The sequence below is a fragment of the Streptomyces justiciae genome, from assembly GCF_015163075.1.
GTDB classification, from domain to species: Bacteria; Actinomycetota; Actinomycetes; order Streptomycetales; family Streptomycetaceae; genus Streptomyces; species Streptomyces justiciae.
In genome coordinates this window covers 169,743-283,335 of record NZ_JADDXU010000010.1, presented here as the reverse complement: position 1 = coordinate 283,335, position 113,593 = coordinate 169,743, and the positions used below count along the sequence as shown (strand labels likewise).

Here is a 113,593-nt window from a genome sequence, read left to right as displayed (position 1 = left end):
GGATGGCGCTGTAGGCGTCACGGCTGCCCGACGGGGGAGGCGTGGTACCGCTCCCACTGGCCGACAGCACCTGGACGTAGTCCACCGTCATCGGCACACCGGACTGGGTGCCGCTGTCGAGGCCGCCGCCGAACGCGTCGGGGAAGGCGCCGCCCATCGCCACGTTCAGGATGATGAAGAAGCCGTGGTTGGTGGCGTTGGCCCAGGTCGTCGCGTCCATCTGGCCCGCGTTGACCGAGTGGAACTGCGTGCCGTCCACGTAGAAGCGGATCGTCTCGGGGCTCACCGAGCGGTCCCACTCCATGGTGTAGGTGTGGAACGCCGACTGGCAGGTCGAACCCGGACAGGCGACGTTGTTGCCGATGCCCGTCGTCTCGTTGCACGGGCCGCCCGGGTTGGTGCCGCAGTGCATGGTGGCCCACACGCGGTTCATGCCCTGGACGTTCTCCATGATGTCCAGCTCGCCGACGCTCGGCCAGTTCTGGTAGTTGCCGCGGTAGGGCGCGCCCAGCATCCAGAACGCGGGCCAGTAGCCCTCGGCCGCCGTGCCGGTGACGTTCGGCATCTGGATGCGCGCCTCGACGCGCAGCTTGCCGCCGGACGGGGGCTGGAAGTCGGTGCGGTTGGTCTCGATGCGGCCCGACGTCCACCTTCCGGCCGAGTCGCGGATCGGGGTGATGCGCAGATTGCCGTTGCCGTCGAGCGAGACGTTGGAGGTGCTGTTCGTCATCGTCTCGACCTCGCCGGTGCCCCAGTTGGCGGGGCCGCCGGGATACGAAGTCCCGGTCGCGTACTGCCAGTTGGAGGTGTTCACGCCGGTCCCGGCGGAGCCGTTGAAGTCGTCGAGGAACACCTGCGTCCAGCCCGAGGGAGGCGTGGGCGCGGAGGCGTTCGCGGGGAGGGTCGCGGCCGAGGCCGCGGCCGCCGCCAGACCGAGCGTGGCGAGGACGGCGACCAGGGCCCGTCGCCGTCTGGGTATGCCGGAGGTGTCACTCATGGGGGTGCCTCTCGGGTACGGAGATGGGTGCGCGGGTACCTCTTGAGAACCTTTGAGAGCGCTCTCAAAGTGGGCCCAATGTGCTCTCCGACGGGGAGGCCGTCAAGACTTAAAACAAGGAAAGTCCTTTCGCTCCAGGCAAGTTCAGGTCATGAACGGCGCATACGCCCTAAAGCGTGCTGCCCTAAAGCGCGCTGCCCGCCTTCCAGTCCGCCCACGACAGGTTCCAGCCGTTGAGCCCGTTCGCCGGATCGACCGTCTTCTCACCGGAGTTCTTGACGATGACGACATCGCCGAGCATCGAGCTGTCGTAGAACTTGTAGCCCGGCACCGAGCTGTCGTTCGCGCCCTTGGCGTCATGCAGACCGACACACCCGTGGCTGGTGTTCTGGCTGCCGAACACCGAGGTGGACGCCCAGTAGTTGCCGTGGATGAAGGTGCCGGAGGTGGTGAGGCGCTGGGCGTGCGGCACGTCGGAGATGTCGTACTCGTCGCCCAGTCCGACGGTGGAGGACTCCATCCGGGTCTCCTTGAACCGCTCGCTGATCACCATGATCCCGGACCAGGTGGTGTGGTCGGCGTCGCCGCCGGAGACGGGGTAGGTGGCGTACGTCGTCCCGTCCCGCTTCACCACCATCTCCTTCGCGGACAGGTCGACGGTGCTGATCTGCTCGCGCCCGATGTGGAAGGTGACGTCCTTGGACTGGACGCCGTAGACCCCGTCCGTGCCCTCGACGTCCTTCAGCCGCAGCCCGAGCGTGATGGTCGTGCCGGCCGCCCAGTACGTCTCGGGCCGGAAGTCGAGGCGGGTGTCGCTGAACCAGTGGCCGACCACCTCGACGGCCGGTTCCGCGGTCACCGTGATCGCCTTCTCGACGGCGGCCTTGTCGGACACGGCGTGCGTGAAGTTGATCGAGACCGGCATGCCGACGCCGGACGTGGAGCCGGCCTCGGGGGTGAAGTAGCCGACGAAGGTCTCGCCGGGCGACTTGGTGGTGAAGGTGGCGGTCTCCGCGTCGGCGCCCTGTGCCTTCGCCGTCACCGTGTACTTCGTCCCCGAGTACGGGTTCTCGGTCGACGTCCAGGTGGTCTTCGCGTCGTCGAAGGTGCCGTCGAGCGTCGAGCCGTCGTTGCCGCTGACCTCGACGGAGGCGAGGGTGCCGTCGGTCACGGTGACCTCGACGGGGCTGGTGAACGCGGCCTTCTTCGTGCCGTCGGCGGGGCTGACCGTGATGACCGGCTTCTTCGTCGCGGCGGGCTTCACCGACGCCGTCGCCGTGGCCTCCTCCGTGGCGTCGGCCGACCCGCTGCATCCGGTGAGCACAGCGGCGGGGACGACGCCGAGCACGGTGAGCACTCCGCGCCGCGACCACCTCTCCGACGGCTGGTCGGACCGGTTCGATATGTGCGAGACGCCCACGGCAGGCCTTCCTGAGATATCCGCCTTTGCGTGGGCATCCTGCGTCGCGCAGATGTGCTGATCCTTTGAATCCCCGTGCCGCTTCCTGAGATTCCGGTGAGGACCAGCGCGGCGGCGCGGACTACCAGAAGTCCAGGAACTCGAACACGGCCTCCATCACCCGGTTCCTGCGCCGATGCGACTTGCTGCAAAAACCCCGCCGACGCCACCGGCTGCGCGGCTGCTCGACAGGCTTGCCGCACCATTTGCACGGCCGCGTGGGCCGTTCCCCCGTGTCCCCACCCATGAAAAAACTCTAGCCGCCGCACGCGAAAGGGGACCCGGCTCGTCGGCCGGGTCCCCTGTGTATCGGGAGCTCTCAGGCGTTCGTCGGTACCCGTGGTGCGGTCGCCCCCTCCTCCCTCAGGCCGAACCGGTCATGCACTCGCCGCAGCGGCTTCGGTGCCCACCACGCCCGGCGTCCGAGCAGGCCCATCGTCGCCGGGACGAGGAGCATGCGTACGACGGTGGCGTCGATCAGTACCGCGAGGGTGAGTCCGAGTCCGATCTGGAGGATGGGGGAGAAGCCGCCCGTCATGAAGGCGCCGAAGACCACGGCCAGCAGGAGGGCGGCGCAGGTCACCACCCGGCCCGAGCGGCGCAGGCCCGTCACCACGGCCTCCTGGTCGTCCCCGCTGACCCGGCGCGCCTCCCGCATCCGGGCCAGAATGAACAGCTCGTAGTCCATCGCCAGGCCGAAGGCGATCGCGATGATCAGCGGCGGTGCCGTCAGGCTCAGCGACCCGAGGCCCTCGGCGCCCAGCAGCCCGGCCAGGTGTCCGTCCTGGAACACCCACACCACCGCACCCAGCGCGGCACCCAGGCTCAGCAGCGTCGTCGCGATCGTGCGCAGCGGGATCAGCACCGAGCCGGTGAAGGCGAACAGCAGGACGAAGATGCCGGCCAGCACGGTCAGCGCGGCCCAGGGCGCCCGGTCGGCGAGCATGGCCCGGAAGTCGACGAGGCGGGCGGCGGGGCCCGTGACCTCGACGGGCGCGTCCCCCCGCAGGTCGCGTACCTGCTTCACCAGGCCGGTCGCCGCGTCCCCGTCCACGCTGCCGGTCGGCGGCAGCTCCACGACCGTGGTGCCGCCCGGCACGTCCCGGGACTCGGCGCGCGGTGACAGGGCGCGGATGCGGTCGGCGGTGCCCGCGTCGGTGCCGGGCTTGAGGACGACGGTGATCGGGGAGACACCGGTGCCCGGCGGGAAGTGGGCGGCGACGGTGTCGTACAACTGCCGTGCCTCGGTGCTCGACGGCAGTTGCTGGGCGTCGCCGAGGTTGATCCGCATGCCTGTGACAGGGAGAGCGAGCACCAGCAGGGCGGGGACGATCACGGCCAGGACGGCGATCCGGTTGCGTGCGGAGAAGCGGGCCAGGCGGGCGAAGACGCGGCCCTCCTCGCTCTCCGGCCGGTCCTTCGCGGGCGGGATCTTCCGGCCGAAGCGGGTGAGCAGCGCGGGCAGCAGCGTGACCGCGGCGAGCATGTCGACGACGACCACGGCGGCCACCGCGAGGCCCATGCTGCGCAGGAAGACGCTCGGGAAGACCAGCAGCCCGGTGAGGCTGACCGCCACGGTGAGCCCGGAGAACAGCACGGTCCGCCCGGCCGCGGCGACCGTACGGTGCACGGCCTCGACGACGTCCTCCGTCGTCCGGCGTTCCTCGCGGAAGCGGACCAGCATCAACAGGGCGTAGTCCACGGCGAGTCCGAGGCCCAGCATCGTCGTCACCTGGATCGCGTACACGGAGATGTCGGTGACCGAGCTGAACAGGAACAGCGCGAGGAACGCGCCCGCGATGCCGCTCACCGCGATGACGAGGGGCAGCGCGGCCGAGCGCAGCCCGCCGAAGACGACGAGAAGCAGCGCGAGGACCACGGGCAGGGAGATCAACTCCGCGTTCCGGACGTCCTCCTGGGCCTTCTCGCCGATCTGGAGCCCCAGCAACGGACCGCCGCTGACGTGGACTTCGGGCGCGGCGATCTGCTTGATGCGGTCGGCCGCGTCGTTCACGGCCCGTTCCTCGGCGTCGTCGTCGAGCCCGCCCTTGAGCGCGACCGGGACGAGGAGCGCCCGCCCGTCCTCGGCGGTCAGACCGGGCGTCGCGTACGGGTCCGGTACGGCGGCCACCCCGGCGATCTTCCGTACGTCGGCGACGGCTTGCTCGACCTGGGTCCGCAGCGCGGGGTCGGTGACGGCGGTGCCCTCGACGACCGCGGTGATCGAGTCGCCGGACGGGTCGACCCGGTCGAGATACTCCGCGGCCGCCTCCGACTCGGTGCCCGGCACCTCGGGCACGTTGTCCGACAGGCGCCCGAAAACGCCGGTGCCGAGCCCGAAGCCGAGCAGCAGGAAGAGCACCCACAGGGCGATGACGGTGAGCGGACGGCGTGTGGCCGTCCGGGCGAGTGTGGAGAGCACGGTCCCTCCCGGCGAGGCGTCGGTTGATGCCCTCAGACTCGCGGGGGAGGGGGTGGCGCCGGATCGCCGGAGGGAGCGGTTTCCGGGACTCCGTCGTACGGGGGAGGCGACGGGCCATCTCACTCCCGTGGGGGAGGAACCGTGCCTTCGGCGCTACCGCGCGAGCGGGTAGTCGTAGCGCAGGAACCCGTTGAACGCCGCCACCTTGTCGTACAGGGCACGGGCGGTGGTGTTGTGCTCCTGGGTCGTCCAGTACAGCCGGGCGGCGCCCCGCTCACGGGCCACTCCCGCCACGTGCTCGATGAGCGCGCGGGCGACGCCCTGGCCGCGTACCGCCTCGTCGACGAACAGGTCCTGGAGATAGCAGACGTCCGCCGTCCAGCCCGCGACGTGGAAGAGATAGTGGGTGATGCCGACCAGCTTTCCGTCCGCCGTCCAGGCGCCGACCCCGTACACCTCCTCGCCGTCCAGGAGGCGGTGCCACATCTCCTCGTAGCCCTCGTCCGGCACCTCGGTGCGGTAGAACGCCTTGTAGCCGCGCGCGAGTTCTTCCCAGCCGGCCCGGTCCTCGGGGCGCAGCGAACCAATCGTGATCATGGTCCGCCATTGTCGTCGGACGACCCCGGCACCACCAGACCCGTCTCATAGGCGCAGATCACCGCCTGGACGCGGTCCCGCAGCCCCAACTTGCTCAGCACATTGCTGACATGGGTCTTCACGGTGTGCTCGCTGACGAACAGCGTGGTGGCGATCTCCGCGTTGGAGAGCCCCCGCGCCAGCATCCGCAGCGTCTCCACCTCGCGGGCGGTCAGCACCTCCAGGCGGTCCGGGGTGACCTCGGCCGTGGCCTCCTCCCGGCGGCGGCGCACGATGTCCGCGACCAGCCGCCGGGTCACGGCCGGCGCGAGCAGCGAGTCCCCGGCGGCGACGACCCGCACGGCGTGCACCAGGTCGTCCCGGCGCACGTCCTTGAGGAGGAAACCGCTGGCGCCCGCGTACAGGGCCTCGTAGACGTACTCGTCCAGGTCGAACGTGGTCAGCATGACGACCTTGCAGGCGGACTGCCCGCACACCCGGCGGGCCGCCTCCAGGCCGTCCATCACCGGCATACGGATGTCGAGGAGCAGCACGTCCGGCGTGTGCCGCTGCACCGCGGCGACCGCCTCCGCGCCGTCCCCGGCCTCGGCGACGACCTCGATGTCCGCCTGCGCCTCCAGGATCATGCTGAAGCCGCTGCGCACGAGTTCCTGGTCGTCGGCGACGACCACCCGGATGCTCACCCGAGCGCCGCCTGCCGGTCACCGGCCGGGAGGCGTACGACGACCCGGAAGCCGCCGTCCGGGCCGCGCCCGGCGCGAGCCTCGCCGCCGCAGGCGGCCGCCCGCTCCCGGATGCCGATCAGACCGTGCCCGCCGCCCGGCCTCGCGGGTCCGCTTCCCGACCCCGTGGGGCCGCAGCCGTCGTCCGTCACCGTCAGCGTCAACGCCTCCTCCGTCCAATCGAGTTCGACGGTCGCGGAGGAAGCGTACGCGTGCTTGACCGTGTTGGTGAGCGCCTCCTGGACGACCCGGTAGGCGGCGATGTCGGTGTCCGGCGGGAGGGGGAGCGGATCGCCGGTCGTGTTCAACTTGACCCGCAGGCCGGTGGATTCACCCACCTGGCGGACCAGGGCGGGCAGCGCCTTCAGGCCCGGCTGCGGTGAAGTCCCGTTGCGCTGCTCCTCCTTGAGGACGCCGAGGATGCGGCGCAACTGCGCCATCGCGTCCCGGCCCGCCCCCGCGATCGCGTCGAACGCGGCCTCCGCGCGCGCCGGATCACTGCGCACCACCACCGGCCCGGCCTCGGCCTGCACCACCATCAGGCTCACCGCGTGGGCCAGGATGTCGTGCATGTCCCGGGCGATCCGGGCCCGCTCCTGGGCCGTCGCCCGCGCGGTGTCCGCGGCCCGCTCCCGCTCCAACCGCCGTGCCCGGTCCTCCAGTTCGGCGGTGTAGGCACGCTGGACGCGGGCGAGCACACCGAACGCGTAGGCGCAGGCCACGCTCATCAGCTGGAAGGCGTACTCGAAGGGCTCCGGGCTCTCCTTGTGCGTCATGACGAGCGAGACCCCGATCGTCCAGCCCACCAGCATGAAGCGCCGCTGCCACGGCGTGCCCCGGGCGGCCATCGTGTAGAGGACGACCAGACCGGCGTACATCACGTCCGGCGGCGGGGCGTGGTACAGCGCTTGCGCGGGGGTGGCCACCGACACCGCGCAGGCCATCGCGAACGGCGCCCGGTGCCGCCAGACCAGGGGTACGGCGGTGGCCGCGCCGAGCAGCCAGCCCTGCCAGGTCAGCCGGTCGTCTCCCTCGTCGGGGAAGATCCACTGGAGCGAGACGGCGAACAGCACGAGCGCGGCGAGCGCGGTGTCGACGACGTACGGATTCGCGGTACGCACCCGCTTGACCAGCGGTGCGAACCAGGGGTGAGCGGACATCGGCGGCTCCTCGGGGCAGGGGCCGTTCCAGTATCGCGAGCGGCCCGGGGCGCTGCCTCGCCGGTGAGAGGGATATCCGCGCGCTAGTCAGCGGGGCGCAGTCGCGGCCGTTCCGCTTCGTCGTCTTTTAACTATCAGTGCTTACCTACGGTTCCGTAACCTCACGGCTCCCATTCACCGCACAGAAGGGACGCTCTGAGGTGAAGAGGAAACGGAAGCCGTTGTTCCTAGGGGTCGCGGCCGTACTGCTCGGGGGAGCCCTGGCGGTACCCGCGGTCACCGCCGAGGCCGGGACACCGGAGGCCTGCACCGCCGCCGACGCGGACATCTACCGGCCCCCGGACCGGCCGTCCGCCCCCGGCACCGTCATCGCCTGCCGTGCCGTCGACTCGCTGCCGATGGTGGGCAGCGGCACGCCCATGAAGGCGTGGAAGGTGCAGTACGGCTCCACCGACGCGCACGGGAAGCCGATCGCCGTCGCCGGGACCGTCGTCGTGCCGGAGGAGGCGTGGGCCGGGCCCGGCGAACGCCCCCTGGTCTCCTTCGCCCCCGGCACCCTCGGCATCGGCCCGCAGTGCGCCTTCTCCAAGCAGCTCGCCGGTGAGTACGTCGACGCCTACGAGGGCCCGAACCTCGCGGCCCTCCTCAATGCCGGGTACGCGGTCGCCGCGACCGACGGCGTCGGCTACCTCGACGGCCAGGTCCACCCGTACGTCTCCGGCCTCGACGCCGGTCACGCGGTGCTGGACATGGCGCGGGTCGCCGCCAAGGTGCCCGGCAGCGGGGTGAGCCCGACCGCTCAAGTGGGCCTCTGGGGCTACTCGGAGGGTGGCTCCGCCAGCCTCTGGGCGGCCCAACTCGCCGCCTCCTACGCGCCCGAGCTGAAAATGGCGGGCGTGGCCTCGGGCGGGGTTCCCGGCGACCTCAAGCAGGTCGGCGCACAGCTCAACGGCGGTGGATTCGCCGGGTTCCTCGTCGACGCGGTCATCGGCCTGTCGGTCACCCACCCGGAGATGCCCTTCGACGAACTCCTCAACGACCAGGGCCGCAAGGCGATCGCGAAGGCCAAGTCCCTGTGCGCGGTCGGCACGGTGGCCCAGTTCGTCGGCGCCCGCATCGAGAACTACACCACCGACCACCTCTCCCTGGCCGACATCTACGCCCTCCGCGGCCCCGACGGCACCACCTGGGGCGAACTCGTCGACGGCAACAAACTCGGCGTCGGCATCGGCCCGTCCGGCTCCGGGGCGCGCTACGAGATCGGCTTCCCGGTCCTCCAGTACCGCGGCCTCCTCGACGAGGTCATCCCGGCGGAGACCGGTTACGGCACCCGGCGGGCGTACTGCGACGCGGGGGTCGAGACGCGGTGGAAGTCGTACGCGGGTGACCATCTGCTCGGTGATCCGCAGGCGATCAACGACGTGGTGGAGTGGCTGGGGGAGCGGTTCGCGGGGCGGGCGATGACGAGCAACTGCCAGGCGCTGTAGGGCTGTCGGCCTGGAGGCCTGCCGCCCCGGAGGCTCACGGCCCTGTAGGCCCGTAGGCCCCTGTGCCTCACTTCTCCGGCCGCCACCCCAACGCCCGCGATATCCCCCGCGCGGCGACCCGCACCGCCGGCACCAACACCGGTACCTGCGCGTCGACTTGGGGCACCACGATCGACACGGCGGCCACCACCGCCCCGCCGGTCCCGCGCACGGGGGCGGCCACCGACAGCGCGTCGTCGGTGACCTGACGGTCGCTCACCGCCACCCCCGTACGCCGGGTCTCGGCCAGGACCCGGCGCAGTCGTGCCGGGTCCGTGATCGTGTACGGGGTGAAGGAGTCGAGGGGGCCCGCGCAGTACCGCTCCTGGGACTCCGGGGTGTCATGGGCCAGCAGCGCGAGCCCGACGCCGGTGGCGTGCAGCGGCCAGCGGGCGCCGACCCTGATGTGCACGCCGACCGACGAACGCCCCGACAGCCACTCGATGTAGACGACGTCCGTGCCGTCCCGGACCGCCAACTGCACGTTCTCGTGCGTCGCTTCGTACAGGTCCTCCAGATACGGCAGCGCGATCTGCCGCAGCGCGAGCCCGCGCGGGGCGAGGGCGGCGACCTCCCAGAGGCGCAGCCCCACGTGGTAGACGCCGGAGTCGTCCCGCTCCAGGGCGCCCCACTCGGTGAGCGCACCCACGAGCCGGTGTGCGGTGGTCAGGCTCAGCCCCGCCCGGCGGCTGATGTCCGTCAGGCTCAGCGCCGGGTGCCCGTGGTCGAACGCGCCGAGCACGGACAGCAGCCGGTCGGGCGCGGTGGCGGCGCCGCGTGAGCGAACCCTGGGCTGGCCGGTCATGGCTGGTCGGCGATCCTCAGCAGCAGCGCGTGCAGCGCGTCGCGCTCCCCGGCGTCGAGCGGCTCCAGCAGGTCGTTGGTCACCCGCCGCCCCGCCTCGTCGGTGTCGCGCAGGAAGGCGCGGCCCTTCTCGGTGAGGACGACGATCTTGCTGCGGCGGTCGTCGGGGGAGGGCCGGCGCTCGGTGAGGTCCAGCTTCTCCAGGTCGTCGACCAGGCCGACGATCGCGCTCGGGTCGTAACCGAGCCGGGTGCTCAGCTCCCGCTGGAGGGCGCCCTCGGCACCGGCGAGATAGCGCAGCACCGCGTAGTGGCGCAGCCGCAGCCCGGACTCCTGGAGGAACGTGTTGAAGAGCTGACCCGAGCGGAGCCCCAGGCGGTAGAGCAGATAGCCGGTGTCCGCGTGCAGCCCGCGCATCCACGGCTCGTCCGCGTCGATGGGCTTGGGGGTGGCGTGCTGGCGAGTGATGGCGGGCTCCCTGGGTCGCGGTACGGCATGCAGATTCCAGCATGACGCACCCGTCGGTCGCCAACAACTATTGACGTCAACAATTATTGCTCTTAGCTTCGATCTCGAAGTCGCAGTGACGCGTCCCGACGGCGCGTCCTCGCATCCGCTCGTGAAGGGACCTCACCCGTGCCCAGCATCGATCTCTCCGGCAAGGTCGCCGTCGTCACCGGCAGCGGCCGGGGCCTCGGCCTCGCCTATGCGCACGCCCTCGCCGCCCACGGCGCCTCCGTGGTCGTCAACGACGTCGACGAGGCCGTGGCCGAGCAGGCCGTGAAGTCCATCACCGAGGCCGGCGGCACGGCCGTCGCCGAGGTCGTCCCGGTCGGCACCACCGAGGCCGCCGAGCGGCTCGTGAACCGCGCGGTCGAGGAGTTCGGACGGCTCGACATCCTGGTCACCAACGCGGGCATCCTGCGTGACAAGGTGCTGTGGAAGATGTCCGACGACGACTTCGACGCGGTGATCACCACCCACCTCAAGGGCACCTTCACCTGCGCCCGCGCCGCCGCCGTCCGGATGCGCGAGCAGGGCGAGGGCGGCTCGCTGATCCTGGTCGGCTCCCCGGCCGGCCAGCGCGGCAACTTCGGCCAGACCAACTACGCCGCCGCCAAGGCCGGCATCGCCGCCTTCGCCCGCACCTGGTCCATGGAGCTGGGCCGCGCGAACATCACCGTCAACGCGATCGTGCCGGTCGCCGCGACCGCCATGACCGAGACGATCCCCGCCTTCGCCCCGTACATCGAGGCCATGCGGAACGGCGAGCCGCTCCCGGACTTCCTGCGCAAGGGCGAGGGCTTCGGCACCCCCGAGGACTGCGCGGCCCTCGTCCCCTTCCTCGCCTCCGAGGCCGCCCGCGGCATCACGGGCCAGGCCATAGGAATCGGCGGCGACAAGGTGGCACTCTGGTCGCACCCGCAGGAGATCAGGACGGCGTACGCCGACGGCGGCTGGACCCCGGACACCCTGGCCGACGCCTTCCCCACCTCGGTCGGCGCCGAACTCCAGTCGGTCGGCATCCCGGCGCCGAAGCTTCCGGAGGCGTGATGGACATCGACGACCTGGTCGCCATCGACGTACACACCCACGCGGAGGTGTCGTCGAAGGGCCACTCCTCCCTCGACGACGACCTGCACGACGCCTCCTCCGCCTACTTCAAGGTCGAGGGCAAGCGGAAGCCGACGCTGGAGGAGACGGCCGCCTACTACCGCGAGCGGAAGATGGCCGCCGTGATCTTCACGGTCGACGCGGAGTCGGCGACCGGCACCGCGCCGGTCCCGAACGAGGAGGTGGCGGAGGCGGCCGCCGCGAACTCCGACGTCCTGATCCCCTTCGCCTCCATCGACCCCTTCCGCGGCAAGGCGGGCGTGCGGCAGGCCCGCCGCCTGGTCGAGGAGTACGGGGTGAAGGGCTTCAAGTTCCACCCCAGCATCCAGGGCTTCTTCCCCAACGACCGCTCGGTGGCGTACGACCTCTACGAGGTCATCGAGGAGACGGGCACGATCGCCCTCTTCCACACGGGCCAGACGGGCATCGGCGCGGGGGTCCCGGGAGGCGGCGGCATCCGCCTGAAGTACTCCAACCCCCTCCACGTCGACGACGTCGCCGCCGACTTCCCGCACCTGAAGATCATCCTGGCGCACCCGTCCTTCCCCTGGCAGGACGAGGCCCTCGCGGTCGCCACCCACAAGCCGGGCGTCCACATCGACCTGTCCGGCTGGTCCCCGAAGTACTTCCCGCCGCAACTGGTCCAGTACGCGAACACCCTGCTGAAGGACAAGGTCCTCTTCGGCTCCGACTTCCCCGTCCTCACCCCCGACCGCTGGCTCGCCGACTTCGAGAAGCTGTCGATCAAGGACGAGGTGAAGCCGAAGATCCTCAAGGAGAACGCCGCCCGCCTGCTCGGGCTGACGAAGCCGTAAGGGGTCGTAGATGCGCAACGAGGGACTGGGGTCGTGGCCCGCACGCCGGGCCCGCAAGACCCCGCACCGCACCGCACTGGTGCACGGCGACACGACATGGACGTACGCCCAGCTGTACGAGCGCACCACCCGCCTCGCCCACGCCCTGCGCGCCCGGGGCGTCCGGCGCGGCGACCGGATCGCCTACCTCGGCCCCAACCACCCCTCCTACCTGGAGACGTTGTTCGCGGCGGGCACCCTCGGCGCGGTCTTCGTCCCGCTCAACATCCGCCTGGCGGGTCCGGAGATCGCCTACCAGCTCGCCGACTCCGGCACGAAGGCGCTCGTCTACGGCCCCCAGTACGCGGGCCTGGTCGCGGGCCTGCCGGGCGACACGGACGTACGGGCGTACGTGGAGGTGGGCGCCGAGTACGAGGAGGAGCTGGCGAGGTCCTCCAGCGAGCCGATCGACCAACCGGTGGCGCCCGACGACACCTGCATCATCATGTACACCTCGGGCACGACCGGGCGCCCCAAGGGCGCGATGCTCACCCACGGCAACCTCACCTGGAACGCGCTCAACGTCCTCGTCGACACCGACCTGATCGCCGACGAACGCGCCCTGGTCTCGGCCCCGTTGTTCCACACGGCGGGCCTGAACATGCTGACCCTGCCGGTGCTGCTGAAGGGCGGCACCTGCGTCCTGGTGGAGGCCTTCGACCCGTCCGCGTCCTTCGACCTGATCGAACGCCACCGGATCACCTTCATGTTCGGCGTCCCGACGATGTTCGAACAGATCGCCCGCCACCCCCGCTGGCCGGACGCGGACCTCTCCTCCCTCCGCATCCTCACCTGCGGCGGCTCACCCGTCCCCACCTCGATGATCGGCGTCTACCAGGAACGCGGCCTGACCTTCCTCCAGGGCTACGGCATGACGGAAGCGGCCCCCGGCACGCTCTTCCTGGACGCCGAGCACGCGGTGGGCAAGGCCGGTTCGGCGGGCGTACCGCACTTCTTCAGCGACGTACGGGTCGTACGACCGGACATGGCGCCGGTCGACGTCGGCGAGACCGGCGAGGTGGTCATCCGCGGTCCGCACGTCATGCCCGGCTACTGGGGGCTGCCGGAGGAGACGGCCGCGTCCTTCACGGACGGCTGGTTCCGCAGCGGGGACGCCGCCCGGGTCGACGAGGACGGCTATGTCTTCATCGTCGACCGCATCAAGGACATGATCATTTCGGGCGGCGAGAACATCTACCCCGCCGAGATCGAGGACCTGCTCCTCACCCACCCCGACATCGTCGAGTGCGCGGTCATCGGCGTACCGGACGACAAGTGGGGCGAGGTGCCGCGCGCGGTGGTGGTCCCCCGCGAGGGCGCTTCGCTCGACCCGGACGCGGTGCTGGCGTCCCTGGCCGGCCGTCTGGCCAAGTACAAGATCCCCAAGTCGGTGGTCCTCGCGGCCGAGTTGCCGCGCACGGCCTCCGGAAAACTCCTCAAGTCCCGCGTCCGTACCCGCTACGGCAACAGCGAAGGAACCTCATGAGCATCACCGTCAACGGCCTCGACGAACTCAAGAAGCTGGCCGGCAGCGACCTGGGCACCAGCGAGTGGATCGAGGTCACCCAGGACCGCATCAACACCTTCGCCGACGCCACGGGCGACCACCAGTGGATCCACGTCGACCCGGAACGCGCGGCCGAGGGCCCCTTCGGCGCCCCGATCGCCCACGGCTACCTGACCCTCTCCCTGTTCATCCCCCTGTTCACCGAGCTGTTGGACGTCCAGGGCGTCACCACGAAGGTCAACTACGGCCTGAACAAGGTCCGTTTCCCGTCACCGGTGAAGGTCGGCTCCCGCATCCGCCTGGTCGGCAAGCTGACGGATGTCGAGGACGTCGCGGGCGGGGTGCAGATCACGGTCGACGGGGCGATCGAGATCGAGGGCGGCGCGAAGCCGGCGGCGGTGTTGCAGAGTCTGTCGCGGTTCTACGCCTGACCACGCAACACACCGCACCGACAACGGTGGGCGTGACGACAGGGACCCGGACCTGTGGGTCCGGGGCTTCTTCCCGGGCAGCGATGGAGCGCGGCCTGGCCGACTGACGAAGCTTGATCAGCCCTCGTCCTGCGGAGTGTCGCGCACGGGTACCAGGTCCAGCAGCCGCCCCGCGGCCTCCCGCGCCAACGGCGTCAACCGTTCGTGCACCGCCCGGAACGTCTTCTCCGCCTGCTCCGCCGGCCAGTCGTCCGGCAGATGCTTCACCGGCAGGCGGGGATCGCGTCGGATCACCCGCAGCCACTCCGCCTGCAAGAGCAGCCGCTGCGCCAACGCCTCGTCGGCCTGCGGGGCCCGCGTCTCCCACGGCTGCCAGCGGCGTACGAACGCCTCGTAGCGGTCCGCGAGTTCGGACAGTTCCCAGGTTTCCTCGATCATCGCGCCGATGTCCATGCCGGCGTCGGCGTGCGCGCGGAAGACCTTGACGTGGGCGGACAGGCCCAGTTCTCCCACGAGGTCCGCGACGTCGACCTCGCCGGGTGCGATCCACAGGCCGCTGAACAGGGGGCCGAAGCCGGACCAGGTGAGTTTGGAGCGCAGGTCGTGGCGCTGGCGTTGCCAGGACTCGGGGAGGGAGAAGCCGAGGAGGGTCCAGGTGCCGTCCCAGTGGCGGTTCACCGCGCCCGTCTGCCAGATGCGGCGCTCGCCGTCCCGCAGGACCGCAGCCGAGTGGTCGGTGAGGCCGAAGTACATGCGGCGGCCCTCGCGCTGGCGGCGCAGCAGGCCCCGGTTCACCATGCGGGTCAGCGTCGAGCGCGTCGCCTGTTCGCCGACGCCCACGCGGGCGAACACGTCGATCACGCTGCCCGAGTACACGCAGACGTCACGCCCGAGCACCTGGTCGCCCAGGAACGTGAGCATGAGGGACTGGGGCCGCAGCGACTCTTCCGTGGTCACGCGGCCCACGGTACCTCTCCCGAGCGCTCCCGATGCCGCCGGTACCGCGCTCCGATCAGCCTGTGACCTGGGGGTGAGTACCGGCATGGGGAGGACCTGGAGGCTGTGGACGGTACATCAGGCTCCCGCCACGTCGACGAAGATCGGGTTCGAATAGAACCACGTGTCCGCCCACGGGTCACCGTCCCCGGGCGTGTGCGGGATCGGGCCGTTGGGGTCGATGGAGGCGCCGAGGTAGCCCGCGCCATGGCGGTTGCCGTCGCTGCCGCGCAGGCGGACGTAGAAGGACTCGTCCCCGGCGGTCAGCGGGAGGCGCAGGGTGTACGTCCCCTTCCGGCCGCTCACGTCCCTCGTCTGTACGACCTTGGTGTCCGGGGCCCGCCAGGAGTCGCGGTCGGTCACCGGGCCGTGCACCGCACCCCGGATCACGTCCACGTGCGCCAACTCCGGCAGGATTTCCTGGGGGTTGGGGCGGGACGCGGTCGTGACCGTCACGTACAGGCTGATCTTCTCGCCCTTGCGGACGCGCAGCCGGCCGCCGAGCGTGACGCCCCGGCCCGCGTCGCAGTCCCGCTTCAGGCGCACGTCCAGGCCGTCGAGCAGATGACCGTGGTCCAGCCAGACGCGGCCCGCGCGCAGGCCCGCCATCACCGCGCGGTAGCCGTAGCGGGTGACGCCGACGTGGGTGCGGCTGAACTCGCCGGGCCAGAAGTCGCTGCCGGGCTGCGGGGTGTCGGTGTTCACCGGGTCGGGCAGCTTGCCGGTGTTGTCGAAGTTCTGGCCGGCCGGCCAGTCGCCGTTCTTCCAGGTGTCGAAGACCGTGCGGTGGTTGTCGGAGTTGGTGGTGATCGAATACAGGCTGCCTTCGGCCAGCATCGAGTCCCACAGGCCGCCGACGGTCGCCGTCGCCCAGTCGAAGCCGCCGTACGTCACATACGCCTCGGCCGGATAGCCCGCCCAGGACTGCGCCGACGGCTTGTTCTCGTACTCGCCGCGGATCGAGGTCGCCCCACGCCAGCCGGGCAGGGCCGCGCCCTGGGCGCCTGGCGCGCCCTCCATGCCGATCATGATCTCGGGGGCCGCGTCCCGCCAGTTGCGCATCTCGTGCGGGGAGTCGATGCCGAGGCGCAGCGGGTGGTTGGCGATGACGAGGACGTCGTCGACGTATCCCGAACGGCGTTGCTCCGCCAGCCACTTGATGGCCTTGACCGCGTGGGCCTCGTTGCGGGCGGTGTCGGTCGCGCCGGCCGCGCCCTCGGTGTAGCCGAGCAGCTTGCCGTCGTAGGCGAGCTCGAACTGGGTGAGCAGATCGGTCTCGTGCGGGCCGGGCGCGGCGAAGATCGTGCAGTGCTCGGCGGCCGGGATGTACCACTCCAGGCCCTGGAAGATCAGCTGACGCGGGTTCTCCGCACGGGCCTTGACGATCTCGGCGTGCTCCAGCTTGGCGCCGTAGTTGGCGTGTCCGAAGTTGGAGTGCTCGTTGAAGACCATCCAGTCGAGGCCGTACTTGGCGGCGGCCCGCGCCTGCTGGGAGAACGTGTACTTGGCGTCGTGGCTGTACACGGAGTGGACGTGGTGGTCGCCGACCAGGTAGGCGAGGCGCGGGTCGTCGCCGCCGAGGCGCTGTTCGGCGGCCGCGGCGGGCAGGGCGGCCCCGCCGAGGGCGAAGGCGGCGCCGAACAGGCCGGCGCTGCGCAGGAGTCCACGCCGGGACAGGCCCTGCGGGTCGAGCTCGGTGGGGGAGACGGACGGGTCAGCCCAGGAGGGCAGCTGCTGCTCGGTCATGACGGTCCTCGACAGGTCAGTGGTTCATGAAGGAGGTGACGGGCAGCGCCCGTTCGACGATGCGGACGTCGCCGAGGCGGCCGTGCAGGATCTGGTCGATCTTCCCGCCGTACTCGTAGCCGCCAAGGAGCCACGGCAGGCCCACGGAGGTGATGCCGATCGCGGTCGCCTTCGGGTTGCGGACGACCGGGCAGCCCTCGACGTAGAGGGTGGTGTGCCGGCCGTCGTTGACGATCGCGAGATGCCACCAGGTCTCCAGCGGCGTCTCCTGGCCCCAGTTGGTGGCGATGCCCTGCTGGTTCAGCGGGCGCATCGCCCACTGCGGCTCGCGGTCGTTGGAGAGGGACAGCGTGGCCAGCGGCTCGTCGGGGTCGTCGGCGGTCTTGCCGGCGGCGCCGCCGGTGCCGGTACGGCTGACGATGCCGGACCAGGCGTGGTGGTCGGGGTCCCAGTCGGCGGGGAGGCGGTAGAAGGCCTCGATGGTGTAACCGGCCTTGAACGTCGCCGAGTTGAGCGGGGCGCCGTCGACCGTGCGCAGATACGCGCCCTTCAGCGGGGACTTGTAGCCCTGGAACTCCAGGCTGCCGTGGCCGGGTTGGTCGGGATGATGGTCGGCGGACCAGCCGAGCGTGCCGCCACCGACCGTGACGAGGCTCAGGTCGTTGCCGCGCCCGCTCAGGTCACGGACCTTGTCCGTAACCGCGCTGTCGAACCGCCAGTAGGCCACCGTGCCCGGCAGGAGCATCCGCGCCACGGGACGGGCCGGACGAGCGGGCACCGGGGCGAAGCCGGAGAAGCGGTCGGCGAAGTCGATGTCCACCGTGAACCGGTCGGCGTCACCGCTGAGTTCGATCTCCTGCCGCTCCAGCTCGTTGAGCCCCTTCCCGGCCCGGCCCATGATCCACGGCGACACCGTCTCGACGTCGATGACGTTCCGGTCCAGGTCGAAACGGTAGAGCCGGATCATCGCGGCCCCGCCGAAATAGCGGTTCTGGTAGTTCGTCAGATGGAGATGGACGTCATGTCCCGCCGCGTTCTTGCGCGTTGCGCGGGCGGCGGGCCAGTAGTGGCCGTTGAGGGTGAGGAAGATCTGGTCGTGGTCCTCGACCAGCCGGTCCCACAGCTGCTGCCCGTACGTCGACAGGGTGTCGTCCTCGACGACCAGCTCGTGCGTGGTGAGGATGACGGGCGTCTTCGGATGGGCGGCCAGCACGGCCTTCGCCCAGGCGTAACCCTGGTCCGACAGCCGCCAGTCCAGCGCCAGCACCATCCACTCCCGGCCCGCGGCCCGGAAGAGGTGGAAGGTGTTGTAGCCGTCGGCGGAGGCACCGCCGAACGTGGACTTCCCCTTGAACCGGTCGGGGCCGAACGCGTCCAGATAGGGCGTCGCCCCGCGCTGGTCGGTCGTCGACGACTTCACGTCGTGGTTGCCGGCGAGGACGCTGTAGCCGACACCGCGCCGGTCGAGCAGCTTGAACGCCTCGCTGATCGCGGCGACTTCGGCCGTGGCCCCGTTCTGGGTGAGGTCGCCGAGATGGGACAGGAAGACGATGTTCTCGTCCTTCCCGTGCTCCAGCAGATAGCGCAGCGAGGCCTCGACGGGCGCCTTGTCGATGCTCGGCCCGTCGAAGAGGTACTGGGTGTCGGGCATGACGGCGAGCGTGAAGCGCCGGCTGTCGGTGTCCGGCCGCCAGCGCGACTCGGGGACGGCCTCGGCGGCGGTCGGCAGCGCGACCCCGGCCGTGGCGGCCGCGCCCAGCAGGGCTGTCGCCCGCAGGAAACCGCGTCGTCCGGCGCCCGCCTGGGCATGCTCGGACCCGTGTTCGGGCAAAGTGCACACGTGTGCTCCGTAAAAGGGGTGAAAACCAGGGGAGTTCAGAGCGCGCGCAGGGTCCAGCTCCAGCGGTGGACACCCGGTGCGACCAGATAGGACGGGAACGTGTCGGGGCCGCACGACGCCGTGCCGAGCCCCCGGTGGGCCGCGTCGATGTGCACCACGCACCCGGGACGCGGGACCAGCTGGTCGTGATGGGCGACGGACGAGAGGTCTTCGGCCCGGAAACGGGTCACGGACACCTGCCGCGGCTCGTCGAGCGCGACCGCGAGCCCGGTGGCGTCCGGCGCCGACAGCCTGAAGTGCCGTACGCCGTTGCGGCCGCCGCTCTCCTGAGGCCGCAGATAGGGGGTGAACAGCTCGTCCACCGGCACCGAGTGGTGGCCGACGGGCGCGGTACGGCGGTCGGGGTACGACTCCCAGGGCCCGGGCCCGTACCACTCCATCAGGTCGAGCCCAGGCACCGTCTCGAACACCGAACCCACCCGCGCCACATCGGCGAGCGTGTCCGGCAGTTCGGCCGACTCCTCGATCCGCACCCCGCCCTCGACGGGCGTGAACACCTGCACATGCCGTACGACACCGACCTCGGCGGCGTACTCGGCCAGCACGGTGACCTGGTCCCCGTCCCGGCGCATATCGACGACCTTGCGGACGAGGGCGTCCAGCCCCCAGGCCCGCCAGCGCAGCGCCATGCCGCCCAGCTCGTCGTTGTCGGTGGGCGCCCGCCACAGGGAGAGCGCGGGGGCGGCGGTGAGGAGGGGGTGGACGAGCAGACCGTCGTCATCCACCTGGACCGTGCCGGAACCGTTCTCCACAGCGGACACCGTCGCCTCCCGCAACCGCACCTGCGGCAGACACACGAGCGTCCCCGCAGGCGCCCACGCCTCCTCCCGCGCAGTGGTGATCCGCAGCGTCAGCCACGCCTCCCCACCGTCCGCCGGAAGCGCGAACGGCAGCGGTACCGCCGCCGTCTGCCCCGGCCGCAGGTCGGGCAGTTCGGCCGGTGCCGTCAGCACACGGCCGTCCGCCAGGGACAGCTCCCACTCGCCGGACAGCCAGTCCAGGCCCCGGAAGTGCTGGTGGTTGCCGAGCACGATGCCCTCGTGCCGGTAGGCCTCGATCCGTACCGGCGCCGCGATCTCCCGGTGCTCGTACATCACCGGCTTGGGCGTGCGGTCCGGGAACACCACGCCGTCCGCGATGAACGCCCCGTCATGGAGGCGTTCGCCGAAGTCGCCGCCGTACGCCCAGCGGTACCCGGGCGCGGCGACACCGTTGTCATAGAGCCCGGCGCCCCCACGCCCGACCGGTCTTCCGTCGCTCACGCGCTGAAGGATTCCGTGGTCCCAGAACTCCCAGATGAACCCGCCCTGAAGACCCGGGGTGGACTCGATGGCGGCCCAATGGTCGGCCAGCGTGCCGTTGCTGTTGCCCATGGCGTGCGAGTACTCGCACTGGATGAGCGGCTTGGTCTGCTCGCCGGACAGCGCGTGCGCCACGCAGTCCTCCAGCGGCGCGTACATGGGGCAGGCGATGTCGGAGGCGACCCCCGGGTCCGCCCAGCCCTGCTTGGCCGCGCCCTCGTACTGGATCGGCCGCGTCGGGTCGTGCCGGCGGACCCAGCCCGCCGCGGCGTCGTGGTTGGCGCCGTAGTCGGACTCGTTGCCGAGGGACCAGATGATCACCGAGGGGTGGTTCTTGTCGCGCAGCACCATCCGGGAGACGCGGTCCACGAAGGCGTTCAGATAGCGCGGGTCGTCGGCGATCTCGTGGGCGTGGTCGTGGGACTCGATGTCCGCCTCGTCGACGACGTAGAAGCCGAGTTCGTCGGCGAGGTCGTAGAGGCCCGGGTCGTTCGGGTAGTGGGCGGTGCGGATCGCGTTGAAGCCGAAGCGCTTCAGCAGGACCAGGTCCGCGCGCATGTCGTCGTACGACACTGTTCGCCCGGTCAGCGGATGGAAGTCGTGGCGGTTGACGCCCCGGATGTAGACCCGCTCGCCGTTGATGAGGAGGTCCCGGCCGACGATCTCGACGTCGCGGAAGCCGATCCGGTGGTACGACGTGTCGGCGACCGTGCCGTCCGAGCGGTGCAGTCGGACGGTCAGGCCGTACAGCTCGGGCGTTTCGGCGTTCCAGGTGCGGACGTCGGGGACGGTGGCCCTCATCCGGGCCTCGCCGAGGAAGTCGGAGACGCGCTCGTCCTCGGCGTTCAGCCGGTCGAACTCCGTGTCCTGTGCGAGCGGGAGGCCGTCGAGGTCCCCGCTGACGTACCACCCCTCGGGCAGCGCCCCGCCCGCGTCCCGCACCCGGCAGTCGACCCGCAGCTCGCCGCTGTACGCGGCCCGTACGGTCACGTCGGCGAGGTGCAGGGGGTCCGTGGCGTACAGGAGCACCGAGCGGGTGATGCCGCCGTGCCACCACTGGTCCTGGTCCTCGATGTGCGAGGCGTCGGACCACTTGACGACCGTGAGGCGGAGTGTGCTCGACGATCCGGGGGCGACGAGGCCCGTCAGGTCGAACTCGGCCGCCAAGTGGGAGTCCTTGGAGATGCCGACCGGCCGCCCGTCCACGTGCACGAGCAGCACGCTCTCGGCGGCGCCGACCAGAAGGACGATCCGGCGTCCGGCCCAGTCGGCGGGGACGTCGATCTCGCGCTCGTAGACGCCTGTCGGGTTGGCGGCGGGCGTCAACGGCGGGAACTCATCGAACGGCATTCGGATGTTCAGGTACTGCGGCAGGTCGTCCGTGCCCTGCATCGTCCAGACGCCGGGGACGTGGGCCGACGACCAGGGACCGCCGACCGGCGCGTCCGGAACGGGCAGCAACTGGAAACGCCAGTCGCCGTCCAGGGGGAGTGATCCGGAGCGCCGGTCGACGGCGTTCATGGGGAGCCGCCCCCAGGAGGTCACCTCGGGTGCCTCCCAGGGGCGCAGGGCGATGAGCGGATCGAGCGGATCGCGGTTCATCCGCGGACGGCTCCCTTCGCGAGGTCGCCGATGATCTGCTTGGCGCCGACCGCGAACACGATCAGCAGCGGGATGAGGGCGAGCAGCGCGCCCGTCATCACGATGCCGTAGTCCGTGGTGCCGTGGGTGCCGTTGAGCTGGGACAGGGCGACCTGCAACGTGACGTTGTCGGGGTTGGTGAGGGCGATCAGGGGCCAGGCGAAGTCGTTCCACTGGCCCATGAAGGTGAAGATGCCCAGGAAGGCGAGGCCCGGCCGGACCACCGGGAGCGCCACGTGCCAGTACTGGCGCAGGAAGTTCGCGCCGTCGAGCTTGGAGGCGTCGAGGAGCTCGTCGTGGATGGCGCTCTTCATGTACTGGCGCATCCAGAAGATGCCGAACGCGTTGGCCGCGGCCGGCACGATCAGCGCGGTCATCGAGCCGATCCAGCCGATCTTCGCCATGATGACGAACTGCGGGATGACGGACAGCTGCGCCGGCACCATGAAGATGACCATGAGCAGCCCGAACAGCACGTTCTTGCCCGGGAACTCGAACTTGGCGAAGACGAAGGCCGCGAGTGAGTCGAAGAGCAGGACCAGGAACGTCACCGACACCGCGACCAGCAGCGAGTTCCACATCGACCCGAAGAAGTCGATGGCGTCGAAGAGATTGCGGACGTTCTCCAGGAAGTGCGTGCCCGGCAGCAGCTTGGGCGGGTAGGAGAAGATCTCCGTCGAACTGTGCGTCGACATGATCACGGCCCAGTAGAACGGGAAGGCCGAGATGATCGTGCCGAGGATCAGCGGGAGGTGCAGCGCGATCCCTCTGCGGCGAGATCCCTTGATGGAAGACATGGTGGGCCCTTCCTAGTCGCCGCGGCGCTGCACGAGGCGCCAGTTGATGATCGAGAAGAGGACGACGACGAGGAAGATGCCCCACGCCACCGCGGCGCCGTACCCGAAGTCGTTGTTGTCGAAGGTCTGTTGGAAGAAGTAGAGGACCATCGTCTGACCGGAGTGGCCCGGACCGCCCGCGAACGTCGAGTCGTTGGAGGAGGTCTGGAGCAGCACCTGTGGCTCGGAGAAGCTCTGGAGGCCGGTGACCGTCGAGACGACCAGGACGAAGAGCAGGGTCGGCCGCAGCAGGGGCAGCGTGATCCGGAAGAAGGTCTGGATCGGACCGGCGCCGTCCATGCGGGCGGCCTCGTACAGGTCACTTGGGATGGTCTGGAGACCGGCGAGGAAGATGATCGCGTTGTAGCCGGTCCACTGCCAGGTCATCAGCGCGGCGATGGTGACCTTGATGCCCCACGGGGTGTTCAGCCAGGCCACCTGGTCGAGCCCGACCCCGTGCAGCACGGCGTTCACGACGCCGTTGTTGGTGGAGAAGATCGATCCGAAGACGATCGCGATGGCGACGACCGAGGTGACGTTCGGCAGGAAGTACGCGACGCGGTACAGGCCCTTGAACCGGACCGCCGAGTTGAGCATCACGGCGGTGACCATCGCCAGGAAGATCATGGGGAAGGTGGCCAGCGCCCAGATGATGATCGTGTTGCCGATCGAGTTCCAGAAGTCGCTGTCGCTCAGCAGGTACTGGCACTGCGAGAGCCCGGCCCACTCCATCGAGCCGAGGCCGTCCCAGCGGTGGAAGGACAGATAGAGGGAGAAGCCGACCGGGAAGAGACCGAAGGCGAGGAAGATCAGGTAGAAGGGGGAGATGGCGGCGTAGAGATGCCAGTACTTGCGAAAGCCGCTTCTGGGCTTGGTCGTCGACGGTTGCGCCACCGCCGGCGGGGTCTGTTCGAGGACGGCCATCAGTAGCTCACCCCCAGGTGCTTCGCGATGCGACGGCACTTGCTCATGGCGTCACTCCAGGCCTTCTCCGGGTCCTTGCCGAGGACGCCGACGTTCTTGATCTCGTCCTTGATGGGCTGCCCGAGGGCGACGTCGAACGGGCTGTTGTAGGCGACCGCGATCTTCTGCGCGGCCGGTCCGAAGATGTCGGTGGTGACCTGGCCGCCGAAGAACGCGTCCGGCTCCTGCATCTGCTTCAGGTCGTAGGAGGCGGGCGTGGAGGGGAAGAGGCCCGCGTCCACGTAACCCTGTGCCTGGTTCCGTGCGTTGAGCATCCACGTGATGATCTGGAAGGCCTGCTCGGGCTCCCGGCACGCCTTGGTGATCGACAGGAACGAGCCGCCGTTGTTGGCGGGCCGTACCGGCATGTCGGCGACCCGGTACCGGCCCTTGGTCTTCGGCACACCGTTCTTGATGTCGAAGGCCGCCCAGGAGGCCCCCAGTTCGCTCGGCAGCTTGCCGTCCTGCTTGGCCGACAGCTGGTCAGGGGTGCCGTTCACGAGGTCGGAGACGATGCCGCGGCGCTTGGCTTCCACGGCGAGCGCCCAGGCGTGGCGCACGTGCTCCTGGTCGCCGATGAAGTGACGGTCCTTGTCGACGTACCGCTTGGAGCCCTGCTGCACGACGTTCTCGAAGACGGAGTTGACGTCGGTGAGGAGCATGGTCCCCGGCAGCCGCTTCTTCAGCTGCTCACCCGCGGCGAAGAAGTTCTCCCAGGTGTTCAACTCCCGGGAGACGTCCGCCGGTTCGTACGGCAGTCCGGCCTTCTGGAAGACGTCGTACTGGTAGAAGTGCGCGACCGGCCCGCAGTCGATCGGGAAGCCGACCATCGTGCCGTCGTCGGCGATGCCCTGGTCCCACTTCCAGGACAGGTACTGGTCCTTGTACTTCTCCGCGCCGAGCGTCCGCAGATCGATGAACTGGTCGGCGTTGGGGAGGTACGCGGCCATGTCCTCGCCCTTGAGCCCCGCGATGTCGGGGATGTGGGCGCGGCCGGTGATCGTGGTGATCAGCTTGGAGCGGTACTGGCCGCCGATCTGGATGGCGTCCAGGCTCACCGAACTGTCGTAGCGGGCCTTGGCGTTCTTCACGACGGTGTCGCTCAGACCGCCGCTCCAGTACCACAGGACCATGTTCCGGCCGGTCGAGCCGGTCGGAACGGCACAGCCGGACGCCAGGCCGCCGAGCGCCGTGGCGGCCGTACCGGCCAGGCCCGCGCGGAGCAGGCCTCTTCGTGAGAGCCGCACAGCTCCCACCGCCTTTCGGATCTTTTCGAAACTTCGCAGGGAAGGGGCGTGGGGGGGGAGGTGGATCAGGACTGCCGGGCCGGCGGGGTGATCGGGGCGTACGCGACCGGCGGCCCGGGATCGTCCGGGAGCCGGTCCGCCAGGTAGCCGTACGCCGACTTCAGGTCGGGGTCGGTCAGGGAGCGCCACCAGCGGTCGACGCCGTACCAGCCGGGAGCCGCCAGCGCGCCGCCCGGCCGCTGGACGGAGAGCCCCGCTGCCAGCACCGCGAACCGCAGCCGCTCCTCCAGCGGCCAGCCGCCGAGCGAGGCCGCGACGAAGCTCGCGCCGAACACGTCACCGGCGCCGGTCGCGTCCAGGACATCGATGTCGAGGGCCGGGACGTCCGCGTACTCGCCCGTCGTCTGGTCCACCGCCACGGCCCCGTCACTGCCGCGCGTGACCACGGCCACCGGCACCAGCTCGGAGAGCGTGCCGAGGGCCGCCCGTGCGCTGTCGGTGCGGGTGTAGGCCATCGCCTCGGATTCGTTGGGGAGGAAGGCGTGGCACAGCTTCAGCTGGTCCAGGAGGTCGGTGGACCACTGCTGGGTGGGGTCCCAGCCGACGTCGGCGTAGACGTGGGTGCCGTTCGCGGCGGCCTTGGAGATCCACTCGCGGGGCTCGGCCTCGAGGTGGACGAGGGCGGTGCGCGCCTCGGGCGGGTCGCCCATCAGCGCGTCCTGCGAGAACGGCGGCTCGGAGCCGTGGGTGACGAGGGCCCGGTCGTGGCCCTGGGCCAGCGAGACGGTGACGGGGGTGGGCCAGCCGTCCGCGGTGCGGGAGAGCGAGAGGTCGATGTCCTCCTGGTCGCACAGCACGTCCCGGCAGTACTCGCCGTAGAAGTCGTCGCCGAAGACCGTGGCCAGCGAGGTGCGCAGCCCGAACCGGGAGGCGGCCACCGCGAGGTTCGCGATGCCGCCGGGGCCGCAGCCCATGCCGCCGGTCCAGATCTCCTCGCCCGGCGTCGGCGGCTTTCCGAGCCCCGTGAGGACGAGGTCGTAGAAGAGCAGCCCGGTCAGGAGTACGTCGGGCCTGTCGTCATCCACACTCGGCACCTCTCGTCAAAACTCGTCAATTTCGATGACCGGAATCGTGCGCCGCTCCGCACGATTGGTCAATACCCGAGCAGAACTGAGCATGGAAATGATTGAAGATGACGAGTACTGTTCACGGCATGCTGGCGGAACGACGACATCAACTCATCCTGCGGGCCCTGCGCTCGGGCGGCCCCGCGGCTGTGACCGACCTCTCCGAGCAGCTCGGTGTGAGCCCCGCCACCATCCGGCGTGACCTCGTCAAACTGGAGGAGGACGGGCTGCTCACCCGCGTCCACGGCGGCGCCCGCGCCGAGGAGGGCGACCAGCCCTTCGCGGAGGTCGCCGAGGTCAGGGTGGCCGAGAAGGACGCGATAGCCGCTCATGCGGCGGCCATGATCAAGGACGGCCAGTCGGTCCTCCTCGACATCGGCACCACCGCCTACCGCCTCGCCCGCCAGCTGCACGGCCGCCGCCTCACGGTGATCACCAGCAACCTGGTGGTCTACGAGGAGCTCGCCGACGACGAGGGCATCGAGCTGGTCCTGCTCGGCGGCATGGTCCGCCGCGAGTACCGCTCCCTGGTCGGCTTCCTCACCGAGGACAACCTGCGCCAGCTGCACGCCGACTGGCTCTTCCTCGGCACCAGTGGAGTGCGCCCGGGTGGGCAGGTGATGGACACGACGGTCGTCGAGGTGCCGGTCAAGCGCGCCATGATCAAGGCGAGCGACAAGGTGGTGCTGCTCGCCGACGCGGCGAAGTTCCCGGGTACGGGGATGGCGAAGGTCTGCGGTCCCGAGGACCTGGACGTGGTGGTGACGAACGCGCCGGTGGACCCGGCGACGCGGGCCTCCCTGGAGGAGGCGGGCGTTGCGGTGGCACTGGCAGGAAAGGCTCAAGCGTGAAGCTGACGATTCTGGGCGGCGGCGGGTTCCGCGTGCCGCTCGTGTACGGGGCGCTGCTGGGCGACCGCGGTGAGGGGCGGGTGACGGAGGTCGTCCTGCACGACCTCGACGCCGGCCGGCTCACCGCGGTGACCCGGGTGCTCGCCGAGCAGGCCTCCCAGGCCGAGGACGCGCCCGTGGTGACCGCCACGACCGACCTCGACGAGGCCCTGCGCGGCGCCGACTTCATCTTCTCGGCGATCCGCGTGGGCGGCCTCGAAGGCCGCGCCAACGACGAGCGGGTGGCCCTCGCCGAGGGCGTCCTCGGGCAGGAGACGGTCGGTGCGGGCGGCATCGCCTACGGGCTCAGGACCGTCCCGGTCGCCGTCGACATCGCCCAGCGGGTGGCCCGCCTCGCCCCCGACGCCTGGGTCATCAACTTCACCAACCCGGCCGGTCTCGTCACCGAGGCCATGTCCCGCCACCTCGGCGACCGCGTCATCGGCATCTGCGACTCGCCGGTCGGCCTCGGCCGCCGTATCGCGCGCGTGCTCGGCGCCAACCCGCGCGAGGCCTGGATCGACTACGTCGGCCTCAACCACCTCGGCTGGGTCCGCGGCCTGCGTGTCGCGGGCCGGGACGAGCTCCCGCGCCTGCTCGCCGACCCGGAGCTCCTCGGCTCCTTCGAGGAGGGCAAGCTCTTCGGCGTCGACTGGCTCCAGTCCCTGGGCGCGATCCCCAACGAATACCTGCACTACTACTACTTCAACCGCGAGGCCGTCCGCGCCTACCAGCAGGCCGAGAAGACCCGCGGCGCCTTCCTCCACGACCAGCAGGCCCGCTTCTACGACGAGGTCGGCGCCGTCGGTGCGAAGGCGCTGGACGTCTGGGACCGCACCCGCGCCGAGCGCGAGGCCACCTACATGTCCGAGAACCGGGAGACCGCCGGCGCCGGCGAGCGCGACGCCGACGACCTCTCCGGCGGCTACGAGAAGGTCGCCCTCGCCCTGATGCGGGCCATCGCCCGCGACGAGCGCACCACCCTGATCCTGAACGTCCGGAACCAGAGCACCCTCTCGGTGCTCGACAACGATGCCGTGATCGAGGTCCCGTGCCTCGTGGACGCCAACGGCGCCCACCCGGTCACCGTCGCCCCGCTGCCCGACCACGCCACCGGCCTGGTCTGCGCGGTCAAGGCGGTCGAGCGCGAGGTGCTCGCGGCCGCCGAGTCCGGCTCCCGCACGACCGCGGTGAAGGCCTTCGCGCTGCACCCGCTCGTCGACTCCGTGAACGTCGCCCGGCGGCTGGTCGAGGGGTACCGCGAGGTCCATCCGGGCCTGGCGTACCTTAAGTGAGCACCTGCCGGTAAGCGCTTTCCCCGACCTCTTGAATCTTCCTCCTCTCTGGAGCTCTCCATGCACGACGAACGCCGACGGATCGAGGAGCGCGTAGAGCGCCTCCACACCCAGCGCATCAAGCCCGCGATCTACGCGGCCACCGTCCCCTTCGAGGTCGAGGCGTGGCAGGCGCCCGGGGAGCCGGTCTCCTTCGAGGAGGCCGCGGCCGCCCGCTACGAGCCCTTCGCCATGAACACCCCGTGGGGCCCGCCCTGGGGCACCACCTGGTTCCGGATGCGCGGCGAGGTGCCCGCCGGGTTCGCCGGGCGGCGCGTCGAGGCGGTCATCGACCTCGGCTTCGTCGGCGACTGGCCCGGCAACCAGGCCGAGGCCCTGGTCCACCTGCCCGACGGGCGCCCCCTGAAGGCGGTCAACCCGCTCAACCAGTACGTCCCGATCGCCAACCCGGCCACCGGCGGCGAGCAGATCGACTACCTGGTCGAGGCCGCCTCCAACCCGGACATCCTGGCGAACAACTTCTCCCGGCCCACCCTGATGGGCGATGTGCTGACGGCGGGCGACAAGCCGCTCTACACCTTCCAGCGCGCCGACATCGCCGTCCTCGACGAGGAGGTCTGGCACCTCGACCTGGACATCCAGGTGCTGCTCGGCGTCATGACCCACCTCGGCGACCACGAGCCCCGGCGCCACGAGATCATGCACGCCCTGGACCGGGCCATGGACGCCCTGGACCTCGACGACATCTCGGGCAGCGCGGCTGCCGTCCGCTCGGTGCTCGCCCCCGTCCTGGCGAAGCCCGCCCACGCCAGCGCCCATGTCGTCTCCGGCGTCGGCCACGCCCACATCGACTCCGCCTGGCTCTGGCCCATCCGCGAGACCAAGCGCAAGACGTCCCGCACCTTCTCCAACGTCACCTCGCTCGCCGACGAGTACGACGACTTCATCTTCGCCTGCTCCCAGGCCCAGCAGTACGAGTGGGTCCGCGACAACTACCCGCACGTCTGGGCCCGCATCCAGGAGTCCGTGAAGAAGGGCCAGTGGGCGCCGGTCGGCGGCATGTGGGTCGAGTCCGACGGCAACCTGCCCGGCGGCGAGGCCATCGCCCGCCAGCTCATCCACGGCAAGCGGTTCTTCATCGAGCACTTCGGCATCGAGACCAAGGGCGTCTGGCTGCCGGACTCCTTCGGCTACAACGCCGCCTACCCGCAGCTCGCCAAGCTCGCCGGCAACGAGTGGTTCCTCACCCAGAAGATCTCCTGGAACCAGACCAACAAGTTCCCCCACCACACCTTCTGGTGGGAGGGCATCGACGGCACCCGCATCTTCACCCACTTCCCGCCCGTCGACACCTACAACGCCCGCTTCTCCGGCGAGGAGATGGACCGCGCGGTCCGCAACTACGCCGAGAAGGGCGCCGGTACGCGCTCGCTGGCCCCCTTCGGCTGGGGGGACGGCGGCGGTGGCCCCACCCGCGAGATCATGGAACGCGCGCGCAGGCTCGCGGACTTGGAGGGCTCGCCCAAGGTCGTCGTCGAGCACCCCGACGAGTTCTTCGCCAAGGCCCGCGCCGAGTACGAGGACGCCCCGGTCTGGCACGGCGAGCTCTACCTGGAGCTGCACCGCGCCACCTACACCTCCCAGGCCCGCACCAAGCAGGGCAACCGCCGCAGCGAACACAAGCTGCGCGAGGCCGAGTTGTGGGCGACGACGGCCGCACTGCACGCGCCGGACTACGCCTACCCGTACGACAAGCTCGACCGGCTGTGGAAGACGGTCCTGCTCCACCAGTTCCACGACATCCTGCCGGGCTCCTCGATCGCCTGGGTGCACCGCGAGGCGGAGGCCGAATACGCCCGCGTCGCCGAGGAGTTGGAGGCGCTGACGGCGGAGGCGGTCGAGGCACTGGGCGGCGGCGGTGCGCGGGTCTTCAACACCAGCCCCTACGACCGGGCCGAGGTGATCCGTACGGCCGAGGGCTCCCTCGCGTATGTGTCGGTGCCCGCGAACGGCAGCGCTCCGGCAGTGGCCGCGGAGCCTTCGCACCCCGTGACGGTCGAGGGCCGCGTCCTCGACAACGGCCTGGTCCGCGTCGAGGTGGCGGAGGACGGCACGCTGTCGTCCGTCTACGACCTGCGCGCTCAGCGCGAAGTCCTCGCGGACCAGGGCAACTTGCTGCGCCTGCACACCGACCTCCCGAACTACTGGGACGCCTGGGACATCGACAAGCACTACCGCAACCGGTACACGGACCTGCTGGAGGCCTCGTCTGTCGAGGTCGTCTCGGAAGACCCGCTGCTCGGTGCGGTCCGCGTCACCCGCGACTTCGGCAAGGGCTCGAAACTCGTCCAGACCATCACCCTGCGCGCCGGCAGCCCCCGCATCGACTTCGAGACCGAGATCGACTGGCACGAGGCCGAGAAGATCCTCAAGGCCGGCTTCCCGGTGGACGTCCGCGCCGCGCACTCCTCCGCCGAGATCCAGTTCGGCCACATCCAGCGCCCCACCCACACCAACACCAGCTGGGAGGCGGCCCGCTTCGAGGTCTCCGGCCACCGCTGGGTGCATGTCGGCGAGCCCGGCTACGGGGTCGCTGTCATCAACGACTCGACGTACGGTCACGACGTCACCCGCACGGTCCGCGAGGACGGCGGTACGACGACGAAGGTCAGCCTCAGCCTGGTCCGCGCCCCGCGCATCCCGGACCCGGAGGCCGACCAGGGCAAGCACCGCTTCACCTACGCGCTGCTGCCCGGCGCGAGCATCGAGGACGCGGTCGCCGAGGGTTACGCCCTCAACCTTCCGCTCCGGGTGGCGGATGCGGCGGGCGCGCCCGAGCCGGTCGTCTCGGTCGACGGCGACGGCATCACCGTGGAGGCGGTCAAGCTCGCCGACGACGGGTCGGGCGACGTGGTGGTGCGCCTGTACGAGTCGCGGGGCGGCCGTGCGCAAGGGCTGCTGCGGACCGGCTTCCCGCTCACGGGAGCCGACGTCACCGACCTGCTGGAGCGCCCCCTGGAGGCCGCGAACGTCACGGACGGCGCCGTCTCCGTCGCGCTGCGCCCCTTCCAGATCCTGACGCTCCGGCTCCGGAGGGGGTGAACCATGCCGATGCAACCGTGGTTCACCGACGCCAAGTTGGGGATCTTCATCCACTGGGGCATCTACGCCGTCGACGGTGTCCAGGAGTCCTGGTCGTTCTACGACGACATCGTGCCCCACGACCGGTACATGTCCCAGCTGGAGCGCTTCACCGGCGCCAAGTACGACCCGCGCGAGTGGGCCGACCTGTTCGCCCGCGCGGGCGCCAAGTACGCGGTGCTGACGACCCGTCACCACGACGGAGTGGCGCTGTGGGACACGGAGTTCGGCCACCTGAACCTGGGCAGGGACTACCTCGGCCCCTACGCCGAGGCCCTGCGTGAGAAGGACCTCAAGGTCGGCTTCTACTACTCCCACTCCGACTGGAACCACCCCGACTACGCCACCACCCGCAAGCCCGGCCGCCCGCCGGAGCTGGAGGACAACCCGTACTCCGAGTGCGCGGCGGAGGACGAGGACCTGGCGGGGTGGGAGAGGTTCCTCGCCTACCGCGACGGGCAGATCCGCGAACTGGCCTCCCGCTACCGGCCGGACCTGATGTGGTTCGACGGCGAGTGGGACCGCAGTGAGGAGCAGTGGCGCATTCCGGAACTGGCCGCGCTCATACGGTCGTACGTGCCGGACGTCGTGTTCAACGCGCGCATGCTCAGTGAGGGCGACTACGCCACCCCCGAGCAGGGTGCGCCCATCGAACCGCCGGACGGGCCCTGGGAGTTGTGCCTCACCATCAACGACTCGTGGGGCTACCAGCACGCCGACCACAACCACAAGTCGCTCACCCAGCTCATCCGCTACTTCACCGAGACCATCGGGGGCGGCGGCAACCTGCTGCTCGACGTCGGCCCCATGGAGGACGGCACCATCCCGCAGCCGCAGGTGGAACGCCTGGAAGGGCTGGGGGAGTGGATCGGCAAGCACGCCGAGGCCGTGTACGGGACGGTGCGCGGGCTGCCGGCCGGGCACCACTACGGGCCGAGCACCCTGTCCGCCGACCGCCGCACGCTCTATCTCACGCTCTTCGACATCCCGCGCGCGGAGATCGGTGTCCGTGGTCTCGTCACCGGGGTCCGCAAGGTCACCGTCCTCGGTACCGGGGCCGAGCTCGGCCATCGGGTCGTCGGCGGGCTGCACGACGCGGTGGGAGTGCTGTGGATCGACCCGCCGGCCCTCACCGACCTGGACCCGCACGCGACGGTGCTCAAGGTCGAACTGGACGGGGAGCTGGGGTTGTACCGGGGGTCGGGACGGTTCTGATTCCCATCGAGAATTAAGAGAGCGGTAAGTGACCAGGTCACGGCGGGTTTTCGACCCGCCGTGACCTCTCTCGTTTCCCTGCCTGACACCTTCGCTTCGCCCGCCGCCCCTGGGATGCGAAATGCAGAAGCGCAAGAGAGAGGTGGCCCCGTGCGAGACCCCCGCATGTCAGCGATCGGCAAGGGACTGAGGCGTCGAGGGAGGCTGATGAAGGAGGCGGTGAGCCCGCCGCGCCGCAACCTGGACGCCGTACCCACGCCCCGGCCCAGGCCCACCGACGACCGGTACACGGCCCCTTGCGCCCCGCGCCTCGTGGAGTCACCGGTGTTCGTGCTGTCGTCCGTGCGCTCGGGCTCGACCCTGCTGCGTGTGCTCCTGAACAGCCACAGCCGCGTCCGCGCCCCGCACGAGATGCATCTGCGCACCCTGCACGTCGAGTTGAGCCGCGACTTCACCGCGGAGGCCATGAAGGCCCTCGAACTGGACCGGCAGGAACTGGAGCACATGCTGTGGGACCGGGTCCTGCACCTCGAACTCGCCCGCAGCGGCAAGGACGTCATCGTCGACAAGACCCCGGCCAACACGCTCATCTGGCCCCGGCTGCACCGATGTTGGCCGCAGGCGAAGTACATCGTGCTGCTGCGCCACCCGGGCGCCGTCATCACCTCGCTGACCAACCGCCGCACCGATCCCGACCATGAGGCCATCCGGGCGGAAGTCCTGGAGTACGCCGAGAAGTTGGAGGAGGCGCGCCGGAACCTCGACGCGCACGTCATCACGTACGAGGAACTCACCGCCGAGCCGGAGCGGACCACCCGCGGTCTGTGCGACTACCTCGGCGTGCCGTGGGAGCACACCATGCTGGACTACGGCGATCAGGACCACGGCAGCTTCCGCCCCCAGCTCGGGGACTGGAGCAGCACCATCAAGTCCGGCCGCGTGCAGCCCGCGCGCCCGGCGGACCCGGAGACCGAACTGCCCCCACGCCTGGTCGAGTTGGCGCAGGCGTGGGGGTATCGAGCCGGTTGAGCGTCAGCCGGTGAAACCGGCCGTGATCGAGGTGAACTGCCAGTTGTTCTGGCTGATGCCGGAGCAGTTGCTCACCACGCCGCCACCCGCGCACGGCCGGTCGCGGTTGACCGACCAGAACGCCAGCCGGGCGATGTGGTGGGAGTTCGCCCAGTCACGGATCTGCGTCCAGATGGCCGGGCTCGTCAGCTCCTGCTGGTCGCTGAGCCCGTTCATGCCCGAGATGCCGATGTGGGCGTAGGCGGTGGCGTCGTCCCAGCCGAAGGTGGACTTCAGCTTGGCCTTCAGGCCCTCCGTCGCGTTCACGGTGTTGCCGTACATGTCGGAGCCGCCGCCGAAGTCGAACGGCATGATGGTGAAGACGTCGATGTCGGCGCCGATCGACTTGGCCTGCTCGATCAGCCGGTTGCCGTAGTAGGTCGGTCCGGTGGTCGAGGTGCCGAAGGTGACGATGGTCTTCAGGCCGGGGTTGTTGGCCTTGACCGTCTTCAGCGCGGTGAGGATCCTCGCCTGCACGGCCTCGTTCTCGAACTCGTCCGTGTTCTCGATGTCCATGTCGATCGCCTTGAGCGAGTAGGCGTCGATCACCTTCTGGAGAGCGGCGGCGAGCGCACTGGCGGAGGAGCAGTTGGCGCCGAGCTTGCTGCCCTGCCAGCCGCCGAACGAGGGCACGATGTCCCCGCCCGCCGAGCGGATCTGGTTGATGACGCTCTGGTCGACCCCGCCGGTCAGCGGCCGGTTGCTGTCCCACATGGGGTTGCAGCCGCCGCCGTCCAGCATGAACGCCATCGTGAACCACTTGATGCCGGTCGAGCTCATCACGGTCGACACGCTCGGCGGATCGCCCCAGCCCTCGTACAGATAGGGCGCGGCCTGCTTGAACCCGGTACCGCCCCCGCCGCCCGCGTCGGTCGTGACGCTCACGGAGTTGGAGGCCGCCGAGGAGTTACCGGCGGCGTCCCGGGCCTTCACGGTGAAGGTGTAGGCGGTGCTCGCGGAGAGCCCGCTGACGGTGGCCGTCGTACCGGAGACGCTCAGCACCTGGTTGGAGCCGCTGTAGATGTCGTACGCGGTGACGCCGACGTTGTCGGTCGAGGCGTTCCAGGCCAGCGACACGGTGGAGGAGGTCTTCGCGGTGGACCGGAGACTGGTCGGCGCGGTCGGCGCCTGCGTGTCCGAACCGCCGCCACCGGGCCCGTCGAGGCTGATGTCGTCGGCGTAGTAGGTGCCCTGCGCGTACCAGCCGTGGGTGTAGATGGTGGCGCTGGTCTGCGAGGCCCCGGTGGTGAAGTTGACGCTGAGCTGGGCGTACGCCGACGGCGACGACGTCCAGGTGGAGGCGCCGCCGTCCACGCCGAGATAGACGTAGCTGCCGCGCACCCAGCCGCTGAGCGTGTACGCCGTGTTCGGCTTGACGGCGACCGTCTGGCTGCACTTGGCGTTGTCACTCGAACTGACCGCCCCCGCAAGGGCCTTGGAGCCGCCGTGCACGGGGGAGGAGACGACCGAGCCGAGGTTCCCGGTACAGGACCAGGGGGAGACGCTGCCCGACTCGAAGCCGGGATTGGTCAGGATGTTCGCCGCCTGAGCGGTGCCGGGGAGGGCAACGGCTCCACCGAGCGCGAGCCCGGCGGTGGCGAGGAGAGCGAGAAGTCGACGTCTGGGACGTCTGAAGGGGTTGCTGGTTGGGTTGCGCACGCGATCTCCCTGAAGGAATGGGGGTGTTCGGGAGTGCAGGGGGTGCGCAACAAAGTTGGTATGGACCAATCCGCCTGTCAAGACGAACGACAGAATTGGTCCATACCGGTGAGGTTGAGGTTCCTTCAGGGGCGCGGGGAACTGCGCGACAAGCCACGAACTACCCGCACCCGGCAACGAACCTAAAGCGGCAGTACAGAAGCCGCGGCCTCAGTTGTAACTGGCTCGGCCATCACAGGTGACGGCACCGCAGGCAACGGCTCCAAAGCCCTCTGCTGCGGCAGCGAAACGGCCCGCAACGGCCGCGGCCCCGAAACCACCGTGTAGTCCTGTCCCAGGAACGGCGGCACCATCTCCCCCGGATCCTCGCCGAGCGCCAACTGCACAGCAGCCCAAGGTGCGTTCACCCCACACAGCGACAGCTGATGCAAACCCCCAGCTGGACGCGTGTTGACATCCATGAGAACGGGCCGGTCCCCGAACATCCGGAACTGGATGTTGGACAGGTAGTGCAGCCCGAACCCCTCCGCGATCAACCGCGCCGGCTCCAGCCACTGCTCGTGCAGCGTGAACCCGCGCCGGCGCCCGTTCTTCGTGCGGCCCACCGCCAGCCGAATCCGGTTGTCGGGCCCCGTGAGACAGTCCACCGACACCTCCGGCTGCTCAAGACGCGGCATCACCAGCCAGTCCACCGCCTCGTCGGCCTGCCGCAACGCCTCGACGACCACGTCCAACGGGACGTACGGGCTGGGGAAGCCGTTGAGGTGAACGAGCGAGAAGGGGGCGCGCGTGATCACGCGGAAGCCCACCCCGCCCGCACCGGACGCCGGCTTGAAGCACGCCTTGTGGCCGCCGGCCTCCAACTCCTCGACGGCCGCGACGAGTTCGTCGGCCGACCGCACCCGGAACCACGGCGGCACCGGTACCCCGATCGCCTGCACGGCCTCGTAGGCGATCACCTTGTCCTCGAAGACGGCCACGGCCTCCGGCGGCGGTGCAAGGAGCGCCGTACCCACAGCCTCGAACTCGGCCCGGTGCGCCACGATCGCCGACTGGTGCAGCCGGGGCACGAACACGTCGATGCCGCGCCGCTGGCACTGGTCGAGCGCGTACTCCACGTACCCGGCGGGGGACAGGCCCTCCGGCTCCAGGTCCGCGGTGTCGGCGGCGGCCAGTACGGGGGAGTCCGCGTCGCCGTGCGTGGCATGGATCTCGACGGCGCGATCGCTGGGATTTTTCCGCAGCTGATCCATGAAGAACACGTTCTCCGCGTACGTGCGGTTGAGCCAGACGCGTACGCGAGAGATCATGCAGGCCGCCTTTCGGGGTTTTCGGGCAGGGCGAAGCAGGCCGTGCCCGGCCAGGGTGGTTTTTAGGGACACCAAACCGCCCTGTAAGAAGGGAAGTTCATGGCGGTGGTGTTGGGGCGATCATACGGCCTGCCGGGGCCCTCGCGTGCAACGTGCGTGTTACGGATTTTTCGATCTTGAACTACCCTCCCGGCGGCGCCCGAATATGCTGTCGTGGTCGTATCCGGGTGCGCGGAGGGGGCGGGACGTGACGTCGACGGCCGGTGGCGCCGCACAACTGCTGGCCATCAGTGACCTGCACATCGGCTACCCCGAGAACCGCGACCTGGTGGAGGCCATGCGCCCGGAGACGGACGACGACTGGCTGCTCGTCGCCGGTGACGTCGCGGAGACCGTCGGTCAGATCCGCTGGGCGCTGGAAACCCTCGCCGGCCGCTTCCGCAAGGTGATCTGGGCCCCCGGCAACCACGAACTGTGGACCCACCCCAGCGACCCCGTCACCCTGCGCGGCGTCGCCCGCTACGAGCACCTCGTCGAGGTCTGCCGCGACCTGGGCGTCCTCACCCCCGAGGACCCGTACCCCGTCTGGGAGGGCCCCGGCGGCCCGGTCGCCGTCGCGCCGCTCTTCCTCCTCTACGACTACTCCTTCCTGCCCGCCGGCTGCACGACCAAGGAACAGGGCCTGGAGTACGCGCACGGCACCGGCATCGTCTGCACCGACGAACACCTGCTGCACCCCGACCCCTACCCGACCCGCGAGGCCTGGTGCCGCGCCCGCGTCGCCGAGACCGAGCGCCGGCTCGAGGCGCTGCCGGACGACCTGCCCACCGTCCTCGTCAACCACTACCCGTTGGACCGGCACCCCACGGACGTCCTGTGGTACCCCGAGTTCGCCATGTGGTGCGGCACCACCCTGACCGCCGACTGGCACCGCCGGTTCCGCGTCGAGACCATGGTCTACGGCCATCTCCACATCCCCCGCACCACCTGGCTCGACGGGGTCCGCTTCGAGGAGGTGTCGGTGGGCTACCCGCGCGAGTGGAGCAAGCGGCCGGAGCCGCCGGGGCGGCTGCGCCGGATCGCGCCCAGGGAGGTCGGCGCGCTGTGATCGAGGACCTGCTGCCGGACTCCGTGGTGGCCGTGGAGATCCACGGTCAGGCCGAGGCGGAGAACATCACGCTGTACCCCGAGGAGGCCGCGCTCGTCGCGCAGTCCGTCGCCAAACGCCGCCGCGAGTTCGCCCTCGTACGGTCCTGCGCCCGGCGGGCGATGGAGAAGCTCGGCGTCCCCCCGCAGCCGGTGCTGCCCGGCGAACGCGGCGCCCCGCAGTGGCCCGCCGGCCTGACCGGCAGCATGACCCACTGCGACGGCTACTGCGCCGCCGCCCTCGTCCGCGCGGCCGACCTGACCTCCCTGGGCATCGACGCCGAACCCCACGGACCGCTCCCGGACGGCGTCCTCGACAGCGTGTCGCTGCCCGGCGAGCGGATCAGGCTGCGGCACCTCGCCGAGAGCCATCCCGGCATCCACTGGGACCGGCTGCTGTTCAGCGCCAAGGAGTCCGTCTACAAGGCGTGGTTCCCGCTCACCGGCACCTGGCTCGACTTCGCCGAGGCCGACATCGAGATCCTCGTCGACCAAGGCGAGTTCCCCCGTGGACGGCTGCGCGCCGAACTGCTCGTCCCCGGGCCGGTCCTGGCCGGACAACGGCGCGGCGTGTTCGAAGGGCGCTGGACCGTCCGGGACGGGCTGGTGGCCACGTCGGTGGTCGTGCCGCACGCCTGAGCGCGCGGCACCACCAGCGGTGTTCCACCGCGCCAGGCGGCTTCCTGTCGCCCGGCTCCCTAGGGCGTCGGCGGACACCAGTTCTGGAGCAGCCGGAAGAAGGCCTCCTCGTTGCCGGCGAGCCCCGCTTCCGCCAGCGCCTGCTCCGCCTCGGCGAGGACGGCGGGCGGCACGACGGGTGGTCGCCTGCCGTCCGGCGGACCGTCGAACGCGGCCCGGACGGTGTGCAGCAGCCGCAGGTAGGCCTGTACGGCGGTGCGCTCGCGGTCGGTGAGTACGGCGGTGGGCATCGGTCGGCTCTCCCCAAGTCGGCTCGTCGGTCGGCCCCGCCAATGAGGGCCCGACTCCAGCTTGCCAACCGGCACTGACAATCCGGTCCCGCTACACGTCCGTTCGCCCGCTTAGCCGAGGCGAAACCTGATCGAAATCGCCGGTGGGAACAGGGTTCTACGCTGGAGTGGAAGGGCTTTCAGCCGCACCCGGCGGCCAGGCACGGCCGGGCGGGCGGCTGCGGAAAACGGGAGGCACGTACGTGGTCGACGTCCCGCATCGGCGCCCCGCGCGCACCGTGAGGCTGCGCTCGGTGGGCGACGGCGAACTCGAGTTGCAGTACCGGGTGGTGCACGGATACCGGCGCGCCTTCCGCATGGCCGGCGAGGGCCCGGCGCTCGTCCTCATCCACGGCATCGGGGACTCCTCGGCCACCTGGGCCGAACTCATCCCCGACCTCGCCCGCACGCACACCGTCATCGCCCCCGACCTGCTCGGCCACGGCGCCTCCGACAAACCCCGCGCCGACTACTCGGTGGCCGCGTACGCCAACGGGGTGCGGGACCTGCTCACCACGCTCGGCATCGAGTCGGCGACCCTGGTGGGGCACTCGCTCGGCGGGGGCGTGGCGATGCAGTTCGCCTACCAGTTCCCCGAGCGGACCGAGCGGCTGATCCTGGTCAGCGCCGGTGGCGTGGGGCGCGAGGTCAATCCGATGCTGCGGCTGGTCTCGCTGCCCGGCGCCCATCTGATGCTGTCCGCGCTGCGGTTGCCGGGCGCCCGGCTTCAAGTGGGGCTCGCGGTGCGGCTGATGAAGGCCATGGACACGGACCTCGGGCAGGACGCTCCTGATCTGCTGAACCTGGTCGACGCGTTGCCCGACGAGACCTCCCGGAACGCGTTCATCCGGACCCTGCGTGCCGTGGTCGACTGGCGGGGGCAGGTCGTGACGATGCTGGACCGGTGCTATCTCACCGAGGGCATGCCGACCATGCTGCTGTGGGGCGACCGGGACAGCGTGGTGCCGGTGCGGCACGCCTTCGGGGCGCACGAGGCGATGCCCGGGAGCCGGCTGGAGATCTTCGAAGGCGCCGGGCACTTCCCGTTCCACGCCGACCCGGGGCGGTTCGTGGCGCTGGTCGAGGAGTTCACGCGCGGCACCGCGCCGGCGGACTGGAGCCGGGAGCACTGGCGGGAGTTGCTGCGGGAGGGGCGGCCGGGCGGCCTGCGTGACCGGGCGGCGGGGCGGGAGCTGCTGGAGGCGAGCGAACGCAGCGCCACGTGAGGGCCGCGGTACGGGTCGGGCGTGCTCAGCCTGCTCAGTTCTGCGGGCCCAGATAGCCCAGCGACGCCTCGATACGGCCCGCCAGCCGGTCCCGCTGCACCGGACCCCGTACCGACGAACCGTCCAGCCAGGTACGGCACTTGCTGGCCAGCAGCAGGCCGAAGCGCTCGGCCTCCTTCTCGTCCTCCTGGTCGAAGCGGCTGCGGGCGGCGACCCTGAGGACGGCCGCCCTGAGGTCCCCGTCGTCGCTGAGCATCCGGGCCGCCACGGCGGCGCCCTCGACATGGTGGCTGCTGTGACCGGCCTGCATGTGCCACAGCTCGTGGCCGAGGATGACCAACTGGTGGTCGGGGGCGGTGCGTTCCTCCACGACGACCAGGTCCTGGTCGGCCATGTCGAGCCACAGGCCGCTCGCGGTGCCGACCGGGAAGGCGGCCGTACGGAAGTGGACCGGGCGGCCGCGGCGGCGGCTCATCGCCTCGCAGAGGGCCGTGTACAGCTCAGTGGGATGTGCCGCGGGGGCCGGGAAGGGCAGCTCCGCGACCAGTTCGCCGCACAGGCGGCGCATGTCCCTACCGATGCCCACAGTTAACCCCCGGCTCACGACTCGGGCCGTTTGACGCTCTCCAGAAGCATGTCCAGCCATTCGGCGACCTTGTCGCGATGCTGGTCGGTCGGCAGCTGTGCGGCCCGCCAGGCGATTCCGCGGACGCCGTGGTCCTGGAGGAGCTGCTCCAGCGGGTCGCCCGCGGTGGCGACCGTCTCCTTCTCGCGGTCGGCCAGCTTCTGCAGGAGATCCTGTTCGGTGCGCTGCAGGGCGCCGGCCAGGGCCTCGGGGTCCTCCGCCGTGAGGAAGCCGGCGTGCACCCGGAAGAAGCGCTGGATGGCGTCGCAGTGCTCCATCGTGGGACGCCGGTCGCCGTTGATGAGGGCGCCCGCCTGCTGGCGTGACATGCCGGCGCCGTCGGCGATCTCCTGCTGGGTGTACTTGCGGCCGTTGGGCTTCAGACGCGTGCGGCGCAGGAGGTCCAGGCGCTGGAGGAAGCGGGCCTGGATGTCCGGCTCGCCGGCCGGGCGGCCGCTCAGCAGGGCCTTGACCACGGACTCGGGGACACCGCTGGCCACCGACAGGCGGCCGGTGTGGAAGACCTCCGCATGCGGCACACCGAGCCGGTCGGCGAGTGCGGTGACGCGAGCGACGACGGCCGGCAGCGCAGCCGTCACCGGGGCACCCGGACTCGCGAAGCCATCCGCCACCGACAGATCTCCTACGTCTCTCACAGGCTTCTCACAAGCAGCTCAACACAAGCGGTTGCCGTGAACTCCGGGGAGAGTAGCCGTTGTTCGAACGCACATCCAGGTCTCGCCACAACTGTGGCCAATTTCAGCCGTCAACCGACACGAAATGCCACGATAGTTGACACCGCTCGCGTCCGGGCAGCAGGATCAGGGCGCCACGCGCGTGGCCGCATAGGCAAGAGGGGTGACCTCCCGATGGCACAGCAGGCAGGAGGGCAGCGGCCGCAGCCGCGGGCCGTCCCCGACAGTCCCGAGGCCCGGGCGTATCTCCAGGACTACGCCACCCTTCTGGAAGCCGTTCCCTTTCCTTCGCTCGTGCTCGACGAGCGGTGGGACGTCGTTCTGTCCAACGCTGCTTTCGCGTCACTTTTCGGCGGTGTGGGTCCGCATCCGACCGCCATGCCGGACGACAACTTCCTGAGATTCGTGCTCTTCCACCCGGACGCCGGCACCGTGCTCGGGGAACACGAGTCGAGCTGGTGTCTGCCGATGCTGGCCCACTTCGCCGCCGCGGTGGAGCGGGACGGGCATGATCACGGGCTGCAGGCGATCCGCCGGGACATCGCCCAGGACCCCATCATGGACGCCGCCTACCGGCACGGCCTGCCGCACTGGATCAGGGTCGTCGGCGAGCGCGCCTTCGCACACGACGGCGCCGTCCGCCCGCTGCTGCACCCGGACCCACGCTGGGGCGCCACCGAATGCCGGGTCGTCGACGAGACGCCCGGCACGCTCCGGGACCTCGGTTACACCCGGCTGACGCTGGTCCTGCGCGAGACCCGGCGCTCCCCGGCACGCGCGCGTGGGACGCGCCGGTCGACCGCGCACCTGAGGGTCGTGCCCGCCGCCGAGTGAGTGCGGGCGGGCCCTCACGCCTGAGCGGGGCTCACCAGCACCAACGGCACCCCGTCGCACGGCATCAGCCGCACCCCGTCGGCCTGCGTCGGCCGGCCCGTCGCCAACACCCGCCCGAAATCCGGGCCCTTGCCGAGCGAGCCCACCAGATGGCGTGGGTCGGTGGACGCCGCCACCCGCCCCCGCGCGTTCACCAGCCGCGCGGGACCCGGCAACCGGCGCAGCATCGGCATGACCGCCGCCTCGAAGTGCCGTAGATACACGTCCGCGGCGGCCACCCCGGCGAACCGGCCCTCGACCAGCACCGGCGCGGACAGAGTGAGGCTGTACTCGTCCGAGCAGAGGTAGTCGACGTACGGCCCCGCCACCGCCCGCTCCCCGGTGTCACGGGGCAGCGCAAACCAGTCCCAGTGCGTGTAGTCGGCGTACGCCGAGTGCTCGGGGTCGAGGTCGAGGAGCAGCGGCCGTACGTCTCCGTCGGAGCCCGTCTGCCACCACTCCAGCCACGCCGGTACGTCGCTGAGCAGGCCCGGCGCGGCCACGAAGCCGACGCCGGACACCAACTCGTCCCGGGCCAGGCGGCCGTGCAGACCGGGGCGCAGGGCGGCGAGGTCCACGGTGGCCGGGCGGCGGCCCGTGGCGGCCACCCGGGCCAGCAGGGCCGCGGTGTCGGCGCGGGTCGCGGAGACCGCGTCGAACACGGCCTCCAGCGTCGAGCGGACGCGGGCCGCGACCGATTCCTCCGGTGCCTTGTCGAGCGTTGCCGTCGCGAGGCTCATGGCTGCCCTCCAGCGGACGGGACCTCGCGAGCGGTGCGGCTACAGCGTCAGACGCAGGGCGATCAGCCGCGACGTCGACTCCCGGACGCACCGCTCGGCCTGTTCCCTGGCCAATTCGTGGGCCCCATCCTGCACGGCCGAGATTACGAATCGGAGTCGCTCGGAGACCTCTTCACGATATTCGTCGTCCCCGAGCACAAGGCAGAGCAGGGCCCCCACTTCGGTCTGGAGGGCCACCTGCTCCCGGGTGAGGCGGGCCGACTGCGATGCCGCCGCGAGTTCGACGTGGAAGCGGCCGTACACCCGGCTGCGCGCCGCCGCATCCGCGGCCTGCGTCAACTCCTCGGCCGTACGGCGGAGTTGGACCAGGTCGTCCGGTTCGGTGCGGTCGGCGGCGAGCCGGGCCGCCGTGCCGGACAGGGCCGCCCAGTGGTCGCCGAGGTCGCGTAGTTCCTCGGTGCTCCAGCCGCGCAACCGGACCTTGAGGCGGTCCTCGCCGGGGACCTCGGGGAGCGAGACGAACGAGCCGCCGCCGCGGCCCCGGCGGGTGGTGACCAGGCCCTGCTGGCGCAGTGCCATGAGGGCCTCCCGCAGGGTCACCGTGGAGACGCCCAGCTGGCCCGCCAGCTCGGTCTCGCCCGGGAGTTGCTCGCCGTCGGCGAGCAGGCCGAGCTCGATGGCGTCGCCGATCCGGCGCACCACGGCGTCGACCCGCGCCCGGCTGTCGACCGGGGCGAAGACGGCTTTCCGGGCGCCGCCGTTCATCTGCGTCTGCTTCACGGCCACCACCTTGCTCATTGACTCAAGCTTTACCCTAAGGGGGCCTTGAGCTTTGAACTATGACTTCATATGTTTCCCGTCAATAGGTCAACGCATGAGAGCACCAGGAAGGTTCCCGCCCATGGAGGGAATGGCGATCCGGCTGCAGGGTCTGCGGAAGTCGTTCGGGGAGACGACCGCCGTGGCCGGGGTCGATCTGGAGATCCGGGACGGCGAGTTCTTCTCGATGCTCGGTCCCTCCGGCTCCGGCAAGACCACCGTCCTGCGCATGATCGCCGGGTTCGAGGCCCCGAGCGGCGGCCGGATCGAGCTCGCCGGGCAGGAGGTCACCGGGCTCGCACCCTTCGAGCGGGACGTCCACACCGTGTTCCAGGACTACGCCCTGTTCCCGCACATGACCGTCGAGCAGAACGTCGCCTACGCGCTCAAGGTCCGCAAGGTGCCCAAGGCGGAGCGGCTTGTGCGGGCGCGGAAGGCCCTGGCGGAGGTGCGGCTCGAAGGCTTCGGCAAGCGGCGGCCCTCCCAGCTCTCCGGCGGGCAGCGGCAGCGCGTCGCCCTCGCCCGCGCCCTCGTCGGCCGCCCCCGCGTCCTGCTCCTCGACGAACCGCTCGGCGCCCTAGACCTCAAGCTGCGCGAACAGATGCAGGTCGAGCTCAAGGCACTCCAGCGCGAGGTCGGCATCACCTTCGTCTTCGTCACCCACGACCAGGAGGAGGCCCTGACGATGAGCGACCGCATCGCCGTCTTCCACCAGGGCCGCATCGAACAGGTCGGCACCCCCGCCGAGGTCTACGAACGCCCCGCGACCCCGTTCGTGGCGTCCTTCGTCGGCACCTCCAACCTCCTCGTGGGCGAGTCCGCCCACCGGATCGTCGGCGCCCCCGGCACCTACAGCATCCGGCCGGAGAAGATCCGCGTCCTCAAGGAGTCCGCCGAGGCCGACCAGCCCGAGCACTCCACCGCCGTCGGCACCGTCGCCGAGGTCGTCTACCTCGGGGACGCCACCCGCTTCCTCGTCGACCTCGACGCCGGCGGCCGCCTCACCGCCCTCCAGCAGAACCTGGAGACCTCCTCCGAGGACGTCGCCGCCTACCGCGGCACCCGGGTCCGCCTCCAGTGGCACCGACAGCACGCCGTGGCCGTGCCCGTCCCCGACTGACGCTCTACAGGAGTTTCGACCCCGCCTACAAGAGTTTCGACCCCGCTCGTCCCCTCACGTATGGAGTACGTCGTGCGCTCTACCCTCAAGGCGGCGGCAGCCGTCGCCGCACTGCTCCTCGCCGCCACCGCCTGCGGATCCTCCGACGACGGCAACGGCTCCGCGGCCACCGGCCTCAACCCCCCTGACCTGAAGGCCCCTTCGAAACTCGGCAAGACCGAGGGCCAGGTCAACCTCATCGCCTGGGCCGGCTACGTCGAGGACGGCTCCAACGACCCCAAGGTCGACTGGGTCAGCGACTTCGAGAAGCAGACCGGCTGCCAGGTCAACTCCAAGACCGCCGCCAGCTCCGACGAGATGGTCAAACTGATGAAGACGGGGGAGTACGACGCAGTCTCCGCCTCCGGCGACGCCTCGCTGCGCCTCATCGCCTCCGGCGACGCGGCCCCCGTCAACACCGCCCTCGTCCCCAACTACCAGGACATCTTCAGTGGGTTGAAGGACGGCGACTGGAACTCCGTCGATGGGCAGATGTACGGCATCCCGCACGGCCGCGGCGCCAACCTGCTGATGTACAACACCGAGAAGGTCACGCCCGCGCCCACCTCCTGGGCCGCTGTCTTCGACGACGCCTCGAAGTACAAGGGCCACGTCACGGCGTACGACTCGCCCATCTACATCGCCGACGCGGCCCTGTACCTGAAGGCCACCAAGCCCGACCTCGGCATCAAGGACCCGTACGCCCTGGACCAGAAGCAGTTCGACGCCGCCGTGGACCTGCTCAAGCAGCAGAACGCGAACATCGGCGAGTACTGGAGCGACTACCTGAAGGAGATCTCCGCCTTCAAGAGCGGGGACTCCGTCGTCGGCACCACCTGGCAGGTCATCGCCAACCTCACCGCCGACGAGGGCGCCAAGGTCAAGGCCTTCGTGCCCAAGGAGGGTTCGACCGGCTGGTCCGACACCTGGATGGTGTCCGCCAAGGCCAAGCACCCCAACTGCGCCTACAAATGGCTGGACTGGATCGTCTCCCCGAAGGTCAACGCCCAGGTCGCCGAGTACTTCGGCGAGGCACCGGCCAACTCCAAGGCCTGCGACCTGACCAGCGACAAGAACTTCTGCACGACGTACCACGCGGCCGACGAGGGCTACTGGAAGAACATCGCCTTCTGGAACACACCCATCGAGCAGTGCCTCGACGGCCGCACCGACGTCAAGTGCGTGCCGTACGCGAAGTGGGTCCAGGCCTGGACCGAGATCAAGGGCTGACGCATGGCCCTGATCACACGGACCGCGGGGGCGCTGCACCGGCGCCCCCGCCTCCGGCTCACCCTCCTGCTGACCGCCCCGCTGCTGTGGCTCGCGGTGCTCTATCTCGGCTCGCTCAGCGTGCTGTTCGTCTCCGCGTTCTGGACGACGAACTCCTTCACCTCGGAAGTCGTGAAGGTCTGGTCGACCGACAACTTCCATGAGCTGTTCACCGTGCCGGTCTTCCGGCAGGTGATCCTGCGCAGCGTCGGAGTCGCCCTGGCCGTCACCGCCCTGTGCGCGGTGATCGCTTTCCCGCTCGCCTTCTACACCGCGCGGGTCGCGAAGCCGAAGTGGCGGCCGCTGCTCGTCGTCGCCATCCTCACCCCGCTGTGGGCGAGTTACCTGGTCAAGGTGTACGCCTGGCGGCTCATCCTCTCCGAGGGCGGGCTCGCCGACTGGATGCTGAAGCCGTTCGGGCTGAGCGGACCCGGGTACGGGCTGACGGCGGCGGTGCTGACGCTGACGTACCTCTGGTTGCCGTACATGATCCTGCCGATCCACACCGCGCTGGAGCAGCTGCCCGCCAACCTCCTTGACGCCTCTGCCGACTTGGGGGCCCGGGGCTGGCGGACCTTCCGGTCCGTCGTGCTGCCGATGGTGCTGCCGTCGGTGGCGGCGGGGTCGGTGTTCACGTTCTCGCTCAGCCTCGGCGACTACATCACCGTGCAGATCGTCGGCGGCAAGACCCAGCTCATCGGCAACCTCGTCTACTCCAACATCGAACTCAACCTGCCCATGGCCGCCGCCCTCGGCACGGTCCCCGTCGTCGTCATCGTGCTGTACCTGCTGGCGATGCGGCGCACGGGCGCCCTGAGCAGCCTGTAGAGGAGCCCCCGTGCAACTGTCCCGCTCCGCGCGGATCGCCTTGCGCGTCGCCGCCGGGTTCGGCTTCGTGGTGATCTACGTGCCGCTGCTGCTCGTCCTCGTCAACTCCCTGAACCCGGACCGGAGCGCGAGCTGGCCGCCGTCCGGGCTGACCCTGCACTGGTGGTCGGTGGCCTGGGACAACTCCGGGGCGCGGGCGGCGCTTTGGACGTCGGTGAAGGCGGGGCTGGGAGCCACGGCCATCGCCCTGGCGCTGGGCACGCTGATCGCGTTCGCCGTCGCCCGGCACCGGTTCTTCGGCCGGGACGCGATCTCCTTCGTGGTGGTCCTGCCGATCGCGCTGCCCGGCATCGTCACGGGCATCGCCCTCAACTCGGCCTTCAGTACGGTACTTGAGCCGCTCGGGGTCGGGCTCGGGCTGTTCACGGTGGTCGTCGGGCACGCCACGTTCTGCATCGTCGTCGTCTTCAACAACGTCGTCGCCCGGCTGCGGCGTACCTCCGGGTCGTACGAGGAGGCGGCGATGGACCTCGGCGCCAACACCTTCCGTGCCTTCGCCGACGTCACCTTCCCGCTGGTGCGCTCGGCGCTGTTCGCGGGCGGGCTGCTCGCCTTCGCGCTGTCCTTCGACGAGATCGTGGTGACCACGTTCACCGCGGGACCGGGCGTGGAGACCCTGCCGATCTGGATCTTCAACAACATGACCCGGCCGCAGCAGGCGCCGGTGGTCAACGTGGTGGCGGCGGTGCTGGTGCTGCTGTCCGTGATCCCGATCTATGTGGCCCAGCGGCTGTCGGCGGACACGGCGACCGGCAGCCGGGTCTGAGGACTCGGCACTCGTTTTCGTCATCCCGCAAGCCGCTTGCATTTCTTGCGCTATTCTTGCGCACATGACGCGACGACTTGCCGAGGTGGCGAAGAAGGTCGGGGTCAGCGAGGCCACGGTCAGCCGGGTGCTCAACGGCAAGCCGGGAGTCTCCGAGTCCACCCGGCAGGCGGTGCTGTCCGCCCTGGACGTGCTCGGCTACGAGCGGCCCACGCAGCTGCGCGGTGAGCGCGCGCGGCTCGTGGGTCTCGTGCTGCCCGAGCTCCAGAACCCGATCTTCCCGGCGTTCGCCGAGGTCATCGGGGGCGCGCTCGCGCAGCTCGGACTGACGCCGGTGCTGTGCACACAGACCAAGGGCGGCGTCTCCGAGGCGGACTATGTGGAGCTGCTGCTGCAACAGCAGGTGTCCGGTGTCGTCTTCGCCGGCGGGCTGTACGCGCAGGCCGACGCCCCGCACGACCACTACCGGCTGCTCGCCGACCGCAAGATCCCGGTGGTGCTGGTCAACGCGTCCATCGAGGCCCTCGGCTTTCCGGGGGTCTCCTGCGACGACGCGGTGGCGGTGGAGCAGGCCTGGCGGCACCTCGCGTCGCTGGGGCACGAGCGGATCGGGCTGGTGCTGGGACCGGCCGACCATGTGCCCTCGGCGCGCAAGCTCGCCGCCGCGCAGGCCCTGGGGGACCTGCCCGAGGAGCATGTCGCCCGCGCGATGTTCTCGATCGAGGGCGGGCACGCGGCGGCCTCCCGGCTCATCGACCGGGGTGTCACCGGCATCATCTGCGCCAGTGACCCGCTGGCGCTCGGCGCCATCAGGGCCGCCCGCCGCAAGGGCCTGGACGTCCCCTCCCAGGTGTCGGTCGTCGGGTACGACGACTCGGCGTTCATGAACTGCACCGAGCCACCCCTCACCACCGTCCGCCAGCCCATCGAGGCCATGGGCAGGGCGGCCGTGGAACTGCTGAACACGCAGATCAACGGCGGTTTCGTGACCCGTGAGGAGCTCCTGTTCGAACCCGAGCTGGTGGTGCGGGGCTCGACGGCACCACCGCCCCGTTCCTGAGATCCACCTGACTGTCAAATAATTTCAGATTGTGCGCGACATCTTGCGGACGGATGTCGCCGGTGCTTGAGTGTGCCCCGCCCACCGCTCCTGCCCAGAGGGGTCCACCGATGAGAAGCACCGGGTTCCGCCGTACGTTCGTCGCGCTCAGCGTCAGCTCGCTCGCCCTCGCCCTGACCTCCTGCGGGTCCGGCGACGAGGATTCCGCGAGCGGCAAGACCCGCATCACGGTCAACTGCATGCCGCCCAAGAGCGCCAAGGTCGACCGCTCGTTCTTCGAGGCGGACACCGCCGCCTTCGAGAAGCAGAACCCGACCATCGACGTCGTCGCCCACGACGCCTTCCCCTGCCAGGACCCGAAGACCTTCGACGCCAAGCTCGCCGGCGGCCAGATGGAAGACGTCTTCTACACGTACTTCACCGACGCCAAGCACGTCGTCGACATCGGCCAGGCGGCCGATCTCACGCCGTACGTGAAGGAGTTGAAGAGCTACGACACCATCCAGCAGCAGCTGCGCGACATCTACACCGTCGACGGCAAGATCTACGGCATCCCGCGCACCGGCTACTCGATGGGCCTGATCTACAACAAGAAGCTCTTCGAGAAGGCCGGCCTCGACCCCGAGCAACCCCCCACCACCTGGGAGGAGTTGCGCGCCGACGCCAAGAAGATCGCCGCCCTCGGTGACGGCACCGTCGGCTACGCCGACTACAGCGCCCAGAACCAGGGGGGTTGGCACTTCACCGCCGAGCTGTACTCCCAGGGCGGCGACGTGGTCAGCGCCGACGGCAAGAAGGCGACGGTCGACACCCCGCAGGGCCGGGCCGTCCTCCAGAACCTGCACGACATGCGCTGGACCGACGACTCCATGGGCAGCAAGCAGCTCCTCGTCATCAACGACGTGCAGCAGATGATGGGTTCCGGCAAGCTCGGCATGTACCTCTCTGCCCCCGACAACATCCCGATCCTGGTCAAGGAGAAGGGCGGCGACTACAAGGACCTCGCGCTCGCCCCCATGCCCGGCGGCGAGGGCACGCTCATCGGCGGCGACGGCTACATGTTCAGCAAGAAGGCCAGCCCCGCCCAGATCCGCGCCGGGCTGAAGTGGCTGGACCACATGTTCCTCACGCCCGGAGACGGCTTCCTCGGCGACTACGCCCGCGCCAAGCAGAACGACGCCCCCGTCGGCCTCCCCGAACCCCGGCTGTTCACCGGCGCCGCCGACGCCAAGGACCAGCAGGTCAAGAAGGCCAACGCCAATGTCCCGGTGGAGAACTACCAGGCCTTCCTCGACGGCAACCAGAACCTCGACATGAAGATCGAGCCGCCGCACGCCCAGCAGATCTACTCCGTCCTCGACGGCGTCGTCTCCGCCGTCCTCACCAAGAAGGACGCCGACATCGACCAGCTCCTGAAAGACGCCGGCAGCAAGATCGACGGCATCCTCGCCCGGGGCTGACCATGACGAAGACGGCTCATCGACGACCGGCCGAGGCCATCGCCGTACGACCGGTCAAGGCGCCGTCCCCGGCAGGGGACCGGAGGCGGCGCCGCCTCGCCGACCAACTCCGCGCCCACGCCTTCCTGATCGGCGGCCTGCTCTGCTTCGCGCTGTTCTCCTGGTACCCGGCGATCCGCGCGATCGTGATCGCCTTCCAGAAATACACGCCGGGTTCGGACGCCGAGTGGGTCGGCACCGCCAACTTCACCCGCGTCTGGCACGACCCGGAGTTCACCGCCGCCTGGCGCAACACCCTCACCTTCACCCTGCTCGCCCTGCTGCTCGGCTTCGTCGTCCCCTTCGTACTGGCCCTGGTGCTCAACGAGTTGCGGCACGCGAAGGCGTTCTTCCGGGTCGTCGTCTATCTGCCGGTGATGATCCCGCCGGTGGTCAGCGCCCTGCTGTGGAAGTGGTTCTACGACCCCGGCGCCGGCCTCGCCAACGAGGCGCTGCGCTTCCTGCACCTGCCCACCTCGAACTGGTCCAACGGCGCCGACACCGCGCTGGTCTCCCTGGTGATCGTGGCGACTTGGGCCAACCTCGGCGGCACCGTCCTGATCTACCTGGCCGCCCTCCAGTCCATCCCCGGCGAGCTGTACGAGGCCGCCGAACTGGACGGCGCGAGCCTGCTGCAACGCGTCCGGCATGTGACGATCCCTCAGACCAGGTTCGTCATCCTGATGCTGATGCTCCTTCAGATCATCGCGACGATGCAGGTCTTCACCGAGCCGTTCGTCATCACCGGCGGCGGCCCCGAGAACGCCACGGTCACCGTCCTCTACCTGATCTACAAGTACGCCTTCCTCTACAACGACTTCGGCGGGGCCTGCGCGCTCAGCGTCATGCTCCTGATCCTGCTGGGCGCCTTCTCGGCCGTATATCTGCGCCTGACCCGCTCCGGAGAGGAGGGCGCATGAGCGCCGCCACCCGCACCCTCGTCTCCCCGGCCACCCTCGCCCGTCCGCGCGGCAGGGCCGTGTACTGGACGGTCTTCACCGTGGTCGTGCTCCTCTTCGCGCTGGCCTTCCTCTTCCCCGTGTACTGGATGGTCACGGGCGCGGCGAAGTCCCCCGACGAGGTCGCGCAGACCCCGCCCACCCTGGTCCCGCAGCAGTGGCATCTCGACGGCTACACCGACGCCTGGGACCTGATGCAGCTGCCGACCCACCTCTGGAACACCGTCGTCCAGGCCGCCGGCGCCTGGGCGTTCCAGCTGGTGTTCTGCACGGCCGCCGCCTACGCCCTGTCCAAGCTGAAGCCGGCCTTCGGCAAGCTGATCCTCGGCGGCATCCTCGCCACCCTCATGGTCCCCACGCAGGCCCTCGTCGTACCGAAGTACCTGACCGTCGCCGACCTCGGCCTGCTCAACGACCCCCTCGCCATCTGGCTCCCGGCGGTCGCCAACGCCTTCAACCTCTACCTCCTCAAGCGGTTCTTCGACCAGATCCCGCGCGACGTCCTGGAGGCCGCCGAGATCGACGGGGCCGGGAAACTGCGCGTCCTGTGGTCGGTCGTGCTGCCGATGTCCCGCCCGGTGCTCGGAGTCGTGTCGATCTTCGCGCTGGTCGCCGTGTGGCAGGACTTCCTCTGGCCGCTGATGGTCTTCTCCGACACCGACAAGCAGCCCATCAGCGTGGCCCTCGTCCAGCTGTCGCAGAACATCCAACTCACCGTGCTCATCGCGGCGATGGTCATCGCCAGCATCCCGATGGTCGCCCTGTTCCTGGTCTTCCAGCGGCACATCATCGCCGGGATCAGCGCGGGCAGCACGAAGGGCTGACACCGCCCGTACGCCTACAGAAGGGAACCCCCAGTGGGACAGCCCACGGACTGGTGGCGCTCCGCCGTCATCTACCAGGTCTACGTCCGCAGCTTCGCCGACGGCGACGGAGACGGCACCGGCGACCTCGCCGGCGTCCGCGCCCGGCTGCCGTACCTCGCCGAACTCGGGGTGGACGCGCTCTGGTTCACCCCCTGGTACCTCTCACCGCTGAAGGACGGCGGCTACGACGTCGCCGACTACCGCGCGATCGACCCGGCCTTCGGCACCCTCGCCGAGGCCGAGAAACTCATCGCCGAGGCACGGGAACTCGGCATCCGGACCATCGTCGACATCGTCCCCAACCACGTCTCCGACCAGCACCCCTGGTTCCGCGCGGCACGCGAGGGCGGCCCGGAGCGCGAGCTGTTCCACTTCCGCCCCGGACGCGGCGCCGACGGCCAACTCCCGCCCAACGACTGGCGATCGGAGTTCGGCGGGCCCGCCTGGACCCGCCTCGACGACGGCGACTGGTACCTGCACCTCTTCGCCCCCGAACAGCCCGACCTCAACTGGGCCCACCCCGCCGTCCGTCAGGAGCACGAGGACATCCTGCGCTTCTGGTTCGAGCGCGGCGTCGCCGGTGTCCGCATCGATTCGGCCGCCCTCCTCGTCAAGGACCCCCGCCTGCCGGACTTCGTCCAGGGCCGCGACCCGCACCCGTACGTAGACCGCGACGAACTCCACGCCGTCTACCGGTCCTGGCGGGCGATCGCCGACGAGTACGACGGGATCTTCGTCGGCGAAGTGTGGCTCCCCGACACCGAGCGCTTCACCCGCTATCTGCGCCCCGACGAACTCCACACCGCCTTCAACTTCGCCTTCATGACGTGCCCTTGGGACGCGGGACGGCTGCGCACGGCCGTCGACGAGACCCTCGCCGAGCACGCCCCGGTCGGCGCCCCCGCCACCTGGGTGCTCTGCAACCACGACGTCACCCGTACGGTCACCCGCTACGGCCGCACGGACACCGGCTTCGACTTCGCCACCAAGGCCTTCGGCACCCCGACCGACCTCCCTCTCGGCACCCGGCGGGCCCGCGCGGCCGCCCTGCTGTCGCTCGCCCTGCCCGGCGCCGTGTACGTCTACCAGGGCGAGGAGCTGGGGCTGCCCGAGGCGGACGTCCCCCGTGACCGGATCGAGGACCCGATGCACTTCCGGTCGGGCGGCTCCGACCCGGGGCGGGACGGGTGCCGGGTGCCGTTGCCATGGGCGGCCGAGGCGCCGCATGCCGGGTTCGGGGGCGAGCCCTGGCTGCCGCAGCCGGACGACTGGTCGGACTATGCCGCCGACCGCCAGGCCGGTGACCCCGGCTCGATGCTCACCCTGTACCGCGAGGCCATCCGGCTCCGGCCGGAGTTCGGCGACGGCCCGCTCACCTGGCTGCCCGCGCCGGACGGCGTGCTCGCCTTCGCCCGCGCGGAGGGCGCGCTGTGCGTGGTGAACCTCGCCGACACCCCAGCCGACCTGCCGCCGCACAGCGCGCTCCTCCTCGGCAGCGGTCCCTTGGACTCCGCAGGACGCCTCCCGAAGGACGTTGCCGTCTGGCTCCGAGCCTGAACCCCGGCCCCGTCCAGCAAGCCTGAACCCCCACCCCCACCGAGAAGGGATCAGCACATGCAGAGATCTGTCAGGAGCATGCCATCAGCGGCCTCGGCCGCCATGGTGGTCGCCCTCTCCGCCGGCCTCCTCACCGCCATAACCCCCACCGCCCACGCGGCCTCGGGCGCCACGCTCCCCTTCACCTCGGTCGAGGCCGAGTCCGCCACCACGACGGGCGCCAAGATCGGCCCCGATTACACCCAGGGCACCCTCGCCTCCGAGGCGTCGGGGCGGCAGGCGGTACGACTCACCTCCGGCCAGCGCGTCGAGTTCACCGTGCCGCGCGCGGCCAACGCCGTGAACCTCGCCTACAGCGTCCCCGACGGCCAGGCCGGCACGCTCGACGTGTACGTCAACGGCACCAAGCTCGCCGGGACGCTGGCCGTCACCTCCAAGTACTCGTACATCGACACGAGTTGGATTCCCGGCGCCAAGCAGCACCACTTCTTCGACAACGCCCGCCTGATGCTCGGCCAGAACGTCCAGGCCGGCGACAAGGTCGCCTTCCAGGCGACGGGCACCCAGGTCACCGTGGACGTCGCCGACTTCGAGCAGGTCGCCGCCGCCGCTGCCCAGCCCGCCGGGTCCGTGTCCGTGACCTCCAAGGGCGCCGACCCCAGCGGCAACGGGGACTCCACGCAGGCCTTCCGGGACGCCATCTCCGCGGCGCAAGGGGGAGTGGTGTGGATTCCGCCCGGCGACTACAAGCTGACCTCGTCGCTCAGTGGTGTGCAGAACGTGACCCTGCAAGGGGCCGGAAGCTGGCACACCGTCGTGCACACCTCCCGCTTCATCGACCAGTCCAGCTCGTCCGGCGGCGTCCACATCAAGGACTTCGCGGTCATCGGCGAGGTCACCGAACGCGTCGACTCCAACCCCGACAACTTCGTCAACGGGGCGCTGGGACCCGGCAGTTCGGTGTCCGGGATGTGGCTCCAGCACCTCAAGGTCGGCCTCTGGCTGATGGGCAACAACGACAACCTCGTCGTCGAGAACAACCGCTTCCTCGACACCACCGCCGACGGCCTCAACCTCAACGGCAACGCGCGCGGCGTCCGCGTCCGCAACAACTTCCTGCGCAACCAGGGCGACGACGCGCTCGCCATGTGGTCCCTGTACGCCCCGGACACCGACAGCAGCTTCGAGAACAACACCATCAGCCAGCCGAACCTGGCCAACGGCATCGCGATCTACGGCGGTACGGACATCGCCGTGAAGAACAACCTGGTCTCCGACACCAACGCCCTCGGCAGCGGCATCGCGATCTCCAACCAGAAGTTCCTCGACCCGTTCTCGCCCCTCGCCGGCACGATCACGGTCGACGGCAACACACTCGTCCGCACCGGCGCGATGAACCCCAACTGGAACCATCCGATGGGCGCCCTGCGCGTCGACTCCTACGACAGCGCCATCAACGCCACCGTCACCATCACCAACACGACGATCACCGACAGCCCCTACAGCGCCTTCGAGTTCGTGTCGGGTGGCGGGCAGGGATACCCGGTCCGCAACGTCACCGTCGACGGCGCGACCGTCCGCAACACGGGTACGGTCGTCGTCCAGGCGGAGGCCCAGGGCGCCGCGACCTTCCGCAACGTCACGGCCACCTCGGTCGGTTCGGCCGGTGTCTACAACTGCCCCTACCCGGCGAGCTCCGGCACCTTCACGCTCACCGACGGCGGCGGCAACTCCGGCTGGAGCAGCACCTGGTCCGACTGCTCGACCTGGCCGCAGCCCGGGCAGGGCAACCCGGACCCGGACCCGGCCCGCAACCTCGCCAAGGGGCGCCCGGCCACGGCCACCGGCTCCCAGGACGTCTACACACCCGGCAAGGCGGTCGACGGCGACGCGAGCAGCTACTGGGAGTCCACCAACAACGCCTTCCCGCAGTCCTGGACCGTCGACCTCGGGTCGGCGGAGGCGGTCCGGCGGCTGGTGCTGAAGCTGCCGCCGTCCGCGGCCTGGGGCGCGCGTACGCAGACCATCACCGTGCTGGGCAGCACCGACGGCTCCGCCTACGCGACGGTCGTCGGTGCGACCGGCTACCGTTTCGACCCGGCCACCGGCAACACCGCCACCGTCACCCTGCCGAGCGGCACGAACCTGCGCTATCTGCGCCTGTCGGTGAGCGCCAACACCGGCTGGTCCGCAGGCCAGTTCAGTGAGGTGGAGGCGTATCTGTCTTAGCGAGGGACGGCGTCCCGCGCTTCGCCGACTGGATCTGCTCGTACACATGGGTCCGCAGCTCGGCGAAGCGCGGGGCCACCCGGGTGTGCAACTGGTCGCGCTCGTCCGGCAGATCGACCTTGAGCTGCTCCTGCACGACGGTGGGGGAGGCGGAGAGCACGATGACCCGCTGGCCCAGATACACGGCCTCGTCGATGTCATGGGTGACGAACAGGATCGTGATCCCGCGCTCCCGCCACAGTCCCCGTACGAGATCCTCCAGATCGGCGCGGGTCTGCGCGTCCACGGCCGCGAACGGCTCGTCCATCAGCAGCACTTGGGGCTCGTACGCGAGCGCCCGGGCGATCGCGACCCGCTGCTGCATACCGCCCGAGAGCTGCCATGGGTATGCCCCGGCGGCGTCCGCGAGACCGACCGACTCCAGCGCGTCGGAGACCAGCTCTCGGCGCCGCGCCTTGCTCAAGCCCTTCTGCTTCAGCGGGAGTTCGACGTTCTCGCCGACCCGCATCCACGGGAACAGGCTGCGGCCGTACTCCTGGAAGACGAACGCCATCCCGGGCGGCGGGCCGCTCACCTTCTCCCCGGCCAGCCGTACCTCGCCGCCGGTCGGGGTGAGCAGGCCGCCCATGCACTTCAGCAGGGTCGTCTTGCCGCAGCCCGACGGGCCGACGAGACAGACGAGTTCGCCCGCCTCGACGGTGAAGGTGAGGTCGCGGACCGCCTCCACCCGGCGCCCTGACCCCTCGTAGACCTTCTGCAGGCCGGATACGACCAGTGCGTGCATGGACCGCCCTTTCGTGAGGGTCACGGGGACCGCCGGGTCGAGGCCCGCAGACCGTGGTACCAGCCGAGCACCCGCCGCTCGACCACCTGGAAGACCATGGAGAGGAGGAAGCCGAGCAGACCGAGGACCAGGATGCCGGTCCACATGTCGGGGATCGCGAAACTCCGCTGGAACTGCACGACGGTGAAGCCGATGCCGTTGCTGGCGGCGAACATCTCGCTGATGACCATGAGGATGATGCCGATCGACAGCGCCTGCCGGAGCCCCGCGAAGATCTGCGGGCTCGCCGAGCGCAGCACCACGTCCTTGAGACGGGCGACGCCCGAGATGCCGTACGACTTCGCCGTCTCCGCCATCACCGGGTCCACCGCCCGTACGCCCTCCACGGTGTTGAGGAGGATCGGCCAGACGCAGCCGCTCGCGATCACGGCGATCTTCATGGTGTCGCCGATACCGGCGAACAGCATGATGACCGGCACCAGCACCGGCGGGGGCACCGCACGCAGGAACTCCAGCACCGGCTCGCAGAACGCCCGCACCCGCCGGTACGAGCCGATGATCGTGCCGATCGCGACGCCCACGACCGCGGCGCAGGCGTAACCGGCCGTCAGACGCAGCAGACTGGGCAGGACGTCGTCCTTGAGGCGGTCGGCGGTCCAGACGTCCGGGAAGGTCTGCAGGATCGTCCGCAGGGGCGGCCAGAACACGTTGGTGCTGCCGTCCGAGGCCAGCCACCAGGCGGCGACCAGGAGTACGGGCAGCGCGAGCACGAAGAAGACCCGCAGCAGGACGCGTCTCACACCGCCACCTCCCCGCGCACCGACTGGTGCCAGGCCAGCGCCCGCCGCTCCACCGTGCGGGCACCCACGTTGATGAGCAGGCCCAGCAGGCCGGTGACCACGACGAGAGCGTACATCTCGGGTACCGCCTGGGAGTTCTGCGCGACCGCGATCCGCTGCCCCAACCCCGGTGCCCCGATGACCAGTTCGGCGGTCACGGCGAGGATCAGCGCGACGGCCGCCGCGAGCCGTATGCCGGTCATGACGTACGGCAGCGCGGTCGGCCACAGCACATGGCGGACCCGGGCCCAGGTGCCGAGACCGTACGACCGTGCCGTCTCCTCGGCGACCGGGTCGACGTCCTGGACGCCGTAAAGGACCTGGATCAGCACCTGCCAGAAGGAGGCGTACACGACGAGCAGGAGCACCGACCTCAGTTCGGTGCCGTACAGCAGGACCGCGAGCGGGATCAGCGCGACCGACGGGATGGGGCGCAGGAACTCGATGGTCGAGGCGGTGGCGTCCCGCAGGTACGGGACGACCGAGATGACGACGCCCGCCACGATCCCGGCGGTCGAGGCGATCAGCAGGCCCAGGCCCCAGCCGGTGAGGGTGTCGCCGAGGGCCGTCCAGAAGGTGTCGTCGGAGAGTTCGTCGGCCAGCGCGTCGGCGATCCGGCTGGCGGGCGGGAAGTAGGCCTCTTTGACCAGGCCGAGCCGCGGCACCACCTCGCCCAGGGCGAGGAAGACCGCGAGCCCGGCAGCGCCGAGTGCGAGGTTCAGTCCCTTCACGGCAGCAGCTTGTCCAGGTCGGGGGCCGTCTTGAAGAGACCGTCGGCCTGACCCAGCTTCTCCAGCGCGTCCAGCGAGGCGCGGTCCGGTTCGGCGGGCCAGGCGGGCAGGGTCACCTTCGCCAGCACGGCCGCCGGGATCTTCGTGTACGTCGTCACGATCTCGCGGGCCTCGTCCGGGTGGGCGTCGGCGTAGGCGAGCGACTCGGCGGCGGCCGCCTTGAACTTCTTGACGACGTCCGGGTGTTGGGTCTCGTACGAGGTGGAGGTGAAGTACATCGCCACGGTCAGGTTCGGGGCGACGTCGACCAGTGGCGAGGCGATCTCGCGGCCGCCCTGGCTCTTCACCGTGGCGAGCGCCGGCTCGACGACCATCGCCGCGTCGATCTGCCCGCCGTCGAGCGCGGCCGGCATCTGGTCGAAGGCGAGCTCGACGAACTTGACCTTGTCCGGGTCGCCGCCCGCCTTGCGCACCGACTCGCGCACCGCGGTCTCGTTGATGTTCTTCAGGGTGTTGATCGCGACCTTCTTGCCCTCCAGCTGGTCGGCCGACTTCAGCGGGCTGTCGCCCTTGACGACGAGCGCGCCGAAGTCCTTGCCCTGAACGCCTGTCGATGCGATGCCGTTGGTGACGACCTTCACCGGCACGTTGTTGGACTGGGCGACCATCAGCGAGGTCGAGTTGGAGAAACCGAACTGGAACTGACCGCTGGCCACGCCGGGCACGATCGCCGCGCCGCCCTGCGCGAGCGTCATCTCCAGCTCCAGGCCCTGCTTCTTGAAGAAGCCCTTCTTCTGGCCCAGATACAGCGGTGCCACATCGACGATCGGGATCACCCCGACCTTGACCTTGGTGGTGCCGCCGGACGACGACGCACTGTCCGACGATCCCGATCCGTCGGACGAGCCACAGGCCGTCACGGTGACCAGGAATGCTCCGGCCGCGAGGGCGGCGAGCAGACGACGCATGGCTCCTCCTGTGCAGACTTCGGTGTTCCGACAGGTTGTGCGCATGGCGCACAGTGGTGCACTGCGCGAAAGTAGAGTCTTTGGCCGCTGGGGTCAATGCCTTCGGCTGACAATATTGTTGACACTTGGTGACGGAGGCGACGATGACCGCAGCCCGAGCACCTCATTTCGTCCGCTCGCTGGAACGCGGCCTCGCCGTCATCCGTGCCTTCGACGCGGACCACCCGGAACTGACGCTCAGTGAGGTCGCCCGGGCCTGCGACCTGACCCGCGCCGCCGCCCGTCGCTTCCTGCTCACCCTGGCCGACCTCGGATACGTCCACGCCGGCGGCCGCACCTTCCGGCTCACCCCCCGCGTCCTGGAACTCGGCTACTCCTATCTCGCCGGCTTCTCCCTGGCGCAGATCGCCGAGCCGCATCTGGAGCAACTGGTCGAGCGCACAAGGGAGTCGTCGTCCCTGTGCGTGCTGGACGGCGACGAGATCGTGTACGTCGCGAGGGTGCCCGCGCGCCGCATCATGACGGCGGCGATCACGGTCGGCACCCGCTTCCCCGCCCACGTGACCTCGGTGGGCCGGGTGATCCTCGCCCATCTCCCTCAGGAGCAGCGGGAGTCGGCGATCTCCCGCGCCGACCTGCGTCCGCTGACCCCGCGCACCATCGTCTCCGCCGGGCTGCTGCGCGCCGAGCTCGACCGGGTACGGGATCAGGGATACGCCGTCGTCGACCAGGAGTTGGAGGAGGGGCTGCGCTCGGTCGCCGCCCCGGTGCGGGACCGGGACGGCGAGGTGGTGGCGGCCGTGAACATCCCGGTGCACGCCAGCCGCAACACCGTGGCCTCGGTCCGCCGCGATCTGCTGCCGCATCTGCTGGACACGGTCGCCGGGATCGAGGCGGACCTGCGCATGGCCAAAGGGGCCACCGGGGCCGCCGGAGCCGCGGGAGTCACAGGTCGAGGACGAGCCGCCGCCCCCGACACCGGGACACACAGATCATCATCGTCTCCCCGGCCTCCTGCTCCTCGTCCGTGAGCACCGAGTCCCGGTGGTCCGGGGTGCCGTCCAGGACGTCGGTCTCACATGTCCCGCAGGTGCCCTCGGTGCAGGAGTACAGCACCTCGACACCGGCGGCGCGCACGGCGTCGAGCACCGAGACGTCGGCCGGGACGGTCACGGTCCCACCGCTCCGCGCCAGCTCGACCTCGAACTCCGTGTTCTCGCCGGTCTCCTGCTCCTTCGGCGTGAACCGCTCCAGATGCAGCAGCCCGGAAGGACAGCGCGCCTGCACGGCGTCCAGGAGCGGCCCGGGTCCGCAGCAGTAGACGAGCGTGCCCTCGGGGACGCCGTCGAGCACCGAGGCGAGGTCGAGGAGACCGGTCTCGTCCTGGGGAGCTACGGTGACACGATCACCGTAACGGCTCAACTCCTCGGTGAACGCCATGGATTGCCGCGTCCGGCCGCCGTAGAGCAGGGACCATTCCGCCCCCGATGCCTCCGCCGCCGCCAGCATCGGCAGGATCGGGGTGATGCCGATGCCGCCGGCGATGAAGCGGTAGCGGGGGGCGGGCTTGAGGGCGAAGTGGTTGCGCGGTCCGCGCACCCGGACCTTGTCGCCCTGCCCCAACTGCTCGTGCACATGGGCCGATCCGCCGCGCCCGTCCGGCTCGCGCAGCACGGCTATCCGCCAGCCGGAGCGGTCGGACGGGTCACCGCACAGGGAGTACTGGCGCTCCAGGCCGGGACCGAGCACGACGTCGACGTGGGCGCCGGGCTCCCAGGCCGGGAGCGGCTCGCCGAGCGGGTGGCGCAGGGTGAGGGCGAGCACCCCGTCGGCGGCGAACTCCCGTCGGTCGACGACGAGTTCGGTCTCGTACACGTCAGTCATCAGCTGCCACCTCGTGCCCCTGTGGGTGGGCCAACATCCACTCCCACATCTCGATCGGGTCCTGCGCGGTGTGCTCGCGGCCGCAGTGACAGGTGCCGTGCAGGACGTCCGTGCCCGGCAGCCAGTCGATGCGGTAGATCTCGCCGGTCGGGGTGTTGCTCACAGGACCTTCTCCACGGGCTTGTCGCCCTCCTCGACAAGGCGGGCGAGGATACGGCGGGCGGCGAGGCCGCCGGTGTCGATGTTGATGCTGAGTTCCTGGTACCCCGTACGCTCCGAACCGAGCGTCTTCTGGAGGAGGTTGAGCGCGTCGACGTCCTGCATGACGACGGTGTGGTTGTTGCTCCGCAGGAACTCGGTGACCTCGGCGTCGTCCGTCGCCCAGTCCCGTGAGACGGCCCAGAAGTCGTACACCTTGCCGTCCTCGGACGGGGTGATGGCGTAGGTGACCTCGGTGTGGAAGCCGCCCGGGTCGCTGCCGTCCGCCTCGGGCACCACACCGACCGGCGCGACCCGGCTGTGCAGCAGGTAGAGGCAGGGCGCGTGGTACTCGATGTCCTGCCAGCGCGTGATCCGCCCCGATATCCCGGTCGACTTGGCGTAGAACGGCGGGCATTCGGCGTCGTCCATGTGCCGGCTGACCCTGACGATGCCCGCGCCCTCGTCGACCTCCGTCGTGATCGGCGTCTCGGCGACCTCCGGGGTGCCGATGTACCCGCCGTGGAGGTAGGTCTCGTGGGAGAGGTCGAGGAGGTTGTCGACGAGGAGGCCGTAGTCGGCGTCGATGGGCTCCATGCCGCGCACGGTGACCCAGCCGGGGGAGTCGAGGTGCCGGGCCCGCGGGATGGTGCCGGCGTCGGCGAGCGCCGGGTCGCCGATCCACACCCAGATCAGCGAGTCCTGCTCGACGATCGGGTACGAGGCGACGCGGGCCGTGCGCGGCACACGTTTCTGCCCCGGCACGTACACACACGTGCCGCTCGTGTCGTACGTGAACCCGTGGTACCCGCACACGAGTCGGTCGCCGTCGAGGCGGCTGGGCTTCTCGTGCAGCGGGTACCGGCGGTGCACACACCGGTCGGCGAGGGCGACGGGTGTCCCGTCCTCCTCCGTGCGGTAGAAGACGAGCGGTTCACCGAGGATCGTGCGGCCCAGCAGCTCCTCGCGCCCCACCTCATGGCTGTAGGCGGCGACGTACCACTGGTTGCGGGCGAAAGCGGTCATGTGCGGCATCGTTGCGGCTCCCGTCTGTCGGCGACGGTGTCATCGTCGGGAAGGGCGTCGCGGGGGCGCAATACGGCTTCCGCCTCACGGAAGGCGCAGTGGAGAAGGCCAGTTGAGAGGGGTGGCACAGGGACGTGTGCGGCCGGACGTCTCAGGCCGTCGACGTCGCGGGGGCCGGAAGGTACGGGGTGATGTTGCGGCGGGCGCGCTCGACGTACTCCTCCTTCTCGCCGACCGGGGCGACGTAGTGCAGCGCGCTCTCCGCGGCGTCGTGGCCCTCGAGGCGGGCGATGACCCAGGCGGCGAGGTAGGGCGAGGCGAGGCAGCCGCCGGCCGTGGCGATGTTGTCCTTGGCGTAGAACGGCTGGTTGAGCACCTCGACGCCGGCGGCGACGACCCAGGGCTTGGTGGTGAGGTCGGTGCAGGCCGGGATGTCGTGGAGCAGACCGAGCCGGGCCAGCACGAGCGCGCCGGAGCACTGGGCCGCGATGAGCTGGCGCGCGGGGTCCAGACCGCGCAGCACGCCCATGATCGCCTCATCCTCGACGACTTCACGGGTGGCGATGCCGCTGCCGACGATGACGGCGTCGGCGGCGCACGCCTCCTCCAGCGTTGACATCTGTTCGATGGTCACGCCGTTCATCGACGTCACCTTGGGGCTCGGCGTGGCGATGGTGACGCGCCAGCCGTCGGTCTTCACGCGGTTGAGCACGCCGAGGGCGATCAGGGAGTCGAGCTCGTTGTAGCCCTCGAAGGTGAGGATGGCGATGTGCACGGCGGCTGTCCTTCCGACAGGAGTGGGTCCCGACCGCTCCCGACCGTAGGGACCCGCGAACAGGACAGTCAAAAAATTGTCATGGATACACTTCGGCCCATGGCAGCCCCGCGCTACAAGGCCCTGGTCGACACGCTCGCGTCCGACATCCGCTCCGGACGGCTCGCCGCGGGTACGCGGCTGCCGACCCACCGCGGGCTGGCCGCGCAGGAGGGCATCGCCGTGGTGACGGCGACCCGCGTGTACGCCGAACTGGAGGCGATGGGCCTGGTCAGCCGCGAACAGGGCCGCGGCACCTTCGTACGGGACATCGCGGTGCCCGCCGGACACGGCATCGACCTTCAGGTGGTCGCCACCGACGCGGTCGACCTCAACTTCAACTACCCCTCGCTGCCCGGCCAGGCCGACCTCCTGCGGCAGGCCCTGCGCGGACTCGCCGGCTCCGGCGACCTCGACTCACTGCTGAGCTACCAGCCCCATCGCGGACGCCCCCAGGACCGGGCGTCGATCGCACGGCACCTGCGGCGGCGCGGCCTCAGCCCGGACCCGGATCAGATCCTCGTCGTCAACGGCGCGCAGCACGGCCTGGCCGTCACCGTCATGGCCACGCTCGGCGCCGGTGACGTCGTCGCGGTCGACGCGCTCACCTACCCGGGTTTCAAGGTGCTCGCGGAAGCCTTCCGGCTCGACCTGGAGCCCATTCCCGTCACCCCCGACGGGCCGGATCTCGACGCCCTCGCCAAGGTGTGCGCGAGCCGCCCGGTACGCGCGATCTACACCATGCCGACCCTGCACAACCCCCTCGGCCGGGTCATGCCGGCCGACGAGCGCACCCGCCTGGTCGAGATCGCCCGACAGCACGGCTCGCTCCTCATCGAGGACGCCTCCTACGCCTACCTGGCCGAGGACCCGCCACCGCCGCTGGCCGCCACCGCGCCGGACATCACCGTCCACGTCACCGGCCTGTCCAAGAACGTCGCCACCGGCCTCCGGGTCGGCTTCGTCGTCGCCCCTCAGCACCTGGTGCCGTCGCTCGAACGCGCGATCCGGGCCACCATCTGGAACACCCCGGCCCTCACCACCGCGATCGCCTGCGGCTGGCTCGACGACGGCACGGTGGACCAGCTGGAGGCGCGGAAGCGGGACGACGCGAGGGCCCGCCAGGCGATCGCCCGGCAGGAGCTGGCGGGCCTGCCGCTCGTCGGCCACCCCTCGTCTTACTTCGTCTGGCTGCCGTTGCCCGACGACGCGCGCGCCGACCGCCTGACCGCCACCCTCGCGCGGCAGCAGATCTCGGTGAGCACCGCGGAGCCCTTCACGACCACGACCCACACACCGCAGGCGCTCCGCCTCGCCCTGGGCTCGACCGACCTGGACCGTCTGCGGACGACGCTGCGCACGGTGCGACGAGTCGCCGTCGAGGACGCCTACAGCTGACCCCGCCGCGTCATGGGCGATCGCCGGACGAGTCGTTCCGACCGACCGGCGCCCCTTGTTCGGCGGCCAGCGTGGCGCGGCCCGTGGCGGCGAGGAGGGCGACCAGGGCGAGGACGGCCAGCAGGACGAGCACCAGGAGCAGGATCGTCAGCGCGGTCGGATGGTTCCAGAGGGCGAAGACCAGCGCCACGATCAGGAGGGCGGCCAGCGTGATCCATCGCCGGTGGTCCTGCGTCCACGTCCCGGCCCGCCCGGTGCGGACCTGGTGGCCGTACGCCCAGGTCGCCGCGGAGTCCGCGGTGCGCTCCGACGTCCTGCGCACCGCCACCGGGAGCCGGCCCGGGCCGATGAGATAGGTGCCGAGCGCGATGACGACGCCGAGCACGATCGCGGTGCGCAGGCTGACCCGCAGGAAGTGCAGCAGCGTGTCGAAGACCGCCGCCGCGGCGGCCCGCGACTGGATCTGGGGCGGGAGGTGGTCCAGGTAGTAGCGGCGGGCGACGACGAGGACGATGGCCACGACCAGGCAGGCGAAGGCCGCGCCGAGGGCGGTGCGCGCGAGGGCGCGGCGCCGGCGGTGGGCCAGCAGCACCCCGGCCGCGCCGAGGGCCACGACGAGCAGGGGGAACCAGTCGCCGATCACGTCCAGCAGATGCGCGCCCTTGCGGATCTTCCCGAGCTGGTCGGAGTGGAAGAGCACCATCTCCTTGTCGACGTCGGGGATCTTCGCGGCCGGGGACAGACCGGCGTCGACCAGTTCCTGTCTGACCCGGTCGACGGCCGTGCCGACGTCGAGCGTCACCGTGCCGCCGCTGACCCCGACGGCACCGCGGCCCTCCCCGGTGAGCGCGTCTACGACGGTGTTGTGGGCGGCCCGGTTGGCGTTCGTCCACACCTTCTCGAAGCGGTCGCTCTCGACGAAACGGGTGGCGACCTTGGTCACCGTGTTGTCGACGGCCGAGTCGAGCTGCGGGCCGAGGTTCCGTACGGCCGCGGCGGCGCGCGGCGGCAGACCCTGCGACGTCAGCCAGGTCGCGATGTCCGCGGCGGCCTGATCGCCGTCCACGCGTACGTCGGCGGCCTCGCTGATGCGGCGGACGGCCGCGTCCTGGATGGCCGGGTCGGTGGCCAGTGGCTTGACCGTGGCGACGTAGCGGTCGGTGTCGAGCGCGATGTCGTGCACCCACACCGTCAGCAGGGCGACGGGCACGAGGACGCAGGTCAGCACGATGAGGACCGCCGAGGCCGTGCTCCGCGCGATCCGCCCGGCCCGGGAGCCGTGCCCGCCGACGCCATCGGCGGGACCGGTGTCCTTCGGGGCGGGCGCGGAGCCGCTGGGCTCGGGCGGGCCACTCATGGTGTCTCCAACGCTCGGGATGCCTGCTCGCTCCATTTCCGCCGACCGCGGCCGCGGCGGCACGCGGTGAGAAGCCATTCGGGCGACGCCGGACACCGAGGGCACTGATCGTCGGGGTGGCTGTCGGTGGCCACGAGCAGGCCCGGAAGCAGCACCGGCGGACCGTCGTCGGCGAGGCGGTCCACGGTCTCGGGAGCAGTGCGTGCGCCACCGGCCCGGCGGCGGTCGCTCCCGCAGGGCCTACCGTGCCGGGAACAGCGCTCGGGCGCGCTCCGGATCAGGTGTCACGAAAACGGCTTCGGCGGTGACCAGTTGGCGGTCGCCGTCCGCCTCCGTGGTGATCGAACCCGTCACGAAGACCTTGCGGGCCTCGGTGCCGGTGACCCGGGCGCGGACCCGCAGTGGCGTCTCCACCGGCACGGGCCCGTGGTACCGCAGTTGGAGGGACACCGTCATCGCGGGTGTCCCCGCCGCGGAGCAGGCCCACCCCATCAACTCGTCCAGCAGCATGGCGCTCATGCCGCCGTGCACATACCCGGGCGGGCACTCGTGGGCGATGCCGAGCGTGCAGTGGCCGGTGACACCGTCGCCGTCCGGCGTCACCCGCACCGGTGGGGCGAGGGGGCTGCCGGGGCCGGTGACGGGGCTGAACATCCGTATCCCGCCCGGGAATTCGTCCACGTGCGGGATCTCGGCCCGGGTCCTTCGGCGTCCGGTCAGCTGGGCGGTGAGCCGCCGGACCTCGCCCGTCACGCGGTGCAGGACGTCGGCGGGGGTGACGGTGCGGACGGTCGCGTCGACCAGGGCCCGCAGCTCGTGACCGAGCCCGGCGATCGCCTCGCGCTGATGGTCCAGGTCCGTCGACGGGGCCGCGGTGTGGGGTGCGTTCATGGATCTGCTCGCTCAGTCTGCTTCTCGGTCAGCCGTCCGCGCGTACGAAGACGGGCTTGAGGTGCTTCTCGGGCAGGGCGTCGGGGAGTTGCTCCCAGTCGATGACGTGGGAGACCACTTTCGCCGGGTCGACCCTGCCCGAGCGGGCGAGTTCCAGGGCGTCGGGGATGTGGCCGCGGACGTTGTCACGGGCGACACGCAAGGTGACGCCGGTGAGGTACATGTCGAGCAGCGGCAGCTCGCCGGGACGGAAGTGGTTGCCCGCGGACTCGCAGATGCCCTCCGGGGCAAGGGACTTGACGGCGAGTGCCAGCTGGTCGACCCGGCCCGTCGCCTCGACCGCGATGTCGAAACCGTGCCTGACCGGCTCCAGCGTCTCCGCGGTGGCGGCGCCGAAACCCCGGGCGAGTTCCCGGTGTTCGGGGTTCGGGTCGACGTACAACACCTCGGACGCGCCGAGCGCGCGGGCGATGTCGCACACGTACAGCCCGATGCTGCCGCGCGCCACGACCAGGACCCGGGCGCCGGGCCGTGCCTTGAGGTGCGGGGCGACCAGCCGCCAGGACAACGACCAGTTGTCGCTCGCCGACGCCATCGCGACCGGGTCCAGATCGCCGGGGAGCGGCACCAGCATGGCGTCCGCCCACGGGACCCGGACGAGGTCGGAGAAGAGTCCGCCCCAGGTGCCGCCGATCGGGGCGCCGTACATCGCCATGTGCGGTACGGACGAGCAGTGCGCGGTGAGGCCGGCCGAACAGGGGGCACAGGTACCGCAGTTGATGGACCACGGGACGACGACCAGGTCCCCGGGGGCCACGCCGGTCACCGCGTCGCCGACCTCCACCACCCGGGCCACGCACTCGTGCCCGAGCGCGAACGGCGGCGCTATGAAGCCATGCCCGGCGAGGATCGCGGTGTCCACGTCGCAGGAGGTCGCCGCGACCGGCGCGACGATCGCCTCCCGGTCGGTGAGCAGCTTCGGGTCGGGCGCCTCACGCCACTCGACGGAGTTGCGGGCGACGTACGTCAGTTCACGCACCGGCCGGCCCCTTCGCGAGGGCCACGAGGTCGGCGTACCGGACGACCGAGCCGCCCGCGCCCCAGGTGCCGTCGGCCTGCTCGTGCACCAGCACCCACACCCGCAGCGCCTCGTCCGGGGACAGCCCGGCCGCGCCGAGGACCGTCTTCGTGGCCTCCTCCACCAGCCCCGCCTTACGACGCTCGGACAGCGCGCCCTGCGGCACGGTCACCTCGACCAGGAAGCGGGGCGCGTCGTCCTCGGCGGTGGTCTGCGCCCCCTCCGGCAGCTCGGCCAGGTAGCTCCATGCCTGGGCCCGGAAGAACGCCGTGTCGGGCGCCCCCTCCCAACGCAGCAGTACGGCGGCCAGGTCGCGCTGGACGGACGCGCGACCCTCCTCGGTCAGGGCACCGGACGGGACGGTGAGCCGGATCATCGGCATGACGGGTCTCCCTTGCGGGTCACGTGATCTATAACAGTCGTTATAAGTGAAGGTCACGCTAGACTATGACGAGCGTTATAGCCAGAGAGGGGTGCGGCCTTGGCCAAATCCAGCGCGCCGTCGCGCGAGCGCATCGTGGCCGGAGCGGCCGACATGATCAGCCGGCGTGGCCTGAACGCCACGAGCATCCGTGAGCTGGCCAAACACGCCAAGGCGCCGCTCGGTTCGACATACCACTACTTCCCCGAGGGCAAGCAGCAGTTGGCCACCGAGGCGGTGCGGTACGCCGGTACGGCGGTCGAGCGCATCCTCCGCAAGGAACTCGACGCGGGTCCGGCCGCCGGGCTCCGCGCCTTCCTTGCCCTGTGGCGCGGCATCGTCGTCGACAGCGACTACCGCGCCGGCTGCCCGGTGCTGGCCGTCTCCGTCGAGGAGCCCCCGGCCGACGAGATCCCGCCCGCCCTCGCGGCCGCCGCCGAGGCGTTCGAGGGCTGGGAGCGGCTGCTCGCGGAGTCGTTGCGCGCACACGGGGCCGACCGGGACCAGGCCGCCGGCGTCGCGGCCCTGGTCGTGGCGGGCGTCGAGGGCGCGATCGCGATGTGCCGCGCCAAGCGGAGCATGACGCCGCTGGACCTGGTGGAGCGGCAGTTGGAGGCGGTGATCGCCGGGGCTGTGGGTGGGGGCGGGTGAGCAGGCCTCGATTGCCACGGCCGCGGACGGGGGCGGGTGATCAGGGATCGATTGCCGCGGCCGCGGGCGGGGGCGGGTGATCAGGGATCGATTGCCGCGGCCGCGGGCGGGGCGGAGTGGTCAGGCGCCGATTGCCGTGGCTGTGGAGGGGGCCGAGTGATCAGGCCGATCGCCTCGGCCGTGGGCGAGGTCGAGTGGTCAGGCCGATTGCTGCGGCTCTGGACGGGGTGGAGTGGTCAGGCGCCGATTGCCCCGGCCGCAGACGAGGTCGAATGATCAGACACCGATCGACGTGGCTGCGGACGAGGCCGACTGATCAGGCGTCGATCGCCGCCCGGATCGCCTTCGCCTTCTCCTCGGTGAACACGCCGCTCTCCAGCAGGGACAGGATCGACAGCACCCCGCCGCTCGACCCCCAACTGCCCTCGTCCACCACCCGGAAGGTCACCCACCAGGCCGGCGACGGCTCGGGAAGCCCGCATGCCTCGGCGAGTGCGTGCAGCACCCGCTCGATGACCTCGGCCCGCACCTCCCGGCGCCAGTCCCCGTCCATCACCGTCACGTCGATCACCATGACGTCCAGCGCCGGGCCGGCGTCCGCCAGCAGCCGGCCGCCGATGGCCATCATGTCCGGCTCGCGCTCCACGAAGTGCACCTGGAACCCGGCTCGCGCGGGCGGCGCGAACTGACCGATCTCGGGCACGAGCACCGCGTCCGTCAGCGTTTCGGCCAGCGTGCGGCGCTGCTCCACGCTCAGCCGGCCCTTCGGGGTGTTCACGGTGATCACGGTCACGACTACCTCCTATAACGACTGTTATAACCAGCGGCCGGAGCCTACACCAGGTCTATGACGAGTGTTATACGGGCCTGCGTGGCTTCGGGCCCGCCGGAACCCCGCGCGTACCGGCGACTTTCACACGGGCGTCACCAGACCCTTCCCTGACGTTTGGTGCTCTTGGAACACTCGCTGCGCGCACCTTCCGTCACGTTCCGGCCATCCGCACCCCTGGATGAGAGGCAGACCCACCCATGCCCGAAGTCAATCGGCGCAGATTCCTCCAAGTCGCTGGCGCCACCACGGCGTTCACCGCGCTGTCCAGCAGCATCCAGCGCGCCGCCGCGCTCCCGGCGAACCACCGCACGGGATCGATCGAGGACGTCGAGCACATCGTCGTCCTGATGCAGGAGAACCGCTCCTTCGACCACTACTTCGGCAAGCTCCGCGGCGTCCGCGGCTTCGGGGACCCGCGGCCGGTCAAGCAGGCGAACGGCCAGTCGGTCTGGCACCAGAAGGACAGCGCCGGCAAGGAGATCCTGCCGTTCCGCCCCGAACACGACGACCTGGGCCTGGCGTTCGTCCAGGACCTCCCGCACGGCTGGAACGACGGCCACGCGGCCTTCGCGGGCGGCAAGTACGACAAGTGGGTGCCGTCCAAGGGCTCCACGACGATGGCGTACCTGGAACGCAAGGACATCCCGTTCCACTACGCGCTCGCCGACTCCTTCACCGTCTGCGACGCCTACCACTGCTCGTTCATCGGCTCGACCGACCCCAACCGCTACTACATGTGGACGGGTTACACCGGCAACGACGGCAAGGGCGGCGGCCCCGTCCTCGGCAACGACGAGGTCGGCTACGGCTGGACGACGTACCCCGAACGCCTGGAGCAGGCGGGCGTCTCCTGGAAGATCTACCAGGACGTCGGCGACGGCCTCGACGCGGCCGGTTCCTGGGGCTGGATCAACGACGCCTACCGCGGCAACTACGGCGACAACTCCCTGCTGTACTTCAACCAGTACCGCGACGCCCAGCCCGGCGACCCGCTCTACGACAAGGCCCGCACCGGCACCGACTACACCAAGGGCGAGGGCTACTTCGACCAGCTGCGCGCCGACGTCAAGGGCGGCAAGCTCCCGAAGATCTCCTGGGTCGTCGCCCCCGAGGCCTTCACCGAGCACCCCAACTGGCCCGCCAACTACGGCGCCTGGTACATCGCCCAGGTCCTCGACGCGCTGACCTCCGTGCCGGAGGTGTGGGCGAAGACCGCGCTGTTCATCACGTACGACGAGAACGACGGCTTCTTCGACCATGTCGTCCCGGCCTTCCCGCCGGCCTCCGCCGCGCAGGGCAAGTCGACGGTCGACCCGGCGCTCGACCTCTTCAAGGGCGACAGCGGCCATGTCGCCGGTCCCTACGGGCTCGGCCAGCGGGTGCCGATGCTCGTCGTCTCGCCCTGGAGCAAGGGCGGTTACGTCTGCTCCGAGACCCTCGACCACACCTCGATCATCCGGTTCATGGAGCGCCGCTTCGGGGTGCACGAGCCGAACATCTCGCCCTGGCGCCGGGCCGTCTGCGGCGACCTGACCGCGGCCTTCGACTTCTCCCGCACGGACGCCAAGCCGGTCGCCCTCCCGGACACCGCCGGCTACGAACCGCCGGACCGCCTGCGCCACCCCGACTACGTGCCGACCCCGCCGGCCAACCCGGTGCTGCCGAAGCAGGAGCGCGGCCTGCGCCCGGCCCGCCCGCTGAAGTACGCCCCGCGCGTGGACGGTTCCGTCGACGCGGCGGCCGGCAGGTTCACGCTGACCTTCGCCTCCGGCGCCAAGGCGGGCGCGGGCTTCCTGGTCACGTCCGGCAACCGCACCGACGGGCCCTGGACCTACACCACCGAGGCCGGCAAGTCCGTCGCGGACACCTGGAACTCGGCGTACTCGAACGGCTCGTACGACCTGACCGTGCACGGCCCGAACGGGTTCGTGCGCTCCTTCAAGGGCGCCAACAAGACGGCCGGTCCGGAGGTCACCGCGCGGCACTGCGGTGACGACGTCGAGCTGACCTTCACCAACGAGGGGACCGGGAGTGTCCGCCTGAAGATCGTCAACGGGTACGGCGGTGCCGCCACGTCCGTGACCGTGCGGCCCGGCGCCACCGTGAAGCGCACCATCGACCTCACGGCGAGCCGGCGTTGGTACGACCTGACCGTCACGTCCGACGCGGACCCGGCGTTCCTGCGCGGGTTCGCCGGGCACGTCGAGAACGGCAGGGCCGGGGTGAGCGATCCGGCGATCATCGCCGAGTAGGTCAGAGGGACGTGAGATGCCCCGGTTGCTTCGGCTGCCGGGGCAACAGCCCCTGCTCGGTCGCCGCCTTCGCGGACTCCAGGGCGAGGACGGCGGCCACGGGGTGGTCGTCGGGCGCCGACACGACTGACGGCACCGACATGACGGACGGCACCGACACGACGGACGGCACCGGGCCGCCGGACGCCACGATCGGACTGGCCGACGGGGTCTGCCGCTCCGGTGTCACCCGGCTCAGCAGCACCACGCCCCACGCCGCCACACCCGCTCCGGCCAGCGCCAGGAGGACGCCCGCGGCGCCGCCCTGGAGGCGTTCGCCGAGCAGGGCGAGGCCGATCACCGCGGCGGCCACCGGGTTCGCCAGGGTCACCACCGCGAGCGGGGCGCCGAGGCCGCCCCGGTAGGCGACCTGCGACAGCAGCAGACCGCCCGCCGCGAACGCCGCGACCAGCAGGGCCACACCGATGACCTGCACGCTCAGCAGTGACTCCGAGCGGTCGGTCGCGGCCACCGTCACCGTCTGGGTGAGCGCCGAGGCGACCCCGGAGGCGAAGCCGGAGCCGGTCGCGTGCCGCAGTCCGGGACGGGTGCCCCTGCGGGCCAGCAGACCGATCAGCGCGGCCGTCACGCCGGCGACGGCGAGCGCCTCGGGCGTGCTCAGCACGGCATCGGGGGCCGACCCGGAGGCCGTGACCAGGATCGCCGCCAGACCGAGCAGCGTGAACGCCGTACCCCGCCACTCCGTCGCGCTGACCCGGCGCCCGGCGACGCGCGCGCCCATCGGCACGGCGGCCACCAGGGTGAGCGCGCCGAGCGGCTGGACCACGGTGAGCGGGCCGTACTTGAGGGCCACCACGTGCAGCAGCGCCGCGGAGGCGTTCAGCACGACCGACCACCACCAGGCACCCGAGGTGATCATCCGCGCCATCCCCGAGCCGGGGTCGCGGGAGGCCAGCCGCTCCTGGGCGACCGCCGCGGCCGCGTAGGCGACGGCGGAGAACAGGGACAGGACGACGGCGAGGACGGTGGCGCTCATCGGCCCGCTCCGACCAGGACGTTCTTCTCGGCGTCCGCGTCGGCGGGGGCCGCCGTCGGGAGGCTCGGCTCCGCCGCGGTCTTCGTGCGGCGCGGCAGGCGGATCACCGCGAGCGCGATGCCGAGCATGGCGGCGGCGACGATCGCGTCGAGCCAGTAGTGGTTGGCGGTGCCGACGATCACCGTCAGCGTCAGCAGCGGGTGCAGCAGCCACAGCCAGCGCCAGCGCGACCTGGTCGCCACGATCAGGCCGATCGCCACCATCAGGGCCCAGCCGAAGTGCAGCGAGGGCATCGCCGCGAACTGGTTCGAGAGGTGGTCGGTCTGCGGCGGGCCGTACACCGAGGGGCCGTACACCTTCGCGGTGTCGACCAGGCCCGCCGCGGCGAGCATGCGCGGCGGGGCCAGCGGGAAGGCGAGGTGCACCACCAGGGCGGCGGCGGTGACGGCGGCGAGGACGCGGCGCGCCCACACGTAGTGCGCGGGCCGGCGCAGATAGAGCCAGATCAGGAAGGCCGCGGTGGCCGGGAAGTGGATCGTCGCGTAGTAGGTGTTCGCGATGTGCACGAGGGTGTCGCCGTGCAGCAGCAGGTTCTGCACCGAGCCCTCGCCGGGCAGCCGGACGGCCCGTTCCAGGTCCCACACGCGGTGCGCGTTGTCGAAGGCCTCGCCGGTGTGCCCCGTCGCCAGCTGGCGGCCGAACTTGTAGACGAGGAAGAGCCCTGCGACGAGCAGGAGCTCACGGACGAGCGGAGGCCGAGCTATCGCGTCGGTCTCTCCTTCTGAAGGCTCGGTGCGGGCATTCATCCCCCGGCCCCTTCGCTGACGGTGGTGCGGGCTGAGCTGGTGACTCCCGGAGCGCCGGTAACTCATCGCGCTCCTCGGAACCCACTCATCGATACGGGTGCGTACCGATACGCCAGTGTACCGATACGGTCGAGTACCGGTACACTCGAGTATCGATAGACATACGCCACACTGGGAATGCAGCCCTCAGCACTTTGGCCGCGGCCGCTCGAGCCGCACTCGAACCCGAGGAGAAGAGCCCATGACGTCGCAGGCCGCGGACGGACCGGAGACGGTCGCCGCCTCGCGCCGCTCCAAAATCTCGCGCGAGCGTGAGCAGGAGTTCTTCGACGCCGTGCTCGAACAGATCCGGGAGTGCGGCTACGAGGCCGTGACCATGGACGGAGTGGCCGCCAGTACGCGCTGCAGCAAGTCCACGCTCTACCGGCAGTGGAAGACCAAGCCCCAGTTCGTGGTGGCCGCGCTGCGCTCCCGGCGGGTGTCGAAGTTCGCGGGCATCGACACCGGGTCGCTCGCGGGCGATCTGCGCGAGGTGGCGCGGGCCGCGGGCCGGTGGTCGACGGGCGACACCAAGCTGCTCCAGGCGCTCGGGCACGCCGTCACCCAGGACGCGGAACTGGCGATGGCGCTGCGCGAGGCGCTCGTCCACCCGGAGATCGCCGAGCTGAGCGAGATCCTCCAGCGCGGGGTCGAACGCGGTGAGATCAGCGCGGACCAGCCGGCGCTGGAGTACGTCCCGTGCCAGTTGTTCGGGGTGATCCGGGCGCGGCCCGTGGTGGACGGGGAGTACGCCGATCCCGACTATCTGGTCCGCTTCGTCGACGCGGTCGTGCTGCCCGCGCTGGGCCTGACATGAGGACGTAGGACCCGAAGACCCAGGCCGCCGTCCACGGGATGACTGGACGGTGACCTGTTCGCGCCGCACCGTGGGGACGGGGGCGGCGCGCACCCCCCGGCCGGGTGGGGTTCCTCTTGAGCGGAGAGGCGCCCCACCCGGCCGACTGCTGTCCCGGGGGTCTCAGACGTCCTGGCCGCTGCCGCCGCCCGTCGACACCTTGATCCCCTTGGTGATCTCGTCGATGACCGACTGCTGCTCGCCGACGTCGACGCCGAAGCGCACGACGACGATCTGCTGCGAGTTCGCGGGGGAGGGGAAGGCGAGGGACTCGACGTAACCGTCGGCGCCCTTGCTGGTGACCGCCTTCCAGCGGACCAGATAGCCCTTCTGCCCGGCGACGGTCACCGCCTTGGAGGCGAGCACGTCGTGGGAGGTGATCGAGCCGTAGGTCTTGCCGCCGTAGGACTCGTCGGCGTTGGCCTTGATGTCGGCCTTGGCGACCGCCTCGGCCGTCTTGTCCTGGTGGCCGAACGCGGTGGCCGGCGCGGAGTAGGCGCCGCCCTTCGTGCACGTCTTGGACGTCTCGCCGGGGCATTGATAGGAGTCGTTGGACGTGACCGACGCGCCGACCTGGATCTCCTGGCCGTACCAGCCGTCCGGGATCGGGATGCTGATCCCGCTGATCGAGTCGGACACCGAACCGCTCTCGATCTTCGGCGCCTCCGACTCCTGCGGCGAGGGCGAGGCGCCTCCGGAACCACCGGAGCCTCCGGACCCGCCGTTGCCGCCCGGTCCGCCCTGGCCGCCGTCCTGGCCACCGGGGCCGCCCTGGCCGCCGGGACCGCCGTTGCCGCCCGGCTGCTGCTGGGAGTTGGCGGTGCCGCCGCCCCCACCGTCGTCGCTGGTCAGCGCCCAAACGCCCACGCCTATGCTGGCGAGGACCGCGACGGCGACCGCGACGGCTATGCCCGTCCGCAAGCCGCGCCGCCCGCCGGCCGGCGGCTGGGCCGGATAGATCGGGTACGCCGGATACGCCCCCGCGTCGGGGGTCTGCGCCGGAGGACCCCATGCGGCGGCCGACCCCGCGGGGCGGGTCTGGTCAGTCCATGTCTTGCCGTCCCACCAGCGCTCGGTGGCGGGACCGTCACTTGTCTGCCCGGGATCGGGATACCAACCGGGAGGAGTCACCTGCGTCATGCCCCCACCGTATGAGGCGTCGGTGAAAGTCGGATGAGAGGGCCGGTACGGATTTCCGGTCAGTTCGGGACGAGCCGTACAGGACGCTCGCGCGCGGGCGGCGGCGGACGGAATCCGTTTCTTGACTGACAGTCAATAAATAAGCGGGCACTGGTCACAGGCCCGGCGCGTCGCCCTTCCGTACCCGCTGTCACCCGTCGAGGCAACAGCTGCCCGGACCGCCCTCCACTGGGGCAATCGGACGGCTACGCTCGAGGTCTGTACGTCGTTCGGGCGACTTGGGGAGGTAACGGGATGACGGAGGTACGGCCCGCGCAGGCCGCCTCGGCCTTCCTGTGGGAGCGCGACGAGGAGGTCGCCGCCGTCGAGCGGGCGATCGACACTCTGCGCGCGGACCGCTCGTCCTCGGGCAGCGTGCTGGTGTTCCGGGGCGAGGCCGGACTGGGCAAGACGGCACTGCTGGCCGAGACGCGCCGCATGGCGGAAGCGCGCGGCTGCGCCGTCTGGTCCGCCCGCGGCGGCGAGACCCTCAGGTCCGTCCCCTTCAACGTGCTGCGGCAGCTGCTCCAGCCCGCCCTGGTGTCCCTGATGCCGGAGGAGGCGCGCGAGTACCTCGGCGACTGGTACGACATCGCCGGCCCTGCCCTCGGCCTGACCGAGCCCGGCGAGCGGAACGCCGACCCGCAGGGCGTGTGCGACGGTCTCGTGGCCGCCGTACGCCGCCTCGCCCGCCGGGACTGGCCGCTCGTCCTCGTCATCGACGACGCCCACTGGGCCGACCAGGAGACCCTGCGCTGGCTCGCCGCGTTCGTCGAGCGCCTCGACGACCTGTCCGTCCTCGTAGTGGTGGCCCGGCGCCCCGGAGACATCAGCGGCGAGAGCGCCCGCCACCTCGACGCCGTCGCGACCGCCGCGGACGCGCCCGTCGCCACGCTCAGCGCGCTGACCCCGGACGCCACCGCCCGCCTGACCCGCGCCACCCTGGGCGAGCACGCCGACGCCCCGTTCTGCCGCGAGGTGTGGGCCGTCACCGGCGGCAACCCCTACGAGACCGTCGAACTCCTCGCCAAGGTCCAGGACAGCGAACTCGAACCCGTCGAGGCCCAGGCCCCCGAACTGCGCGCCCTCAACCGCTCCGCCCGCGGCAGCGGCCTCGTCGCCCGCCTCGAAGGCCTCGGCATCGAGGCCACCCGGTTCGCCTGGGCGGCCGCCATCCTCGGCACCGGCATCTCCGTCGGCCTCGTCGCCAAGCTCGCCACCATGGGCACCGAGGACGCCGTCCGCTGCGCCGAACTCCTGCGCAGCGCCCGCATCCTGACCGAACCCGACCCCGCCGCCGCCCCGGCCGCCGACGGCGACCTGGAGTTCGTCCACCCGCTCATCGCCAGCGCCGTCTACAACTCCATCCCGCCCGCCCTGTGCACCGCCATGCACGGCATCGCCGCCCGCGTCGTCACCGACTCCGGGCTCGGCGCGGCGATGGCCTCCCGGCACCTCCTCCAAGTCCACCCGGACGACGACGAGGAACTCGTCGAGCAGCTCCGCGAGGCCGCCCGCGAACACCTCGCCGTCGGCGCGCCCGACGCCGCCCGCCGCTGTCTGGAGCGGGCCCTGCTGGAACCGCCCCGGCAGGAGACCCACGCGCGCGTGCTCTACGAACTGGGCTGCGCCACCCTCCTGACCGCACCCGCCACCACCGTCGACCACCTCCAGTCCGCGCTCGCCATGCCGGGCCTCGACGGCGCCGAGCGCGTCGACGCCGTCGTCCGCCTCTCCCAGGCCCTGATCCACAACGACCAACTGGACGACGCCGTCCGCACGGTCGAGGCGGAGGCCGCCCGGCACGAACCCGGACCCTCCCAACTCCGGCTCCAGGCCGTGCAGTACATGTGGGAGGGCATCCACGCGGGCGAGGCCGGCTCACCGGGCCGCTCCGAGCGGCTCGCTGAACTCGCCTCACGGTGCACCGGCCGGGACAACTCCGAGCGGGCCCTGCTCATCCTGCGCGGCTTCGACGCCATGACCCACGGCGAGAACGCCGAGGTCGTCGTCGAACTCAGCGACCGCGCCCTCGTCAACGGCCGACTGGCACCCGGACTCGGCTGGACCGACACCGAGTGGGGTGTCGAGATCCTGATGATGCTGGCCAGCTCCTACACGTACACCGACCGCCTCGACCGCGCGGAGAGCCTGTTCACGGAGGCGCTGCGCACCTACGAGTCCGCGGGCTGGAGCGGCGGCCATCTGGCCCTGGCACACGCCTTCCTGGGCTTCAACCACCGTCGGCGCGGCCGCCTCCGGGAGGCCGAGGACGCGCTGCGCGAGTCCCTCCGCATCGCCGACCGGGTCGCCCGCGGGCTGCCCCTGTACTGGTCGGCGACCTGCAACCTCGTCGACACGCTGCTCGCGCGCGGGCATGTCGCCGAGGCCTGGGAGATCGCCGAACAGTACGCCTTCGCCCCGCCGTACCCGTCGACGATCGTGCTGCCCGACCCGCGCTCGGTGCGCGGGCGGCTGCTGCTCGCCGTGGGCCGCACCCAGGACGGCATCAACGAACTGGAGGCCGCGGAGAAGGCGGCGGCGACCCGCGGCCACCACAACCCGGTGATGGTCCCCTGGGCCCTCGACCTCGCCCGCGCGCTGGCCACGAAGGACCCGGCCCGCGCCGCCCAACTCGCCACGGACGCGCGGCGGCGGGCCGAGCGGTTCGGCACGGACACGGCCATCGGTGAGGCGCTGCGGTGCGCTGCCGCGCTGGAGACGGGGCAGCGGGCGGTGCGGCTGCTGTCGCAGGCGGTGACGTACTTGGAAGCCTCGCCCTGTCAGTACGAACACGCGGCTGCCCGGGTGGAGTACGGGATCGCTGCGCGGTCGGTGGCGGAGATTCAGCGGGGGTTGGGGCTGGCGAAGTCGTGTGGTGCGGAGGGGTTGGTGGCACAGGCGCGGGAGGTTCTGGAGACGGGACGGGGGCTTCGCTGAGAGCTCGGTCGTGACTGGTTGTGGGTCCGGTGCGGGTGCGTTGTGGCTTGTCGCGCCCACGCGGCGGAGCCGCAAATTGACGCAGCCCCGCGCCCCTGGCGGCGTTACAGTGCCAGGAGTTGATCAGTGATCGCTGTCAGTCGCTTCTGAATACCGCCGTCGTACGTCCTCTCGTGCGCCCTTGCCTTGTTCGTGCCGTCGAAGTAGCCGCCCGTGCCCAAGTCCTGGGTCGCCAGGGCCAGTACGCCCGGGGCGCCGTCCGCCACCGTGTTCCAGGGCTTGACGCCGCCCTCGCGGACCATCGCCGTGTCCATGAAGGTGGCCGGGTGCAGGACGTTCACTGCTACGCCTGTGTCCGCCAGCTCCTCGGCCAGGGCGAACGTATGGGCCGCCAAGGCGAACTTGGCGCGGCGGTAGGCCGCGAAGCCGTCGTAGCCGCGGCGGAACTCGATGTCGTCGAAGTCGACGGGGTCCTGGCCCACCGAGCCCACGTTGACGATCCGGGCCGGGGTGTTGGCGCGCAGCGTCGGCAGGAGGGTGCGGGTCAGGGTCACCGGCGCCAAGTAGTTGACGGCGAGCCGCAGTTCGTGGCCGTCGGCGCTCAGTTCGCGGGCCGCGCCGGGCGAACCGGCGCCCACACCGGCGTTGTTGATCAGTACGTCCAGGTCGGGATGCGCGCCGGCGACATGCGCGCCCAGCTCGCGCACCTGCGCCAGCGAGGACAGGTCGGCGACGAACGCCTCGGCGTCGCCCTCCGTGCGGAGTTCCTCGACCAGTCGCTCGGTACGGCCCGGGTCGCGGCCGTGGGCGAGGACCACATGCCCGGAGCGGACCAGCTCGAAGGCGACGTAGCGGCCGAGACCGGAGGTGGCGCCGGTGATCAGAACAGTCGACATGCCTCCACCGTAGGCGCACGGCGGAGGCAGGTGGCAGATGCTGCCGAGGGTACGACCGGCAGGGTCAGGCTTCGCCGTCCTCCGCCAGCACCCGCTGGGCCGCCGCGAACGCCGAGTTCGCCGCCGGGACCCCGCAGTACACGGCCGTCTGCAGCAGCACGGCCCCGATCTCGTCCGGCGTCAGCCCGTTGCGCCGGGCCGCCCGCACATGCATGGCCAGCTCGTCGTAGTGGCCGTGCGCGACCAGCGCGGTCAGGGTGATCATGCTGCGTTCGCGGCGGCTGAGCGTCGGGTCGGTCCAGATCTCGCCCCAGGCGTAGCGCGAGATGAAGTCCTGGTAGCGGGCGGTGAACGCGGTCTGCCGGGCCTGTGCCCGGTCCACGTGGGCGTCGCCCAGCACCTCGCGCCGTACCTCCATGCCGCGCTTGGCCCCGCCGTCGAAGTGTGCGCGCAGGGCCGTCAGGACGGCCTCCGGGCGTTCCGCGGGCGCTATGTGCGCGGCGCCCGGGATCTCGACGAGCGCGGCACCGGGCACCGCGTCGGCGATCTCCCGCAGATGCGCGGGCGGCGTCGCCTGATCGTCCCGGCCGGCGACGAGCAGCGTCGGCGCGGTGATCTCCGGCAGCCGCTCCCGCAGGTCGAAGGCGGCGAGCGCGTCGCAGCAGGCGGCGTAGGCCTCGGGGTCGGCGTCCCGTTGGTCCTGGACGAGTCGGGGCACCGTGAATCCGGGCGTGAACCAGCGGGCGTCGGCATTCTCCACGAGGAAGTCCAGCCCCTCGGCGCGGACCCGCGCGGCCCGCTCCTCCCAGGGCTTCGCCCCGTTGAAGTGGGCCGAGGAACAGATCACGGCCAGTGAGGACAGCCGCTCGGGGTGGTGGGCGGCCAGGTGCAGGCCGACCGCGCCGCCCAGTGACACCCCCGCGTAGGCGAACCGCTCGATGCCGAGCGAGTCGGCGAGCGCGAGCACCAGCTCGGCGAGGTCGGCGACGCCGGCGCCGGGGCCGATCAGGTCGGCCGCGCTCCCGCCGTGCCCGGGCAGGTCCCAGCGGACGACCCGGTGGGTGATCGACAGTTCCGGTGCGATCTTGTCCCACAGGGCGTACGACGTGCCGAGCGACGGGCCCAGCAGGAGCGGGGGCGCCGAAGTGGGCCCTTCGGTGTGGTGGTTGAGGAGTTTGCCGGTCAACGTCGCTCCAGAGCACGGTCGGTGAGGGTTCCGGCGGCGCCGGTGTAGTGGGCGGGGTCGAGGTCGACGGCCTTCGCCAACTCCGGCTGCTCCGCCAGGAGTTCCGCCAAGGAGCGCCCCTCGGTGTAGGTGCGCTGCGCGAGCTCGGTCAGCAGCGCCTTGGCGCGGGCCCGGCCCAGCACGGGGGCCAGGTCGGCGGACAGCCGCTCGGAGACGATCAACCCGTGGGTGAGCTCCAGGTGTTCGCGCATGACGTCCGCGTTCACCCGCAGCCCCTCGGTCAGTTCGGCGGCATCGCGGGCCGCGCCGCCGACCAGCCGGAGCAGGTCCCGCAACGGCTCCCACTCGGCATGCCAGGCCCCGGCCGGCCGCTCGTCCTCGGCGGCCAGGGAGCCGTACAGCGTCGCGGCGAGCTGCGGCGCCCGCCGCGCGGCAGCGGCGACGAGGGTGGACCGTACGGGATTCGCCTTGTGCGGCATGGCCGACGAGCCGCCGCCGCTGCCCTCCGCCACCTCGGCGATCTCGGTGCGGGCCAGCGTCAGCACATCCGTGGCGATCTTGCCCAGGGCCCCGGCCGCGAAGGCCAGACACCCCGCGAGATCGGCGATCGGGGTGCGCAGGGTGTGCCAGGGCAGGTCCGGCTCCCGCAGGCCGAGTTCGCGCGCGTACGCCGCCACGAGCGCGGTCGGGTCCTGTGCGCCGTACGCGGTGAAGGCCGCCAACGTCCCGGCGGCGCCGCCGAGTTGGGCGGGGAGCGAGTTCCGTACGGACGTCACCCGGTCCCGCGCGTCCAGCACCAGGGACCGCCAGCCGGCGGCCTTCAGGCCGAAGGTCGTCGGCACCGCGTGCTGGGTGAGCGTGCGCCCCGGCAGGGCCGTGTCCCGGTGGTCGGCGGCCAGCCGGGCCAGCGCCGCCTCCGTCCGCGCGAGGTCGGCGCGGACCAGGTCGAGGGTGCGCACGGCGACCAGCATCGTGGCCGTGTCCAGGATGTCCTGGCTGGTCGCGCCCCGGTGGACGTACGGGCCGTACTCCGCGCCCACCGCCTTCGTCAGGTCGGCGACCAGCGGGATCACCGGATTGCCGCCCGCCCGCGCCCGTACCGCGAGGTCCCGGGCGTCGAAGCCGTCCGACCCGGCGGCCGCGGTGACCGCCGTGGCCGCCGCCTCGGGCGCGAGGTCCAGCACCGCCTGGGCGCGGGTCAGCGCGGCCTCCGCGTCGAGCAGCGCGCGCAGATACGCGGCGTCGCTCGTCGCGGACGCGGCGGGGGAACCGGCCCACCCGGGGGCGAGCAGGCCGGCGTCCGGCTCCGGGGCAGATGTCACTGGAACTCCAGGAAGACCGTCTCGCCTTCGCCCTGAAGGCGGATGTCGAAACGGTAGGTGCCGTGGCCGCCGTCCGTCGCGATCAGCGTGCCCCGGCGCGCCTCGTCCACCCGGGACAGCAGCGGGTCGGCGGCGAGCGCCGCGTCGTCGCCCGGCAGGTAGATACGGGTGTACAGGTGGACCAGCAGGCCGCGCGCGAAGACACAGACGCTGAGGTACGGCGCGCTCTGTCCGCGCGCGCCCGGGCGCAGCGTCCGCGCGGACCAGTGTCCGCTCGCGTCCGTCTGGCTGCGGCCCCAGCCCGTGAACTCCACACCGGTGCGCCCCATGAACCCACCGCTGGCCCCGTCGCGCCGCATCGAGCCGTCGACCTGCGGGATGTTGCCGTCCGGGTCCGGACCCCACAGCTCCACGAACGCGTCCGGCAGCGGGGTGCCCTCGCCGTCGTAGATGTAGCCGTGCACGGCGATCGTGTCCGGGTGGCCGACGGGGGCGATGTCCTCGCCGCCCGGGAAGGGCAGGGCGTGGCCGTAGAAGGGGCCGACGGTGTGCGACGGGGTCGGGAGGACCGTCTCCGGGCGGCTGGTGTCGATCTTCGTCATGGCAGGTCAGCGTCCCTCTTCGATCCAGGTGGCGTGCGGTCCGTCGAGCACGATGTCCCAGTGGTAGCCCATCGAGAACTCCGGCACCGACAGGTTGTGGTCGTACGTCGCGACGAGGCGCTGCCGGGCCGCGTCGTCCGTCACCGACTGGATGATCGGGTCGTACGGGAACAGCGGGTCGGCCGGGAAGTACATCTGCGTCACGAGCCGCTGGGTGAACGCCGTGCCGAACAGCGAGAAGTGGATGTGGGCAGGCCGCCAGGCGTTGAGGTGCTGGCGCCAGGGGTACGGGCCCGGCTGGACGGTCGTGAAGTGGTACTGGCCGTCGGCGTCGGTCAGGGTGCGGCCGACGCCGGTGAAGTTCGGGTCGAGCGGGGCGTCGTGCTGCTCGCGCTGATGGGCGTAGCGGCCCGCCGAGTTGGCCTGCCAGATCTCGATGAGCTGACCGCGGATCGGCCGGCCGTCACGGTCGAGGAGCCGCCCGGAGACGGTGATGCGCTCACCGATCGGCTCGCCGTTGTGCTGCCGGGTGAGGTCGTTGTCGATCTCGGTGATGTCCCGCTCCCCGAAGGCGGGGGAGTGCAGCTCCACCAGCTCCGGGTCCTGGGACACGTCGATGGTGATCGGCGGCTGCTTCGGGTGGCGCAGGACCGAGGAGCGGTACGGGGCGTAGTCGCGGCGCGGCTGGTGCTCCACGGGGGCGCCGTCGGCGAGGCGCTTCTCGTAGGCGGCGTGTTCGGCCGCGATCTCCTGGTCGATGTCGTGCTGGGTGAGGGTCATGAGGAATCCCGGGTGGTTTGAAGGTCTTAGCGTTCGAGGACGAGGGCGAGGCCCTGGCCGACGCCGATGCAGAGGGTGGCGACTCCGACGCCGGCGCCCTTGCGGGCGAGTTGGTGGGCGACGGTGCCCGCGAGGCGGGCACCGGAAGCGCCGAGCGGATGCCCGAGAGCAATCGCGCCGCCCTGCGGATTGAGGATCGCCGGATCGAACTCCGGCCACTCGGCCACGCAGCCGAGCACCTGCGCGGCGAACGCCTCGTTCAGCTCCAGGACGGACAGGTCGGCAAACCCCTTGCCCGCCTTGGCCAGCGCACGCGTCACCGCCTCGACGGGGGCGAGTCCGAAGTAGTCCGGGTCGAGGGCGTTGACGCCGGTGGCGGAGATCCGCGCGAGCGGCTCGCGGCCGACCTCCTTCAGGCCCTCCTCGTCGACGAGGAGCAGCGCGGCGGCGCCGTCGTTGAGCGGTGAGGCGTTGCCCGCGGTGACGGTGCCGCCGTCCTTGCGGAAGGACGGCTTCAGCTTGGCCATCGCCGCGAGGGAGGCGTCGGGACGTACACATTCGTCGGCGCCGAAGACGATCGGGTCGCGCTTGCGCTGCGGGACGGCGACGGGCGCGAGTTCGGCGTCGAAGAGGCCCGCCTGTTGGGCGGCTGCGGCCTTCTGGTGGGAGGCGAGTGCGAACTCGTCCTGCTGCTCCCGCGTGATCTTGTGCTTGTCGGCGATGAGTTCGGCGGACTCGCCCAGGGGGATGGTCCACTGCGGGTCCATCCGCGGGTTGGTCATGCGCCAGCCGAGCGTCGTCGAGTAGAGCTCGGTGTGGGTGGCCGGGAACGGCTTGTCGTTCTTGGGCAGGACGTACGGCGCGCGGGTCATCGACTCCACGCCGCCGGCGAGGGCGATGTGGGCGTCGCCCGCCGCGATGGCGCGGGCCGCCTGGATGACCGCCTCCAGGCCGGACGCGCACAGCCGGTTGACGGTGACGCCCGGCACCGAGGTCGGCAGGCCCGCCAGCAGCGCGGCCATGCGGGCGACGTTGCGGTTCTCCTCGCCGGCTCCGTTGGCGTTGCCGAAGTAGACGTCCTCGATGCGGGCCGGGTCCAGGTCGGGGGTGCGGGCGAGGAGCTCGCGGATCGCGTGCGCGGCCAGGTCGTCCGGGCGGACCGAGGCGAGGCCGCCGTTGTAGCGGCCGATCGGGGTGCGGACGGCGTCGACGACGTAAACGGTGTTCACAGCAGGTCCTCCGCGACGGTCAGCTTGGCGTCGGTCTTGGTGATGACCTCATCGACGGTCACTCCCGGCGCGACCTCGGTCAACACGAGCCCGTCCGTGGTCACGTCGATCACCCCGAGATCGGTGATGACACGGTTCACACACGCCTTGCCCGTGAGCGGCAGCGCGCACTCGGCCAGGATCTTCGGCGAGCCGTCCTTGGCGGTGTGGGTCATGACGACGATGACCGCACGGGCGCCGTGGACCAGGTCCATCGCCCCGCCGATCCCGGTGATCATCTTCCCGGGGATCGCCCAGTTGGCGAGGTCGCCGCCGGCGGACACCTGCATGGCACCGAGCACCGCCACGTCGATGTGCCCGCCCCGGATCATCGAGAAGGACAGCGCCGAGTCGAAGAAGGAGGCGCCCGGCAGCACCGTGACGGTCTCCTTGCCGGCGTTGATCAGATCCGGGTCGACCGCGTCCTCGGTCGGGTAGGGGCCGGTGCCGAGGATGCCGTTCTCGCTCTCCAGCACCACCTCCACGCCCTCCGGGAGGTAGTTCGGGATCAGCGTCGGCAGCCCGATGCCGAGGTTGACGTACTGCCCGTCCCGAAGCTCGCGCGCCGCCCGCGCGGCCATCTGCTCGCGTGTCCAGGCCATTACCTGCTCACCGTCCGCTGCTCGATCATCTTGTCGGCGGCCTGCTCCGCCGTCAGCGCCACCACCCGCTGCACGAAGATCCCCGGCAGATGCACGGCGTCCGGCTCGATCTCGCCGGGCTCGACGAGCTCCTCGACCTCCGCGATCGTCACGCGCCCGGCCATCGCCGCGAGGGGGTTGAAGTTGCGGGAGGACTTGTTGAAGACGAGGTTGCCGTGCCGGTCGCCCTGCGCGGCGCGCACCAGCGCGAAGTCGGTACGGATGCCCCGCTCCAGCACGTACTCCGTGCCATCGAACTCCCGCACCTCCTTCGGCGGCGAGGCGAGCGCGACGCCGCCCTCACCGTCGTACCGCCACGGCAGTCCGCCGTCGGCGACCTGGGTGCCGACACCGGCGGGGGTGTAGAAGGCGGGGATGCCGGCGCCGCCGGCCCGCAGCCGCTCGGCCAGCGTGCCCTGCGGGATCATCTCGACCTCGAGCTCGCCGGACAGGTACTGCCGGGCGAACTCCTTGTTGGCGCCGATGTAGGAACCGGTCACGCGCGCGATGCGGCCCGCCGCCAGCAGGACGGCCAGGCCGGACTCCATGGCACCGCAGTTGTTGGAGACGACGCCGAGGCCGCCGGTGCCGCGCTCGTACAGGGCCTGGATCAGCACGTTCGGCACCCCGCTCAGCCCGAAGCCGCCGACGGCGAGGGTCGCGCCGTCCGGCACATCGGCCACCGCCTCGGCGGCTGTGGCGACCACCTTGTCCATGCGTGAAGCTCCATCCCGCCGATTACTCAGGGCACTGACTATTTCGGTGAAGTTTCCTTCACGCTGCCACCGGACGGGGATCGCGTCAAGACCCAGGGGAAATACGAGGTCGGTCGGCCATGCGGGCCTGGAGACAGTCAGGGTGTCGCCCGGTATTGTTCAGTACACGTACGAATCCAAACTCTCGGGAGCGCACATGGCCGCGGTGGACCTCACCACCCACCCCGGGCACCTGGCCCGCCGCCTCCAGCAGGCGCACTACCTGCTGTGGAACACGATGGTGTCCGAGGAGATCACCTCGCCTCAGTTCGCGGTCCTCAACGCGCTCGTCGCCGAGCCGGGCCTGGATCAGCGCACGGTGGGGGAGCGGGTGGGGCTCGACCGGTCGACCATCGCCGAGGTGATCAGCCGGCTCGGCCGCCGCGGGCTGCTCGACAAGGTGCGCGACCCGCAGGACGGCCGCCGCTTCCTGCTGCGCCTCACCGACGACGGCCTGCGCACCCACCGCAAGCTGACCGTCCGTACGGCCCGGATGAACCAGGTCTTCCTCGCCCCGCTCTCCGCCGACGAGCAGTCCGTCTTCTTCGAGCTGATCCAGCGGGTCGCGGACGCGGCCGAGGGGCTCCGCAACCCGACGGAACCCCTCGCGGCACAGCGTTAGGCAAGGGCGCCGCTAGGCCTTCACGAACAGCACCCACACCTGACCCTCGGCGAAGTTCACCGGGTCGCCGTCGCTCGTCGTGAACGTCGTGCCGTCCGTCGCCTTGTCGCGCTCCCAGCGGGCGTCGTACGCCTTCCCGCCGCGCAGCACCTTCGCCTTCCCCGAGCCCACGGTCTCCGTGTACGGCGTGTTGTTGCCGAGGAAGTCGTGGAAGTCGGACTTGCGGATCTTGACGTACTGCACGACGACCGTCGCCGGGGCGAGCCGCTTGCCCCCGGTCGTCACAGCGGCGGTGCCGTCCATCGAGACCAGATAGCGGTCGCGGCTCGACGACCAGGTGAAGGAGTAGGTGGCCGCCGGGTAGCGCACGGTCTCCGAGGTGTCGTTCTTGCCGCCGGAGGGGGCGGAGCCGAAGGTGAAGCCGGTGGTCAGGGCGTCCGCGCCGGGAGCCTCGGGCAGCAGCCGGGAGGGGCGCAGGTACAGGTTGTGCGGGGCGGGCTTGTCGGTGCCGCGGAAGTAGGCGCCGGAGGTCTTGCCGGGCGTCTGCGGGTTCAGCGGCGCCTTGTTGATCAGCGGCATCAGCTTCCCCTGGGCGCCGGAGAAGGCGAGCGTCGGGTGGTCGAACTGACGCAGCAGCTCCAGGTCGGACTCCCGGGCGCTGCGCACCGGTCCGACGACCTTCGGGAGCTTGGTCGCGTAGACCGCCATCAGCCGGCTCAGCCCGCCCTCGACCTGCTCGGTGTAGACGATGTCCGCGGAGTCGGTGCCCGTGTGCGGCCGGGCCGCCCGTACGTTGTCGATCTTCACGGCGAGCACGGAGGCGCCGGCCAGCCCGCTCTCCGACGGTTCCTGGCTCTCGTCCGGGGTCCGGCCTTCGTCGTGTGTCCGGCCGGGCGCCCGTCCGTCGTCCGCCGGGCCGGACCCGTTCGTGCCCGTGCAGCCCGCCGCCAGGGAAGCCGTCAGCGCGGCGGCCAGGAGTGCCGCCGTAGTCGTGGCGCGTCGCGTGCGCGCCCGTCGTCCCATGCTCACCGTCGCCACCCATATCTCGTTTCACTGATTGTGCGCTTATTTGTTCATTGGTGGCCATACCCGCTCGGAATTGATCGGCCGGGGTGAACACCCCTGAGGGAGCGCCTTGCTACGCCGAGCGGACCACTGCACGCGGTTCGGCCGGGTACCCGGGGCGCCTCCGAAGGGGGCAGCAGGGGGGAAGGGAGTGCGCCGCGATGAAGGCAGTGACCTGGCAGGGCAAGCGGGACGTACGCGTGGAGAGCGTGCCCGATCCGAAGATCCAGGAGCCGACGGACGCCGTCATCCGCATCACGTCCAGCGGGCTGTGCGGCTCCGATCTGCATCTGTACGAGGTACTCACCCCGTTCATGACACCGGGCGACATCCTCGGTCACGAGCCCATGGGCATCGTCGAGGAGGTGGGCGCCGGGGTGCCCGACCTCAAGGCGGGCGACCGGGTCGTCGTCCCCTTCCAGATCGCCTGCGGCAGCTGCTGGATGTGCGAGAACTCCCTGCCGACCCAGTGCGAGACCACCCAGGTCACCGGCGAGGGCATGGGCGCCGCGCTCTTCGGCTACACCCGGCTGTACGGGGCCGTACCGGGCGCCCAGGCCGAGTATCTGCGCGTCCCGCAGGCCCAGTTCGGCCCGATCAAGGTGCCCGAGGGGCCGCCCGACGACCGCTTCGTCTACCTTTCCGACGTCCTGCCCACCGCCTGGCAGGCGGTCGCCTACGCGGACGTCCCGGAGGGCGGCAGCGTCGCCGTGCTCGGCCTCGGGCCCATCGGCGACATGGCCTGCCGGGTCGCCCAACTGCGCGGCGCCGGAACCGTGTTCGGGGTGGACCTGGTCACCGAGCGGCTGCACCGGGCCCGGCAGCGCGGCGTGGAGACCTTCGACCTGCGGGACTTCGACAGCGACAAGGAACTCGTCGCCGCGATCCGCGACCGCACCGATGGCCGCGGCCCCGACGCCGTGATCGACGCGGTCGGCACCGAGGCCCACGGCAGCGCCGCCGCCCGCCTCGCCCAGAGCGCCTCGGCGCTGCTGCCCCGCAAACTGAGCGGCCCCTTCGCGGAACGCTTCAGCGTCGACCGGCTCGCCGCCCTCCACACCGCCATCGAGCTGGTGCGCCGCGGCGGCACCATCTCGCTGTCCGGTGTCTACGGCGGCATGGCCGACCCGCTGCCGCTGCTCACCCTGTTCGACAAGCAGATCCAGCTCCGCATGGGCCAGGCCAACGTGCGCCGCTGGGTCGACGAGATCCTCCCGCATCTGACCGACGAGGACGTGCTCGGCGTCGAGGACTTCGCCACCCACCGGGTGCCGCTGGACGAGGCGCCGCACGCGTACGAGATGTTCCAGCGCAAGCAGGACGGCGCGGTGAAGGTGCTGATGAAGCCCTGAGTCAGTCGGCCGTGCCGAGGATCTCGTCCAGGTCGTAGCGCACCGGCTCCTCCAGCTGCCCGTACGTGCAGCTCTCCGGCGTGCGGTCCGGGCGCCAGCGGCGGAAGCGGGCCGTGTGCCGGAAGCGGGCCCCGTTCTCCATGTGGTCGTACGCCACTTCGGCGACCCGCTCGGGCCGCAGCGGCACCCAGGACAGGTCCTTCTTGCCCGACCAGCGGCTGGGCGCCCCCGGCAGCCGTGCCGTCTCGTGGGCGGCCTCGTCCGACCAGGCCGCCCAGGGGTGCCCCGTGACGTCGTCCATGCGCAGCGGCTCCAGCTCCTCGACCAGCTCCGCGCGCCGTTTCATGGTGAAGGCGGCCGACACGCCCACGTGCTGGAGGGCGCCATGGTCGTCGTACAGCCCCAGGAGCAGGGAGCCGACGACGGGCCCGCTCTTGTGGAGGCGGTAGCCGGCGACGACCACGTCCGCGGTCCGCTCGTGCTTGACCTTGAACATCGCGCGCTCGTCCTGGAGGTAGCGCAGGCCGAGCGGCTTGGCGATGACGCCGTCGAGGCCGGCCCCCTCGTACTGCTCGAACCAGTTCTGGGCGACGTCGATGTCGGTCGTCGCGGGAGCGAGGTGCACCGGCGGGGTGACCTCGGTCAGGGCTCTGGTGAGCAGCGCCCGGCGGTCGGTCAGCGGGACGTCGAGGAGAGACTCGTCGGCGAGCGCCAGCAGGTCGAAGGCCACGAAGGACGCCGGGGTGCGCTCGGCGAGGGTCCGCACCCGGGAGTCGGCCGGGTGGATGCGCTCGGTGAGCGCGTCGAAGTCGAGCCGCCCGTCGCGGGCGATGACGATCTCCCCGTCCAGCACGCAGCGCTTGGGCACCCGCTCCCTGAGCGCCTCCACCAGCTCCGGGAAGTACCTGGTCAGGGGCTTTCCGGTGCGGCTGCCGAGCTCGATGTCGGTCCCGTCCCGGAACACGATGGCCCGGAACCCGTCCCACTTCGCCTCGTACTGCATGCCCGGCGGGATCTTCGCGACCGACTTGGCGAGCATGGGCTTCACGGGAGGCATGACCGGCAGATCCATGCCTCCGATTCTGCTGGCCCCCGATGGATTTCGCCCGGTATGCGAGGGTTGTCGTGCTGGCCTACCGTGGCTCGCATGGGTGACGCGGTGGAGCTTGAGGTGGGAGGGCGGACCGTACGGCTGTCCAGCCCGGACAAGATCTTCTTCCCGGAGCGCGGTTTCACCAAGCTGGACCTGGCCCGGTACTACATCGCCGTCGCCCCCGGCATCCTGCGCGCCCTGCGCAACCGCCCCACCACCCTGGAGCGCTATCCCGACGGCGTGACGGGCGAGAACTTCTTCCAGAAGCGCGCGCCCAAGAACATGCCCGACTGGATCCCGACCGCCCACATCACCTTCCCGAGCGGCCGCAGCGCGGACGAGATGTGCCCCACGGAGGAGGCCGCGGTCCTGTGGGCTGCCCAGTTCGGCACGCTCACCTTCCATCCGTGGCCGGTACGGCGTGACGACGTCGACCGCCCCGACGAACTCCGCATCGACCTCGACCCGCAGCCCGGCACCGACTACGACGACGCCGTCCGCGCGGCCGGTGAACTCCGGGCCGTGCTGGAGGAGTTCGGCGGGCTGCGCGGCTGGCCCAAGACGTCCGGCGGACGCGGACTGCATGTGTTCGTGCCGATCGAGCCGCGCTGGACCTTCACCCAGGTGCGGCGGGCCGCGATCGCGGTCGGGCGGGAGATGGAACGGCGGATGCCGGACCACGTGACGATCAAGTGGTGGAAGGAGGAGCGCGGCGAGCGCATCTTCATCGACTACAACCAGACCGCCAGGGACCGCACGATCGCGTCCGCCTATTCGGTACGACCCCGACCGCACGCCCCCGTCTCCGCACCCCTGCGCTGGGACGAGGTGGGCGTGGCGCATCCGCAGGACTTCGATCTCGCGACCATGCCCGCGCGCTTCGCCGAACTCGGCGATGTGCACGCGGACATGGACGATCACGCGTTCTCGCTGGAGGCCCTGCTGGAGCTGGCCCGCCGCGACGAGCACGACCACGGGCTCGGTGATCTGCCGTACCCGCCCGAGTATCCGAAGATGCCGGGGGAACCCAAGCGGGTACAGCCGAGCAGGGCCCGCAAGGACGGGACTACCACTCCTTGATCCGCAAGGACGGGACTACCACTCCTTGATCCGCAAGACGGGACTACAACTCCTTGATCCGCACGTCCCGGTAGGAGATGACGTCCGTCGTGCCGTGCACCTGGAGTCCGACGTAGCCGGAGGCGAACCGTCTGCCGTCCGTGCCCGGGTCGTCCGAGCGGGGCGGGACGAAGTCCTGGCCGCCGGTGTTGTCGAACTCGTTGATGAGCACGCCGTTGCGGTAGACCGAGTAGTGCTGGTCGACCACCCGGATCTCGTAGTCGTTCCAGGTGCCCTTCTGCGTCACGCCCGCGCCGGCCAGGCCCACGCGGTCGAAGCCGTAGATCGAGCCGGTCTTGTACATGTCGCCGTCGGGCCGGTCCAGGACCTGCACCTCGTGCCCGTACTTGATGGCGACCCATTCCGGACGGGACTCCTCGGGGTGGTCATGGACCCACGGGAAGCGCACGAACACACCCGCGTTGGCGTTGCCGGTGCCGGGAGCGTCGTCGCGCCACTGGAGGCGGAGCGAGAAGTCACCGTACTTGCGCTCGGGGAACCACAGCATGCCGAGCCCGCCCTTGGTCGTCCCGGAGGTGATGGACCCGTCGGCGTTCAGCCCGAACGAACCCCCGCCCACCTGCTGCCACTTGGCGAACGACTCGGGGCTGCCGTCGAGGATCTTCCGGTAGCCCTCGGTCTGCCCGGGCTTGCCGATCCCGGACTGGCGGGCGGCCTTCTGGATGGCGTTGTACTCGCGCTGGTCGACGACGCCTTCCTTGAGGAGCTTGTCCAGGACCGTCTTCACGTGCTTGAGGAACAGCGCGTGGGACGTCCACTCCTTCTCGTCCTCGATCAACTCGTTGATCCGGCACCGGTTGTCGGTCAGCCGGTTCGGTACCCCCGAGTCGACGTCACCGACGATCACCGTCAACCGCTCGTCGAACTCCGGGCAGTTGGGCGCGGGCACCTGGCTCGACACCACCGTGAAGGTCACGGTGCGGGCCGCGGCGGTGTTGCCCGCCTTGTCGGTGGCCCGGTAGGCGAGCGTGTGAGTGCCCGCGCGGTCGACGACCACCGGGGCGGTGTACGCGAGATACGGACCGCCGTCGATCGAGTACTCGATCCGGTCGACCCCGGAACCGCCCTCGTCCGTCGCGCTCACGGTCACCTTGGCGTTGCCGATGTAGGCCCCGTCCGAGTTCTTGGTGCCCTCGACGGTCACCCCCGTCACCGGCGCGGTGGTGTCCGGCGTGGGCGTCGCCACGACCTTGAACTGGACGCTCTTCTCGGCGGACACGTTCCCCGCCTTGTCGGTGGCCCGGTAGCGCACGGTGTGGGTGCCGAGCTGGTGCACCATCACGGGGGCGGTGTACGGCTGCCAGGCCCCGGTGCCGAGGGCGTACTCGATGGTGTTGACCCCGGAGCCGGTGTCGGAGGCCGACACGGTCACCGTCGCCATGTCGAAGTAGGCCCCGTCGGCGTCCTGTTCACCGGTCACCGTCGCCGAGGTGTCCGGCGGCGTGGTGTCGTCGGAGGCCGGCGGCACCACCGTGAACGCGACGCTCTTCTCGGCGGAGACGTTCCCCGCCTTGTCGAGCGCCCGGTAACGGATCTTGTGACTGCCCACCTGGTCGACGACGACCGGGGTGGTGTACGGCAGCCACTCGCCCGTGTCGCCGATCGCGTACTGGACGCTGTCGACCCCGGAGCCGCCGTCGTCGGTGGCGCTGATCGCGACGCTCGCCGAACCGACGTACTCGCCCTGCGCGTTCTGCGTCCCGGTGACCTGCGCGGACGTCTGCGGCGGCGTGGTGTCCGAGCCGCCGCCCTCCGTCACCACGAGGATGCCCTGCATCGAGCCGTGGCCCGAGATCGTGCAGTGGTAGAAGTAGCGGCCCGGGGTGAGCGTGACCTCGGCGGTGTGCCGGCCGCCCATGTCGTCGTTCGGGTTGGCCAGGATGTTGAGTTGGACATCGCTGTTGAACTCGGGATCGCTCGTCACGAAGGTCAACGTGTGCGGCATGCCGGTGGTGTTGCCGGTCGCCGCGCTGTTCTCGAAGACGATCGTCGCCTGACCGGCCACGGCGGTCGTCGGCGCCGACGTGTACTTCGTGATGTCGTCGCCGGCGGTCCAGGTGAGCGTCTGGGCGGCGGCGGCCTGTTCGGGTTGTGCCGTGCTCGGCACGGCCTGGAGACCGAGCAGCATCAGCACCGCCGCCAACAGGGCGGTGAGGACTCTTCGTTGCCGTGTCACTGCGCTGCCCCCCTCGCCAGCTGATCAGCGGCAGGTGTCGGACCACCGCCCGTGTAAGTGACCCGCCACAGCGCCGACTTGCCGTCCGAGGTGAAGAAACCCCGGCCGTAGTCGAGGACGTAGAGCGAGCCGTCCGGACCGAACTTCCAGTCCATGAGGTTCTTGATGCCGTCGTTGCCGATCGGGACGATCTTCTTCAACGACTCGGAGTGGACCGGGAGTCCACCGTCACCATGGTTCTTCGGGTCGGTGATGACCGCGTTGCGCGGCTGGTCGGCGTCGTAGAAGTCGCCGACGAACCACTTGCCGTCCCAGTACGAGGGCCACTTCACGTCACTCGCGCTCGCGGCGTCGTAGCGGTAGACCGGCCCGTTCATCGCGGCCTGCCCGCCGCCCTTGAGCCACGGCAGCAGATACGTGGACTCCTCCTGCTTGTACGACGGGATGCCGTTCGCGTCGCGCGGGAAGTCCGGGGCGCCGCCCTGGGGCGAGTACCAGATGTTGTTGCCGGTGACCGGCGGGAGGTTGACGAGGCCGTCGTTGTTCGGGGACTCGTTCTTCGGGTGGTCGCAGTCGTACCAGCCGAGCGGTTTCGTCGGATCGGGGAGGTTGCGGTCGCGGTAGGGCTGCTTGTTGCCCATGCAGTACGGCCAACCCCGGTTGCTCGCCTTGGTGATGACGGCGAACGTGTCGTACTTCGCCGGGCCCCAGGTCGTCGAGGGCGCCGAGGCGTCCGGGCCGACCCACCCCGCGTAGAGGATGTCGGTCTTCTTGTCGACGAAGATGCGGGCCGGGTTCCTGACGCCCATCACATAGATCTCGCCGCGTGTCTTGCCGCCGCCCTCGTCGGTCTCCTGCCCGGTGAAGAGGTTCCCGGCGGGCAGGGTGTACGTCCCGTCGGCCTCCGGGTGGATGCGCAGGATCTTGCCGTTGAGGTTGTTGGTGTTGCCGGCGGTGCGGCGCGCGTCGGCGAAGGAGACGCCCTTGTAGTTCGGCTCCGGGTTGTTGCCCGAGTAACCGTCGCTGAAGCGGCTGGAGTTGTTGTCACCGGTCGCGATGTACAGGTTGCCCTTGGAGTCCCAGGTCATTCCGCCGCCCGCGTGGCAGCAACTGTGGATCTGCACCGGCCACTTGAGCAGTACCTTCTCGCTGCCCAGGTCCAGCTTGTTGGTGGCGAGGTCGAGGGTGAAGCGGGAGACGCGCCGCTCGGCCGTCCTGGTCTCGCGGTTGATCTGCGAGTGCGGGGTGTAGTGCAGATACACCCACCCGTTCTCCTCGAACCGGGGATCGAGCTCGATGCCGAGGAGCCCCTCCTCGACCTTCACCAGCTCGTCGCCGCCGCCCTTGTTGCCGAAGACGGTCAGGGCACCCGCGAGCGTCACCTTCTTGGTCTTCGGGTCGTAGACGTGGATCTCGCCCTTGCCCTTGCCGATGTCGGGGTTGTTCCAGTCGGTGACCACCGGCTGGGAGGAGTCGGCGCCGCCCCGGCCGATGTAGAGCACCCGCCCGTCCGGTGCCGTGACCAGGCCGTGCGGCTCGCCGATCTGGTCGTTCTGGCCCGGCTGGTTGGGCTGGGTGAGACGCTCGGCCTTGTAGTTGCCGGTGATGGTGGCCTTGCAGTCGGCCTGCACCAGCCGCGTCGTCCACAGCAGCGCGCCGCGCAGATGGGCACGGAAGTCGGTCTCGTCGTACGAGGAGACGGTGCCGCCCATGCCGGTGTAGAAGGAGCGTCCGCCGTCGTAGTCACGGCACCAACTGACCGGGTGGTCCCAGCCGTTCTTCCCGTCGCCGGGCTGATACGTCGACTCGCGCACCCGGGCCACGGTGTGCACGGAACCCGACGGGTTCTTGGCCCAGTTGAACCACTGATCCGGCCGTTTCCACTGCACCGGCAGGTCCTTGGTCGCCGGATGCTGCCGGTCGCCCACTTCAACGACCGCGCGCTGTACGGCGGTTGGGCTGGAGGCGGCAGGGCGGGCGCCGACGAGCCCCGTGAACCAGTCCGAGTACGGCTCGGCCCGCGCGGCGTCATGGATGCCGACGAACCCGCCACCGGCCTCCATATAGGCCTCGAGCCCCGCCTCCTGCTCGGGATCGAGGATGTCACCGCCCCCGGTGAGGAAGACGATCGCGTTGTAACGCCCCAGCTTGGTCTCATCGGTGAACACCGAGGCGTCGTCCGTGGCCACGGTCTTGAACCGCTGCTCGGCCGGGCCGGACAGCCCGATCTTCTCGATCGCCTCGATCCCGGCGTTCACCACCGGCGACTCCTCGCCGGACGCGGCGGACCCGTAGAAGAGCAGCACCCGTACATTCGCGCCGCCCGGCGGCGACTTCACGGACATCGTTGTCAGCGGTGGTTCGGGCGCCGGGCGCGCGGTGGCGGCGGGACCGGACAACAGCCCGGCCACGACGACCCCGGCGGTCACGCCCGCCACACCGATCCGTCTTCTCGTGCTCAACCCTCGTAAGTGCATGGGCACCTCCTCGGTCACAGCGACAGCGCCAAGGAAGCTAGACGTCTTTGCGCAACTCGCCAATACCTATGACCGAGTTGGGGCCAACTTTGTCCTGAGTGTGGATAAACAGCGGAACGGCCGGTACCGTCGCACAGGTTCGTCACAGGTACGTCTCTGCAAATTCCTTACCAGGCTGGGGAGTTCCGCATGGACAGACGCGGGTTCAATCGGAGGATGCTGCTGGGCGGCGCGGCGGTGGTGGGCGCCGGGACCGTCGCGACATCGTTGTCCACGGCACCGGAGGCCGCGAGTGCCGACACCCCGGCCAAGACGGCCCCGGCGGGCGGGGAGGTCCGGCACATCAAGCTGTACGCCGAGAAACTCGCCGACGGGCAGATGGGCTACGGCTTCGAGAAGGGCAAGGCGACGGTCCCGGGCCCGCTGATCGAGCTCAACGAGGGTGACACGCTGCACATCGAGTTCGAGAACACGATGGACGTGGCGGCGAGCCTCCACGTCCACGGCCTGGACTACGAGATCTCCAGCGACGGCACGAAGTTGAACAAGAGCGACGTCGAACCGGGCGGCACCCGCACCTACACCTGGCGCACCCATGCCCCCGGCCGCCGCAAGGACGGCACGTGGCGGGCGGGGAGTGCGGGCTACTGGCACTACCACGACCACGTGGTCGGCACGGAACACGGCACGGGCGGCATCCGCAAAGGCCTGTACGGCCCGGTGATCGTCCGCCGCAAGGGCGACATCCTCCCGGACGCGACCCACACGATCGTCTTCAACGACATGCTCATCAACAACAAGCCCGCGCACTCGGGTCCGAACTTCGAGGCGACGGTGGGTGATCGGGTCGAGTTCGTGATGATCACGCACGGCGAGTACTACCACACGTTCCACATGCACGGTCACCGCTGGGCGGACAACCGCACCGGCACCCTCACCGGCCCCGACGACCCGAGCCAGGTCATCGACAACAAGATCGTGGGCCCGGCGGACTCCTTCGGCTTCCAGGTGATCGCGGGGGAGGGCGTCGGAGCGGGCGCGTGGATGTACCACTGCCATGTCCAGAGCCACTCGGACATGGGGATGGTGGGGCTGTTCCTGGTGAAGAAGACGGACGGGACGATTCCGGGGTACGAACCGCATGAGCACTAGTTCTGGTGAGCGGGGTCAGCTGATGTCGAACAGGGTCCACTCAGCGGCGTTCTCCTCCTGCACGTAGAGACGGGGACCGCGACAGACGACCCGCCGACGCCCCGACCGCGCACCGTCTGCACGGAGCAGCCGGGTCTCCTCGACGGGCTCGATCGCCGACTCGGTGAGGGTGCCCAGGAGGAGTCGGTCGTGGTCGTCGGCGTACCCGCCGTAGAGCGCGACACGAGGCCCATGGACCATCACCCCCTTCGCGCCCCGGACGGGCGTGGTGCGGATGCGCGCCCGCCGTCTGTTCCGGACCTCCAGGAGCGGGAAGTCCGTGTACGGGTACGCCCAGGTGCAGCGGCGGTCCACGTTCAGGGCGTAGCAGTCCAGGAACCAGCCGGCCTCCGGGGGCTGGTGGTACTGCCACAGCGGTTCCCCGGCACTGCTCCAGCACCGCAGCCCCGGATCGCAGAGCGGGTCGCTGCCGACGCCCTCGTCGAAGTGGCCCACCCACAGGTCGCCGGTCTCGTCGGTCAGCAGGTGTTCGATGGCGTCACCGACATCGAAGGCGCATGACGGGTGCCCCGACGAGCCGAACACCTGCACCTGGTCGACACCGTCCTGTCGGCGGGCGTCGGCCACCACGAAGCCGCCGTCCGGCAGCGCGTCCACCCGAGGGAAGCGGGCGTGAACGGACCGCAGACGGGTCCTGCGGTTGCGCCCGTCCTCGACCGTGAGGACCAGGGCGTCGTACACATCGCCCCGCCGCGCCGAGTCGCGCAGCAGCCAGTGCGCCCGCCCGAACGCGTCGACGGTGCTGTGCAGCACGTCCCGCCCGTGATACGCGAGGGGGAGTCGCGCGTACGGCGTGAGGCGGGGCTCAGCGGTCATGTGCTCTTCTCGAAGTCATGCGGTGATCCTCTTGCCGTCACGCCCGCCTCCGCAACCACGTTTCCGCCCTCCCGAGAGCGCTCTCACTCCCGCCCCCGACCAGGGCTATCCTGGGCCGCAACCAGGAGGAGGGCCCCGAAGTGAGCGAGACAGTGCCGCGTCCCACGCTGGAGGCCGTGGCCGCGCGGGCCGGGGTCTCGCGGGCCACCGTGTCGCGGGTGGTGAACGGCGGCGACGGGGTCAGGGAGCCGCTCGTCGAGCGGGTCCGGCGGGCCGTGGAGGAGCTGGGGTACGTCCCCAACCAGGCCGCCCGCAGCCTCGTGACGCGACGGCACGACGCCATCGCCGTCGTCGTCGCCGAACCGGAGACCCGGGTCTTCGCCGACCCCTTCTTCGCACTGCAACTACGCGGCATCAGCAAGGAGTTGACGGCCCACGACAACCAACTCGTGCTGCTGCTCACCGAGGGCCGGGACGACCACGCCCGCGTCGGCCGCTATCTCGCCGGCGGCCATGTCGACGGGGCGCTCGTCTTCTCCCTGCACCTCGACGACCCGCTGCCCGGCCTCATCCAACGGGCCGGAATTCCCACCGTGTTCGGCGGCCGGCCCGGCTGGAGAGACGGCACGGGCGACGACGTGGTGTACGTCGACAGCGACAACCGGGGCGGCGCCCGGGACGCCGTACGGCATCTCGTCGGCCTCGGCCGCAGCCGTGTCGCCCACATCACCGGCGCCCTCGACCAGACGTCGGCGGTGGACCGGCTGGAAGGCTTCCGGGACGTCATGGGAGACGTCGACGCGCGGCTCGTCGTCGAGGGTGACTTCACGCCGGCCGGCGGGGAGCGGGCGATGCGTGCACTCCTCGACCGCTGCCCGGACATCGACGCCGTGTTCGCCGCGAACGACCTGACCGCGTCCGGCGCGTTGCGCGTCCTGCGCGAGCACGGCCGCCGCGTCCCCGACGACGTCGCGGTCATCGGCTTCGACGACATGCTGCCGATCGCGGAACAGACCGACCCGCCCCTCACGACGATCCGTCAGGACATCGAGGAGATGGGCCGGTTGATGGCCCGCCTGCTGCTGAAGGGCCCCGGGGACGCGACGTCCGGGGTGGTGCTGCCCACGACGTTGGTGCGGCGGGCGTCCGCCTAGGCGCGGGCGGGGAGGGACTTGAGGGCGAAGTTCAGGAGGAGCGCGCGGAACGACGGGTCCGTGTCGTCGCCGTCCTCGTCTTCGCCAGGACGGTCGGCCCAGCCGTTCAGGCGCAACTGCTCCAGCAGGCGGGCCCATTCGGCACCCACGTCCTCGGCCACACCGCCGGTGCGCTCGCAGTGATAGCCCACATGGGAGACGAACATGGCCTCCACATCAGGGCGTCGCAGCTCGGCCGTCAGACGGTCGAACGCTCCGGGCTCGCGCCTGTTGAGCGCCCCCTCGATGCTCGCCAGCCGCAGGGCCGGGTCGGCCGAATCCGTCAGCTTCGCGAGCGCGGTGGAGGCCGCGCGGGAGTTGGCCTCCTCGGTGCAGGCGATTGTGGCGAGGGCGTAGGAGGCGCAGCGCACGACCTCGACGTCCGGGTCGTGGTCGAGGGCGTGGATCAGCGCGGCGACGGCCCGAGTCTCCTGGGGCAGCCCGGGTGCGAGGGTGTCCAGACCGGCGGCGGCGCTCGCCCGCACGGTGGAGTCGGTGTGCGCCAGCGCCGCGAGGAACATCTCGACCGGCGGGGCGTCGAGCGGCCGGTCGGCGTGCAGCGCGGGGTAGCAGCTCAGCACCTTGCTGAAGACGATCGGGTCCTGCTCCGGTGCGCGGAGCCCGTCGAGCGTCTCGCGGACGGCGTCGTGGCGGTACACCTCGTTGCCGTGGAGCGTGATGTCGAGCGCTTCCAGGCCCAGCGGGATCAGGTCGTCCTCGGCACTGCGGCACAGATCGAGCGCTTCCTCGATGCACAGCGCGGCGGTCTGCCGGTCGGACCAGGACTCGTCCTCGGGCCGCTCACACAGGGCGGTGAGTACCTCCTGGCGCTCGTCGCTGTCCACTGGGTGCGCGAGGGCCGACTTCAGGGCCGCGCGGATGTGCCGTCGGGCCCGGTCGGCGTCGGCCGAGGTCAGGGGGGTGTGGCGGCGCACGGTGTCGTGGAGCAGGGCGACGGCGAACGTGAACGTGAGCTGGTAGGGAAAGCTGTCCGGGTCCGTGCCGGACAGCTCGGAGAGCTTGCAGCCCTGCTCGCCCACCCGGCGCATCCGGTGAGTCACCTCGGCGGCCACTTCGTCGTCGACCGTCTCCAGAGCGGCGCCCGCCCCGAACCCCGCCAGGAACGCCGTCCACGCGCGCACCAGCGCCGCAGGATCGTCGGCGTGCGCCACGAACATCGACTCCACCCGCTCACGCGCCGAGCGGTCACGGCAGACGGCATCGCAGAAGATCTCCGCGATGTCCGCTGCCGCGGCGGGAGACGATTCCCGGTGCAGGGCACGGGCCAGCTCCCGTATCGCCCAGCCCGTGTCCCGCACCCCCGCGATCTCCCGGGCCGTGGCCACCCTCACCTCGGCCACGGGCGACACGATGCGCGCGGCCAGGTCCTCCTGCCGCTCCTGCTCTCGGCGAGCCCTCCGCTTGGCGAACATCCCGACAGGCTAGGGCAGCCGCCCGCTCGCCTCCCAGCGGCCCCGGCAGCTCACCCCTGCGCCGGTGCGCTCTTGATCACCGCGAAGCGTGCCCCGTACGGATCGGCCAGTCGCGCGACCCGGCCCACGCCCGGGATGTCGGTCGCCGGCATCCGGACCAGGCCGCCCCCCGCCTCCGTCTTGGTCACCGCCGCGTCCACGTCCGTGACCTCGAAGTACGGCAGCCAGTAGGGATCGCCCTCCGCCTCCGTCGGGGCCTCGGCGAGCGGGATGATGCCGCCGAACATGGCGTCCTCGGACGTGCCGGCCGGGTTGATCGTCGTGTACGTGCCGCCCGGGAAGTCGACGCCGTACGTCTCCAGGCCGAGCACCGCGTTGTAGAACCACGCGGCCATCGGCTGGTCCGCCGTGTACAGCTCGATCCAGCACAGGGAGCCGGGCTCCTGGGTCACGTCCAGGCCCTTGAGACGGCCGGGCTGCCAGATGCCGAACGGGACGCCGGCCTTGTCGGCGAGGATCGCCATCCGGCCCTGGTCCATCACGTCCAGGGGCTGCATCAGCACCTTGCCGTGCGCCTGCTCGGCGGCCTTCGCCGTGGCGTCCGCGTCAGGCGTCTGGAAGTACACCGTCCAGGACGGCGGACCGTCCTCCGCGGTGGTCTGCATGCCGCCTGCGGCCGTCCTCCCGTCCAGCCGGAAGAAGCCGTAGCCGCCGGACTCGGGCGGCCCGGGCTCGAAGCGCCAGCCGAAGAGCGCTCCGTAGAAGGAAGCGGCGCCGTCGATGTCGGGGGTGCCGAGATCGATCCAGTTGGGTGCGCCGGTGACATAGCGGGTGGTGAGCATCCTTGCCCTCCTCCGAGGGGTCACGTCCACTGCACTGCCGAGTCTCGCACCGCCCACTGACAATCGCTCCGCAATGCCGCGCGCCGCCGTGCGTCATGGCGCGCGGCGGAGCAGTATCGGGGCGGCCGGAGGCCTTGGAGCGCCGCGTTGATCCCGCGTTGATCGAACGTTTTTCGCCGCCCGGCACGATCCTGCACATGCTCATCGAGACGATCACGCCACCCGACCTGGACTGGCAGGACGAGGCGCTGTGCGCACAGACCGGCGGGGACTTCTTCTTCCCCGAGCCGGGCAGCTCCGTACGGGAGGCGAAGCGGATCTGCGGTCTGTGCCCGATCCGCTCCGCCTGTCTGGAGTTCGCCCTCGACAACGACGAGCGCTTCGGCGTGTGGGGCGGCCTGTCGGAGAAGGAACGACTGGAGATCAGGCGTACGTCCCGCTGAGCGAGGCGTACGCCCCGGATCACACGTACGTCATGCCGAACCGCGTCACGCGTACGTCACGCTGAACCGCCGCGTCCCCGCCGGTACCCGTACGTCCTGGCCCGTCCGGCCGAGCTCGTGCCCGTCCGCCTCCGCCGACCGCACCTCGCCGAAGCGGCAGGGGTAAACGAACCTCACCCCCTCGGGCGCCTGAGTGATGTCCACGGTCACCTTCCGCTCCGCCGGGTCGTGCGCGAGCCGGTAGCCGAAGGGTGCGCCGAAGAGCGTCGGTGCCGCGTCCACGGTGACCGGTTCACCCCCGGGCACCCAGTGCGGCCGTATGCCTGGAGCGATGTACAGGTGAGGGTCGTGGTCCTCGTCGGCCTCGAAGAAGAGGATGTCGCGGATCAGCAGCAGATACTCGGCGGCCGCCCAGCCGTGCGGGATGTCACCCATGTACCAGCGGCGGTACGGGACTTCGCGGAAGTCGGACGCGATCGGGAACGCGTGCTGCTCGTTCCACGCGCCCAGCGCCACCGCGCGCTCCGCCACGCTCGGGAACCCCGCCGCGACCGTCCAGCCGAGCAGCGCGTCCATCCGGGCCGGGTCCCCGGCGAGCAGGTAGGCGTGTGCCAACTGCAGGGTCAGATAGGGTCCGTACGCCTGCCAGGCGGCCTCGTGCCGGTAGCCGCCGGTGACGAAGTGGGCGTACATGGTGTCGAGCGTGCAGCGGGCGGCCCGGTCGATGTCGTCGCCCAGCTTGCTGCCCATGTGCAGACGCAGCGGGTGGAAGTACGCGGCCGCCCCGATCATCGTCGAGTCGAGGCGTCCAACGTCGCCCGGCCCCGTCGGGATGTACGTCTCCCACGCGCCGCGTCCGCGCTGCTCACCCAGCACCCAGCGGATCGAGTCGCCCGTGGCCCGCTTCAAGTCGTCGAAGACGGACCAGAGTTCGCCCACCTCCGGCGCCCCGATCCGCTCGGCGAGGCGCGCGGCCTCGTAGAGCCCGGCCAGCGCCCAGAAGTCGTCCCAGTAGTGCGGCTTGTCGCGCTCACCGAGGTGTTCGGCGCTCCAACCGCTGTGCAGCAGACCGTACTGGTCGCGGTTGTCGCGCAGCCAGCGCGCCGCGTCCCGCACATAGGGGACATACAACTTGGCGCCGAACGCCGCCTGTTGACCGCTCGTGCGGTCGAACCTGCCGATCGCCCACAGGGCTTGGCCGTTGCTGTCCCACTCGCGGTCGTCCTTCTCGTGCGGGCCGCCGTAGAAGCCGTACTCCGCACATGGTCCGATTCGGCCCGTGCCGAGGTTGAACTTCAGCGGGTAGTGCGTGCCCAACTGCCGTTCGGCCAGGGCGGAGTCGCCGACCAGTGAGCAGGCCGTCGCCTCGACGGAGGAGTCCCTGATCCAGAAGGAGTCGTAGACCGTGGGGCCCGGGTGGATCTCACCGTGGTCGGAGAGGACGAGCAGCTGGGTGCGTGCCTGCCGGAACAGGTCCGTGAGGTGGGCCACCGGGCGTGGCAGGCCCGGCTGCACGCCCTGCCCGAGGATCTTCGCCGTCCAGAAGTCCCGGTTGGCGGCCTCCAGTTCGGCGGTCGGCGTGCCCTGTAGCTCCGCGAGGTCGGCCGCGCCGCTGAACAGGTCGACGGGCAGCCGTACGTCGATCTCGAAGACCTCGCTCTCCGCCACCCGGAACGGCCAGGCGAACACCGCGCTGCACAGCCCCGCCACCTGGTCCTGCGCCTCCAGGGCGCCGTTCAGCTTGCCGCCCACGACCAGGTCGTGGAACGGGCTGCTGGTGAGATAGCTGGCCGGGTCGAAGTTGAAGTCCGTGTTGCCGTAGACCCCGTACTGCTCGGGCGCGGTGTCGAAGACCGGGCCCCAGCCCGAGTTGGTCTCCACCCGCTGTTCGTCCGGCAGATGACGCAGATACGTCAGCCGCCGGTCGGTGATCTGACGGCCGTTGCGGTCGTGCCGCTGGAAGCCACTGGGCCCGGCCGGCAGCACGGCCGCACACAACAGGCCCTCGCGCGGCTGCCCGGTGGGACTGCCGACGGTCACCCGCGTGACCACCAGGTCCCGTTGGCTCGCGCCGACCGTCGTCGCGAACGTGCGCTGCACGAACTCCACGTCCTCCGGTGTGCGGAACGTCGTCAGCACCACCGGCAGATACGGAGCCTCCAACCGCTGTTCCACCCTTCCCCCGTCCGGGAGTTGGGGCAGTCGCAGGGCACCCGTCGCCGGGTCGTGCAGGAAGAAGCAGAGGCTGTACTTGTCGTAGACGGGCTCGATCTCGCCCGCCTGGCCGATCAGTGACTCCTGGCGATGGTCCTTCACACCGACCATGTGCCAGTACCGGTACAGGGCGTTGGAGGCGAAGGCCGCCTCCTTCGAGTCGTACGTGCCGGAGTCGAAGTCGTCGCTCCAGCGGCGGAAGGCCTGCTGCGCCCACCAGGGCACGGGGTACGGGACCCGGTCCCGACCCGCCCAGCCGCGCCACATGACCTCGTAGAACATCCACTCATGGGTCTGGGCCATGGTGTGTCACCCCCTGCGGGCACCGTTGCACCGCGGAGGCCTCCCGTAAATCCGTGCGACCGGCCGATCGGAGTGCGGCTAGGATCCCGGAGCGCACCCGGACGTAGCGCAGAGGCAGGCGCACCGCCTTGCTCAGGCGATCACGCCGGTTCGAATCCGGCCGTCCGGATGCGTGCGTGGGGTCCCGTAGAGCAGAGGCAGACTCGCCGCCCTCTCAAGGCGGATACGCCGGTTCGAATCCGGTCGGGACCGCGGTACGGCGAACACGGGGCGGGGACGGCACATGGGCGAGGCGATCAGCGAGGCGGAACTGGCCGCCTTCCACCAGGTCGTGGGGAAGCTGCGTGCCCTGCCCGTCGACGACCCGGTGCGGTTGCGCGCCGAGCAGGTCGCGGCCTCCTTCGCCCGCGACGGCCGCCTGCGCCGCCGTAAGACACGGGGTGCCGAGGTGTCGGCCGCCGACGCGGCGGCGATGGCCGCGACCGCTACGGGCGCGCCGGAACGGCGCGAGGATGCCCCGCTGGCCGGGCCGGGCAGCGGGGGCGTCTTCCGCAAGCCCCGCACCTGTTATGTCTGCAAGTCGCCCTATCGAGAGGTCGACTCCTTCTACCACCGGCTCTGCCCGTTGTGCGCCGCCGACAACACCGCCCGCCGCGCTCTGAGCACCGACCTCACCGGGCGCCGCGCTCTGCTCACCGGCGGCCGCGTGAAGATCGGCTTCCAGCTGGCCCTGATGATGCTGCGGGACGGCGCCGAGCTGCTGGTCACCTCCCGGTTCCCGCACGACACACTGCGCCGCTTCCGGGCCGAGCCCGGCAGTGGGAAGTGGCTCGACCGGCTGACCGTGCTCGCCGTCGATCTCCGCGACCCCCGCCAAGTGCTCGGTCTGTGCGAGGAGTTGCGGCAGGAGGGCCAGCCGCTGGACATCCTCGTCAACAACGCCGCCCAGACGGTGCGCAGACCGCCGGAGTCGTACGCGCTGCTCGCCGCCGGGGAGTACGACGCCCTGCCCGAAGGCGCCCGGCAGGCACCCGGGTTCACACCGATGCGGATGCTGGAGAGCGGTGCCGCGTCCCTGCCCGTCGCCCTGCGCGAGGCCGACGAGGCCGGGCTGCTGCCCGACCCGTCTCCGGAGAACTCCTGGTCGGCCCGGCTCGGCGCGCTCGACCCGGCCGAGGTGCTGGAGACCCAGCTCGTCAACGCCCTCGCCCCGGCCCTGCTGTGCGACCGGCTGCTGCCGCTGCTGCTGGCCTCACCGCACTCGCGCCGGTACGTGGTCAACGTGACCGCCGTCGAGGGCCGCTTCGCCGTCCGCAACAAGATGGCGGGCCATCCGCACACCAACATGGCCAAGGCCGCCCTCAACATGCTCACCCGCACCAGCGCCGCCGAACTCGCCGACCAGGGCGTGCACATGTGCGCCGTCGACACCGGCTGGATCACCGACGAGAACCCGGCACCGAAGAAGGCCCGCATGGCAGAGGCCGGGTTCCGGACGCCGCTGGACATCGTGGACGGGGCGGCCCGGGTGTACGACCCGATCGTGCGCGGGGAGGCGGGGGAGCCCCTGTCCGGGGTGTTCCTCAAGGACTACCAGGAGGCGGAGTGGTGACCGAGGAGACGAACGGCCGCTCCGCGGAGTTGCCTGCCGTGCCGGACAAGGTGAGCGGTTTCGCCGGAGTGCCGTCCGTCGTGCCGCGCCCGGTCGCCGAACTCGGCCCGCTGCTGAACTGGTTGAGGGCCGGTCGGCCCGCGGGGGAGCGGCTGGACTTCCCGGCCGGTACGGCCCTGCCGGACGGGCGTCTCGACCTGTGCAAGCAGGAACTGGGCGCCGAGGGGGCCTCTTTGGTCGCGGAGGCGCTGGGGCAGGGCCCGACTCCGGTACGGCATCTGCTGCTCGGGACCGACGGGCTGGGCGACACCGGGGCCGAGGTGGTGGCCGGGGCGAGTGCCGAGGTCGAGACGCTCTACCTCGGCTGCAACGGGATCACCGCGGGCGGCGCCTGCCGGATCGCCGACCAGCTGCGCGCCTCGCCGCAGGTGGTCACCGGGGTGTGGCTCAAACGCAACCCGCTCGGCTCCGGCGGGGGGCGCGCCGCGGCCGAACTCGTCGAGTCGGCCCGGTCGTTGCGCACCCTCGACCTCGTCCAGACCGGCCTCGACGCGAGCGGCGCCCTGGTCCTCGCCGACGCGCTGCTCGCCGCCGCGGACAACGGGCGGCGCGTCGAGCGGCTCTTCGTCGGCGGCAACCCACTCGGCGAGGCGGGCGCGGAAGCGCTCGGCGCGGTGGTCGCCGCCGGGGCGATCGCCGAACTGTACGTGTCCGCCGCCCGGTTGGGCGACACTGGCGCCGACCGTCTCGCCGACGCTTTGGAGCGGACGCCGTACGGGCGGCTCACCCGGCTCGCCGTCGCCAGCAACGGCATCGGACCGCGCGCCGCGGCGCGCTTGGTCACGGCGGCGACCGCGGCGGGAGTCACCCTCCTGGACCTCGGGCGGGTGCGCGCGGCCGCGGTGCTCGGCGCGGCGGACAACCACGTCGATCTGACGGCCGCCGACACCATCGCCGAGACCCTGGCGGCCGCCGAGCACCGCCTCACCCACCTGGTCCTGACCCACACCGGCATGCGCAGCCGCGAGGCCCACCGCCTCCTCGACACCGCGCCCCGAGCCGTGACATCCACCCGCTTCGTCCTGGGACAGGGCATCGCGGCCAGCGTCAAACGCCGGTTGGAGGCACACAGCGCGCACATACCGCGACCGGCGGTCCCGGCCGACGTGGCCGCCGTACGCAGCGTGCACCGCACGGCCCCGCCCGAGGCCTGACACCTACCGTCTCCGCATCCCCATGAACACCTCCGTCCAGAACCGCTGCTGCTTCTCCGACGCCCCCACCAGATACGTCGCCCGCAGCTTGGCCGGCAGCAGCGCCACCAGCCGGGCCACCACCGCGCGGTGCTTCTTCAGCTGGGACAGCTCCGCGTTGGCCAGGATCTGGTGGACCACGTCACTGTCGTTGCCGCCCTCCCCGGACCGCTCGGCGGCCCGCCGCAGCCTCGCCTCCCAGGCGTCGGCGTCGCGGGCGAGTTCGCGCAGACCGGTGACCTCGCGGCCCTTGAGGCGGTCGAGGAGCGCGGTGAGCGGCACCGGCGCGTACTCGCCGTCGCCGAGGTAGACCGTGCCCATCTCCAGCGGCAGCCCGCGCCGGTGCAGCTTGATGAGCCGCTCCAGGGTGCGCTTGGTGATCCAGGCGCGGCCGTCGTCGTCGATGTCGTGCTTCCACCACTCCAGGACCGTCTCGGCGTCCGCGCCGTAGCGGGCCAGCAGCCACTCGTTGGCCGGGATGTCCTCCGGCGCCACCTCCAAGGAGGCCGTGAAACGCGTCGCCTGCGCGATGTTGTTCCGCGACACCAGCAGCTTGCGGCCCAGGTGGTACGGAGGGTTCTGCACCGCGATCTGGGCGCGCAGGTTCTCGATCCGCCGCCCGGCCAGCGACCACTCCTGGGTGATCTCCATGAGCTTGGCGAACGCGGCCTTGTCCTTGGGCCGGTTGTACTCGTCCCACACGATCGCCTTCGGCTCGGGACCGGTGAAGTGCGCGGCGAGGAGGTTGTCGAGGGTGCCGTCGGCCGACGGGATCGGCGCGCACAGGTCCTCGACGTTCGTCACCGGCAGCGAGAAGTACAGCGGCTCCCGGCCCAGGCCCGCCCGCACCGTCTCGCGCACCAGCTCCGTCTTGCCGCAGCCGGGCGGGCCCTGGAGCAGCACCGTCCAGCGGTTGCGCAGCGCCGCGCGCACGACCTGCCGTACCGGGTCGGGAATCGTCGACGGGTTGGCCACGCCCACCGCCTCGGCGATCCGGTCCAGGATCTCCCGCGTCCGGTTCTGCCCCGGCTTCCCGTCCGGGCCCGGCTCGGCGAGGCGCAGCCGGTCGCCGTCGACCAGCGGCAGGCCCCAGCGCAGCGGGAAACCCTCCTTCGCGTTGGCGAGGACATGGTCGAGCGTGCGCGGGGACAGCAGCTCCCGCAGCGCGGGGGAGAGGGACGCCCACAGCGAGAACACCGGACGCAGGTCCCACGGGCGGTACTTGGCCGCCAGATGCCGGCGCCACGACGTGTCGTTGGCCGTGATCCGCATCGTGACCATACGGTCCAGGAGCGCCAGGTCACCGCGCCGGGACGACGTCTCCGACAACGACTCGTTGTCGGTGAGGAAGACGCCGACGCAGCCGAGCGCACGCAGATCGTGCTCCCCCAGCGTCCAGTTGCAGGCGATCTGCATCAGCTGCGACTGGATGGTGTCGCCCGCCTGCAACGAGTCGTCGATGAGCAGCACGAACGGCGTGCCCGGCTTCAACTGGCTCATCACCAGCTGGCGCAGCACCAGTTCACCGGTGTGCGGATCGCGCACCGGCGCGTTGACGAGCAGGTCGTCCGGCGTCAGGTTCGCCGCCGGGACGTACACCAGGCTCGTGCCCGGGTGGGCGCGGGCGAGATGCGAGAAGAACGTCGCCGTCTTGCCGATGCCGTGCTCGCCGAAGATCTGGCCCGTCTGCCCCATGTCGATCATCGCGTCGATGAAGGACTCGAGCCGCGAGACGGTCAACTGCTGTGTGTCCGTGGTCATGTGCCGTGATCCTGTGGTGGTCTGCCGCGATCCGTCGTGTGCTACCGCGATCCTGTGGTGACGCGATGGCAGTCCATCGCCGGTGTGTGCGTCTCGGGCCACTCGCTGCCGCCCTCGGTGATCAGCCAGATCCATTTCTCCGGCTCGGCGGGCGTGATCGGTGGCGCGTATCCGTCGGTCAGCATCACCACCGCGTCCGGGGTGACGTCGAAACGGCGGCCGTCGACCTCCGTACGCCCCTCCACGTAGTCGGCGACCGCCTGGAAGCTGGTGCCGCCCCCGCCGTAGACCCGCTCGCCCGGTCTGAAGGGCATCACCAGCGCGTCGAAGGACAGCCAGTGCGCCTCCACGCCGTCGATACGGCCCACCAGTTCGGTGAGCCAGGCGATCACGTGCTCCGGCATCGAACCCGAGGTGTCGTACGCGATGACCAGCACCTTGTCCCGCACCGGGCCGCGGCGAGCCAGCATCGGGTCCTGGCCGAGGGCGGCGAGCAGCGCGCCCCGCTTCTTGGGGTAGACCAGCCGCTCGCCGTCGCGCAGCCTGGAGCCGAGCACGTCGACCAGCCAGCGCTGCCACCAGTCGACCGTACGCGTGCGCGTGATCTCGCCGCGCAGCATGCCCGCGCCGAGGTTTCCCCAGATCCGGGCGGCCCGCGCGTTGCCTTCCTCGGTACGGCCCATCAGGTCGAGCAGCTCCCGCTCCGCGCCCGCGTGCCCGCGCCGGGCCGCCAGCAGGGAGTTGAGCAGCGCGGACGACGTCACCGCGTCGACGGTCTCCTGGTCGGCGGGGACGAGGCCGTCCTGCAGACGCACGCACAGCCGGTGCTCCGGGACCGGCGGGCGGTGCATCCGCTTCAGCTCGCCGTACACCCGCATGTCCGTCTCGGTGAACGTCTCGTACGGGACGGGCTCCAGGCCGTGCGCCGTCAGGTCCGCCCGGTAGTGCTCGTACACCTTGCGCGGGTCGATGCCCGTCGGCCGGCCGTTCAGCAGCGGGAGTTCGGTCCTGCCGAGCCGGACCAGCGCCACATGGTTGATGGACACCTCGGCGGCCAGCTCGAAGACCGGGTCGTCCCGGAGCTCCGGGTCGGCGAACAGATGGCGGTGCACCAGATGGCGTGCCTCGTGGAACAGGACGAACTTGACGCCGTCCAGGCCGAGTCCGGTGAAGAAGTCCGGGTTGTAGAGCAGCAGACAGCTGCCGTCGCCGGACGCCACCACGGCCGCCGTGTCGATCGCGGTCGTCGGGAGCTGGTGATGGCACTTGGCGTACAGCCAGGACGCCACCGCCGACTCCGTCAGCCCGAAGTCCAGCAGCGCGGCCTCCTTGAGCCGCCGTGCCTGAGCCACGACCTCCGGATCGGCCGGGCGGTACGCTTCCAGCGCCCGCCGGTCGGCCAGGTCGACCACAGGGGGACGCCGCCCCCGCTCCCCGTACGCCATGTCCTGCCCCCCGAAACGCGTTTCCCCCGTGGCTCATTGGTACCAGGGCCCACTGACATCGGGCCAAGGCATTACGATCGGGCGCCAAGGGCGGGGTCGTAGCGCAGAGGCAGGCGCATCGGTCTCCAAAACCGGAGCACGCTGGTTCGAATCCAGCCGCCCCGCCCCCTGCCGGCTACGCGATGGCGCCCGCCGTGACGATCAGTTCCGGGGTGTTCCCGTGGAACGTCTCCGCCAGCTGCGCCAGCACCGCCCACGCGTCCTCGCGGTCACCCAAGTGCTCCCGCACGAGCGGCCGGAGGGCGTCCTCGGCCTCCTTCAGCCGTGCCGGGAACAGCAGTTGGCCCATCGACAGCACCTCGAGGACGCGCAGCGCCGGGCCGTCGGAGGCCACGTAGTCGGCGGGGCTCTCGAACACGCCCGCCCGGCGCAGCCGGTGGGTGAACTTCGCGTGCGTGCCGAAACCCGCCCGCACCGCCGGCGGGCAGTCCGGCCGGACGGAGAGCGCCCAGCGGGCGTAGCCGGGCAGCGGGTGTTCACGGTCCGCCGCGCCGACCGTCTCCCAGTCGGCGCGGGTCAGCACCATGGACGCGGCGGTGCGACCCTCGCTCCATGTGCCGACCTCGCGCAACGCGCCGACGAGGCCATGGCGGACGTAGGCCTCGGGAACCTCGGGTTCCTGCCCCGGCAGGGTCGCGTCGACCGGTATCGGATCGACGCGACCGGGTGCGAACGGCACCCCGCGCGCGATGGCGCGGCGCAGGCCGGAGTCGGTCGGGATGTGCCGCCACACCACGGCGTTGAGCTGCCGGTCGTCGTTCTCCAGGATCCACAGCGCGACGGAGGCCTCGAGATCGCGGGCCCAGGTCCACGCGCGCGTGACGCGCCCGCGGGCCTGCGCGGGGCTCTCGGGCTCCGGCAGGCCGGTCCGGGCCCGGACCCGTACGGCGATCTCCTCGTCGACGAGACCGAGCAGGAACCCGACCGCCCGCTCCGCCCTGGTGTTCTCTCGCATGGCGGCATGATGCCGCTGGTGGGGGCCTGACCGCACGGGAAAATCGGTGGCCGAGTGGCCGAGTGGCCGAGTGGTCAGGTGGCTGAGCGGCAGAGTGGCTGAGCCACGTGCCGCCCCACGGCCGGCCGACCGGCCCCAGCCGGGTCAGCCCGCCGCGCGTGCCGCCATCCGGGCCTTGCGCGCCGCCAGCTTCTCGTCGAACTTCAGGGCCTCCGCGTCCAGGCCGCCCATGAACATGCCGAGCTCGTCCTGGGCCTGCTGACCCTCGGGGCCGAGGCCGTCGATCTCCATGACCTTCAGGTGGCGCAGGACGGGCTGGAGGACGTCGTCGTGGTGGATGCGCATGTTGTAGACCTCACCGATGGCCATCTGCGCGGCGAAGCGCTCGAAGCCGGGCATGCCGTGGCCGGGCATCCGGAAGTTCACGACCACGTCCCGGACCGCCTGCATGGTCAGGTCGGGCGCGAGCTCGAACGCGGCCTTCAGAAGGTTGCGGTAGAAGACCATGTGGAGGTTCTCGTCGGTCGCGATGCGCGCCAGCATGCGGTCGCAGACCGGGTCGCCGGACTGGTGGCCGGTGTTGCGGTGCGAGATGCGGGTCGCGAGCTCCTGGAAGGCGACGTAGGCGACCGAGTGCAGCATCGAGTGGCGGTTGTCGGACTCGAAGCCCTCCGACATGTGCTGCATGCGGAACGCTTCCAGCTTGTCCGGGTCCACCGCGCGCGAGGCGAGCAGGTAGTCGCGCATCACGATGCCGTGCCGACCCTCCTCGGCGGTCCAGCGGTGCACCCAGGTGCCCCAGGCGCCGTCGCGGCCGAACAGGGAGGCGATCTCGTGGTGGTAGCTGGGGAGGTTGTCCTCGGTGAGGAGGTTCACCACGAGCGCGATGCGGCCGATCTCGGTGACCTTCGACTGCTCCTTGTCCCAGGCCTCGCCGTCCTCGAAGAAGCCGGGGAAGTTACGGCCGGCGCTCCACGGCACGTACTCGTGCGGCATCCAGTCCTTGGCGACCTTCAGGTGCCGGTTGAGCTCGGTCTCGACGACTTCCTCCAGCGCGTACAGCAGCTTGGCGTCGGTCCAGACGGCGGGGCTGCCGAGGTGAGGGGAAGTGATCGTCACGGGAACTCCAGGGGGACGCGTAACACAGGGGAGAAAAGCCGGGTAACCAGCGAGCGGTTGCCGGAACCTACGAGAGCGTAGGCTACGAATCCGTAGGTTACGAAGCCGTAGGTTAAGCGTGACGTAAAGATCCCTGATCAGCCTGTGTTCCCAACGTGTTTCCGGGCCTGTGCGCAAGCCCCAGGACCCGCAGGTCCCGGGGCTGAACGGATGATCCGGTCACTCGTCAGGCGTACAGCTCCCGCACGCGGACCGAGAGGCAAGTCACACATCCCTCGAGCTTCTCGAACTCGCTGATGTCGACCACGACCGGGTCGTGGCCGAGGTCGGCCAGCAGGTCGATGGTCTTCGGCGCGCTCGCCGAGATCAGCAGCTTGTGACCGCCGAGCAGCACGACGTGGCCGCCGGCCTCCTCCGGCACCGACAGGAACCGCGGGAACAGGGACGGCCGGTCCACCTTCGGGATGTTCCCGATGACCGTGCCGTCGGGCAGCGCCGTCACCGCCGACTTCAGATGCAGCACCTTGCTCACCGGCACGGCGACGACCCGCGCGCCGAGCGGCTCGAAGGCGGCCCGCAGCTGCTGGACGCCCGCCGCGTTGGTACGACCGCCACGGCCGACGTAGATGGTGTGGCCGATCTTGAGGACGTCCCCGCCGTCCAGGGTGCCCGGCTCCCAGATCCAGTTGACCGAGCAGCCCAGCGAGGCCACGGCTTCTTCGACCCCGGCGGTCTCCTCGCGCCGCGACTCGGCGCCGGGCCGGGTGATCAGGGCGACGTTCTTGTACATGACGACCGTGTCCTC

At 70.7% G+C, this 113,593-nt stretch carries 98 protein-coding genes and 3 tRNA genes (2 of these 101 only partly in view); 41 read left to right on the top strand and 60 right to left on the bottom strand.

Annotation, left to right across the window (positions count from 1 at the left end; translation table 11 throughout):
- The 6 genes from IQ210_RS27545 to IQ210_RS27520 form a co-directional block, all read right to left on the bottom strand.
- Positions 1 to 997 carry the 5' portion of a glycoside hydrolase family 16 protein gene (locus tag IQ210_RS27545; RefSeq protein WP_194081820.1) on the bottom strand. 389 nt of this gene lie to the left of the window's left edge, so only the first 997 of its 1,386 coding nucleotides appear in the window; its start codon is at positions 995 to 997; its stop codon lies off the left edge, out of view.
- Positions 998 to 1,181: 184 nt separating this feature from the next.
- Complete coding sequence (locus IQ210_RS27540) at positions 1,182 to 2,417, bottom strand: L,D-transpeptidase (RefSeq protein WP_194081819.1); 1,236 nt, start codon at positions 2,415 to 2,417, stop codon at positions 1,182 to 1,184.
- Between the two features lie 358 nt (positions 2,418 to 2,775).
- Positions 2,776 to 4,878, bottom strand: coding sequence for an MMPL family transporter (locus tag IQ210_RS27535; protein ID WP_194081818.1), 2,103 nt, complete (start codon positions 4,876 to 4,878; stop codon positions 2,776 to 2,778).
- 153 nt (positions 4,879 to 5,031) lie between these two features.
- Positions 5,032 to 5,475 (bottom strand): GNAT family N-acetyltransferase, encoded by a 444-nt coding sequence (locus tag IQ210_RS27530; protein ID WP_194081817.1) that lies wholly within the window; start codon positions 5,473 to 5,475, stop codon positions 5,032 to 5,034.
- Positions 5,472 to 6,158, bottom strand: coding sequence for a response regulator (locus IQ210_RS27525; RefSeq protein ID WP_194081816.1), 687 nt, complete (start codon positions 6,156 to 6,158; stop codon positions 5,472 to 5,474). The genes IQ210_RS27530 and IQ210_RS27525 overlap by 4 nt, the downstream gene beginning before the upstream one ends.
- Positions 6,155 to 7,357, bottom strand: coding sequence for a sensor histidine kinase (locus tag IQ210_RS27520; RefSeq protein WP_194081815.1), 1,203 nt, complete (start codon positions 7,355 to 7,357; stop codon positions 6,155 to 6,157). Before IQ210_RS27520 ends, IQ210_RS27525 begins: the two co-directional genes overlap by 4 nt.
- Before the next feature lie 200 nt (positions 7,358 to 7,557).
- Here IQ210_RS27520 and IQ210_RS27515 point away from each other — a divergent pair, with 200 nt between their 5' ends.
- Positions 7,558 to 8,844, top strand: coding sequence for a lipase family protein (locus IQ210_RS27515; RefSeq protein ID WP_256785472.1), 1,287 nt, complete (start codon positions 7,558 to 7,560; stop codon positions 8,842 to 8,844).
- A gap of 67 nt (positions 8,845 to 8,911) precedes the next feature.
- Here IQ210_RS27515 and IQ210_RS27510 read toward each other — a convergent pair whose 3' ends face one another.
- Together IQ210_RS27510 and IQ210_RS27505 are read right to left on the bottom strand one after the other, a co-directional pair.
- Complete coding sequence (locus IQ210_RS27510) at positions 8,912 to 9,688, bottom strand: IclR family transcriptional regulator (RefSeq protein WP_194081814.1); 777 nt, start codon at positions 9,686 to 9,688, stop codon at positions 8,912 to 8,914.
- Positions 9,685 to 10,104, bottom strand: a complete 420-nt coding sequence (locus IQ210_RS27505) for a MarR family winged helix-turn-helix transcriptional regulator (protein ID WP_194081813.1) — start codon at positions 10,102 to 10,104, stop codon at positions 9,685 to 9,687. Before IQ210_RS27505 ends, IQ210_RS27510 begins: the two co-directional genes overlap by 4 nt.
- A gap of 219 nt (positions 10,105 to 10,323) precedes the next feature.
- Here IQ210_RS27505 and IQ210_RS27500 point away from each other — a divergent pair, with 219 nt between their 5' ends.
- Genes IQ210_RS27500 through IQ210_RS27485 form a run of 4 tightly spaced genes read left to right on the top strand, consistent with a single transcriptional unit; the run spans position 10,324 to position 14,093 of the window.
- Entirely contained in the window at positions 10,324 to 11,241 is a 918-nt protein-coding gene (locus IQ210_RS27500) for an SDR family NAD(P)-dependent oxidoreductase (protein ID WP_322656842.1), read from the top strand.
- Positions 11,241 to 12,116, top strand: a complete 876-nt coding sequence (locus tag IQ210_RS27495; RefSeq protein ID WP_194081812.1) for an amidohydrolase family protein — start codon at positions 11,241 to 11,243, stop codon at positions 12,114 to 12,116. The genes IQ210_RS27500 and IQ210_RS27495 overlap by 1 nt, the downstream gene beginning before the upstream one ends.
- Before the next feature lie 10 nt (positions 12,117 to 12,126).
- On the top strand, positions 12,127 to 13,641 hold the full coding sequence (locus tag IQ210_RS27490; RefSeq protein WP_194081811.1) for an acyl-CoA synthetase: 1,515 nt from the start codon (positions 12,127 to 12,129) through the stop codon (positions 13,639 to 13,641).
- The gene (locus IQ210_RS27485) at positions 13,638 to 14,093 is read left to right on the top strand and encodes a MaoC family dehydratase (protein WP_194081810.1); all 456 of its coding nucleotides are present in this window, start codon (positions 13,638 to 13,640) and stop codon (positions 14,091 to 14,093) included. The genes IQ210_RS27490 and IQ210_RS27485 overlap by 4 nt, the downstream gene beginning before the upstream one ends.
- Before the next feature lie 117 nt (positions 14,094 to 14,210).
- Here IQ210_RS27485 and IQ210_RS27480 read toward each other — a convergent pair whose 3' ends face one another.
- The 8 genes from IQ210_RS27480 to IQ210_RS27445 form a co-directional block, all read right to left on the bottom strand.
- A complete protein-coding gene (locus IQ210_RS27480; protein ID WP_194081809.1) occupies positions 14,211 to 15,050 on the bottom strand; it encodes a PaaX family transcriptional regulator in 840 nt (279 codons plus the stop codon).
- Between the two features lie 117 nt (positions 15,051 to 15,167).
- Entirely contained in the window at positions 15,168 to 16,835 is a 1,668-nt protein-coding gene (locus tag IQ210_RS27475; RefSeq protein ID WP_194081808.1) for a PHP domain-containing protein, read from the bottom strand.
- A gap of 16 nt (positions 16,836 to 16,851) precedes the next feature.
- Complete coding sequence (locus IQ210_RS27470; protein WP_194081807.1) at positions 16,852 to 18,675, bottom strand: LamG-like jellyroll fold domain-containing protein; 1,824 nt, start codon at positions 18,673 to 18,675, stop codon at positions 16,852 to 16,854.
- Between the two features lie 35 nt (positions 18,676 to 18,710).
- Positions 18,711 to 21,638 (bottom strand): glycoside hydrolase family 2 TIM barrel-domain containing protein, encoded by a 2,928-nt coding sequence (locus IQ210_RS27465; RefSeq protein WP_194081806.1) that lies wholly within the window; start codon positions 21,636 to 21,638, stop codon positions 18,711 to 18,713.
- The gene (locus tag IQ210_RS27460; protein ID WP_194081805.1) at positions 21,635 to 22,474 is read right to left on the bottom strand and encodes a carbohydrate ABC transporter permease; all 840 of its coding nucleotides are present in this window, start codon (positions 22,472 to 22,474) and stop codon (positions 21,635 to 21,637) included. Before IQ210_RS27460 ends, IQ210_RS27465 begins: the two co-directional genes overlap by 4 nt.
- A gap of 12 nt (positions 22,475 to 22,486) precedes the next feature.
- Complete coding sequence (locus IQ210_RS27455) at positions 22,487 to 23,437, bottom strand: carbohydrate ABC transporter permease (RefSeq protein ID WP_194081804.1); 951 nt, start codon at positions 23,435 to 23,437, stop codon at positions 22,487 to 22,489.
- Positions 23,437 to 24,723, bottom strand: coding sequence for an ABC transporter substrate-binding protein (locus IQ210_RS27450; protein WP_194081803.1), 1,287 nt, complete (start codon positions 24,721 to 24,723; stop codon positions 23,437 to 23,439). Before IQ210_RS27450 ends, IQ210_RS27455 begins: the two co-directional genes overlap by 1 nt.
- A gap of 65 nt (positions 24,724 to 24,788) precedes the next feature.
- Entirely contained in the window at positions 24,789 to 25,808 is a 1,020-nt protein-coding gene (locus tag IQ210_RS27445; protein ID WP_194081802.1) for a carbohydrate kinase family protein, read from the bottom strand.
- 128 nt (positions 25,809 to 25,936) lie between these two features.
- Between IQ210_RS27445 and IQ210_RS27440 the strand changes: the two genes are divergently transcribed.
- The 5 genes from IQ210_RS27440 to IQ210_RS27420 all read left to right on the top strand — a co-directional run bounded on the left by IQ210_RS27440 (position 25,937) and on the right by IQ210_RS27420 (position 33,420).
- Positions 25,937 to 26,701: a DeoR/GlpR family DNA-binding transcription regulator gene (locus tag IQ210_RS27440; protein WP_194081896.1), complete on the top strand. Its 765-nt coding sequence runs from the start codon at positions 25,937 to 25,939 to the stop codon at positions 26,699 to 26,701.
- Positions 26,698 to 28,035 carry a 6-phospho-beta-glucosidase gene (locus tag IQ210_RS27435; protein WP_194081801.1) on the top strand — a complete coding sequence of 446 codons (1,338 nt, stop codon included), beginning with the start codon at positions 26,698 to 26,700 and terminating at the stop codon, positions 28,033 to 28,035. Before IQ210_RS27440 ends, IQ210_RS27435 begins: the two co-directional genes overlap by 4 nt.
- A gap of 60 nt (positions 28,036 to 28,095) precedes the next feature.
- A complete protein-coding gene (locus IQ210_RS27430) occupies positions 28,096 to 31,137 on the top strand; it encodes an alpha-mannosidase (RefSeq protein WP_194081800.1) in 3,042 nt (1,013 codons plus the stop codon).
- A 3-nt stretch (positions 31,138 to 31,140) separates the two neighbouring features.
- Positions 31,141 to 32,391, top strand: a complete 1,251-nt coding sequence (locus IQ210_RS27425; RefSeq protein ID WP_194081799.1) for an alpha-L-fucosidase — start codon at positions 31,141 to 31,143, stop codon at positions 32,389 to 32,391.
- Between the two features lie 207 nt (positions 32,392 to 32,598).
- Positions 32,599 to 33,420: a sulfotransferase family protein gene (locus IQ210_RS27420; protein ID WP_228048410.1), complete on the top strand. Its 822-nt coding sequence runs from the start codon at positions 32,599 to 32,601 to the stop codon at positions 33,418 to 33,420.
- Between the two features lie 3 nt (positions 33,421 to 33,423).
- Here IQ210_RS27420 and IQ210_RS27415 read toward each other — a convergent pair whose 3' ends face one another.
- Both IQ210_RS27415 and IQ210_RS27410 read right to left on the bottom strand, forming a co-directional pair.
- Positions 33,424 to 35,118 carry a carbohydrate binding domain-containing protein gene (locus tag IQ210_RS27415; RefSeq protein ID WP_194081798.1) on the bottom strand — a complete coding sequence of 565 codons (1,695 nt, stop codon included), beginning with the start codon at positions 35,116 to 35,118 and terminating at the stop codon, positions 33,424 to 33,426.
- Between the two features lie 182 nt (positions 35,119 to 35,300).
- Positions 35,301 to 36,428, bottom strand: a complete 1,128-nt coding sequence (locus tag IQ210_RS27410) for an ATP-grasp domain-containing protein (RefSeq protein WP_194081797.1) — start codon at positions 36,426 to 36,428, stop codon at positions 35,301 to 35,303.
- Positions 36,429 to 36,675: 247 nt separating this feature from the next.
- Here IQ210_RS27410 and IQ210_RS27405 point away from each other — a divergent pair, with 247 nt between their 5' ends.
- Both IQ210_RS27405 and IQ210_RS27400 read left to right on the top strand, forming a co-directional pair.
- On the top strand, positions 36,676 to 37,536 hold the full coding sequence (locus IQ210_RS27405; RefSeq protein ID WP_194081796.1) for a metallophosphoesterase family protein: 861 nt from the start codon (positions 36,676 to 36,678) through the stop codon (positions 37,534 to 37,536).
- The gene (locus IQ210_RS27400; RefSeq protein WP_194081795.1) at positions 37,533 to 38,213 is read left to right on the top strand and encodes a 4'-phosphopantetheinyl transferase family protein; all 681 of its coding nucleotides are present in this window, start codon (positions 37,533 to 37,535) and stop codon (positions 38,211 to 38,213) included. Before IQ210_RS27405 ends, IQ210_RS27400 begins: the two co-directional genes overlap by 4 nt.
- Before the next feature lie 59 nt (positions 38,214 to 38,272).
- On the opposite strand, the gene IQ210_RS27395 is transcribed toward IQ210_RS27400, so the two are convergent.
- A complete protein-coding gene (locus IQ210_RS27395; RefSeq protein WP_126275376.1) occupies positions 38,273 to 38,503 on the bottom strand; it encodes a hypothetical protein in 231 nt (76 codons plus the stop codon).
- 242 nt (positions 38,504 to 38,745) lie between these two features.
- On the opposite strand from IQ210_RS27395, the gene IQ210_RS27390 reads away from it, so the two are divergent.
- On the top strand, positions 38,746 to 39,768 hold the full coding sequence (locus tag IQ210_RS27390) for an alpha/beta fold hydrolase (RefSeq protein WP_194081794.1): 1,023 nt from the start codon (positions 38,746 to 38,748) through the stop codon (positions 39,766 to 39,768).
- Between the two features lie 34 nt (positions 39,769 to 39,802).
- Here the strand turns inward: IQ210_RS27390 and IQ210_RS27385 are convergent, their stop codons facing one another.
- Together IQ210_RS27385 and IQ210_RS27380 are read right to left on the bottom strand one after the other, a co-directional pair.
- On the bottom strand, positions 39,803 to 40,336 hold the full coding sequence (locus IQ210_RS27385; protein WP_194081894.1) for a toxin-antitoxin system, toxin component: 534 nt from the start codon (positions 40,334 to 40,336) through the stop codon (positions 39,803 to 39,805).
- Positions 40,337 to 40,368: 32 nt separating this feature from the next.
- The gene (locus IQ210_RS27380) at positions 40,369 to 41,025 is read right to left on the bottom strand and encodes a helix-turn-helix domain-containing protein (protein WP_194081793.1); all 657 of its coding nucleotides are present in this window, start codon (positions 41,023 to 41,025) and stop codon (positions 40,369 to 40,371) included.
- 237 nt (positions 41,026 to 41,262) lie between these two features.
- On the opposite strand from IQ210_RS27380, the gene IQ210_RS27375 reads away from it, so the two are divergent.
- Positions 41,263 to 41,922 (top strand): MmyB family transcriptional regulator, encoded by a 660-nt coding sequence (locus IQ210_RS27375; protein WP_194081792.1) that lies wholly within the window; start codon positions 41,263 to 41,265, stop codon positions 41,920 to 41,922.
- Between the two features lie 14 nt (positions 41,923 to 41,936).
- On the opposite strand, the gene IQ210_RS27370 is transcribed toward IQ210_RS27375, so the two are convergent.
- Together IQ210_RS27370 and IQ210_RS27365 are read right to left on the bottom strand one after the other, a co-directional pair.
- Positions 41,937 to 42,701 (bottom strand): cache domain-containing protein, encoded by a 765-nt coding sequence (locus tag IQ210_RS27370; RefSeq protein WP_194081791.1) that lies wholly within the window; start codon positions 42,699 to 42,701, stop codon positions 41,937 to 41,939.
- 39 nt (positions 42,702 to 42,740) lie between these two features.
- Positions 42,741 to 43,499, bottom strand: coding sequence for a FadR/GntR family transcriptional regulator (locus IQ210_RS27365; RefSeq protein ID WP_194081790.1), 759 nt, complete (start codon positions 43,497 to 43,499; stop codon positions 42,741 to 42,743).
- Positions 43,500 to 43,602: 103 nt separating this feature from the next.
- Between IQ210_RS27365 and IQ210_RS27360 the strand changes: the two genes are divergently transcribed.
- The 10 genes from IQ210_RS27360 (at position 43,603) to IQ210_RS27315 (ending at position 55,772) form a co-directional block, all read left to right on the top strand.
- Positions 43,603 to 44,640 (top strand): ABC transporter ATP-binding protein, encoded by a 1,038-nt coding sequence (locus tag IQ210_RS27360; protein WP_194081789.1) that lies wholly within the window; start codon positions 43,603 to 43,605, stop codon positions 44,638 to 44,640.
- A 60-nt stretch (positions 44,641 to 44,700) separates the two neighbouring features.
- Complete coding sequence (locus IQ210_RS27355; RefSeq protein ID WP_194081788.1) at positions 44,701 to 45,909, top strand: ABC transporter substrate-binding protein; 1,209 nt, start codon at positions 44,701 to 44,703, stop codon at positions 45,907 to 45,909.
- Between the two features lie 3 nt (positions 45,910 to 45,912).
- The gene (locus IQ210_RS27350; protein WP_194081787.1) at positions 45,913 to 46,776 is read left to right on the top strand and encodes an ABC transporter permease; all 864 of its coding nucleotides are present in this window, start codon (positions 45,913 to 45,915) and stop codon (positions 46,774 to 46,776) included.
- A 10-nt stretch (positions 46,777 to 46,786) separates the two neighbouring features.
- Entirely contained in the window at positions 46,787 to 47,602 is an 816-nt protein-coding gene (locus IQ210_RS27345) for an ABC transporter permease (protein ID WP_194081786.1), read from the top strand.
- Between the two features lie 64 nt (positions 47,603 to 47,666).
- Positions 47,667 to 48,662: a LacI family DNA-binding transcriptional regulator gene (locus IQ210_RS27340; protein WP_194081785.1), complete on the top strand. Its 996-nt coding sequence runs from the start codon at positions 47,667 to 47,669 to the stop codon at positions 48,660 to 48,662.
- 110 nt (positions 48,663 to 48,772) lie between these two features.
- Positions 48,773 to 50,122, top strand: a complete 1,350-nt coding sequence (locus IQ210_RS27335) for an ABC transporter substrate-binding protein (RefSeq protein WP_194081784.1) — start codon at positions 48,773 to 48,775, stop codon at positions 50,120 to 50,122.
- 2 nt (positions 50,123 to 50,124) lie between these two features.
- Positions 50,125 to 51,081 carry a carbohydrate ABC transporter permease gene (locus tag IQ210_RS27330; protein ID WP_194081783.1) on the top strand — a complete coding sequence of 319 codons (957 nt, stop codon included), beginning with the start codon at positions 50,125 to 50,127 and terminating at the stop codon, positions 51,079 to 51,081.
- The gene (locus tag IQ210_RS27325) at positions 51,078 to 51,944 is read left to right on the top strand and encodes a carbohydrate ABC transporter permease (RefSeq protein WP_194081782.1); all 867 of its coding nucleotides are present in this window, start codon (positions 51,078 to 51,080) and stop codon (positions 51,942 to 51,944) included. The genes IQ210_RS27330 and IQ210_RS27325 overlap by 4 nt, the downstream gene beginning before the upstream one ends.
- Positions 51,945 to 51,977: 33 nt before the next feature.
- Entirely contained in the window at positions 51,978 to 53,543 is a 1,566-nt protein-coding gene (locus IQ210_RS27320; protein WP_194081781.1) for a glycoside hydrolase family 13 protein, read from the top strand.
- Positions 53,544 to 53,621: 78 nt separating this feature from the next.
- Positions 53,622 to 55,772: a discoidin domain-containing protein gene (locus IQ210_RS27315; RefSeq protein WP_228048408.1), complete on the top strand. Its 2,151-nt coding sequence runs from the start codon at positions 53,622 to 53,624 to the stop codon at positions 55,770 to 55,772.
- Here IQ210_RS27315 and IQ210_RS27310 read toward each other — a convergent pair.
- From IQ210_RS27310 to IQ210_RS27295, 4 genes are read right to left on the bottom strand one after another with little or no spacing between them, the layout of a single operon-like run.
- Complete coding sequence (locus IQ210_RS27310) at positions 55,744 to 56,556, bottom strand: ABC transporter ATP-binding protein (protein WP_194081779.1); 813 nt, start codon at positions 56,554 to 56,556, stop codon at positions 55,744 to 55,746. The two genes, IQ210_RS27315 and IQ210_RS27310, sit on opposite strands and share 29 nt — an antisense overlap.
- A 20-nt stretch (positions 56,557 to 56,576) precedes the next feature.
- Positions 56,577 to 57,356 (bottom strand): ABC transporter permease, encoded by a 780-nt coding sequence (locus tag IQ210_RS27305; RefSeq protein WP_194081778.1) that lies wholly within the window; start codon positions 57,354 to 57,356, stop codon positions 56,577 to 56,579.
- Positions 57,353 to 58,126, bottom strand: coding sequence for an ABC transporter permease (locus tag IQ210_RS27300; RefSeq protein WP_194081777.1), 774 nt, complete (start codon positions 58,124 to 58,126; stop codon positions 57,353 to 57,355). The genes IQ210_RS27305 and IQ210_RS27300 overlap by 4 nt, the downstream gene beginning before the upstream one ends.
- Positions 58,123 to 59,094, bottom strand: coding sequence for an ABC transporter substrate-binding protein (locus tag IQ210_RS27295; RefSeq protein WP_194081776.1), 972 nt, complete (start codon positions 59,092 to 59,094; stop codon positions 58,123 to 58,125). Before IQ210_RS27295 ends, IQ210_RS27300 begins: the two co-directional genes overlap by 4 nt.
- A 143-nt stretch (positions 59,095 to 59,237) precedes the next feature.
- Between IQ210_RS27295 and IQ210_RS27290 the strand changes: the two genes are divergently transcribed.
- The gene (locus IQ210_RS27290; RefSeq protein WP_194081775.1) at positions 59,238 to 60,125 is read left to right on the top strand and encodes an IclR family transcriptional regulator domain-containing protein; all 888 of its coding nucleotides are present in this window, start codon (positions 59,238 to 59,240) and stop codon (positions 60,123 to 60,125) included.
- On the opposite strand, the gene IQ210_RS27285 is transcribed toward IQ210_RS27290, so the two are convergent.
- The 4 genes from IQ210_RS27285 to IQ210_RS27270 all read right to left on the bottom strand — a co-directional run bounded on the left by IQ210_RS27285 (position 60,040) and on the right by IQ210_RS27270 (position 62,977).
- Positions 60,040 to 60,978 (bottom strand): PDR/VanB family oxidoreductase, encoded by a 939-nt coding sequence (locus IQ210_RS27285; RefSeq protein WP_194081774.1) that lies wholly within the window; start codon positions 60,976 to 60,978, stop codon positions 60,040 to 60,042. The genes IQ210_RS27290 and IQ210_RS27285 overlap by 86 nt on opposite strands.
- Positions 60,971 to 61,141 (bottom strand): hypothetical protein, encoded by a 171-nt coding sequence (locus tag IQ210_RS27280; RefSeq protein WP_165951103.1) that lies wholly within the window; start codon positions 61,139 to 61,141, stop codon positions 60,971 to 60,973. The genes IQ210_RS27285 and IQ210_RS27280 overlap by 8 nt, the downstream gene beginning before the upstream one ends.
- A complete protein-coding gene (locus IQ210_RS27275) occupies positions 61,138 to 62,211 on the bottom strand; it encodes an aromatic ring-hydroxylating dioxygenase subunit alpha (protein ID WP_194081773.1) in 1,074 nt (357 codons plus the stop codon). The genes IQ210_RS27280 and IQ210_RS27275 overlap by 4 nt, the downstream gene beginning before the upstream one ends.
- A gap of 142 nt (positions 62,212 to 62,353) precedes the next feature.
- The gene (locus IQ210_RS27270) at positions 62,354 to 62,977 is read right to left on the bottom strand and encodes a DJ-1/PfpI family protein (RefSeq protein WP_194081772.1); all 624 of its coding nucleotides are present in this window, start codon (positions 62,975 to 62,977) and stop codon (positions 62,354 to 62,356) included.
- A 99-nt stretch (positions 62,978 to 63,076) separates the two neighbouring features.
- On the opposite strand from IQ210_RS27270, the gene IQ210_RS27265 reads away from it, so the two are divergent.
- On the top strand, positions 63,077 to 64,414 hold the full coding sequence (locus tag IQ210_RS27265; RefSeq protein WP_194081771.1) for an aminotransferase-like domain-containing protein: 1,338 nt from the start codon (positions 63,077 to 63,079) through the stop codon (positions 64,412 to 64,414).
- A gap of 10 nt (positions 64,415 to 64,424) precedes the next feature.
- On the opposite strand, the gene IQ210_RS27260 is transcribed toward IQ210_RS27265, so the two are convergent.
- The 4 genes from IQ210_RS27260 to IQ210_RS27245 all read right to left on the bottom strand — a co-directional run bounded on the left by IQ210_RS27260 (position 64,425) and on the right by IQ210_RS27245 (position 68,122).
- Positions 64,425 to 65,771, bottom strand: a complete 1,347-nt coding sequence (locus tag IQ210_RS27260) for a hypothetical protein (RefSeq protein WP_228048407.1) — start codon at positions 65,769 to 65,771, stop codon at positions 64,425 to 64,427.
- A gap of 240 nt (positions 65,772 to 66,011) precedes the next feature.
- Positions 66,012 to 66,662: a PaaI family thioesterase gene (locus IQ210_RS27255; protein WP_194081770.1), complete on the bottom strand. Its 651-nt coding sequence runs from the start codon at positions 66,660 to 66,662 to the stop codon at positions 66,012 to 66,014.
- 28 nt (positions 66,663 to 66,690) lie between these two features.
- A complete protein-coding gene (locus tag IQ210_RS27250) occupies positions 66,691 to 67,701 on the bottom strand; it encodes a zinc-dependent alcohol dehydrogenase (protein ID WP_194081769.1) in 1,011 nt (336 codons plus the stop codon).
- Positions 67,694 to 68,122 carry a tautomerase family protein gene (locus IQ210_RS27245; protein ID WP_194081768.1) on the bottom strand — a complete coding sequence of 143 codons (429 nt, stop codon included), beginning with the start codon at positions 68,120 to 68,122 and terminating at the stop codon, positions 67,694 to 67,696. Before IQ210_RS27245 ends, IQ210_RS27250 begins: the two co-directional genes overlap by 8 nt.
- A gap of 99 nt (positions 68,123 to 68,221) precedes the next feature.
- Between IQ210_RS27245 and IQ210_RS27240 the strand changes: the two genes are divergently transcribed.
- Positions 68,222 to 68,812, top strand: a complete 591-nt coding sequence (locus IQ210_RS27240; RefSeq protein WP_194081767.1) for a TetR/AcrR family transcriptional regulator — start codon at positions 68,222 to 68,224, stop codon at positions 68,810 to 68,812.
- Positions 68,813 to 69,128: 316 nt separating this feature from the next.
- Here the strand turns inward: IQ210_RS27240 and IQ210_RS27235 are convergent, their stop codons facing one another.
- Positions 69,129 to 69,605, bottom strand: a complete 477-nt coding sequence (locus tag IQ210_RS27235) for a tautomerase family protein (protein WP_194081766.1) — start codon at positions 69,603 to 69,605, stop codon at positions 69,129 to 69,131.
- A gap of 236 nt (positions 69,606 to 69,841) precedes the next feature.
- Here IQ210_RS27235 and IQ210_RS27230 point away from each other — a divergent pair, with 236 nt between their 5' ends.
- On the top strand, positions 69,842 to 71,896 hold the full coding sequence (locus tag IQ210_RS27230; protein ID WP_194081765.1) for a phosphocholine-specific phospholipase C: 2,055 nt from the start codon (positions 69,842 to 69,844) through the stop codon (positions 71,894 to 71,896).
- A gap of 1 nt (position 71,897) precedes the next feature.
- Here IQ210_RS27230 and IQ210_RS27225 read toward each other — a convergent pair whose 3' ends face one another.
- Positions 71,898 to 72,932 carry a DMT family protein gene (locus tag IQ210_RS27225; protein ID WP_194081764.1) on the bottom strand — a complete coding sequence of 345 codons (1,035 nt, stop codon included), beginning with the start codon at positions 72,930 to 72,932 and terminating at the stop codon, positions 71,898 to 71,900.
- Entirely contained in the window at positions 72,929 to 73,738 is an 810-nt protein-coding gene (locus IQ210_RS27220; RefSeq protein WP_194081763.1) for a phosphatase PAP2 family protein, read from the bottom strand. The genes IQ210_RS27225 and IQ210_RS27220 overlap by 4 nt, the downstream gene beginning before the upstream one ends.
- Before the next feature lie 241 nt (positions 73,739 to 73,979).
- On the opposite strand from IQ210_RS27220, the gene IQ210_RS27215 reads away from it, so the two are divergent.
- Positions 73,980 to 74,594: a TetR/AcrR family transcriptional regulator gene (locus IQ210_RS27215; protein ID WP_194081762.1), complete on the top strand. Its 615-nt coding sequence runs from the start codon at positions 73,980 to 73,982 to the stop codon at positions 74,592 to 74,594.
- A 162-nt stretch (positions 74,595 to 74,756) separates the two neighbouring features.
- Here the strand turns inward: IQ210_RS27215 and IQ210_RS27210 are convergent, their stop codons facing one another.
- Positions 74,757 to 75,773, bottom strand: a complete 1,017-nt coding sequence (locus IQ210_RS27210) for a DUF2510 domain-containing protein (RefSeq protein WP_194081761.1) — start codon at positions 75,771 to 75,773, stop codon at positions 74,757 to 74,759.
- 294 nt (positions 75,774 to 76,067) lie between these two features.
- Here IQ210_RS27210 and IQ210_RS27205 point away from each other — a divergent pair, with 294 nt between their 5' ends.
- A complete protein-coding gene (locus IQ210_RS27205; protein WP_194081760.1) occupies positions 76,068 to 78,752 on the top strand; it encodes an ATP-binding protein in 2,685 nt (894 codons plus the stop codon).
- A 104-nt stretch (positions 78,753 to 78,856) separates the two neighbouring features.
- On the opposite strand, the gene IQ210_RS27200 is transcribed toward IQ210_RS27205, so the two are convergent.
- The 8 genes from IQ210_RS27200 to IQ210_RS27165 form a co-directional block, all read right to left on the bottom strand.
- On the bottom strand, positions 78,857 to 79,648 hold the full coding sequence (locus IQ210_RS27200) for an SDR family NAD(P)-dependent oxidoreductase (protein ID WP_194081759.1): 792 nt from the start codon (positions 79,646 to 79,648) through the stop codon (positions 78,857 to 78,859).
- Between the two features lie 64 nt (positions 79,649 to 79,712).
- Positions 79,713 to 80,834, bottom strand: a complete 1,122-nt coding sequence (gene pcaDC, locus IQ210_RS27195) for a bifunctional 3-oxoadipate enol-lactonase/4-carboxymuconolactone decarboxylase PcaDC (RefSeq protein WP_194081758.1) — start codon at positions 80,832 to 80,834, stop codon at positions 79,713 to 79,715.
- On the bottom strand, positions 80,831 to 82,156 hold the full coding sequence (pcaB, locus tag IQ210_RS27190; RefSeq protein ID WP_194081757.1) for a 3-carboxy-cis,cis-muconate cycloisomerase: 1,326 nt from the start codon (positions 82,154 to 82,156) through the stop codon (positions 80,831 to 80,833). Before pcaB ends, pcaDC begins: the two co-directional genes overlap by 4 nt.
- Positions 82,153 to 82,758, bottom strand: coding sequence for a protocatechuate 3,4-dioxygenase subunit alpha (gene pcaG, locus IQ210_RS27185; protein WP_194081756.1), 606 nt, complete (start codon positions 82,756 to 82,758; stop codon positions 82,153 to 82,155). Before pcaG ends, pcaB begins: the two co-directional genes overlap by 4 nt.
- 6 nt (positions 82,759 to 82,764) lie before the next feature.
- Complete coding sequence (pcaH, locus tag IQ210_RS27180; RefSeq protein ID WP_194081755.1) at positions 82,765 to 83,538, bottom strand: protocatechuate 3,4-dioxygenase subunit beta; 774 nt, start codon at positions 83,536 to 83,538, stop codon at positions 82,765 to 82,767.
- Between the two features lie 26 nt (positions 83,539 to 83,564).
- Positions 83,565 to 84,767, bottom strand: a complete 1,203-nt coding sequence (locus IQ210_RS27175; RefSeq protein ID WP_194081754.1) for a thiolase family protein — start codon at positions 84,765 to 84,767, stop codon at positions 83,565 to 83,567.
- A complete protein-coding gene (locus tag IQ210_RS27170) occupies positions 84,764 to 85,408 on the bottom strand; it encodes a CoA transferase subunit B (RefSeq protein WP_194081753.1) in 645 nt (214 codons plus the stop codon). The genes IQ210_RS27175 and IQ210_RS27170 overlap by 4 nt, the downstream gene beginning before the upstream one ends.
- Complete coding sequence (locus tag IQ210_RS27165) at positions 85,408 to 86,163, bottom strand: CoA transferase subunit A (protein ID WP_194081752.1); 756 nt, start codon at positions 86,161 to 86,163, stop codon at positions 85,408 to 85,410. Before IQ210_RS27165 ends, IQ210_RS27170 begins: the two co-directional genes overlap by 1 nt.
- A 196-nt stretch (positions 86,164 to 86,359) precedes the next feature.
- Between IQ210_RS27165 and IQ210_RS27160 the strand changes: the two genes are divergently transcribed.
- Positions 86,360 to 86,824 (top strand): MarR family winged helix-turn-helix transcriptional regulator, encoded by a 465-nt coding sequence (locus IQ210_RS27160; protein ID WP_194081751.1) that lies wholly within the window; start codon positions 86,360 to 86,362, stop codon positions 86,822 to 86,824.
- A gap of 12 nt (positions 86,825 to 86,836) precedes the next feature.
- Here the strand turns inward: IQ210_RS27160 and IQ210_RS27155 are convergent, their stop codons facing one another.
- Positions 86,837 to 87,847: a DUF3048 domain-containing protein gene (locus tag IQ210_RS27155; protein WP_194081892.1), complete on the bottom strand. Its 1,011-nt coding sequence runs from the start codon at positions 87,845 to 87,847 to the stop codon at positions 86,837 to 86,839.
- Between the two features lie 203 nt (positions 87,848 to 88,050).
- Between IQ210_RS27155 and IQ210_RS27150 the strand changes: the two genes are divergently transcribed.
- Positions 88,051 to 89,241, top strand: coding sequence for a zinc-dependent alcohol dehydrogenase (locus IQ210_RS27150; RefSeq protein WP_194081750.1), 1,191 nt, complete (start codon positions 88,051 to 88,053; stop codon positions 89,239 to 89,241).
- A 1-nt stretch (position 89,242) separates the two neighbouring features.
- Here the strand turns inward: IQ210_RS27150 and IQ210_RS27145 are convergent, their stop codons facing one another.
- Positions 89,243 to 90,313 carry an ATP-dependent DNA ligase gene (locus tag IQ210_RS27145; RefSeq protein WP_194081749.1) on the bottom strand — a complete coding sequence of 357 codons (1,071 nt, stop codon included), beginning with the start codon at positions 90,311 to 90,313 and terminating at the stop codon, positions 89,243 to 89,245.
- A gap of 75 nt (positions 90,314 to 90,388) precedes the next feature.
- Here IQ210_RS27145 and ligD point away from each other — a divergent pair, with 75 nt between their 5' ends.
- The gene (gene ligD, locus IQ210_RS27140; RefSeq protein WP_194081748.1) at positions 90,389 to 91,414 is read left to right on the top strand and encodes a non-homologous end-joining DNA ligase; all 1,026 of its coding nucleotides are present in this window, start codon (positions 90,389 to 90,391) and stop codon (positions 91,412 to 91,414) included.
- 43 nt (positions 91,415 to 91,457) lie between these two features.
- On the opposite strand, the gene IQ210_RS27135 is transcribed toward ligD, so the two are convergent.
- Positions 91,458 to 93,602, bottom strand: coding sequence for an OmpL47-type beta-barrel domain-containing protein (locus IQ210_RS27135; protein WP_194081891.1), 2,145 nt, complete (start codon positions 93,600 to 93,602; stop codon positions 91,458 to 91,460).
- 44 nt (positions 93,603 to 93,646) lie between these two features.
- Complete coding sequence (locus tag IQ210_RS27130) at positions 93,647 to 96,127, bottom strand: ThuA domain-containing protein (protein WP_194081747.1); 2,481 nt, start codon at positions 96,125 to 96,127, stop codon at positions 93,647 to 93,649.
- Positions 96,128 to 96,316: 189 nt separating this feature from the next.
- Here IQ210_RS27130 and IQ210_RS27125 point away from each other — a divergent pair, with 189 nt between their 5' ends.
- Positions 96,317 to 97,279, top strand: coding sequence for a multicopper oxidase domain-containing protein (locus IQ210_RS27125; protein WP_194081746.1), 963 nt, complete (start codon positions 96,317 to 96,319; stop codon positions 97,277 to 97,279).
- Between the two features lie 15 nt (positions 97,280 to 97,294).
- On the opposite strand, the gene IQ210_RS27120 is transcribed toward IQ210_RS27125, so the two are convergent.
- Positions 97,295 to 98,155, bottom strand: coding sequence for a hypothetical protein (locus IQ210_RS27120; RefSeq protein WP_194081745.1), 861 nt, complete (start codon positions 98,153 to 98,155; stop codon positions 97,295 to 97,297).
- A gap of 140 nt (positions 98,156 to 98,295) precedes the next feature.
- Here IQ210_RS27120 and IQ210_RS27115 point away from each other — a divergent pair, with 140 nt between their 5' ends.
- The gene (locus IQ210_RS27115; protein ID WP_194081744.1) at positions 98,296 to 99,309 is read left to right on the top strand and encodes a LacI family DNA-binding transcriptional regulator; all 1,014 of its coding nucleotides are present in this window, start codon (positions 98,296 to 98,298) and stop codon (positions 99,307 to 99,309) included.
- On the opposite strand, the gene IQ210_RS27110 is transcribed toward IQ210_RS27115, so the two are convergent.
- Positions 99,306 to 100,781, bottom strand: a complete 1,476-nt coding sequence (locus IQ210_RS27110) for a HEAT repeat domain-containing protein (protein ID WP_194081743.1) — start codon at positions 100,779 to 100,781, stop codon at positions 99,306 to 99,308. The two genes, IQ210_RS27115 and IQ210_RS27110, sit on opposite strands and share 4 nt — an antisense overlap.
- A gap of 50 nt (positions 100,782 to 100,831) precedes the next feature.
- A complete protein-coding gene (locus IQ210_RS27105) occupies positions 100,832 to 101,623 on the bottom strand; it encodes a VOC family protein (RefSeq protein ID WP_194081742.1) in 792 nt (263 codons plus the stop codon).
- Positions 101,624 to 101,820: 197 nt separating this feature from the next.
- On the opposite strand from IQ210_RS27105, the gene IQ210_RS27100 reads away from it, so the two are divergent.
- Positions 101,821 to 102,066 carry a WhiB family transcriptional regulator gene (locus tag IQ210_RS27100; RefSeq protein WP_179143289.1) on the top strand — a complete coding sequence of 82 codons (246 nt, stop codon included), beginning with the start codon at positions 101,821 to 101,823 and terminating at the stop codon, positions 102,064 to 102,066.
- Positions 102,067 to 102,111: 45 nt separating this feature from the next.
- On the opposite strand, the gene IQ210_RS27095 is transcribed toward IQ210_RS27100, so the two are convergent.
- Entirely contained in the window at positions 102,112 to 104,583 is a 2,472-nt protein-coding gene (locus IQ210_RS27095) for a prenyltransferase/squalene oxidase repeat-containing protein (RefSeq protein ID WP_194081741.1), read from the bottom strand.
- Between the two features lie 97 nt (positions 104,584 to 104,680).
- Between IQ210_RS27095 and IQ210_RS27090 the strand changes: the two genes are divergently transcribed.
- The 4 genes from IQ210_RS27090 (at position 104,681) to IQ210_RS27075 (ending at position 107,409) form a co-directional block, all read left to right on the top strand.
- Positions 104,681 to 104,752 (top strand) — tRNA-Ser (locus IQ210_RS27090).
- Between the two features lie 11 nt (positions 104,753 to 104,763).
- Positions 104,764 to 104,835, top strand: a tRNA-Glu gene (locus IQ210_RS27085).
- Between the two features lie 31 nt (positions 104,836 to 104,866).
- The gene (locus IQ210_RS27080; RefSeq protein ID WP_194081740.1) at positions 104,867 to 106,195 is read left to right on the top strand and encodes an SDR family NAD(P)-dependent oxidoreductase; all 1,329 of its coding nucleotides are present in this window, start codon (positions 104,867 to 104,869) and stop codon (positions 106,193 to 106,195) included.
- Entirely contained in the window at positions 106,192 to 107,409 is a 1,218-nt protein-coding gene (locus IQ210_RS27075) for a leucine-rich repeat domain-containing protein (RefSeq protein WP_322656821.1), read from the top strand. The genes IQ210_RS27080 and IQ210_RS27075 overlap by 4 nt, the downstream gene beginning before the upstream one ends.
- A 3-nt stretch (positions 107,410 to 107,412) precedes the next feature.
- On the opposite strand, the gene IQ210_RS27070 is transcribed toward IQ210_RS27075, so the two are convergent.
- Entirely contained in the window at positions 107,413 to 109,209 is a 1,797-nt protein-coding gene (locus IQ210_RS27070; RefSeq protein WP_194081739.1) for an AAA family ATPase, read from the bottom strand.
- Positions 109,210 to 109,250: 41 nt separating this feature from the next.
- Positions 109,251 to 110,654, bottom strand: a complete 1,404-nt coding sequence (locus tag IQ210_RS27065; RefSeq protein ID WP_194081738.1) for a vWA domain-containing protein — start codon at positions 110,652 to 110,654, stop codon at positions 109,251 to 109,253.
- A 90-nt stretch (positions 110,655 to 110,744) separates the two neighbouring features.
- On the opposite strand from IQ210_RS27065, the gene IQ210_RS27060 reads away from it, so the two are divergent.
- Positions 110,745 to 110,820, top strand: a tRNA-Trp gene (locus IQ210_RS27060).
- A gap of 9 nt (positions 110,821 to 110,829) precedes the next feature.
- Here IQ210_RS27060 and IQ210_RS27055 read toward each other — a convergent pair.
- The 3 genes from IQ210_RS27055 to ddaH all read right to left on the bottom strand — a co-directional run.
- Entirely contained in the window at positions 110,830 to 111,669 is an 840-nt protein-coding gene (locus IQ210_RS27055; protein ID WP_194081737.1) for a hypothetical protein, read from the bottom strand.
- A 144-nt stretch (positions 111,670 to 111,813) separates the two neighbouring features.
- Complete coding sequence (locus IQ210_RS27050; RefSeq protein WP_194081736.1) at positions 111,814 to 112,788, bottom strand: acyl-ACP desaturase; 975 nt, start codon at positions 112,786 to 112,788, stop codon at positions 111,814 to 111,816.
- Between the two features lie 226 nt (positions 112,789 to 113,014).
- Positions 113,015 to 113,593, bottom strand: the 3' portion of a protein-coding gene (ddaH, locus tag IQ210_RS27045) for a dimethylargininase (protein ID WP_194081735.1). The gene runs 198 nt beyond the window's last position; only the last 579 of its 777 coding nucleotides appear in the window; its start codon lies beyond the right edge, outside the window; the stop codon is at positions 113,015 to 113,017.

What these genes read in the sequence shown, in the direction of transcription:
- IQ210_RS27510 (WP_194081814.1), bottom strand. Translation starts at nt 9,688, where the DNA reads ATGACCGGCCAGCCCAGGGTTCGCTCACGCGGCGCCGCCACCGCGCCC.
- IQ210_RS27055 (WP_194081737.1), bottom strand. Translation starts at nt 111,669, where the DNA reads ATGCGAGAGAACACCAGGGCGGAGCGGGCGGTCGGGTTCCTGCTCGGT.
- IQ210_RS27110 (WP_194081743.1), bottom strand. Translation starts at nt 100,781, where the DNA reads ATGTTCGCCAAGCGGAGGGCTCGCCGAGAGCAGGAGCGGCAGGAGGAC.
- IQ210_RS27340 (WP_194081785.1), top strand. Translation starts at nt 47,667, where the DNA reads ATGACGCGACGACTTGCCGAGGTGGCGAAGAAGGTCGGGGTCAGCGAG.
- IQ210_RS27335 (WP_194081784.1), top strand. Translation starts at nt 48,773, where the DNA reads ATGAGAAGCACCGGGTTCCGCCGTACGTTCGTCGCGCTCAGCGTCAGC.
- pcaH (WP_194081755.1), bottom strand. Translation starts at nt 83,538, where the DNA reads ATGACCCTCACCCAGCACGACATCGACCAGGAGATCGCGGCCGAACAC.
- IQ210_RS27220 (WP_194081763.1), bottom strand. Translation starts at nt 73,738, where the DNA reads ATGAATGCCCGCACCGAGCCTTCAGAAGGAGAGACCGACGCGATAGCT.
- IQ210_RS27275 (WP_194081773.1), bottom strand. Translation starts at nt 62,211, where the DNA reads ATGCCGCACATGACCGCTTTCGCCCGCAACCAGTGGTACGTCGCCGCC.
- IQ210_RS27465 (WP_194081806.1), bottom strand. Translation starts at nt 21,638, where the DNA reads ATGAACCGCGATCCGCTCGATCCGCTCATCGCCCTGCGCCCCTGGGAG.
- IQ210_RS27355 (WP_194081788.1), top strand. Translation starts at nt 44,701, where the DNA reads ATGGAGTACGTCGTGCGCTCTACCCTCAAGGCGGCGGCAGCCGTCGCC.
- IQ210_RS27365 (WP_194081790.1), bottom strand. Translation starts at nt 43,499, where the DNA reads ATGAGCAAGGTGGTGGCCGTGAAGCAGACGCAGATGAACGGCGGCGCC.
- IQ210_RS27255 (WP_194081770.1), bottom strand. Translation starts at nt 66,662, where the DNA reads ATGAACGCACCCCACACCGCGGCCCCGTCGACGGACCTGGACCATCAG.
- IQ210_RS27225 (WP_194081764.1), bottom strand. Translation starts at nt 72,932, where the DNA reads ATGAGCGCCACCGTCCTCGCCGTCGTCCTGTCCCTGTTCTCCGCCGTC.
- IQ210_RS27135 (WP_194081891.1), bottom strand. Translation starts at nt 93,602, where the DNA reads ATGCTGCTCGGTCTCCAGGCCGTGCCGAGCACGGCACAACCCGAACAG.
- IQ210_RS27070 (WP_194081739.1), bottom strand. Translation starts at nt 109,209, where the DNA reads ATGACCACGGACACACAGCAGTTGACCGTCTCGCGGCTCGAGTCCTTC.
- IQ210_RS27455 (WP_194081804.1), bottom strand. Translation starts at nt 23,437, where the DNA reads ATGGCCGTCCTCGAACAGACCCCGCCGGCGGTGGCGCAACCGTCGACG.
- IQ210_RS27130 (WP_194081747.1), bottom strand. Translation starts at nt 96,127, where the DNA reads ATGCACTTACGAGGGTTGAGCACGAGAAGACGGATCGGTGTGGCGGGC.
- IQ210_RS27485 (WP_194081810.1), top strand. Translation starts at nt 13,638, where the DNA reads ATGAGCATCACCGTCAACGGCCTCGACGAACTCAAGAAGCTGGCCGGC.
- IQ210_RS27370 (WP_194081791.1), bottom strand. Translation starts at nt 42,701, where the DNA reads ATGAGCCTCGCGACGGCAACGCTCGACAAGGCACCGGAGGAATCGGTC.
- IQ210_RS27430 (WP_194081800.1), top strand. Translation starts at nt 28,096, where the DNA reads ATGCACGACGAACGCCGACGGATCGAGGAGCGCGTAGAGCGCCTCCAC.
- IQ210_RS27065 (WP_194081738.1), bottom strand. Translation starts at nt 110,654, where the DNA reads ATGGCGTACGGGGAGCGGGGGCGGCGTCCCCCTGTGGTCGACCTGGCC.
- IQ210_RS27080 (WP_194081740.1), top strand. Translation starts at nt 104,867, where the DNA reads ATGGGCGAGGCGATCAGCGAGGCGGAACTGGCCGCCTTCCACCAGGTC.
- IQ210_RS27395 (WP_126275376.1), bottom strand. Translation starts at nt 38,503, where the DNA reads ATGCCCACCGCCGTACTCACCGACCGCGAGCGCACCGCCGTACAGGCC.
- ligD (WP_194081748.1), top strand. Translation starts at nt 90,389, where the DNA reads ATGGGTGACGCGGTGGAGCTTGAGGTGGGAGGGCGGACCGTACGGCTG.
- IQ210_RS27150 (WP_194081750.1), top strand. Translation starts at nt 88,051, where the DNA reads ATGAAGGCAGTGACCTGGCAGGGCAAGCGGGACGTACGCGTGGAGAGC.
- IQ210_RS27440 (WP_194081896.1), top strand. Translation starts at nt 25,937, where the DNA reads ATGCTGGCGGAACGACGACATCAACTCATCCTGCGGGCCCTGCGCTCG.
- IQ210_RS27125 (WP_194081746.1), top strand. Translation starts at nt 96,317, where the DNA reads ATGGACAGACGCGGGTTCAATCGGAGGATGCTGCTGGGCGGCGCGGCG.
- IQ210_RS27120 (WP_194081745.1), bottom strand. Translation starts at nt 98,155, where the DNA reads ATGACCGCTGAGCCCCGCCTCACGCCGTACGCGCGACTCCCCCTCGCG.
- IQ210_RS27325 (WP_194081782.1), top strand. Translation starts at nt 51,078, where the DNA reads ATGAGCGCCGCCACCCGCACCCTCGTCTCCCCGGCCACCCTCGCCCGT.
- IQ210_RS27505 (WP_194081813.1), bottom strand. Translation starts at nt 10,104, where the DNA reads ATGCGCGGGCTGCACGCGGACACCGGCTATCTGCTCTACCGCCTGGGG.
- IQ210_RS27200 (WP_194081759.1), bottom strand. Translation starts at nt 79,648, where the DNA reads ATGTCGACTGTTCTGATCACCGGCGCCACCTCCGGTCTCGGCCGCTAC.
- IQ210_RS27260 (WP_228048407.1), bottom strand. Translation starts at nt 65,771, where the DNA reads ATGAGTGGCCCGCCCGAGCCCAGCGGCTCCGCGCCCGCCCCGAAGGAC.
- IQ210_RS27205 (WP_194081760.1), top strand. Translation starts at nt 76,068, where the DNA reads ATGACGGAGGTACGGCCCGCGCAGGCCGCCTCGGCCTTCCTGTGGGAG.
- IQ210_RS27520 (WP_194081815.1), bottom strand. Translation starts at nt 7,357, where the DNA reads ATGTCCGCTCACCCCTGGTTCGCACCGCTGGTCAAGCGGGTGCGTACC.
- IQ210_RS27490 (WP_194081811.1), top strand. Translation starts at nt 12,127, where the DNA reads ATGCGCAACGAGGGACTGGGGTCGTGGCCCGCACGCCGGGCCCGCAAG.
- IQ210_RS27375 (WP_194081792.1), top strand. Translation starts at nt 41,263, where the DNA reads ATGGCACAGCAGGCAGGAGGGCAGCGGCCGCAGCCGCGGGCCGTCCCC.
- pcaG (WP_194081756.1), bottom strand. Translation starts at nt 82,758, where the DNA reads ATGACGAAGATCGACACCAGCCGCCCGGAGACGGTCCTCCCGACCCCG.
- IQ210_RS27310 (WP_194081779.1), bottom strand. Translation starts at nt 56,556, where the DNA reads ATGCACGCACTGGTCGTATCCGGCCTGCAGAAGGTCTACGAGGGGTCA.
- IQ210_RS27330 (WP_194081783.1), top strand. Translation starts at nt 50,125, where the DNA reads ATGACGAAGACGGCTCATCGACGACCGGCCGAGGCCATCGCCGTACGA.
- IQ210_RS27290 (WP_194081775.1), top strand. Translation starts at nt 59,238, where the DNA reads ATGACCGCAGCCCGAGCACCTCATTTCGTCCGCTCGCTGGAACGCGGC.
- IQ210_RS27495 (WP_194081812.1), top strand. Translation starts at nt 11,241, where the DNA reads ATGGACATCGACGACCTGGTCGCCATCGACGTACACACCCACGCGGAG.
- IQ210_RS27360 (WP_194081789.1), top strand. Translation starts at nt 43,603, where the DNA reads ATGGAGGGAATGGCGATCCGGCTGCAGGGTCTGCGGAAGTCGTTCGGG.
- IQ210_RS27285 (WP_194081774.1), bottom strand. Translation starts at nt 60,978, where the DNA reads ATGACTGACGTGTACGAGACCGAACTCGTCGTCGACCGACGGGAGTTC.
- IQ210_RS27245 (WP_194081768.1), bottom strand. Translation starts at nt 68,122, where the DNA reads ATGCCGATGATCCGGCTCACCGTCCCGTCCGGTGCCCTGACCGAGGAG.
- IQ210_RS27265 (WP_194081771.1), top strand. Translation starts at nt 63,077, where the DNA reads ATGGCAGCCCCGCGCTACAAGGCCCTGGTCGACACGCTCGCGTCCGAC.
- IQ210_RS27145 (WP_194081749.1), bottom strand. Translation starts at nt 90,313, where the DNA reads ATGGATCTGCCGGTCATGCCTCCCGTGAAGCCCATGCTCGCCAAGTCG.
- IQ210_RS27295 (WP_194081776.1), bottom strand. Translation starts at nt 59,094, where the DNA reads ATGCGTCGTCTGCTCGCCGCCCTCGCGGCCGGAGCATTCCTGGTCACC.
- IQ210_RS27105 (WP_194081742.1), bottom strand. Translation starts at nt 101,623, where the DNA reads ATGCTCACCACCCGCTATGTCACCGGCGCACCCAACTGGATCGATCTC.
- IQ210_RS27475 (WP_194081808.1), bottom strand. Translation starts at nt 16,835, where the DNA reads ATGACCGAGCAGCAGCTGCCCTCCTGGGCTGACCCGTCCGTCTCCCCC.
- IQ210_RS27230 (WP_194081765.1), top strand. Translation starts at nt 69,842, where the DNA reads ATGCCCGAAGTCAATCGGCGCAGATTCCTCCAAGTCGCTGGCGCCACC.
- IQ210_RS27410 (WP_194081797.1), bottom strand. Translation starts at nt 36,428, where the DNA reads ATGATCTCTCGCGTACGCGTCTGGCTCAACCGCACGTACGCGGAGAAC.
- IQ210_RS27215 (WP_194081762.1), top strand. Translation starts at nt 73,980, where the DNA reads ATGACGTCGCAGGCCGCGGACGGACCGGAGACGGTCGCCGCCTCGCGC.
- IQ210_RS27425 (WP_194081799.1), top strand. Translation starts at nt 31,141, where the DNA reads ATGCCGATGCAACCGTGGTTCACCGACGCCAAGTTGGGGATCTTCATC.
- IQ210_RS27460 (WP_194081805.1), bottom strand. Translation starts at nt 22,474, where the DNA reads ATGTCTTCCATCAAGGGATCTCGCCGCAGAGGGATCGCGCTGCACCTC.
- IQ210_RS27170 (WP_194081753.1), bottom strand. Translation starts at nt 85,408, where the DNA reads ATGGCCTGGACACGCGAGCAGATGGCCGCGCGGGCGGCGCGCGAGCTT.
- IQ210_RS27315 (WP_228048408.1), top strand. Translation starts at nt 53,622, where the DNA reads ATGCCATCAGCGGCCTCGGCCGCCATGGTGGTCGCCCTCTCCGCCGGC.
- IQ210_RS27530 (WP_194081817.1), bottom strand. Translation starts at nt 5,475, where the DNA reads ATGATCACGATTGGTTCGCTGCGCCCCGAGGACCGGGCCGGCTGGGAA.
- IQ210_RS27385 (WP_194081894.1), bottom strand. Translation starts at nt 40,336, where the DNA reads ATGCGCCGCCTGTGCGGCGAACTGGTCGCGGAGCTGCCCTTCCCGGCC.
- IQ210_RS27095 (WP_194081741.1), bottom strand. Translation starts at nt 104,583, where the DNA reads ATGGCCCAGACCCATGAGTGGATGTTCTACGAGGTCATGTGGCGCGGC.
- IQ210_RS27160 (WP_194081751.1), top strand. Translation starts at nt 86,360, where the DNA reads ATGGCCGCGGTGGACCTCACCACCCACCCCGGGCACCTGGCCCGCCGC.
- IQ210_RS27420 (WP_228048410.1), top strand. Translation starts at nt 32,599, where the DNA reads ATGAAGGAGGCGGTGAGCCCGCCGCGCCGCAACCTGGACGCCGTACCC.
- IQ210_RS27100 (WP_179143289.1), top strand. Translation starts at nt 101,821, where the DNA reads ATGCTCATCGAGACGATCACGCCACCCGACCTGGACTGGCAGGACGAG.
- IQ210_RS27210 (WP_194081761.1), bottom strand. Translation starts at nt 75,773, where the DNA reads ATGACGCAGGTGACTCCTCCCGGTTGGTATCCCGATCCCGGGCAGACA.
- IQ210_RS27165 (WP_194081752.1), bottom strand. Translation starts at nt 86,163, where the DNA reads ATGGACAAGGTGGTCGCCACAGCCGCCGAGGCGGTGGCCGATGTGCCG.
- IQ210_RS27350 (WP_194081787.1), top strand. Translation starts at nt 45,913, where the DNA reads ATGGCCCTGATCACACGGACCGCGGGGGCGCTGCACCGGCGCCCCCGC.
- IQ210_RS27155 (WP_194081892.1), bottom strand. Translation starts at nt 87,847, where the DNA reads ATGGGACGACGGGCGCGCACGCGACGCGCCACGACTACGGCGGCACTC.